This is a genomic window from Halomonas sp. H10-59, assembly GCF_040070555.1.
GTDB classification, from domain to species: Bacteria; Pseudomonadota; Gammaproteobacteria; order Pseudomonadales; family Halomonadaceae; genus Halomonas; species Halomonas litopenaei.
Window position 1 is genome coordinate 3,316,120 of record NZ_CP098828.1, and the last position, 115,343, is coordinate 3,431,462.

Annotated in this window: 85 protein-coding genes (2 of these 85 only partly in view); 48 read left to right on the plus strand and 37 right to left on the minus strand. The window is 64.1% G+C overall.

The window, feature by feature from the left end:
- The 6 genes from NFG57_RS14495 to NFG57_RS14520 form a co-directional block, all read right to left on the minus strand.
- Positions 1-1,347, minus strand: partial view of an ATP-binding protein gene (locus NFG57_RS14495; protein ID WP_348814597.1) — the 5' portion only. It extends 990 nt beyond the left edge of the window; the window shows 1,347 of its 2,337 coding nt (coding positions 1-1,347); it begins with the start codon at positions 1,345-1,347; its stop codon lies off the left edge, out of view.
- A 6-nt stretch (positions 1,348-1,353) separates the two neighbouring features.
- Positions 1,354-1,848: a molybdopterin-dependent oxidoreductase gene (locus NFG57_RS14500; protein ID WP_108133826.1), complete on the minus strand. Its 495-nt coding sequence runs from the start codon at positions 1,846-1,848 to the stop codon at positions 1,354-1,356.
- A 103-nt stretch (positions 1,849-1,951) separates the two neighbouring features.
- Complete coding sequence (locus NFG57_RS14505) at positions 1,952-4,216, minus strand: ATP-binding protein (protein ID WP_348814598.1); 2,265 nt, start codon at positions 4,214-4,216, stop codon at positions 1,952-1,954.
- Positions 4,217-4,240: 24 nt separating this feature from the next.
- Complete coding sequence (locus NFG57_RS14510; RefSeq protein WP_231498733.1) at positions 4,241-4,681, minus strand: oxidoreductase; 441 nt, start codon at positions 4,679-4,681, stop codon at positions 4,241-4,243.
- Positions 4,682-5,397: 716 nt separating this feature from the next.
- Positions 5,398-6,378 carry a GTP cyclohydrolase FolE2 gene (gene folE2 / locus NFG57_RS14515; RefSeq protein ID WP_348814599.1) on the minus strand — a complete coding sequence of 327 codons (981 nt, stop codon included), beginning with the start codon at positions 6,376-6,378 and terminating at the stop codon, positions 5,398-5,400.
- Between the two features lie 178 nt (positions 6,379-6,556).
- Positions 6,557-7,498, minus strand: a complete 942-nt coding sequence (locus NFG57_RS14520; protein WP_348814600.1) for a LysR family transcriptional regulator — start codon at positions 7,496-7,498, stop codon at positions 6,557-6,559.
- Positions 7,499-7,820: 322 nt separating this feature from the next.
- On the opposite strand from NFG57_RS14520, the gene trpB reads away from it, so the two are divergent.
- The 3 genes from trpB (at position 7,821) to sstT (ending at position 11,571) form a co-directional block, all read left to right on the plus strand.
- Positions 7,821-9,068 carry a tryptophan synthase subunit beta gene (gene trpB / locus NFG57_RS14525; RefSeq protein ID WP_045993784.1) on the plus strand — a complete coding sequence of 416 codons (1,248 nt, stop codon included), beginning with the start codon at positions 7,821-7,823 and terminating at the stop codon, positions 9,066-9,068.
- Positions 9,069-9,093: 25 nt separating this feature from the next.
- Positions 9,094-9,921 (plus strand): tryptophan synthase subunit alpha, encoded by an 828-nt coding sequence (gene trpA / locus NFG57_RS14530; RefSeq protein WP_045993785.1) that lies wholly within the window; start codon positions 9,094-9,096, stop codon positions 9,919-9,921.
- Positions 9,922-10,350: 429 nt separating this feature from the next.
- Entirely contained in the window at positions 10,351-11,571 is a 1,221-nt protein-coding gene (sstT, locus tag NFG57_RS14535) for a serine/threonine transporter SstT (protein WP_348814601.1), read from the plus strand.
- Positions 11,572-11,698: 127 nt separating this feature from the next.
- Here sstT and pflA read toward each other — a convergent pair whose 3' ends face one another.
- Both pflA and pflB read right to left on the minus strand, forming a co-directional pair.
- Entirely contained in the window at positions 11,699-12,442 is a 744-nt protein-coding gene (pflA, locus tag NFG57_RS14540) for a pyruvate formate lyase 1-activating protein (RefSeq protein WP_045993787.1), read from the minus strand.
- Between the two features lie 88 nt (positions 12,443-12,530).
- Positions 12,531-14,807, minus strand: a complete 2,277-nt coding sequence (gene pflB / locus NFG57_RS14545; RefSeq protein WP_348814602.1) for a formate C-acetyltransferase — start codon at positions 14,805-14,807, stop codon at positions 12,531-12,533.
- Between the two features lie 370 nt (positions 14,808-15,177).
- Here pflB and NFG57_RS14550 point away from each other — a divergent pair, with 370 nt between their 5' ends.
- Both NFG57_RS14550 and NFG57_RS14555 read left to right on the plus strand, forming a co-directional pair.
- Positions 15,178-15,678: a hypothetical protein gene (locus tag NFG57_RS14550; protein ID WP_045993789.1), complete on the plus strand. Its 501-nt coding sequence runs from the start codon at positions 15,178-15,180 to the stop codon at positions 15,676-15,678.
- Positions 15,678-16,583: a tetratricopeptide repeat protein gene (locus tag NFG57_RS14555; RefSeq protein ID WP_348814603.1), complete on the plus strand. Its 906-nt coding sequence runs from the start codon at positions 15,678-15,680 to the stop codon at positions 16,581-16,583. Before NFG57_RS14550 ends, NFG57_RS14555 begins: the two co-directional genes overlap by 1 nt.
- 117 nt (positions 16,584-16,700) lie before the next feature.
- On the opposite strand, the gene htpG is transcribed toward NFG57_RS14555, so the two are convergent.
- From htpG to NFG57_RS14570, 3 genes are all read right to left on the minus strand, one after another.
- On the minus strand, positions 16,701-18,605 hold the full coding sequence (gene htpG, locus NFG57_RS14560; protein ID WP_045993791.1) for a molecular chaperone HtpG: 1,905 nt from the start codon (positions 18,603-18,605) through the stop codon (positions 16,701-16,703).
- 282 nt (positions 18,606-18,887) lie between these two features.
- Positions 18,888-19,907: a PaaI family thioesterase gene (locus NFG57_RS14565; protein WP_348814604.1), complete on the minus strand. Its 1,020-nt coding sequence runs from the start codon at positions 19,905-19,907 to the stop codon at positions 18,888-18,890.
- Positions 19,908-20,103: 196 nt separating this feature from the next.
- Complete coding sequence (locus NFG57_RS14570; protein ID WP_045993792.1) at positions 20,104-20,460, minus strand: YkvA family protein; 357 nt, start codon at positions 20,458-20,460, stop codon at positions 20,104-20,106.
- A 260-nt stretch (positions 20,461-20,720) separates the two neighbouring features.
- On the opposite strand from NFG57_RS14570, the gene NFG57_RS14575 reads away from it, so the two are divergent.
- Positions 20,721-22,664 carry a transglycosylase SLT domain-containing protein gene (locus NFG57_RS14575; RefSeq protein WP_348814605.1) on the plus strand — a complete coding sequence of 648 codons (1,944 nt, stop codon included), beginning with the start codon at positions 20,721-20,723 and terminating at the stop codon, positions 22,662-22,664.
- Positions 22,665-22,822: 158 nt separating this feature from the next.
- Here NFG57_RS14575 and NFG57_RS14580 read toward each other — a convergent pair whose 3' ends face one another.
- On the minus strand, positions 22,823-23,476 hold the full coding sequence (locus tag NFG57_RS14580; RefSeq protein ID WP_045993794.1) for a LysE family translocator: 654 nt from the start codon (positions 23,474-23,476) through the stop codon (positions 22,823-22,825).
- The gene (locus tag NFG57_RS14585) at positions 23,476-23,901 is read right to left on the minus strand and encodes a TM2 domain-containing protein (protein WP_045993795.1); all 426 of its coding nucleotides are present in this window, start codon (positions 23,899-23,901) and stop codon (positions 23,476-23,478) included. The genes NFG57_RS14580 and NFG57_RS14585 overlap by 1 nt, the downstream gene beginning before the upstream one ends.
- Before the next feature lie 357 nt (positions 23,902-24,258).
- On the opposite strand from NFG57_RS14585, the gene NFG57_RS14590 reads away from it, so the two are divergent.
- On the plus strand, positions 24,259-24,465 hold the full coding sequence (locus NFG57_RS14590; protein ID WP_045993796.1) for a cold-shock protein: 207 nt from the start codon (positions 24,259-24,261) through the stop codon (positions 24,463-24,465).
- Positions 24,466-24,747: 282 nt separating this feature from the next.
- On the opposite strand, the gene NFG57_RS14595 is transcribed toward NFG57_RS14590, so the two are convergent.
- Together NFG57_RS14595 and yegS are read right to left on the minus strand one after the other, a co-directional pair.
- Positions 24,748-25,308, minus strand: a complete 561-nt coding sequence (locus tag NFG57_RS14595) for a hypothetical protein (protein WP_348814606.1) — start codon at positions 25,306-25,308, stop codon at positions 24,748-24,750.
- Between the two features lie 406 nt (positions 25,309-25,714).
- Complete coding sequence (gene yegS, locus NFG57_RS14600; protein WP_045993797.1) at positions 25,715-26,644, minus strand: lipid kinase YegS; 930 nt, start codon at positions 26,642-26,644, stop codon at positions 25,715-25,717.
- 258 nt (positions 26,645-26,902) lie between these two features.
- On the opposite strand from yegS, the gene NFG57_RS14605 reads away from it, so the two are divergent.
- Together NFG57_RS14605 and NFG57_RS14610 are read left to right on the plus strand one after the other, a co-directional pair.
- Entirely contained in the window at positions 26,903-28,525 is a 1,623-nt protein-coding gene (locus NFG57_RS14605; protein ID WP_205254743.1) for a cation:proton antiporter family protein, read from the plus strand.
- Positions 28,526-28,822: 297 nt separating this feature from the next.
- Entirely contained in the window at positions 28,823-29,116 is a 294-nt protein-coding gene (locus tag NFG57_RS14610; RefSeq protein WP_045992573.1) for a hypothetical protein, read from the plus strand.
- 112 nt (positions 29,117-29,228) lie between these two features.
- Here NFG57_RS14610 and pepN read toward each other — a convergent pair whose 3' ends face one another.
- From pepN to NFG57_RS14630, 4 genes are all read right to left on the minus strand, one after another.
- Positions 29,229-31,862 carry an aminopeptidase N gene (gene pepN / locus NFG57_RS14615; RefSeq protein WP_348814607.1) on the minus strand — a complete coding sequence of 878 codons (2,634 nt, stop codon included), beginning with the start codon at positions 31,860-31,862 and terminating at the stop codon, positions 29,229-29,231.
- A gap of 123 nt (positions 31,863-31,985) precedes the next feature.
- Positions 31,986-32,366 (minus strand): YbaN family protein, encoded by a 381-nt coding sequence (locus NFG57_RS14620; RefSeq protein WP_231498735.1) that lies wholly within the window; start codon positions 32,364-32,366, stop codon positions 31,986-31,988.
- Positions 32,367-32,539: 173 nt separating this feature from the next.
- The gene (locus NFG57_RS14625; RefSeq protein ID WP_045992571.1) at positions 32,540-33,025 is read right to left on the minus strand and encodes a YajQ family cyclic di-GMP-binding protein; all 486 of its coding nucleotides are present in this window, start codon (positions 33,023-33,025) and stop codon (positions 32,540-32,542) included.
- Between the two features lie 27 nt (positions 33,026-33,052).
- Entirely contained in the window at positions 33,053-33,673 is a 621-nt protein-coding gene (locus NFG57_RS14630) for an N-acetyltransferase (protein ID WP_348814608.1), read from the minus strand.
- A 328-nt stretch (positions 33,674-34,001) separates the two neighbouring features.
- Between NFG57_RS14630 and NFG57_RS14635 the strand changes: the two genes are divergently transcribed.
- Both NFG57_RS14635 and cobO read left to right on the plus strand, forming a co-directional pair.
- On the plus strand, positions 34,002-35,564 hold the full coding sequence (locus NFG57_RS14635) for a RimK family protein (protein ID WP_045992570.1): 1,563 nt from the start codon (positions 34,002-34,004) through the stop codon (positions 35,562-35,564).
- Between the two features lie 78 nt (positions 35,565-35,642).
- The gene (gene cobO / locus NFG57_RS14640; protein ID WP_045992569.1) at positions 35,643-36,248 is read left to right on the plus strand and encodes a cob(I)yrinic acid a,c-diamide adenosyltransferase; all 606 of its coding nucleotides are present in this window, start codon (positions 35,643-35,645) and stop codon (positions 36,246-36,248) included.
- A gap of 212 nt (positions 36,249-36,460) precedes the next feature.
- Here cobO and NFG57_RS14645 read toward each other — a convergent pair whose 3' ends face one another.
- Entirely contained in the window at positions 36,461-43,132 is a 6,672-nt protein-coding gene (locus tag NFG57_RS14645) for a retention module-containing protein (RefSeq protein ID WP_348814609.1), read from the minus strand.
- A gap of 870 nt (positions 43,133-44,002) precedes the next feature.
- Here NFG57_RS14645 and NFG57_RS14650 point away from each other — a divergent pair.
- The 7 genes from NFG57_RS14650 (at position 44,003) to mgrA (ending at position 55,464) form a co-directional block, all read left to right on the plus strand.
- Positions 44,003-45,349, plus strand: coding sequence for a UDP-glucose/GDP-mannose dehydrogenase family protein (locus NFG57_RS14650; RefSeq protein WP_213231477.1), 1,347 nt, complete (start codon positions 44,003-44,005; stop codon positions 45,347-45,349).
- 10 nt (positions 45,350-45,359) lie between these two features.
- On the plus strand, positions 45,360-47,273 hold the full coding sequence (locus tag NFG57_RS14655) for a glycosyltransferase (RefSeq protein WP_124803041.1): 1,914 nt from the start codon (positions 45,360-45,362) through the stop codon (positions 47,271-47,273).
- 90 nt (positions 47,274-47,363) lie between these two features.
- Positions 47,364-48,932 (plus strand): PilZ domain-containing protein, encoded by a 1,569-nt coding sequence (locus NFG57_RS14660; protein ID WP_348814610.1) that lies wholly within the window; start codon positions 47,364-47,366, stop codon positions 48,930-48,932.
- A gap of 81 nt (positions 48,933-49,013) precedes the next feature.
- Positions 49,014-49,892, plus strand: a complete 879-nt coding sequence (locus NFG57_RS14665; RefSeq protein WP_348814611.1) for a polysaccharide lyase — start codon at positions 49,014-49,016, stop codon at positions 49,890-49,892.
- Positions 49,893-50,071: 179 nt separating this feature from the next.
- Complete coding sequence (locus NFG57_RS14670; RefSeq protein WP_348814612.1) at positions 50,072-51,328, plus strand: alginate lyase family protein; 1,257 nt, start codon at positions 50,072-50,074, stop codon at positions 51,326-51,328.
- 29 nt (positions 51,329-51,357) lie between these two features.
- A complete protein-coding gene (locus NFG57_RS14675; RefSeq protein WP_348814613.1) occupies positions 51,358-54,141 on the plus strand; it encodes a tetratricopeptide repeat protein in 2,784 nt (927 codons plus the stop codon).
- A gap of 294 nt (positions 54,142-54,435) precedes the next feature.
- Positions 54,436-55,464 (plus strand): L-glyceraldehyde 3-phosphate reductase, encoded by a 1,029-nt coding sequence (mgrA, locus tag NFG57_RS14680; protein WP_124803047.1) that lies wholly within the window; start codon positions 54,436-54,438, stop codon positions 55,462-55,464.
- 209 nt (positions 55,465-55,673) lie between these two features.
- On the opposite strand, the gene NFG57_RS14685 is transcribed toward mgrA, so the two are convergent.
- Both NFG57_RS14685 and NFG57_RS14690 read right to left on the minus strand, forming a co-directional pair.
- On the minus strand, positions 55,674-56,126 hold the full coding sequence (locus NFG57_RS14685; protein ID WP_108133714.1) for a hypothetical protein: 453 nt from the start codon (positions 56,124-56,126) through the stop codon (positions 55,674-55,676).
- A complete protein-coding gene (locus NFG57_RS14690) occupies positions 56,126-56,974 on the minus strand; it encodes a tyrosinase family protein (protein WP_348814614.1) in 849 nt (282 codons plus the stop codon). Before NFG57_RS14690 ends, NFG57_RS14685 begins: the two co-directional genes overlap by 1 nt.
- 279 nt (positions 56,975-57,253) lie before the next feature.
- Between NFG57_RS14690 and NFG57_RS14695 the strand changes: the two genes are divergently transcribed.
- The 3 genes from NFG57_RS14695 to NFG57_RS14705 all read left to right on the plus strand — a co-directional run bounded on the left by NFG57_RS14695 (position 57,254) and on the right by NFG57_RS14705 (position 60,449).
- Entirely contained in the window at positions 57,254-57,553 is a 300-nt protein-coding gene (locus NFG57_RS14695) for a 2OG-Fe(II) oxygenase (protein WP_124803051.1), read from the plus strand.
- A gap of 304 nt (positions 57,554-57,857) precedes the next feature.
- Positions 57,858-59,276: a DUF1800 domain-containing protein gene (locus tag NFG57_RS14700; RefSeq protein ID WP_348814615.1), complete on the plus strand. Its 1,419-nt coding sequence runs from the start codon at positions 57,858-57,860 to the stop codon at positions 59,274-59,276.
- Between the two features lie 33 nt (positions 59,277-59,309).
- Positions 59,310-60,449 carry a DUF1501 domain-containing protein gene (locus NFG57_RS14705; RefSeq protein ID WP_348814616.1) on the plus strand — a complete coding sequence of 380 codons (1,140 nt, stop codon included), beginning with the start codon at positions 59,310-59,312 and terminating at the stop codon, positions 60,447-60,449.
- A gap of 59 nt (positions 60,450-60,508) precedes the next feature.
- On the opposite strand, the gene zigA is transcribed toward NFG57_RS14705, so the two are convergent.
- Positions 60,509-61,732, minus strand: a complete 1,224-nt coding sequence (gene zigA, locus NFG57_RS14710; protein ID WP_348814617.1) for a zinc metallochaperone GTPase ZigA — start codon at positions 61,730-61,732, stop codon at positions 60,509-60,511.
- 115 nt (positions 61,733-61,847) lie between these two features.
- Here zigA and NFG57_RS14715 point away from each other — a divergent pair, with 115 nt between their 5' ends.
- Positions 61,848-62,537 carry a DUF1826 domain-containing protein gene (locus tag NFG57_RS14715; RefSeq protein WP_348814618.1) on the plus strand — a complete coding sequence of 230 codons (690 nt, stop codon included), beginning with the start codon at positions 61,848-61,850 and terminating at the stop codon, positions 62,535-62,537.
- A 61-nt stretch (positions 62,538-62,598) separates the two neighbouring features.
- Here the strand turns inward: NFG57_RS14715 and NFG57_RS14720 are convergent, their stop codons facing one another.
- Positions 62,599-63,870: an FAD-dependent oxidoreductase gene (locus tag NFG57_RS14720; protein ID WP_348814619.1), complete on the minus strand. Its 1,272-nt coding sequence runs from the start codon at positions 63,868-63,870 to the stop codon at positions 62,599-62,601.
- Between the two features lie 153 nt (positions 63,871-64,023).
- Between NFG57_RS14720 and NFG57_RS14725 the strand changes: the two genes are divergently transcribed.
- The 11 genes from NFG57_RS14725 to nhaC all read left to right on the plus strand — a co-directional run bounded on the left by NFG57_RS14725 (position 64,024) and on the right by nhaC (position 78,215).
- Positions 64,024-65,475: an NAD-dependent succinate-semialdehyde dehydrogenase gene (locus tag NFG57_RS14725; protein WP_348814620.1), complete on the plus strand. Its 1,452-nt coding sequence runs from the start codon at positions 64,024-64,026 to the stop codon at positions 65,473-65,475.
- A gap of 264 nt (positions 65,476-65,739) precedes the next feature.
- Positions 65,740-67,923, plus strand: coding sequence for an EAL domain-containing protein (locus NFG57_RS14730; protein ID WP_348814621.1), 2,184 nt, complete (start codon positions 65,740-65,742; stop codon positions 67,921-67,923).
- A gap of 106 nt (positions 67,924-68,029) precedes the next feature.
- Complete coding sequence (locus NFG57_RS14735; RefSeq protein ID WP_045992553.1) at positions 68,030-68,626, plus strand: sigma-70 family RNA polymerase sigma factor; 597 nt, start codon at positions 68,030-68,032, stop codon at positions 68,624-68,626.
- Positions 68,623-69,381 carry an anti-sigma factor gene (locus NFG57_RS14740; RefSeq protein ID WP_348814622.1) on the plus strand — a complete coding sequence of 253 codons (759 nt, stop codon included), beginning with the start codon at positions 68,623-68,625 and terminating at the stop codon, positions 69,379-69,381. Before NFG57_RS14735 ends, NFG57_RS14740 begins: the two co-directional genes overlap by 4 nt.
- A 335-nt stretch (positions 69,382-69,716) precedes the next feature.
- A complete protein-coding gene (locus NFG57_RS14745; RefSeq protein WP_213231510.1) occupies positions 69,717-70,172 on the plus strand; it encodes a hypothetical protein in 456 nt (151 codons plus the stop codon).
- Between the two features lie 273 nt (positions 70,173-70,445).
- Positions 70,446-71,378, plus strand: coding sequence for a 4-hydroxyproline epimerase (locus tag NFG57_RS14750; protein WP_348814623.1), 933 nt, complete (start codon positions 70,446-70,448; stop codon positions 71,376-71,378).
- A gap of 122 nt (positions 71,379-71,500) precedes the next feature.
- Entirely contained in the window at positions 71,501-72,448 is a 948-nt protein-coding gene (locus NFG57_RS14755) for a dihydrodipicolinate synthase family protein (RefSeq protein ID WP_045992549.1), read from the plus strand.
- A 143-nt stretch (positions 72,449-72,591) separates the two neighbouring features.
- The gene (locus tag NFG57_RS14760; protein WP_045992548.1) at positions 72,592-74,169 is read left to right on the plus strand and encodes an aldehyde dehydrogenase (NADP(+)); all 1,578 of its coding nucleotides are present in this window, start codon (positions 72,592-72,594) and stop codon (positions 74,167-74,169) included.
- A gap of 108 nt (positions 74,170-74,277) precedes the next feature.
- Complete coding sequence (locus tag NFG57_RS14765; protein ID WP_045992547.1) at positions 74,278-74,949, plus strand: GntR family transcriptional regulator; 672 nt, start codon at positions 74,278-74,280, stop codon at positions 74,947-74,949.
- A 453-nt stretch (positions 74,950-75,402) separates the two neighbouring features.
- Positions 75,403-76,722, plus strand: a complete 1,320-nt coding sequence (locus tag NFG57_RS14770; RefSeq protein ID WP_348814624.1) for an FAD-dependent oxidoreductase — start codon at positions 75,403-75,405, stop codon at positions 76,720-76,722.
- Positions 76,723-76,778: 56 nt separating this feature from the next.
- On the plus strand, positions 76,779-78,215 hold the full coding sequence (gene nhaC / locus NFG57_RS14775; RefSeq protein ID WP_348814625.1) for a Na+/H+ antiporter NhaC: 1,437 nt from the start codon (positions 76,779-76,781) through the stop codon (positions 78,213-78,215).
- A gap of 240 nt (positions 78,216-78,455) precedes the next feature.
- Here the strand turns inward: nhaC and NFG57_RS14780 are convergent, their stop codons facing one another.
- Positions 78,456-79,223, minus strand: coding sequence for a FadR/GntR family transcriptional regulator (locus NFG57_RS14780; protein WP_348814626.1), 768 nt, complete (start codon positions 79,221-79,223; stop codon positions 78,456-78,458).
- Between the two features lie 185 nt (positions 79,224-79,408).
- Between NFG57_RS14780 and NFG57_RS14785 the strand changes: the two genes are divergently transcribed.
- The 5 genes from NFG57_RS14785 to NFG57_RS14805 all read left to right on the plus strand — a co-directional run bounded on the left by NFG57_RS14785 (position 79,409) and on the right by NFG57_RS14805 (position 84,600).
- On the plus strand, positions 79,409-80,401 hold the full coding sequence (locus NFG57_RS14785) for an asparaginase (RefSeq protein WP_045992543.1): 993 nt from the start codon (positions 79,409-79,411) through the stop codon (positions 80,399-80,401).
- Positions 80,402-80,515: 114 nt separating this feature from the next.
- The gene (locus NFG57_RS14790; protein WP_045992542.1) at positions 80,516-81,511 is read left to right on the plus strand and encodes a TRAP transporter substrate-binding protein; all 996 of its coding nucleotides are present in this window, start codon (positions 80,516-80,518) and stop codon (positions 81,509-81,511) included.
- A gap of 12 nt (positions 81,512-81,523) precedes the next feature.
- Complete coding sequence (locus NFG57_RS14795) at positions 81,524-82,045, plus strand: TRAP transporter small permease (RefSeq protein WP_045992541.1); 522 nt, start codon at positions 81,524-81,526, stop codon at positions 82,043-82,045.
- Between the two features lie 13 nt (positions 82,046-82,058).
- Positions 82,059-83,333 carry a TRAP transporter large permease gene (locus NFG57_RS14800; RefSeq protein WP_045992540.1) on the plus strand — a complete coding sequence of 425 codons (1,275 nt, stop codon included), beginning with the start codon at positions 82,059-82,061 and terminating at the stop codon, positions 83,331-83,333.
- 10 nt (positions 83,334-83,343) lie between these two features.
- The gene (locus NFG57_RS14805; protein WP_348814627.1) at positions 83,344-84,600 is read left to right on the plus strand and encodes a M20 family metallo-hydrolase; all 1,257 of its coding nucleotides are present in this window, start codon (positions 83,344-83,346) and stop codon (positions 84,598-84,600) included.
- A gap of 38 nt (positions 84,601-84,638) precedes the next feature.
- Here NFG57_RS14805 and NFG57_RS14810 read toward each other — a convergent pair whose 3' ends face one another.
- The 8 genes from NFG57_RS14810 to NFG57_RS14845 all read right to left on the minus strand — a co-directional run bounded on the left by NFG57_RS14810 (position 84,639) and on the right by NFG57_RS14845 (position 93,584).
- Complete coding sequence (locus tag NFG57_RS14810) at positions 84,639-85,445, minus strand: SDR family NAD(P)-dependent oxidoreductase (protein ID WP_348814628.1); 807 nt, start codon at positions 85,443-85,445, stop codon at positions 84,639-84,641.
- Between the two features lie 258 nt (positions 85,446-85,703).
- Positions 85,704-87,071: a nucleoside recognition domain-containing protein gene (locus tag NFG57_RS14815; protein WP_348814629.1), complete on the minus strand. Its 1,368-nt coding sequence runs from the start codon at positions 87,069-87,071 to the stop codon at positions 85,704-85,706.
- A 147-nt stretch (positions 87,072-87,218) separates the two neighbouring features.
- Positions 87,219-88,181, minus strand: coding sequence for an FAD-binding protein (locus NFG57_RS14820; protein WP_348814630.1), 963 nt, complete (start codon positions 88,179-88,181; stop codon positions 87,219-87,221).
- Positions 88,178-88,930 (minus strand): electron transfer flavoprotein subunit beta/FixA family protein, encoded by a 753-nt coding sequence (locus NFG57_RS14825; protein ID WP_348814631.1) that lies wholly within the window; start codon positions 88,928-88,930, stop codon positions 88,178-88,180. Before NFG57_RS14825 ends, NFG57_RS14820 begins: the two co-directional genes overlap by 4 nt.
- A gap of 23 nt (positions 88,931-88,953) precedes the next feature.
- Positions 88,954-90,087, minus strand: a complete 1,134-nt coding sequence (locus NFG57_RS14830) for an acyl-CoA dehydrogenase family protein (RefSeq protein WP_348814632.1) — start codon at positions 90,085-90,087, stop codon at positions 88,954-88,956.
- On the minus strand, positions 90,084-91,226 hold the full coding sequence (locus NFG57_RS14835; protein WP_348814633.1) for a CoA transferase: 1,143 nt from the start codon (positions 91,224-91,226) through the stop codon (positions 90,084-90,086). The genes NFG57_RS14830 and NFG57_RS14835 overlap by 4 nt, the downstream gene beginning before the upstream one ends.
- Positions 91,227-91,810: 584 nt before the next feature.
- Positions 91,811-92,518, minus strand: a complete 708-nt coding sequence (hutC, locus tag NFG57_RS14840) for a histidine utilization repressor (protein ID WP_348814634.1) — start codon at positions 92,516-92,518, stop codon at positions 91,811-91,813.
- A gap of 202 nt (positions 92,519-92,720) precedes the next feature.
- Positions 92,721-93,584 carry an alpha/beta hydrolase fold domain-containing protein gene (locus NFG57_RS14845; RefSeq protein ID WP_348814635.1) on the minus strand — a complete coding sequence of 288 codons (864 nt, stop codon included), beginning with the start codon at positions 93,582-93,584 and terminating at the stop codon, positions 92,721-92,723.
- A gap of 175 nt (positions 93,585-93,759) precedes the next feature.
- On the opposite strand from NFG57_RS14845, the gene NFG57_RS14850 reads away from it, so the two are divergent.
- Both NFG57_RS14850 and NFG57_RS14855 read left to right on the plus strand, forming a co-directional pair.
- On the plus strand, positions 93,760-94,656 hold the full coding sequence (locus NFG57_RS14850) for a glycine betaine ABC transporter substrate-binding protein (RefSeq protein WP_348814636.1): 897 nt from the start codon (positions 93,760-93,762) through the stop codon (positions 94,654-94,656).
- A 203-nt stretch (positions 94,657-94,859) separates the two neighbouring features.
- Positions 94,860-95,873 (plus strand): zinc-binding alcohol dehydrogenase family protein, encoded by a 1,014-nt coding sequence (locus NFG57_RS14855; protein WP_348814637.1) that lies wholly within the window; start codon positions 94,860-94,862, stop codon positions 95,871-95,873.
- A gap of 221 nt (positions 95,874-96,094) precedes the next feature.
- Here the strand turns inward: NFG57_RS14855 and nspC are convergent, their stop codons facing one another.
- Together nspC and NFG57_RS14865 are read right to left on the minus strand one after the other, a co-directional pair.
- The gene (nspC, locus tag NFG57_RS14860; RefSeq protein ID WP_348814638.1) at positions 96,095-97,270 is read right to left on the minus strand and encodes a carboxynorspermidine decarboxylase; all 1,176 of its coding nucleotides are present in this window, start codon (positions 97,268-97,270) and stop codon (positions 96,095-96,097) included.
- Between the two features lie 3 nt (positions 97,271-97,273).
- A complete protein-coding gene (locus NFG57_RS14865) occupies positions 97,274-98,494 on the minus strand; it encodes a saccharopine dehydrogenase family protein (RefSeq protein WP_045992530.1) in 1,221 nt (406 codons plus the stop codon).
- A 690-nt stretch (positions 98,495-99,184) separates the two neighbouring features.
- Here NFG57_RS14865 and NFG57_RS14870 point away from each other — a divergent pair.
- The 8 genes from NFG57_RS14870 to NFG57_RS14905 all read left to right on the plus strand — a co-directional run bounded on the left by NFG57_RS14870 (position 99,185) and on the right by NFG57_RS14905 (position 106,385).
- Positions 99,185-100,183 (plus strand): TRAP transporter substrate-binding protein, encoded by a 999-nt coding sequence (locus NFG57_RS14870; RefSeq protein WP_108448358.1) that lies wholly within the window; start codon positions 99,185-99,187, stop codon positions 100,181-100,183.
- Positions 100,184-100,245: 62 nt separating this feature from the next.
- Positions 100,246-100,758: a TRAP transporter small permease gene (locus tag NFG57_RS14875; protein ID WP_045992527.1), complete on the plus strand. Its 513-nt coding sequence runs from the start codon at positions 100,246-100,248 to the stop codon at positions 100,756-100,758.
- 2 nt (positions 100,759-100,760) lie between these two features.
- The gene (locus NFG57_RS14880) at positions 100,761-102,029 is read left to right on the plus strand and encodes a TRAP transporter large permease (RefSeq protein ID WP_045992526.1); all 1,269 of its coding nucleotides are present in this window, start codon (positions 100,761-100,763) and stop codon (positions 102,027-102,029) included.
- Positions 102,030-102,049: 20 nt separating this feature from the next.
- A complete protein-coding gene (locus tag NFG57_RS14885; RefSeq protein WP_348814639.1) occupies positions 102,050-102,823 on the plus strand; it encodes an SDR family oxidoreductase in 774 nt (257 codons plus the stop codon).
- A gap of 16 nt (positions 102,824-102,839) precedes the next feature.
- On the plus strand, positions 102,840-103,775 hold the full coding sequence (locus tag NFG57_RS14890) for a 3-hydroxyacyl-CoA dehydrogenase (RefSeq protein ID WP_222515868.1): 936 nt from the start codon (positions 102,840-102,842) through the stop codon (positions 103,773-103,775).
- 74 nt (positions 103,776-103,849) lie between these two features.
- Positions 103,850-104,782, plus strand: coding sequence for a 3-keto-5-aminohexanoate cleavage protein (locus tag NFG57_RS14895; protein ID WP_348814640.1), 933 nt, complete (start codon positions 103,850-103,852; stop codon positions 104,780-104,782).
- Between the two features lie 11 nt (positions 104,783-104,793).
- Positions 104,794-105,321 (plus strand): gamma carbonic anhydrase family protein, encoded by a 528-nt coding sequence (locus NFG57_RS14900; RefSeq protein WP_348814641.1) that lies wholly within the window; start codon positions 104,794-104,796, stop codon positions 105,319-105,321.
- 38 nt (positions 105,322-105,359) lie between these two features.
- Positions 105,360-106,385 carry a LacI family DNA-binding transcriptional regulator gene (locus NFG57_RS14905; protein ID WP_045992521.1) on the plus strand — a complete coding sequence of 342 codons (1,026 nt, stop codon included), beginning with the start codon at positions 105,360-105,362 and terminating at the stop codon, positions 106,383-106,385.
- A 67-nt stretch (positions 106,386-106,452) separates the two neighbouring features.
- Here the strand turns inward: NFG57_RS14905 and NFG57_RS14910 are convergent, their stop codons facing one another.
- The gene (locus NFG57_RS14910) at positions 106,453-108,789 is read right to left on the minus strand and encodes a type I secretion C-terminal target domain-containing protein (protein ID WP_348814642.1); all 2,337 of its coding nucleotides are present in this window, start codon (positions 108,787-108,789) and stop codon (positions 106,453-106,455) included.
- 612 nt (positions 108,790-109,401) lie between these two features.
- Positions 109,402-115,343, minus strand: partial view of a tandem-95 repeat protein gene (locus NFG57_RS14915; protein WP_348814643.1) — the 3' portion only. Its footprint extends 844 nt past the window's final position; the window shows 5,942 of its 6,786 coding nt (coding positions 845-6,786); its start codon lies beyond the right edge, outside the window; it ends in the stop codon at positions 109,402-109,404.

Here is a 115,343-nt window from a genome sequence, read left to right on the forward strand (position 1 = left end):
GGGAAGATCGAACCAGAATCGGCTGCCGGACTCCGGCTGGCTTTCCACCTTGAGCTCTCCGCCCATGGCCGCGACCAGCTGCGAGCATATCGCCAACCCCAGGCCGGCACCCTCATGGCGGCGTGACAGGGCGGTATCGGTCTGGGCAAAGGGCTCGAAGATGCGCTGCTGGTCCTGCTGGGCGATACCGCAGCCGGTATCGTAGACCATGAAGGTCAGCCGGCCGTCCCCATTGTCGGAGACCCGGAGCATCACAAAGCCACTTTCGGTGAACTTGAAGGCGTTGTTGAGCAGATTCATCAGCACCTGGCGCAGCCGATGCACGTCGCCATCGACCCAGGTGGGCAAGGCGGGAGCGGCACGCATCAGGAACTGCACCCCGCTGCGGCTCTGGGTCTGATAGCCGGTCGCGAGTTGCTCCAGCATTCTCGACAGGTGGAAGGGTTGACGTTCGACCGCCAGGTGCCCTGCCTCGATACGGGTGTAGTCGAGCACGTCATTGATCACCGAACGCAGCCCAGCGGCGCTGTCACGCAGCCCTTCTATCTGGCGGCGTCCCTGATCACTCAAGGGTTCGTCGTGCAGCAGCTCGGCCATGCCCAGCACGCCGTTGAGTGGCGTACGGATTTCATGGCTCATGATGGCCATGAAGTCGGACTTCGCGCGATTGGCCACTTCCATGCGCTGATAGGCCTCGCGCAGGGTTTCGGACTGGGATTCGAGCAAATGGGTCTTGTGACGATGCTGACGCGCCTCCTTCACCAGCGCACGAATCAGCACGCCACCGGCGATCAGCGACAGCAGGATCGAGATCAGCACCGCGATGTACAATCGCCCGAGCACGCCCATGTCCGCGCTGCGCTCTTCCGCGGCGATTCGACCATGATGCAGCATCAATTGCCGACTCAGTTCCTGCGCTTCGCCGAGACGCTCTATCAGTTCGCGTCGCAGTGCAGCGTCATAGGCAACGTCTCCATCGGCCACCGCAATGAAGTGTCGATCCAGCCGTTGCATGCCACGATCCAGCTCGTCGATCAGCTCACGACCGGTCGCGTAGCGATCCAGGAAGTTGCTCGTCTGGCCCTCCAGCAGCACCATGAAGCGCCCGTACAGCAGTTCGAAATCCAAAAGGGTCTCGTCCAGCCGGCTATCGCCGCGCTCCCAGATGGCCAGCCGCAGATCGCGCAGCGAGCGATCGTACTGATACAGGGTCCAGGTGACGGTGTCGACGTCTCGGTGGTAGATCGCCTTGTTGCGGTCATAGATCAGCCCTCCTGTCACCATCACGGCGACAATGAAGACGACGGCGGCGATCGCAGGAATCCTGATGCGCAGACGATGGGCCATGAGAACTCAGTTGACGTCGATGCGGGCGACCTGCCAGACAGATCGACTGAAGTAGATATTGGTCTTGAGTTCCGGCTGGTCGTCGAAAGGATAGACCACGAACAAGGGGCCCTTGTCGCGGATTCTCATGCGCTCTCCATCGCGGCGCATGGCGAGGATCACGCCATGTTCGTGGGCGTCGCTCACCGGCATCAGCGTCTCGTAGTCCTTGATGGCGGCCACCCTGAGCTCGTCGCCCTCGGCCTCCACCGCCGCCAGTACATCGCTGAGCAGCGGCCCCTCGAAGCGAGACTGACCATCGATCCAGGGATTGCCGGTCACCACGACATGCTGGGGCAGCGCCTCGAGCATGGCGCGGTCGAAGTGGGCTTCATCACTCACATTGGTCACGGAGATGCGCCCACCCACCTCGAGGATCACCCTGCCACCGGGGGCGTCCAGCGCAAGAGCCTGTCCGACCATTCCCCATAGCATCACCAACGCGATGGTTCGCCATCCCATGACGCCTCTCCCATTGAAAATCGGCATTCTCGACGAATTTTTGCCGTACCAGCGACATGCTACTGCCAGTTCAACGGCCAGGGAAGGCATTCACGCTCAGGATTCAGCGAAAGCTGTCGAGCACTCCGGTGGTTCGCCAGGCAAGACCGGTGCGGGTGCCGATGTCCTCCAGTTCCTTGATCAGCGGCACCAGCGGCTCGTGACGGCCCATCTCACCGTGCTCGATGATTGCCTCCACCACCGCGACCACTGCCGTGCACCCCAGGGTGGTTGACGCATGACGAAGCTCCCTGGCCTCACCGACCAGCATGTCGAAGTCCCTTTCTTCGTGGGCCGTGTAGAGCCTCGCGATGCGAGCAGGAAAGCGGGCCAGGTAGCCGCGTACCATGCGCTCCAGAGCATCCGCCGAGACCATCGAGCGCAACTCTTGAAGCGTCGTTCGTGACAGCAGGTCGGCACTGGCGACTCTTTCTTCCGTCGCCGTCTGGCTGGGCGCGGAGGCCCCTTCGTGGGCGGATGTACTCGGAGGCGTCCAGAAGTTTTCGTCGGGGTCGAGGGAGGGATAGACCCGAGAGGGAAAGCGACCAAGCACCTGGCCTAGATCCTGACGCGTGAAAGGCTTGCCGATCAGGTCATCCATCCCCGCCTCGCGGCTGGCCCGGCGATGTTCCGGCAGAACGTTGGCCGTCACCGCGATGATCGGCAGCCGAGCATCGTCGTCGCCATCACCACGGTGGATCGCCGCTTCCCGCTCGCGCCAGCGCCGGGTCGTCTCCAGACCATCCATGACCGGCATCTGCAGATCCATCAGCACCAGATCGAAGTCACGCTGTGACAGCGCCTGCAGCGCTTGCTCGCCGTTGGACACGACTTCGCAGGACTGGCCCAGGCGGGCCAGCATACTGGCCACCAGCTCCCTGTTGAGAAGGTTGTCGTCCACCACCAGCACATGGTGCGGCGCCAGCGGCGCCGGGGCAGACGCCACCTCGACCTTCTCCTCTTTCTGATCGCTGGCCGGCAAGGGAAGTTCGAACCAGAATCTGGAACCGCTGCCCAACTGGCTGTCCACCTTGAGGTCGCCCCCCATGGCGCGCACCAGGCTACGTGCGATGGGCAGGCCAAGCCCGGCACCGTCATGACGCCTGGCCATCACCGGATCGGATTGTTCGAAGGGCTCAAAGATGCGCTCGACATCCTGCTGAGATATCCCGCACCCGGTGTCGTAGACGACGAAGGCAATGCGCTGATCCTGGGCACAGGAAACCCTCAACATCACGAACCCCTGGCGGGTGAACTTGAAGGCGTTGTTCAACAGGTTCTGCAGTACCTGGCGCAGTCGATGCTGATCTCCTTCCACGCAAGCGGGCAGGTCCGGGGCCAGGCGCATCAGAAACTGCACATCGCCCAGGCGTTGCGAACGATAGCCCAGGGTGGTCTGGTCGAGCATATGGCGCAGCGCAAACAGTTCGCGCTCGACCTCGATCCGGCCGGTCTCCAGCCGCGTATAGTCGAGCACATCGTTGATCACCGAGCGCAGTCCCGTCGCGCTGGCCTCCAGGCCTTCGATATGACGCTTGCCCTGATCGCTCAGGGATTCGTCGCGCAGCAGATCGGTCATGCCCATGACGCCACTGAGCGGTGTGCGCATCTCGTGACTCATGATCGCCATGAAATCGGACTTGGCGCGACTGGCGTTCTCGGCACGCTCCACCGCTTCCTTCAGTGCTCGCGACTGGGCCTGCAGCAACTCCGCCTTGAGGGTGTGGGCACGCCCCTCACGCATCAGCGCCAGCACCAGCACGGTACCGGTCACCATGATAAGCACGATGCAGGCCAGTACGACACCATACAGACGCAGCATCGACTGGGTATCTTGGGTGCGCAACTCGGCCACACTGGCCTTGTGTTGCAACAGCATGTCGCGACTGACGTTCTGCAACTGCCCCAGGGTCTGCTTGAGTGCATCCCTGTCGTCGTCGAGCAGGCGCCCCCCCTGCTCCAGAGGCTCGACTCGCCCCCCCAGATCGTCGATCAATTGCTCCGCGCGCCGATACAGTTCCTGGGAGGCACTGGTCTGACGCAGAAAGTCCCGAGTCTGCCCCTGACGCAACAAGTCGCTTCGTCCGTGCAGAATCTCGTAGTCGAGGACCAGGCTATCGATATCATCCGCGCTGACCTCGGCGGCCTGAATGCGCATTTCGCGCACCATGCGATCGAACTGGTAGAGGTTCCAGGTGACGGTATCGAGGATGCGATGCTGCAATTCCTGCTGCCGATCGAAGGTCAGGCCTCCCGCCACCAGTGCCGCCACAAAAAACAGCACCGTTGCGGTGGCCGCCACCCTCGAGCGATACGGCAGTTTCAGCATAATCTGACCTCGGCCACCGGCGGCTCAGTGGACATCGATGGACTCCACCTGCCAGACGGACCGCGTCAGGTAGACAGCGTTGTAGATTTCAGGGTGCTGATCAAAGGGATAAATCACAAACAGGGGCCCTTGATTGCGCACTTCCAGGCGCTCGCCATCGCGCCACATCGCCAGCACAAGGTTGAAGGTCGAGGCATCCTGCACCGGAACCGACGCCACAAAATCGTTCAATGCGGAAACACGCAGCTCGGTACCGCGCGCCTGGACCGCATCGAGTAGCCCCTCGAGCAGAGGCCCCTGATAGACAGAGGCACCGTCAAACCAGGGGAGATGGGTCGTGATCGTGCCCTGGGGTAGCGCCTCGAGCATGTCGCGGTCGAACCAGGCCTGATCACCGACATTGGTGACCCCGATGTCACCGGACACCTTCAACAAAGGCGTGCCCGAGGGCGGTTCGAGCGCCATCGACAGGGGCGACGCCAGTGTCAGCCCCAGGACCATGAGTCGCCAGCAATATCTCACATCTCCCCCTATGGCCTCCTGCTTGGGCGTGGAAGCAATCTTCGCTTATATGCTGAATCAGCTACCGATGATGTGAAAAGAGTAAAGCAAAAGACACAAACCGTCACGTTTAGAAACCTGAAGCGCCTCTCTACTACCCTTCCATGGTGAAAGACGACCCTCGGGAGACACCAGTCGACACGGACGCGTCTACCCACCAGGCAACAATGGCGTGCTGTTTTCGCAACGTCATGGACGTTTCATGGCCTTGTCATGACCACGCCCTGAACGGTGTGTTCCGTCCTATAAAACCACGTCTCAAACCCCTGTTTCGACCTGCCCTCCCACCAAGTGGTCTCCTACGCGTGCCGAAGCACATATCCTTGCTGGCTTGCCAGCCGGCCATACCAGGATAAGACCGCTTCGGGCCCTTGCCCACGCTACCAGATCACAGCACGCATCCTCGCGAACTTGCCAGCCGGCCATACAAGGGCAAGTGCGCTTCAGGTACTTGCGCACGCTACCAGATCACAGCACGCATCCTCGCTAGCCTGCCGGCCGGCCATACAAGGACAAGTGCGCTTCAGGTACTTGCGCACGCTACCAGATCACAGCACGCATCCTCGCTAGCCTGCCAGCCGTCCATACAAGGGCGAGGCCGCTTCAGGCCCTTGCCCACGCTACCAGCGCCAACGGCTGCGGGCCACGGCGTCGTGGGCGTGCAGGCTCTCGGCATGGATCACCTTCTGTTCGAAGCCATCGATCCCCGGGATGGTCATCAGGCAACCATGCACACGACGTGCGGCGTCCTCGCAGAACATCAGGTTCTGCCCGTTGGCCAATGCAAAGGCCTGTTCGTCGGGACGCTTGACCGCGGTCTGCAGCGCCGTGCCCAGGCTCTGCTCCACCCTGTCGATGACTTCGACCATGGGGACGTCCTCGACCTCGAGGCCCAGCCTTAGCGCCATGATCACCTGGCTGCGCTGGCTATGAGGCGTCGCCACGATCCCCGACTCTTGCCCCAGCCAACGGTGCACCTCATCACGCGCCGGATGAGGCTCTGCGGCAAAGTCACGGTTGAACTGTTGCTGGATCAATTGACGCGCCAGCGCCGCGGAACAGGGGCAAGTGGAGGAATAGCCCACCTCAAGACGCAGGATTGCCGACCGCTGGCCACCTCGCTGCTCGACTTCAAGGTGAAAGGGATAGGCCTTCCAGCCAGCCAGGTCGCTGACCAACGCCGGACGCTTCAACAGCAAACGTCCCTCGAGAGACAGACTGGCAGACCGGGAGAGACCCTCGTGACTGTCGAGAAAGCGTGCCAGGCAGGCGTCCAGTCGAGGCAACGTCAGCGCTTCTTCGGTCAGGTCGTCAAGCGCCAGGTACAACCTCGACATATGAATCCCGCGGGCCTCCGGGGCGTCAAGACTGACCCCTGCGTTCACCCTGGCTTCGATCCGCTGTCCCGCCAGTTCGACGGGAAGCGCGATGCCCTCCATGCCGACCCAGTCCAGGGCGACGCCCTGGCTCACCTGCTGCACGGCCACATCCGACAGCCTTTGTGGGTCGTCGATGGGCTCCCTCCCCCGGGTGTCTGTGTCGACCGTATCGCTGCCTGTGTCGTTGACGGCCTGGCTGGCCTCGATCTGTGCGTCATTCATCCTTTCACCGCCGGTTCAGTCTGATAAAAAAACTACGTTATAACATAACATTAACAACGACTGCATTCAGACCTCCTGCCCTAGCGTCAGCAGGCAGCAGCGCGACCTGGCACCCGTTCACAGCGTAGCGAGCCACACCATTGCCGGCTCGCACCTCGTATCAGCCCAGCACCTCGTATCAGCCCAGCGCCGGCGCTTCGGCCAGCTCTGCCGCCAACCAGTCGGCCAGATCATTTGCCAGCGGATGGCGCGCCCCCCGAGGCCCGGCTGCCAGTTCCAGCACCAGGCAAGCGTCGGTGGCGACAAAGCCCCAAGGCGCCACCAGGCGCCCTGCGCGCACGTCCTCTTCCACCAGGTAGTCCGGCGCAATGCCGACCCCAAGCCCCACCAGGGTCGCCTCCAGCAGGTAGTTGAGGTGCTCGAAGCCCTGGCCCATCGTCAGCCGCTCCGGCGCGATCCCCTGGCGGCGACTCCAGTCGCCCCAGGCGGAGGGACGTGAACGGGTATGCAACAGCGCTTGGCCGAGCAGTACCCGCGGGTCGGGCGGGCTTGCTGTAGCCGCGCCGGACCGATGCAGCTCAAGCTCACGACTGAGCACGGGACCGATGCGCTCCTGCCCGAGGATACGGGTGACCTCGCCCGGCGGCTCCCCTTCCGGCAAGCGCTGAAAGCGCAGCACACCATCGACCCCGGATAGCGTGGCGGCACCTTCCTCACCGGCGGTCAGATGCAACTCCAACTGCGGCAGAGCCTGCTTCAAGCGGGCCAGTCGAGGAATGAACCAGCGCGCCAGGAAGGAGCCTGGGCAGCTCAGCACGAAGGGCGACTGGACGCTGGTGCGAGCGACCTCGGCGCAGACCCGTGCCAGGGCGCCAAGATGGAATCCGGCGGCGTCGGCCAGCTCACGGCCGGCATCGGTCAGTCTCAACCCCCGCCCTTCCTTCTCGACCAGGGCAACCCCCAACTGGTCCTCGAGCAGCTTGATCTGACGACTGACCGCACCATGGGTCAGGTGCAGCGAGGCCGCCGCCCGCGACACGCTACCGTGGCGCCCCAGCGCCTCGAAGGCCCTGAGCGCCCTGAGCGAGGGCAACGGGACGTCCTGGTTGTGCGATGTCATGGCGAGCGTCTCTCCCGGCTTGGCATGGGGTGTCTTGTATTGTCTGGGCTGGGCTGGGCTGGGCTGGGCCTGGTGTGCCCCGGCGCCCAGAGGTCAGCTGACTGGTGCCACCGCGTGCCGTGCGTGCGGACTTCCGGGGCACGGCTCACGGCCTAGTTCGGGACCACAGTGAAGGGCCAAGTGGTCTTGCAGCTCCTCAACTGGTGAGATTTTCTCACACATCCTGGCCGTTATTTCGATTTTTTCCGGCCTTATGCAGCGCTACGCTGCTGACCATGCCATTCGGGGCGCAGATCGCGCCTGGTCAGCCTTGGAGCCCGTCATGAACCAGCAACGCCCAACTCCCAGCCTCCGTCACGGACCCGACCCTCGTGGTTTCTTCGGTGACTTCGGCGGTCGTTTCGTGGCCGAGACCCTGATGCCGCTGATTCTGGATCTCGAGCAGGAATACGACGCCGCACGCCAGGACCCGAGCTTCGCTGACGAGCTGGCCTCGCTGTCGGCCGACTACGTCGGACGCCAGAGTCCGCTGTACTTCGCCGAGCGCCTGACCGAGCATCTGGGCGGCGCGCGCATCTATCTCAAGCGCGAAGACCTGATGCACACCGGCGCCCACAAGATCAACAACGCCCTCGGCCAGATCCTGCTCGCCCGTCGCATGGGCAAGCGTCGCATCATCGCCGAGACCGGCGCGGGCATGCACGGTGTGGCCACCGCCACCGTCGCCGCGCGTTTCGGCATGGACTGCGTCATCTACATGGGCAGCACCGATATCCATCGCCAGCAGCCCAACGTCCAGCGCATGCAACTGCTGGGCGCCAAGGTGATTCCGGTCACCGCCGGCGACGGAACCCTCAAGGACGCCATGAACGAGGCGCTGAGAGACTGGGTCACCAACGTCGACTCCACCTTCTATATCATCGGCACCGTGGCCGGCCCCCACCCCTACCCAGCGCTGGTGCGCGACTTCCAGTCGGTGATCGGGCGAGAGGTGCGCGACCAGATCACCGCCAAGGAAGGACGCCTGCCGGACTCGCTGGTCGCCTGTATCGGCGGCGGCTCCAACGCCATGGGCCTGTTTCACCCCTTCCTCGACGACCCTGAAGTGGCGCTGGTCGGCGTCGAGGCGGCCGGCGAAGGCCTCCACACCCCACGCCATGCGGCCAGCCTCAAGGGTGGACGTTCCGGCGTGCTGCACGGCAACCGTACCTTTCTGCTGCAGGACGACGAAGGCCAGATCAGCGACGCCCACTCCATCTCCGCCGGCCTCGACTACCCCGGCATCGGACCCGAACACGCCTGGCTGCATGCCATCGAGCGCGCCGAGTACGTGGCGGCCACCGATCGTGAGGCGCTGGACGCCTTCACCCTGCTGTGTCGCAAGGAAGGCATCATCCCGGCGCTGGAGTCTTCCCACGCCCTGGCCGAGGTGATCAAGCGCGCCCCGCGACTGCCGGCGGATCATCTGATGGTGGTCAACCTGAGCGGCCGCGGCGACAAGGACATGGCCACCGCCACCGAATGTCTTGCCGATGAACTGGGCCTGGGAAAGCCCGACCAGCAGGACTGACACCCCGGATTCCAGGAGAGAGACCATGACCACGACCACTACCGCCGAGGGGCGCCTCGCACGTCGCTTCGCCGAGACTCGCCAGCAGGGACGCGCCGCCCTGGTGACCTACATCGCCGCCGGTGATCCCGACTATGACACCAGCCTCGCGACTCTCAAGGGCCTGGGCGAGGCCGGCGCCGATGTGATCGAACTCGGCATGCCGTTCACCGACCCCATGGCCGACGGCACCGCCATCCAGCATGCGACCCGCCGGGCGCTGGATGCCGGCCAGACCATGGACAAGACCCTCGAGATGGTCCGCCAACTGCGTCGGACCGATCAACAGACACCGGTCGTGCTGATGGGCTACTACAACCCCATCTACGCCCGTGGCGTGACACGCTTTCTCGATCAGGCCAAGGCTGCCGGCGTCGACGGTCTCATCGTGGTCGACCTGCCGCCGGAACATGACGACGAGCTGTGCCTGCCTGCCAATCAAGCCGGGCTCAACTTCATTCGTCTGGCGACCCCCACCACCGATGCCCGACGCCTGCCGGGGGTGCTCACCAATACCTCGGGCTTTCTCTACTACGTCTCGAGCAACGGGGTCACCGGCGGTGCTGCGCCAAGCGCCGAACGCGTGCAACAGGAGGTAGCCCGCATCCGCGAGCACAGCGATATTCCCATCGCCGTCGGTTTCGGTATTCGCACCGCCGCCCAGGCCAGAGAGATCGGCGCCTTCGCCGACGGCGTGGTGGTAGGTTCGGCGCTGATCGATGCCCAGGCCAGCGGCGACACTCCCGCCGAAGGTACCCAAGCCGTGCTCGAATTGACGCGCGAGCTGGCCCAGGCGCTGACCGGCGCCCGCTAAGCCCTGGCAAAGAACCCCGGTGAAGAACCCCGGTAAAGAACCCCTTATCGCGTGATCCCGGTACAAAGGCCCTGTCGGCGTCTGCTCGACAGAAAGACGCCTCGAGGAGACTCACGCCAGGCCTTGCGCCAAGCCACTCCCGGGAAGCCTCTCTTCCCCACGCAAGCCCCGCCGATCAGGCGGGGCTTGCTGCCACCGGGCCGAACATCTCCCCGACCCAGTCAATATTTTCAGCGGACACCTGGAATGCAGCCACACCATCTATGCAACTGCTGATCCATGCCAGATTCTTACTGCTGATATCATGCTTAAGTCGAACCGTTGGGTGTGGCCGACGGTGATAGAATCGCCCTCCTTCCGGCCACAAGCCGACGCCCATCCGTCCTGACGCGACGGTCGATGCACACTCCACGCTTCGAGACCAGAGCCATGTCCACCTCCTTGAGCGCCCCCTTCAAGGCGCTGAATCGTCTGGGGCTGATCCCTCAGATCGTGATCGGTATCCTCTGCGGTATCTCCGTCGCCACCCTGTCCCCCGAGCTCGCCGCCTCGGTATCGCTGCTCGGCCAGGTATTCATTTCGGCCTTGAAGGCGGTCGCCCCGGTGCTGGTCTTCGTGCTGGTGATGGCCGCCATCGCCGGCCATCAGCGCGGCCAGCCGACCCAGATCCACAGCGTACTGGTGCTGTATCTGATCGGCACCCTGGTGGCGGCGCTGGTGGCAGTAGTGGCCAGTTTCGCCCTCCCCACCGAACTGACCCTGAATACCGCTCAGGCCAGCGGCAATCCGCCAGGCGGCGTGGTAGAGATCCTGCGCAACCTGCTATTGAGCGCCGTGGCCAACCCGGTCAGCGCATTGATGAACGCCAACTTCATTGCCATTCTGGTGTGGGCCGTCAGCCTCGGCCTGGTGCTGCGCAGCGCCAGTGCCGCTACCAAGGGCATGATCGAGGACCTGTCCCAGGCGGTATCGACCCTGGTGCGCTGGGTCATTCGTCTGGCGCCGCTGGGTATCTTCGGACTGGTCGCCGGCACCCTGGCCGAAGCCGGAATCGGTGCGCTGCTGGAGTACGCCCAACTGCTGTCGGTGATCGTCGGCTGCATGCTGTTCGTCGCCCTGGTGACCAATCCGCTGATCGTCTTCCTGGCCACTCGCCAGAACCCTTATCCGCTGGTCTTCAGCTGCCTGCGCGGCAGCGCCATCACCGCCTTCTTCACCCGCTCAAGCGCAGCCAACATCCCGGTCAACCTGGAGCTGTGCAAGCGTCTGAAGCTGGACGAGGACACCTACTCCATCTCGATTCCGCTCGGCGCTACCATCAACATGTCCGGTGCCGCCATCACCATCAGCGTCATGACCCTTGCCACCGCCCATACCCTGGGCATCAGCGTGGACTTCGTCACCGCCCTGCTGCTGTGCGTGGTCTCCGCCCTGGCCGCCTGCGGCGTCTCCGGTGTGGCCGGTGGCTCGCTGCTGCTGATTCCCATGGCCGCCAGCCTGTTCGGCATTTCCGCCGACGTGGCGATGCAGGTGGTTGCCATCGGCTTCGTCATCAGCGTGGTCCAGGACTCCACCGAGACCGCCCTCAACTCTTCCACCGATGTGCTGTTCACCGCCGCCGCCAGCCGCAGGGGCGAACTGAGCGACTGACGCCCAGAGGCGCTGCCGCGCTTGCTCATCTCCTGAAACAACAGCTCTTCTGAAACAACAGCGAGGCCCCTCTCACCAAAGGGTGAAAGGGGCTCGCTGTGTTGTTCGAGCGGGCGACGTCGCCACGTCAGCCAGCGATGACCTCCGGGTGATACCGCGAGGCGATCGTCACCAGACGCTGCATGGTCTCGCCACTCGGTGGCGCCACCCCTGCCAGCGGATAGTGCTCTCCCAGCTCCTGCCACTTGTACTCGCCAAGTGCGTGATAGGGCAAAAGCTCGATACGCTCGACGTTGTCCATCGTCTCGACGAACTCCCCCAGCAGGTGCATGGATGCCTCGCTGTCGGTAAAGCCAGGCACGATCACCTGACGAATCCAGGTGGGCTTGCCGATCGCCGCCAGATGACGGGCAAAGGCCAGGGGACGGCGTCGGGGGATACCGGTGAGCTCACGGTGCACGCCCTCGTCGAGATGCTTGAGATCCAGCAGCACCAGGTCGGTGGCGGCAAGCAATTCGTCGAGGACCTCATCGTAGTGGCAGACGTAGCCATTGGTGTCGAGGCAGGTGTGCATGCCCTCGGCCTTGGCCGCCTGAAACAGGTCGCGCACAAACGCCGGTTGCAGCAGCGCCTCGCCGCCGGTGCAGGTGATGCCGCCCCCCGACGCCCGCATAAACGGCAGATAGGTTCTGGCTTCGGTGAGTATCTCGTCCACCGTCACCTCACGTCCGCCCTGGCGATCCCAGCTGTCGCGGTTGTGGCAGTACTGACAGCGCATCACGCAGCCCTGTAGAAACACCAGAAAGCGAATGCCTGGGCCATCCACGGCACCACAGCTCTCCAGGTGATGGAGACGGCCAGTGATCATCATCGAGACTCCTCACGAAAAGGGGCTCCGGGAGAGACCCGGAGCCCGGAAGGGGACCGCTGTCGCGGCCCCGGGCGAGACGACTGTCGGCTCAGAGCGTTTCGGTGAAGGTCCGGGAGATCACGTCGCGCTGCTGTTCCGCGGTCAAGGAGTTGAAGCGCACCGCGTAGCCGGACACGCGAATGGTCAACTGAGGATACTTGTCCGGATTGACCACGGCGTCCTCGAGCATCTCGCGGTTGAGCACGTTGACGTTCAAGTGCTGTCCGCCTTCCTGACGCTCGCTGTGGTGGAAGTAACCGTCGAGCAGGCCAGACAGGTTGCTGCGCTGGGCGCCCTCGTCCTTGCCCAGCGCCCTCGGCACGATGGAGAAGGTATACGAGATCCCGTCCTTGGCGTGGGCGTAGGGCAGCTTGCCCACCGACGTCAACGAGGCCACCGCACCCTTGGTGTCACGCCCGTGCATGGGGTTGGCACCCGGTGCGAAGGGCTCACCGGCGCGACGACCATCGGGCGTGGTGCCGGTCTTCTTGCCGTAGACCACGTTGGAGGTGATGGTCAGCACCGACTGGGTCGGCTCGGCGCCACGGTAGGTATTGAGCTTGCGGATCTTGTTCATGAAGGTCTCGACCAGCTCGCAGGCGATATCGTCGACGCGCGGATCGTTGTTGCCGAAGCAGGGGTAGTCACCCTCGATCTCGAAGTCCACCGCCACGCCGTCAGGATCACGCACCGGGCGCACCTTGGCGTACTTGATCGCCGACAGCGAGTCCGCCGCCACCGACAGCCCGGCGATGCCGCAGGCCATGGTGCGCTTGACGTCGAGGTCGTGCAGCGCCATCAGCGCCGCCTCGTAGCTGTACTTGTCGTGCATGTAGTGGATGGCATTGAGGGCGGTCACGTACTGGCGTGCCAGCCAGTCCATCAGGCCATCCATGCGCGCCCACACCTCGTCGAAGTCGAGCACCTCGGTGGCGATCGGCTCACTCCTGGGGCCGACCTGGATCTTCAGCTTCTCGTCGACGCCGCCGTTGATCGTGTAAAGCAGCGTCTTGGCCAGGTTGGCCCGGGCACCGAAGAACTGCATCTGCTTGCCGATCACCATGGGAGACACGCAGCAGGCGATGGCGTAGTCGTCGGAGGCGAAGTCCACGCGCATCAGGTCATCGTTCTCGTACTGGATCGATGAGGTGTCGATGGACACCTTGGCGCAGTAGCGCTTGAAGCCGTCGGGCAGCTGTTCGGACCACAGCACCGTGAGGTTGGGCTCCGGGCTCGGGCCCATGGTGTAGAGGCTGTTGAGGAAACGGAAGCTGGTACGGGTGACCAGGGTGCGTCCGTCCAGTGCCATCCCGCCCAGGCATTCGGTGGCCCAGATCGGGTCGCCGGAGAACAGCTCGTCATACTCAGGGGTGCGCAGGAAGCGCACCATGCGAAGCTTCATGATGAAGTGATCGACCAGCTCCTGGGCGCGGGCTTCGTCGATCACTCCCTGGCGCAGGTCACGCTCCAGGTAGATATCGAGGAAGCTGGAAGTACGTCCCAGTGACATGGCGGCGCCGTTTTGCGACTTCACTGCCGCCAGGTAGCCAAAGTAGGTCCACTGGATGGCCTCCTGGGCGGTGGCAGCCGGGACCGAGACGTCGAAGCCGTACTTGGCGGCCATTTCCTTGAGCTGGCCGAGTGCACGATACTGCTCGGCGACTTCCTCGCGCAGCTGGATCACCGCCTCCAGGTCCTCGCCCTGTTCGAAGCGCTGCTGCAGCGAGGCAAACTGCGCCTGCTTGTCACGCATCAGGAAGTCGACGCCGTAAAGGGCGACCCGGCGGTAATCACCGATGATGCGTCCACGCCCGTAGGCGTCCGGCAGTCCGGTCAGCACCCCTGACTTGCGGCACTTGAGGATGTCCGGGGTGTAGACATCGAACACCCCCTGATTGTGGGTCTTGCGAAATTCGGTGAAGACCTTCTTGACCTGAGGATCGAGTTCACGACCGTAGGCCTGGCATGAGCCCTCCACCATCTTGATGCCGCCGTTGGGCATGATCGCCCGCTTAAGCGGCGCGTCGGTCTGCAGTCCGACGATGGTCTCGAGACGCTGATCGATATAGCCGGCGTCATGAGCGGTGATGGTCGATACCAGCGAGGTGTCGAAGTCCAGCGGTGCATGGGTGGCGTTTTCCTTCTTGACGCCTTCCATCACAGTGTCCCATAGCTCGCGAGTGCTGGCCGCCGGCTCGCTGACCAGGAAACGCTCGTCACCCTCGTAGGTGGTCACGTTGGCCAACAAGAAGTCTCGTACGTCGACGCCCTTCTTCCACTCGCCCCCGGCAAACCCTTCCCACGCTTGCGCGAATTGCTCTTTCATCGACTTGCACCTCAACAGAGTAAATGACAACGCTAGTCCTGCATGCTGAGCGACGGCCATCCCTCGGAGATGGCAGCCGGCCCGCCTGTTCGGTGGCAGCAGCGGTCGCCGCATCGGAGGCGGCGGGTGTGCTGCACGCTTCTCGATCGGCGAAAAAACACCTGCCCTCGAGAGCACAATTCGACCTTAGCAGTAGTCTCGTCGCCCCTACTTGACCCGCATCATGGCGCCACAGGACAGCGATACAGCGCGAGCGAAGCGGCCCAGAAACCTGTACCAGGCCAATTTCGCGCGGCGAGGACGGCCGCCTGCGCTATGCTGACAAGGGCATACGTAGGCCTGAGCCCTGTCCCACCGCCGGGTGCCCGTGATGAACAGCTTTCCCACGCTTCTGGAGTACGGTCTGCCAGGCTTCGCCGTGGTGCTGCTGATCCTCGGCTACCACCTGCTCAACAAGACCCACACCCTGTTGCTCAATGAGCGCTCTGGCGAGACCCGAGAGGGCACCGAGTTGCGCATTCGCTATCTGCAGGAGATCTCCAAGAACGCCAGGCTGTTCATGGCGCTGAGTCTGCTGTTCTTCGTCGGTGGGCTGGCCATGGCGATGATGAAACCCTCGAGCCAGGTCAATCTTTCCATCGCCCCGCCCGAAGGCGTGCTGCCGGTCATCCGTCTGCAGGAGCGGGACATGCCGCTGGATGGCCGGGGCACGGTCGTGCTGAAGGTCCAGGACGACAATGTGCTGCGCATCTTGAACAACGATCTGCACGGCCGGCTGATCGCCATCGAGCAGGAGCGCGACGCCTTGAAGAGCCAACTGGCCGACGTCATCGCTGCAGCGGAGCGAGATTCTCCGCAGGTAGGCTTCTAATGAAGAACACGCAGGGCGCCTTGGCGTCGCGCGCGATGGCGACAGACCTGGCCGGGCCAGCGAAGGGAAAACGACGGCGCCAACCCACATCTACGATAAACGCCCTGCTGATCGTGCTGCTGAGCGTCGGGGTGGCGTGGCCGGTGGTTGCCCAGCAGGCCCCGCTGTCCAGGGCCAAGGCGCTGTTGCAGCAGGGTGACAACCAGGCCGCCCTGCGCGAACTACGTCCTCTGCTCGAAAGTCCTGATCCGCTGGCCCGGATGGAAGGCTTGAACGCCCAGGGCTGGATTCTCTATCGGGAAGGCCGCCACGCTGACGCCTCAGCGCTGTTCGAGCAGGCACTCAAGGCGAGTCAAGGTCATGACGGCTTGCGTGAGGTGCGCCTGAAGACCCTCAACAACGCCGGCATCAACGCCTTTTCCGCCGGTGAGCTCGACAAGGCTCGAAGCTACTTCGAGGCCGCCCTGGCCCTCGGCAGCGACGTGGCCCCGCGCTACCTGACCATCATCGCCCGCCAGGCGCCCATGCAGTCGGCCCAGCAGCAGGTCAGCGCGGGACGTGAAAAGCGCATCGAGCGCGACTTCGAGGGCGCGGTGGCCGACTACACCCGGGCGCTTGCGATCGATCCGAACAACAACGACGCCCTCTCCTATCGTGGCTACGCCTACTACCGATTGGGCCAGTACGACAATGCCCGAGCCGATATCGAGGCGGCCCTGGCGAGTTCTCCCCAGCGGCTGGACGCACTGATCAACCTGCTCAAGGTGAGCTGCGCCAGCGGCGATGACATCGATGCGGTGCTCAAGCGCCGAGGTCACGCCATCCAGCGCCAGCGCGAGGCCATGCTCGACGACAGGGAGCTTCAGCGCCAGTGCCCCGACCTCTTCGCCAGCCTGAAACGCTGAACAACCGCCATCGGCGCGGCAAGAACGACGCCTTGCAGTTGCCTGAACGCAGCGACGCCACCCGAAGGTGGCGTCGTGGTTGGGGCGCTTGAGCTCTTGACGTAGGCAGCCAGCTTGTCAGGCACTCAGCAGGGCGTTGAGACGCTTGACGTAGGCGGCCGGATCGTCGAGATGACCGCCCTCGGCGATGATCGCCTGATCGAGCAGGATCCGCGCCAGATCGCCGAAGCCGTCACCGTCGGCCCCTTCCAGGCGAGCGACCAGGGCGTGGTCCGGATTGAGCTCGAGGATCGGCTTGACCTCCGGCAGGCTCTGGCCCGCAGCCTCCATGATACGGCGCATCTGGAAGCCCATCTCGTGCTCGGGCAGCACCACGCAGGCCGGTGAATCGGTCAGGCGGTGGGTGATCTTGACCTCCTGAACCTCCTCGCCGAGCGCTTCCTTGACCCGCTTGACCAGATCCTCCTTGGACTTGGCGGTCTCCTCCTGGGCCTTCTTCTCGTCTTCGTCCTCGACGTCCCCCAGGTCCAGATCGCCCTTGGCAACATCGGCAAACTTCTTGCCGTCGAACTCGGTGAGATGGCTCATCAGCCACTCATCGATGCGATCGTGGAGCAGCAGAACCTCGATGCCCTTCTTGCGGAAGATTTCCAGGTGGGGGCTGTTCTTGGTGGCATTGAAGCCATCGGCAACGATGTAGTAGATCTTGTCCTGACCTTCCTTCATCCGCTCCACGTAGTCGGCCAGGGACTGATCCTGAGTGGCGCTGTCGGTGTGGGTGGAAGAGAAACGCAGCAGGCCGCTGATCTTGTCGCGGTTGGCGTAGTCCTCCGCCGGGCCTTCCTTCAGCACCGAACCGAAGGTGTTCCAGAACGTCTGGTAGGCTTCCTTGTCCTTGGCCAGTTTCTTGAGCATGTCCAGGGCACGCTTGGTCAGCGCGGACTTGATCTTCTCTACCTTCGGGTCCTGTTGCAGCAGCTCACGGGACACGTTCAGCGACAGATCGCGGGTGTCCAGCACCCCCTTGATGAAGCGCAGGTACAGCGGCAGGAACTGCTCGGCGTCGTCCATGATGAACACGCGCTGGACGTACAGCTTGACCCCACGGGCGCCGTCACGCTCGTACAGGTCGAAGGGTGCGCGGCCCGGCACGTACAGCAGGCTGGTGTACTCCAGGTTGCCCTCGACCTTGTTGTGGCTCCAGGTCAGGGGGTCGGAGAAGTCGTGGGCCACGTGCTTGTAGAAGGCCTTGTACTCGTCCTCGGAGACCTCGCTCTTGGGCCGCACCCACAGCGCGGTCGCCTCGTTGACGGTCTCCCAGGTGGTGACCTCGCTACCGTCGACCTCGTTGCCATCGTCGTCGGTGGCCTTTTCGGTACGCGGCATCTTCACCGGCACTTCGATATGGTCGGAGTACTTGCGCACCAGGCTCTGCAGGCGATAGTCGTCGGCGAACTCCCTGGCGTCCTCCTTGAGGTGGAGGATGATCTCGGTGCCGTGCTTCTCGCGCTCGATCTCGGCGACCACGAACTCGCCCTCGCCTTTCGAGCGCCACTCGACGCCGGCATCGGCGGCGTCACCGGCCTTGCGGGTACGCACGGTAATCTCGTCGGCAACAATAAAGCCAGAATAGAAGCCGACCCCGAACTGGCCGATCAGCCGGGCGTCCTTCTGCTGTTCGCCGGAAAGCTGCTTGAGAAACTCGGCGGTGCCACTCTTGGCGATGGTGCCCAGGTTGGCGATCACGTCCTCGCGGTTCATGCCGATACCGTTGTCACGAAGGGTGACGGTGCCGGCCTCGCTGTCGTGCTCGATCTCGACGCGCAGCTCGCTGTCGCCCTCGTAGAGCGCATCATTGTCCAGCGCCTGATAACGCAGCTTGTCGCAGGCGTCGGCGGCGTTGGAGATCAGCTCCCGAAGAAAGATCTCGCGGTTGGAGTACAGCGAGTGGATCATCAGGTTGAGAAGCTGCTTGACCTCGGTCTGAAAGCCCAGGGTTTCTTCGTGGGTAGCGGTGGTCATGGTAGATCGAACCCCTTTCGACATGGCGATTTCCGGGCCAGCGATGGATCGCTGGCGGTCCAGAGTGCACGGCTCGCGCCGCACGTCATTCAAGATGACAATCGATATGGGGTCCGCGCTGCGCTTTTCAAGGCTGGCGCCACCAAGTCAAGGCTGGCACCACCAAGTCAAGGAAGGCACCTTCGCGTCCAGGGCTGGCGCCAGCAGGTCGACCTTCCCGGACCTGGGCCGACGTCCCTGGCCGTGGTCACCTGGCTAACCGCTGCCCGGGCCGGCTCTCACCTACGCCGGCGCCCCCAGCACGTAGGTCAAGCGAGCCCGGGCAACCGGCGCGTCTTCGTCGTCCTGCCACGCCCACGCCTCGACATTGGCCATGCGCCGCCCTTCGCGCACCAGACGGCAGCGCGCGAAGGTTGGCTTCACCCCGGCCGAACTGAGGTAGTCCACGGTAACGTTGACCAGCCTCGGCAGGCGCGGCTCACGGGTCTGCGCCAGGGTATCCAGCGCTGCAGCAGTCTCCAGAAAGGCCGACACCACACCACCGTGCAGCGCCGGCAGCATCGGATTGCCCACGTTGTGGGGACGCGTCTCCAGAACAAAGCGCCTGCCGCGCTCATCGCTGTCCTCCCTCACCCCGATAAAGTCGGCGTAGGGCACCTCGCCAAGCCAGGCGTTGATCTCACCGCTGGCACGCCCACGTTCCAGCAAGCCGCTGACACTCTCGTGTGGAGCCGCCGCTATCGCGCCACTGGCGGCATCACCAACAGGGGCCTTCTCTTCGATAAGGGGATCGCCCTCGTCTTCCACAAGACCGGCGAACATGGCCTCGGCAAAACCTGCTGGCGTGTTGCGCGGCCCCAGCCGGGCAAAGTGCCCGCGGGCGCAGGCCACCACCTGTCCTTCGTGCTGCCAGGCCCGGGCCTCGGTGAACACCACCGAGTCGGTGATGGCCTCCACTTCGGCACGTACCCACAATGACGCCCCCTGACAGGCAGGACGACGATGACTGATATGCAGATCCAGGGTGGGACAGACCTCAGGACTTGGCAGTGCCGGCAGGACCGAGGCGCCGCAGGCGGTATCCAGCAGTACGCTGAGCACCCCGCTGTGCACTAGGCTTCTCGAGCGATCACCGCATAACTCGGCGCCCCCGGGCAGATATAGGGTGACGCCGCTGGCATCCACCGCAACGACGCGCATGCCGAGCGCCTGGGTATGTGGAATGACATCGACAAAGCGCTGAAGCGCCTGCCGCCAGAGCGACACGGAGGGTGGCTGCAGGGTGCGGTGCGAGGAGGACATGAGCGGGCTCGAATTCAAACGTTTGACTGACAATCTAGACCCAGCCCGCCGACGCCACAATACGTCCTTGGTCCGCATTTTTACCTTTTACCCGCCAAATGCTCGCCAAGCGTCAGAAACAGACGACGTACCCTGAAGCAAACGCAAAAAGCTCGAATCCGCACACTTCGAGCCAGAAAATCAAGAACAAGGCACCTTAGATGTCGTGGATATCCCGCTCCTCCCGCGGAGCATCGTCCTCGCCAATACCACGCCAGGCGCGATAGTCGGCCAGACTATTGTCCACCTTGGTCAGCAACCAGCCGACGATGACCACATCATCGAGAAGACCGAACAGCAGCAGCACATCGGGAATCAGGTCCAGCGGTGACACCAGATAGGCAAAGGCCACCGCCATCCAGCCGAAAGCCGCCCAGGGCACCGGGCGGTAGCGACCGCTGAGCACGTCCTGCAGCATCGGGATAAACAGCTTGAGCGCCCGCATTATATGCTTGAACGCTCGTGTGCGTTGGGTAAAGCGACCAATAACGGGGATTCGATCAAACAGGGCCATGGATAGTCTCCTCGACTCAATTCAGCACCAACGATTGCCGATGGTATTTATCGGGTGTCAACGGCTATCTTCATGGCGTCGACGTCGTCTTATCGCAACATGGGGGCGAAGCTGACCGGGGTCAAGTCTCGTAACCTGGCCGGGCAACTGTTCAAGGCCCGCCGGTTCGGTCACCATGTGGCTTCGATCCGACATCGATTCGCCGTCTACGGCACAAAAAGGCAGCAATGTCTTCTTCTTCACAGACCAGGAGGGTCTCCATGCCATTCGCCTTGTTTCGTCGCCTCGTGCCGCTGGTGGCAGCCACGGCACTGTGCATGCCATTGACGGCTACCGCCCAGGGCAGTGACGGCGCCATGCGCAGCGCCCTGGAAGCCGCCCGTAGCGGCAACTTCCACAACATCAACGACGCCGCCATTCGCGGCCACGAACTGGCCGGCTATGTGGCGTACTATCGTCTGCGCGATCGCCTGCCCAACGCCAGCCCTCAGGAAGTTCTCAGCTACATCTCGGCCAATGCCGATGCGCCGCTGGGTGACTGGATGCGTGAGCAGGCCATCCTGCGCTACGGCAAGGCCGGGCGCTACGGCGATCTGCTGGCCGTCGCCGGCGGCGTTCCCGAGACCACCGCCGAGCAGTGCTACTACTACACCGCGCAACTGGGCCAAAGCCCCGCCGTCGCCGCTCAGGGCGGCCGCGAACTATGGCTGGTGGGTCGCTCCCAGCCGGATGCCTGCGACTCGCTATTCTCCACCCTGCGCGCCCGCGGCGAGATCGGTGGCACGGAAATCTTCGAGCGCATGATGCTGGCCTGGGAAAACGGCGAAGACGGACTGGTCAGCTATCTTGGCCGTCAATTGGGACCCGCCTGGAGCTCCGCTGCAGCAGCGCAGCAAAGCGTGGCCGCCAACCCGTCGCGACTGGCAAGCGTAGCGCGCTGCGTCGGCCCCAACTGCGCCGGCACCGCCTCCTTTGTGCGGGCCGCCATCATCGCCACTGCAGAGTCATCCCCGGCGGCGGCGCTGTCCGCCTGGCAGCAGGTCTCCGGCAGTGTGAGCCTGCCGGCCCAGTCGCGCCAAGCGCTGGAGCGCGAGATCATCTATTACGCCCTGCGCCGCGACCAGCGCAGCCTGCTCGGCTGGATCGACGGCGCCCTGGCCGGCCAGCAGGATCCGGAGGTGTTCGAACTGCGTGCACGCCTGGCCATCCGCGATCGCGACTGGGCCGCCGTCGAGCGGACCGTTGGCATCATGCCCGCCGAGACCCAGGCCAAGGCGCGCTGGCAATACTGGCTGGGCCGCGCGCTGGCCCTGCGCGGGCAGCAGGCAGACGCGCAGGCCGCCTACGCCCGGGCAGCGGGTCAACGCGACTTCTTCGGCTTCGTCGCCGCCGACCGCCTCGGCCAGTCCTACGATCTCAACATGGAAGACACGCGTTTCAGCGAAGCCGAGCGCGCGCAGGTCGCCGGCTGGCCGACGGTGCGTCGCACCGAGGCGCTGCTGCGCGTCGGACAGGAAGGGCTTGCCAACCTCGAGTGGAATCACGCGGTACGCAGCGCAGGCCCCACCGACGCCCGGCGCCTGGCGGACTACGCCGCAGGACGCGGTTGGCACGTACGCCTGGTGCAGACGACCATCGTCGGCAAGATGCTCGACGCCCTGCCCTGGCGCTTTCCCGAAGCCTACCGGGAGGACTTCCGCCGCTGGGGCCAGGCCAACAATGTCGATCCCTACCTGCTGATGGGGATCGCCCGTCGCGAGAGCGCCTACAACCCCGAAGCACTATCACCCGCCGGGGCCAGGGGCCTGATGCAGTTGATGCCGGGTACCGCCGCGCTGGTGGGACGCCAGGTGGGCATCGGTGATCCTGGACCCTACGGCGTGCTCGACCCGGCCACCAACATTCGTCTGGGCAGCACCTATATCCGTGACATGATCGCGCGCTACGGCGGCAACCGTATCGCCGCGGCGGCGGCCTACAACGCCGGCCCCCACCGGGTCGACACCTGGCTTGCCCGCGCGCCGGGCGAATTCGACCTGTTCGTCGAGGAGATCCCCTTCAAGGAAACCCGCCGCTACGTCCGCGCGGTGCTCGAGTACCGGGTAGTGTTCGAGAGCCTGGCCCAGGGCTCGACCCAGGGCGTACAGGTGCTGACAGCGGCCGAGAAGAGCGCGCGCTACGACGGTTCCATGGTACGTCGATGATGTAGCGGAGCCCCGGTGCGTCGATGAGGTGAGATCGCCTCGCAAAGCAAGAACCCCCGGCCTGTGGTCGGGGGTTCTTGCTGTCGAGGTCCGGTTTTTTGCGGTAGCTTCGCTGGCCTGTGTCTCGGGCTATTGGCCTCCGCGCCGATCGCGTCGGCTCAGGACGGCGCTCGCGTCAACGCCAGTTTGACCCCGAACGCCACCAGCACACCACCGGTCAAGCCGTTGAGCACGCGCGAGAACGCCGGCCGAGCGAGCCAGTGGCTGGCGCTGCCCACCAATACCGCGACCAGGATCTGCCACAGGTTGGCAATCACGAAGTGGATACCGGCAAGCCACAGGGACTTCAGCAAGGCCGGATCCGTGGGGGCGATGAACTGGGGCAGAAAGGCCATGTAGAACACCACCGTCTTGGGATTGAGCACGTTGGACAGCAACCCCTCGCGCAGCGGCCGCCACGGCGATACGCGCTGGCGGCGGGCGCCACTCGCCGCCGACACCGCGAGCCCCTTGCCGGCCCAGGCCTGACGCAGGCTGGCGACTCCCAGCCAGGCCAGGTAGCCGGCCCCGATCATCTTCAACGCCGAAAACGCCCAGGCCGACTGCAGCAGGATCAGCGATACCCCCAGGGCGGAGATGGTGGCGTGGACGAACAGCCCCGAACAGATCGCCAGGCTGGTCAGCACACCGTCGCGCAGACCGCCCCGAGCGGTGTTGCGAATCACCAGCAAGGTGTCGACCCCGGGAGTGACGCTCAACAGCGTGATCGCCACCACGAAGCCCAGCAGCTGGGCATCGATCCAGCCTTCCATCAGCGCACGGACTCGAGGCTATCGGAGTGTTTCAGCGAAATCTGGTCGTTGAGCGTCCAGAAGTCATAGAGGATGCCGATCAAGAACAGACCACCGGTGAGCAGATAGATGATGCCGGTCACCCACTTGCCCATGTAGAAACGGTGCAGGCCGAATACCCCGAGGAAGGTCAGCAGCACCCAGGCCAGGGTGTAGTTGGTGGGACCACCGCGGAACCGCAGGTCGGCCTCGCGATCCATGCTCGGGATCAAGAACAGGTCGATGATCCAGCCGATGAAGAACAGTCCGAGGGTCAGAAACCAGATGGTGCCGGTCACCGGCTTGCCGTAATAGAACCGGTGGGCGCCGAGGAAACCGAACAGCCACAACAGGTAGCCCACCACCTTGGAGTGGGTATCGTCGCTATGGATCACGGGGGCAGTCATGTGAATTCCTTGTGTCATCTTTTCCGTTAAGAGGCAGCAACGGGCGTCCGGCTGGACGCTGCTGGCCTTTCGATCTACAGTAACTTGGCGAGTCGAGGTAAGCCATTCTCGCCTGCCAGGGGTGGTCGACACCAGAGGTGTCGTTTCCCGGGTAATCGGAATCGCGAACTCGACCGCAGCGTAGGACAGCAAGTAGAAACGTCAGCAGTGGTAGTTCGATCGCTCTATTGTCGAAACACGCAATGCGCCCTTCTTTCTTGTCATGCCCACGCAACAGGGTTCAGACCACACGACGGGAGAAAAGCTCCCCGGGTGGTTGAGCCTGCACCATCATTTAGCGAGTTAAGGAAATCGACAATGGCAACTGGCACTGTCAAGTGGTTCAACGATACCAAGGGCTACGGCTTCATCTCTCCGGACGACGGCGGAGACGATCTGTTCGCCCACTTCTCCGAGATTCAGGCTGAAGGCTTCAAGTCCCTGCAGGACGGCCAGAAGGTCTCCTTCGAGGTGACTCAGGGCAAGAAAGGCCTTCAGGCCTCCAACATCAAGGTCGCCGACTGAGCCTAGTGCCTGTCTGACCTTGTCACGGGGAGATCGCATTCTGCGTGATCTAGCCACCCCGTGAAGCAACAGCGCTTGAGCAGGATTGCCGCAAGTTGTGACGATCCTCGATCATGCGACAAGAAGGCCCACCATATGGTGGGCCTTTCTTGTTGGCCGACAGAGCCTGCCGGGGGGCCGATCAGGTGCCGTAAGAGCTTGCTGGCGAGCCTTGGGCCCATGACTAAGCCATGACTAAGCCATGACTAAGCCACCCGGACCTGATGCCCTGCCAATACCAGCTCAGGGCGAGTTGTCGGTACGGGTCTCGACGTCGCCTTCGGCGTTGACGTCGGCATCGAAGGACGCGTCCGCGTCGGAGGGCACCTCCTCGGGGACCTGGCGCTCGGCCTGCTCGAAGGTCTCGTCGATCTTGCGCTTGGCTTCCTCGAACCGGCGTTCGGTTTCCTGAAGGATGGCGTCGACCTCCTCGCTCGATCCCTCGAGTTGCACCGGTTCCTCGACAGGGTCCGGCACCGAGGGCACCGAGGCTTCTTCTCCGCCTGCGTCGCTCTGCTGCCCTTCACTGTCCGGTGTGCCTTGGCTAGCGCTCGTTGCCTCGGCCTGCTTATAGGTCTCGTCGATCTTGCGTTGCGCTTCCTCGAAGCGACGCTCGGTCTCCTCCAGGATGGCATCGACATCTGACTCGGTGCTCTCCCCCGGCAGCGCCTGGCCCTGCTCCAGGGTGTCGGTGGCACTGCTGCCGAGGTCTACATCGGCCCCATCGGCGTCACTGTTGGTCTGCGCCCCGTCGGCCCCGCTCGACGCCGCTTCACTCGATGACTCTGACTGGGCTGCGGACATCCCGCTCTCGGAATCGGATGGCTGTTGTTGAGTCGCTGAGGGCTCTTCGTCAGTAGCTGAGGGCTCTTGCTGAGCAGCGGACGGCTCTTCTTCAGTGGCTGAAGGCTCTTTCACAGCAGCTGAAGGCTCTTCCTGAGCAGCTGAAGGCTCACTCTGAGACGCCGGGGGCTCCTCTCCATCACACCCAACCAGCCACAGCGGTACGCTCAGTGCCACCAGGGCCGCCGCCATTCGAGGGGTCATTGCCATCGTCTTCTCTCCATAAAGCCTTTGTCCATGCGCCCAATCTCCATGATTGATCGCGCGCTATTGCACCAAAGCCACCCCGGCCACGCAACTTGCGTTGACGCTGCAGCACGCCGCAATCTCGCCTATCGGGCGACGTCTATGGCGGCTCCCGCCCTGATCATTCTCCCCGGGGTGAGGCCATTCGACAGCTGTCGGGCATGGTCAGACGCAGCGCCAACGGCATGACCCGGGCCTCGAACGCGCGCTGATAGCAGGCTTCGCCGTCCAGCGTCAGCGGCAGGCGCGCCTCGCCATCGGCTTCAAAGCGCAACCAGGCGCTGCGAAAGGCGTCGACGTACTGCCCATGGTAGGGCCTGGCCCGCAGTTCCTGCATCATCGCCCGAAGCTGGCGCAGCGAGCGGAAGTCACGCACCAGCAGCACGTCGAACAAGCCGTCGTCCAGTCGCGCCGCCGGCGTCAACTGCTGACCGCCACCGGCCTGGATGCCATTGCCGATACCCAGCAGAAAGATGCCCGCTCGACTCTCCCCGCCATCCCAGGCCAGGTGGCCCTGGTAGAGCTGATAGCGCCAGGCCTTGAAGGCACCGAACACCGAGTAGGCTCCCCCGCCCATCAAGCGCTTGAGTGGCTTCGGCGTCGATGTGGTGATCTCGGCACCGAAACCTCCGGTGGCCATGTTGATGAAATAGCGATCGTTCATCCTTGGCACATCCACCCAGCGGCTGGGCAGACGACAGGCGGCGTCCAGCGACGCTGCCTGGCCGAGCGGCAGGCCCAGGGACTTGGCCAGGTCATTGGCGCTGCCCAACGGCATGATGGCAAGCTCCGGACGCTCTTCGCGCGGCAACTGCATCAGCCCGTTGACCACCTCATGCACGGTACCGTCACCACCGCCGGCGATGACCCGCTTGACCCGATCGCGTCCAGCCTGGGTGGCCTGGCGTTCGCCGTCGCCCTTTTCCCAGGTGACACGCACATCGACATCGAGGCCGCCTCGCCGACAGGCGAAGACAGCGCTTCGCACTTCCGGCAATTGCGCCGATTGTCCGTTGAGGATCAGCCGATTGGTGCCCGGCGGCTGGGTCATCCTGACGCTTCCTTTTTCACATGAGGTTCATGAAAGTCGCACATCCTCCCTGTGCGGCGCCTATTTCATCACATCCTTCCCCCGGCATGGAGGCCCGCAGCGGCGATCCGATACCTGCCGGCCTCCGGCCACGTCCTGCTGCCGACGCCGCACCTATGCTGTTGCGGGACGGGCACAATCGCAGCCATAGCGCTGACTTGACCCGTATTTCCCTTACAATTGATCAAGACACGCCCCCCTTTGCGACCGAGTTCCTGCATGATTGAACCAATTTTTGTGCTGACCGCCTTTGTTTCAGGCCTGGCCGCCATGGCCCTCAGACTACCACCCTTGGTGGGTTTTCTCGCCGGTGGCTTCATCCTCAATGCACTCGGCTACGACGAAACGCCGGTCCTGACGCTGATCGCCCACCTTGGCGTCACCCTGATGCTGTTTACCATCGGTCTCAAGCTCAACGTCAAGACCCTGCTGCGTCCGGACGTCTGGGGAGGCGCCAGCCTGCATATGCTGGCAAGCGTCGTGCTGTTCGTAGGTATTCTGGCTGTCCTGAAGGCGATCGTCACCCTCGGCTGGCTGACGTCACCCAACGGTCTACTCGCTGGACTCGACCTGACGACGCTGCTGGTGCTGGCGTTCGCCCTGTCCTTCTCCAGTACCGTCTTCGTGGTCAAGGTCCTCGAAAAGCGAAGCGAGACCCATGCGGCCTACGGACGCCTGGCCATCGGTATCCTGATCATGCAGGACCTGTTTGCGGTGATCTTTCTCACCGCCTCCACCGGCAAGCTGCCGAGCCCCTGGGCCCTGGGACTGTTCGCGCTGCTGCCGCTGGCGCCGCTGCTGCGACGGCTGCTCGACCGCATGGGCCACGGCGAGATGCAGATGCTGTGTGGCGTGGTGATGGCCCTGGTGCTGGGCTACGGCCTGTTCGAGGCGGTCGGCGTCAAGGGGGATCTCGGGGCGCTGATCATCGGCATGCTGCTGGCGCCCCACCCCGCCGCCCAGACGCTGTCGCGCTCGATGTTCAATATCAAGGAACTGCTGCTGGTCGGCTTCTTTCTGAGCATCGGCCTTACCGCCCTGCCCAGCTGGTCGCTGTTCGGCATCGCCCTGCTGCTGGTGGCGCTGTTGCCGCTGAAGAGCCTGCTCTACCAGTTTATTCTGATGCGTTTCGGCATGCGCCACCGCACCTCGGTGCTGGCCACCCTGAGCCTGAGCAACTATTCCGAGTTCGGTCTGATCGTCGGTGCCATCGCGGTATCCAGCGGCTGGCTGGCGCCACAGTGGCTGGTGGTGGTGTCGCTCGCGGTCGCGCTGAGCTTCGTGGTATCGGCGATCCTCAATGGCGTCAGCGAGCAGTTCTACCGCTGGCTCGAGCCACGCCTGCCACCGGTCGACGAGGCGTCGCTGTCCCCCAGCGACCGCCCCATCGAGGTCGGCGACGCCGAAGCGGTGGTGCTGGGCATGGGCCGTATCGGTCGCAGCGTCTACCGTCGCCTGACCAAGGAGTATGGACTCAAGGTGCTGGGGGTCGACTCCAATCCCAAGAGCGTGAAGATGCTGGCCGACAAGGGCTTCAATATCGTCGAGGGCGACGCCGTTGACTCGGACTTCTGGGACAAGATGCTGATGTCCTCTCAGGTAGAACTGGTGGTGCTGGCGATGCCCCACCATGCCGGTAACCTGTTCGCCCTGAAGCAGCTGCGAAGCCGCCACTTCCCGGGCAAGATCACCGCCGTGGTCGAGTACCTGGAGGAGATCGACACCATCCGCGAACTGGGCGCCCACGCGGTCTACCACGTCTACGACGAGGCCGGCCGCGCCCTGGCCGACAGCGCGGCGGAGGAAGCGGGAATCATCTCGCGTACCGAACAACTCGGCTAGGCGCTGTCCGAAAAGTCGACGAGCGAAGGTTAGACAAGGCAAAAATCGGTGAGACAGCGCAGTTTACGGGGTGTAAATGAGCATTTTGATCCGATTTTTAACGCCGTATTACCGAGCGCAGGCACTTTTCAGACAAGCCCTAGCAAGTGGCGCGCGCAGACCTGTGCAACACCCAGACGCGCTCGGCCACGGGGCTTGCCGTGGACAGGTCGGATGCGGATACTCGGGGCTCCCATGGCCAAGGCTCGTGCTCAAGGCGCGCGCCGAGGCCCTTTGCAAGCTCCACGACAAGGATGCATGGCGGTGGAAGACGTCTTTACCTGGCTGGGCGAGGCCCTTGGCACCCTGATTCGCTTTGTGGTCGATACTCTGGGCACCTTCTTCAACAGCATCGATGACGCCGCCGCCGGCTTTATCGACGGCCTGTCTCGCTCGCTGGGCATCGCACCGACCTTCTTCACCCTGGCGCTGCTGGTGCTGGGCCTTTTCTTTCTTTGGCGGGGGCTGCGCGCGATCCTCACAGGCTCCCCCATCGCCGCCCTGCTGTGGGCTCTGCTGGGCCTCTTGACCCTGGGCATGCTGCTGCCCTGACGCGGGACGGTCTTCAAGGCCAGCCGAGCCGGTAGCACACAGCACAACGCCGCCCCGAGGGGCGGCGTTGGCATTTGTGACGGTGGATCCAGCAGCGATCGTCGTCGCTACATCAGGCCAGCGCCTTTTCCACGATCTCGTAGACGTTGGGTGAGAGTTCCTCGCCACGGATGCGCTCCAGCTCGGCGCGCATCAGCGCCTGGCGAGCCTCGTCGAAGCGCTGCCAGCGGGTCAGCGGCGTGATGATGCGTGCGGCGATCTCGGGATTCAGCCGGTTCAACTCGATCACCACGTCGGCCAGCAGGCGATAGCCTTCGCCATCCAGGCGGTGGAAGTTGACCCGGTTCTGCCCGGCAAAGGCACCGATCAACGCGCGCACCTTGTTGGGGTTCTTCAGCGAGAAGGCCGGGTGCTCCATCAGATAGCGCACCCGATCCAGGGCGTCCGCCTGGGGACGGGTCACCTGCAGGCTGAACCACTGGTCCATCACCAGCGGATCGTGGGACCACTTGCGCCCGAAGGCCTTGAGTGCCGGATCGGCGATATCCGAGCGGCTACTGTGGACCAGCAGGGTCAACGCATGGCGCACGTCGGTCATGTTGTGGTCGGCCTCGAACTGGGCCTGGGCCAGCTCGATCGCCACCTCGTCCTCGATGCTCATCAGGTAGGACAGCGCGACATTCTTCAGGGCACGCTGGCCGATCTGCTCGGGCGTGGGCGCGTAGGCGGCGTCGCTCTGGTTGTCGCGATACAGTGCCAGCAGTTCGTCACGCAGCTCTTGCGCCAGCGACTGCTGGATGAAGGTGCGCGCGGCGTGGATGGCGTCCACGTCGACCAGCGGCTGCTGTTCGGCGATGTAGGCCTCGCTCGGCAGTTGCAGCATCTCGGCCAGCACCGCCTTGTCGTCATTGCCTTCCTCGATCAGTGCGCGGAAGGCCTCGACCAGGCGCGTATCCATGACCTTCTCGACGCCATTGCGGTGGGCCGCGATCAGATCATCGAGTGCCAGCAGGGTCAGCCGCTGGCCAGCGTCCCAGCGGTTGAAGCCATCGCTGTCGTGGGCCATCAGGAAGGCCAGATCCTCCCGCGAATAGGGGAAGGACAGCTTGACCGGCGCCGAGAACCCGCGCAGCAGCGAGGGCACCGGAGCCTCTTCGATATCGCTGAAGATGAACTCCTGCTCGTCTTCACGCAGATGAATCACGGCGTCTCTACCCAGGCTCTCGCCGTCCAGGGTCATCGACAGGTCGCGGCCGCTCTTGGTGCCGACCAGGCCCAGGCGAATGGGGATGTGCAGCGCCTGTTTCTCCGGCTGACCGGGGGTGGCCGGCGTGCGCTGACGCAGGATCAGGCGGTAGCGGGAGTTGGCGTAGTCGTACTCGCCGAAGGCGTCGATCTCCGGCGTACCCGCCTGGGAGTACCAGCGCATGAACTGCTGGAGATCCTGCCCGGACACCTCGGCCATGCAGTCGACGAAGTCCTCGATGGTGACCGCCTGCCCGTCGAAGCGCGAGAAGTACAGATCCGAGCCCTTGCGGAAGGTCTCCGGCCCCACCAGGTTGGACAGCATCCGCACCACCTCGGCACCCTTCTCGTAGATGGTCAGGGTGTAGAAGTTGCCGATCTCGATGTAGGAGTCGGGGCGAATCGGGTGCGCCGTGGGGCCTGCGTCCTCGGCGAACTGGGCGGTGCGGAAGAACGACACTTCTTCGATGCGCTTGACCGGCGCGGAATTGACCTCGGCCGAGAAGCTCTGATCGCGAAAGACGGTGAAGCCTTCCTTCAACGACAGTTGGAACCAGTCACGGCAGGTAACGCGGTTGCCCGACCAGTTGTGGAAGTACTCGTGGGCGACGATTCCCTCGACCCGCTGGAAGGCAGCGTCGGTGGCGGTGTTGGGGTGGGTCAGCACCGCCGCCGAGTTGAAGATGTTGAGCCCCTTGTTCTCCATGGCGCCCATGTTGAAATCATTGACCGCCACGATCATGAACAGGTCCAGATCGTACTCGCGACCGTAGGCCTCTTCGTCCCAGCGCATGGCACGCTTGAGTGAGCCCATGGCGTGGTCGGTCTTGTCGAGGTTTTCTTCCTCGACCCAGATCTGCAGGGTGACGTCGCGGCCGCTCATGGTGGTAAAGCGGTCCTCGACCTTCTTCAGGTCACCGGCCACCAGCGCAAACAGGTAGGCGGGCTTGGGATGAGGATCGTCCCAGGTCACGAAGTGGCGGCCATCCGGCAGCTCACCCCGCTCCACCGGATTGCCGTTGGACAGCAACACCGGCTCACGGGTCAGGTCGCCGATCACGGTGGTCGAGAAGGTCGCCATCACGTCCGGGCGGTCCGGGTAGAAGGTGATGCGGCGGAACCCTTCGGCTTCGCACTGGGTGCAGAACATGCCACCGGAACGGTAGAGGCCGGATAGCGCGGTATTGTCCTCGGGCGAGATCTCGATCTCGGTGTCCAGAACAAACGCCTCCGGCGCACCGGTAATCGACAGTCCCTTGCGGGTCAGTTCGTACTCGCCTTCCTCCAGCGGCTGGCCATCGATGGCGATGGCCTTGAGCGAAAGCTGCTCGCCATCCAGCCAAAGCGGTGCACCGGCCTCGCGCTCGGGATGACGCTCCAGATGCAGGCGTGCCTTGACGCGGGTGGCGCCAGGCGCCAGGTCGAAGGTCAACTCGGTGCGTGAGACAAGGTAGGCCGGCGGACGATAGTCGCTCAGGTGGATCGGCTGGGGGTCGGACATCGGGGATGCTCCAATCAGAAAAGTCGTCGATATTGTACGGGTACGGACGTGCCGGGCTCAAAGAACCGGCGCGACCCGGAGCACGTCGGAACCATCAGGCGAAACGGATCAGGGCGGCAGACGTCAGGACGAGGAGGCGGGCTCGGGCCGGGTCACGATCCAGATGGCGATCCCGATCAGCATGACGGTCAACCCAAGCTTCAACCACCACAGTGACACCGTGATCAACAGCACCACCACCGACAGTGACAGCATCGCCAGCGCCATCCACTTGGCATGACGGGGAATCGCACCGGATTCTTCCCAGGCCACCACCGCAGGCCCGAACCGGGGATGACTGCGAATCCAGCGAGCGAACCGCGGCGACCCCTTCGACGCCGCCCACACCGCCACCAGCAGAAAGCAGGTGCTGGGCAGCAGCGGCACGAAGGCCCCGATGACACCGAGGGCAAAGCTGGTCCAGGCCAGCAACTGCCAGGCCAAGCGACGGGTGGTGGAAATCAAGGGCGAACTCCGGCGGCGCACTCGCCACGCCAATTGGTCAAGAATTCACTTATTGAAACGCAGCAGGTGCGACGAGGCCAATCGGACGCCGCTATCAGGCCAGTAGCCTGCCGAATCCGCAGGGCCACTCGCCTCACGATGCCGGCACAGAGACATGTCAGCCGCCGATCCTGTCAGTCGCGGAAGTTGTCGAACTGCAGCGCCAGATCAGGGCCCTCATCACCGCGCAGCAGTGCCATCACACTTTGCAGGTCATCGCGCTTCTTGCCGGTCACGCGTACCTTGTCGCCCTGGATCTGGGCCTGGACCTTGAGCTTCGAGTCCTTGATGCGCTTGACGATGTCCTTGGCTTCCTTCTGCTCCAGCCCCTGCTTGAGGGCGACCGTCTGACGCGCCTTGACGCCGGACAGCTCGGCGTCCTGAACGTCCATGATGCGCGGGTCGATGCTTCTGGCGATCAGCTTGTTGCGCAGGATGTCGAGCATCTGCTTGAGCTGGAAGTCGACCTCGGCGTGCAACGCCACGGATTCATCGGACAGCTCGAAACCGGCGTCGACACCGCGAAAGTCAAAGCGCCCCTGGACCTCACGGTTAGCCTGGTCCACGGCGTTCTGGGCTTCGTGGCGATCGAATTCGGACACAATATCGAAAGAGGGCATGCTCGCTCTGCTCCGCTGACAAAAACGCTAGTCTACCATCGACGGCGACCCGCAGGGTGTCACTACCGCGTCCTCCCGGGATGTCACGGAGGACGGCTCGGAAGGTGGTGTAGAAGACGGCGCAGAAGATGTCGCTGGAGCTGCCACGGACGGTGAACCCTGAGGCACGACGGCAGGCTGCTCTCGAGACAGGCCCAGCGCCTTGACCATGCGCCAGGCGGCACAGCCATCCTCATAGTAGTCGTCGAGCCAGCAAGCCAGGCGAAAGCCCGCCCGTCGATAGAGGCCGAGAGCAACACGATTGTCGGCCCGCACCTCCAGCGTCATGCGCTCGCAGCCACGCTTGCGCCCATCACGCTCGAGCGCCTCGAGCAAGGCCTTGCCCACTCCTTGGCCACGCGCCTCGGGGGCCACACACAGCGAATAGAGGCGCGCTGCGCGGCTGTTGCGACGAAACAGCAAGGTACCGTAGCCGAGAGGCACAACGGAGCCGGTGGCGTCCTCGGCGATCAGGGTCAGCCCATGGGCGCGCTGGAGCAGGTGGCGCAATTGGCGACGAGTGAAGCGGTCCCCCGAAAAACCGCGACTCTCCAGTCCCTCCAGGGCATCGAGATCGCTTGGGGTGGCCGAACGCAAGGCAAGTGGCATAGTGAGAGGTCCCGTCTCGGCAGCCCGACGCCCGACTCGGGCGACGTGTGTTATCTGTTGATTCTGTCTGGCCCACACGCCGCTGTCAGCCGCCGACAGAATGAATATTTTTCACTTTCTTGCCGTATTGCTTTGCCGCCAACCCAGGCGCATCCTGCCACCGTCGGCCCTGACCTCTCCCCCGACTCGTGCGGTGTCCTCCGGCTTCGGGCTATCACCTTGTTTCGGCCTTGCTTCGCCCTTGCTCCGCCGTTGTCTCGTCCCAGTTTCGTACCAGCTTCGCCCCTTGTCTCGCCCCTATCTCGCCCCCTGCCGAGGAATTCTTGCGATGTGCGCCCTGCGTATCGTTGTCGACCGCCAGCGCGACTGGCAGCCCTACCACCCCAGTGACGATGTGATCGACGCCGACCACTATGTCGACGCCGCGGACATCGCCGATGCCAAGGCCACCTCGGGCGCCACCAGCGCACAGGTCATCAACCTGTGTTCCGACCTCGGCTACCTGGGCCGAGGCTACTATGTCTCGCTGCTCGCCCAGGCGCGGGGTGCCAGAGTGATCCCCAGTGTCGATACCCTCAACTCCCTGCGCCGCAAGTCGACCACCGACATGCAGCTCGAGGGCCTTACCGGGCTGCTCGATGAGCTGAGCCGGCCCGCTGCGGTCGAGCGACTCGGCGATGACGTCCATTTCAGGGTGCTGTTCGGCGAATGCGTCGAGCCCCTGCTGGCACGCGTCGCCCGCCGCCTGTTCGAGCGCCTGCCCTGTCCGCTGATGGAGGCGCGCCTGAATCGCACCGCCCAGGGCTATCGACTGGTGCGGCTGCGTCCGCTTGCGCTTGGGCGGCTTCATGAAGACGAGCAGGACGCCTTCGCTCGCGCCCTCAATCGCCATTCGCTGAAGATCTGGCGTACCCCCAGGGCGCGGAGGCGCTATCGCTTCGACCTGGCCATGTTGATCGACCCTGAAGAACACCTGCCGCCCAGCAACAAGGGCGCGCTCAAGCAATTTATCCGCGCCGGTCGGCGCCAGGGCATCAATGTCTCGCTCATCACCCATCGCGACAGCGCCCGGCTGGCCGAGTTCGACGCTCTGTTTCTGCGCCAGACCACCGCCCTCGACCACCCCACCTGGCGCATGGCCCGGCGTGCCGAACACGAGGGCCTGGTGGTCATCGACGCGCCCCAGGACATTCTGCGCTGCACCAACAAGGTCTATCTGCATGAACTGCTTCGCACCCGGGGGGTCGCCGCTCCCGAGGGACTGTTGCTCAAGCGTTCGGATCGAGCACGTCTCCTCGAGCAGACGCAGGGTCTCAGCTACCCGAGGGTGCTGAAGGTCCCCGATGGCGCCTTCTCCCGTGGCATCGTCAAGGTGACGTCCAGCGAATCGCTGGCGCGGGAAGCCGATACCCTGTTCAAGAGCTCGGACCTGCTGTTGCTGCAGGAATGGCTGCCTACCGAATACGACTGGCGCATCGGCGTGCTCGACGGTGCTCCGCTGTTCGCCAGCCGCTACTACATGGCCCGTGGCCATTGGCAGATCTACGATCATTCCGGTGCTCGCACCCGCAGCGGCGGCTTCAGCAGCCACCCCATCGACGAGGTGCCGGCCGCCGTGCTGCGTGCGGCGCTCAAGGCCACCCGGCTGATCGGCAATGGCCTCTACGGTGTCGACCTCAAGCAGGTCGGCGACCGTGTGCTGGTGATCGAGGTCAACGACAATCCCAACATCGATGCGGGCATCGAGGACAGCGTGCTGGGTGCGGCGCTCTACGATCGCCTGATGGAGGTCTTCGCCAGGCGCATGGAGGCGCGCCGACAGGCACGCTCGGCTAACACGGCTTCGCCCCAGGCGGGACGCCAGAGCCTTCCAGCCAATGATCCCGGCTGAGGCGGAAAGGCATATCCGGGCTGACGCCGGCGTCCGCCTCGGCTACCCTGCGCTTTTCACCAGACAGCGGGAGCCGGCATGAGCGAGCAGGACAGAAACACCCGACACAAGAAGGCCATGGAGAAGCTCAAGTCCCACGTCGACGCCAAGGTCGCCGCCGCCGACGAGGAGCGCGGGCTGATGCTGGTGTTTACCGGCAACGGCAAGGGCAAGACCACCGCCGCCTGGGGCACCGTCACCCGCGCCCTGGGTTACGGCTACCGGGTGGGCGTGGTGCAGTTCATCAAGGGACTGTGGGAGTGCGGAGAGCGCGACCGTCTCGAGGCCGACGACAACCTCGAGGTGGCGATCATGGCCACCGGTTTCACCTGGGATACCCAGAATCGCGAGTCGGACACCCAGGCATGCCGCGAGGTCTGGCAGGAGGCCAGCCGCATGCTGGCTGACCCCGAGGTCTATCTGGTGGTGCTCGACGAGATCACCTACATGCTCAAGTTCGGCTACCTGGACATCGACACCGTGCGCACGGCCATCGCCAACCGGCCTGCCGAGCAGACGGTCATCATCACCGGGCGCAACGCCCATCGCGAACTGGTTGCCATGGCCGACACCGTGACCGAGATGCAGGAGGTCAAGCACGGCTTCACCAATGGCCTCAAGGCCCGCCGCGGCATCGACTTCTGACCACACCCGACGCCAGCAAGCGCCGCGAGCGACGATAGGCACCTCGCGCCGCGTGCCACAAGAGCCGCTCGACTCAACGACACAGAGCCCGACGCCAGCCGGGCTCTGTTCCTTTTCACTCGCCGAGACCGGACGCCCCGGCCCGGCGTCGGCCTCCCCCGGGCGCGCCGAGGGAGACCGCTGCCCTGCAACTCAACCTGCTATTCCACCTGCTACTCCACCTGCAACTGGCCGTCGTCGATCATCTGCTGCAGGAAGGTCGCCGAGTCCTGTCCCCCCATATCGACGCCATTGAGGGTAATGACCTGATCGGCATCGCCTCCTGTATTGCCGATGCCACCATCGCTCTTCACGTACAACACGGTATTGCCGCCGCCGTCCTCCTCGGCGTAAAGATAGTTGTTGACGGTTGCCTCGGTCGCTCCATCGAGTAGATCCGACATCTCCAGGCGATCGGCCTCGGCGTCACTGCCGACCTCCCCCAGGGTAAAGTCATTGATCTCATCACTGGCAGGCGCAGCACTGGTCCCAGCGTCGCCATCATTCCAGGCGACCACATCGGCACCGGTGCCCAGATCGATGATATCGTTGCCCGCGCCGCCATCGAGCGTATCGTTGCCCTTGCCACCAACCAGGGTGTCATTACCTTCGCCGCCAAGGAGGGTATCCCCCCCGGCGCCGCCGATCAGGGTGTCGTTGCCGTCGCCGCCGTCCAGGGTGTTGATCCCGCCTTCATCACGCGACTCGTCAATCAGGTCATCGAGATTGTCCCGGATATAACCGATCATTTCGCCATCGGTGGGTTCGGTACCACCATTGACTCCCCACTTGACGTATTCGTAGAGCCCTTCGTAGCCCAGACCGTCATGCCCACCCGCGGTAAAGACCTCTCCGGTGTCGGTATTCGTCCAGGCCAGGTGGTCACTGTTAAGCACATCGCCGATCAGGATGTCGTCGCCGCCTCCGCCCGAGAGGACGTCATCGCCAAGTGCCAGAAGCCCTCCTGCGGCTTCCTGGATGGCACTGTTGAGACCGTCCTCGTCGTTGACGATCTGCACCTGGCCGACCGGATCATTAAACGTCGTACCGCCAATGGTCAGGCCTCCGGTGCCATCGACGTTGCTGTTATCGAAGTACTCAAGCGTTTCCTCGTTGATCCCGTTGCCGATGCCGATGGCGGCCACCTCGACATCATTGGCGACCAAGTCATTGAAGGCGGCGATCGATTGCGTCATCACCGCGGTGCTGTTGTTGCCTCCGGGGCCGCTGAAGCCACCTGAGCTATTGACATGGTAAGTCGGCTCGCCATCGGTCAGAAACAGCGCGAGGTTCTTGTAACCCGAGGTCGAGCCAGCAATACCTTCGAAGAACGTCTCGGATTCGTTGAACCCAGCCTCGTAGTTGGTGCCCCCGAAAGCCACCATGGCCTCGATATAATCAATGGCATCCTGAAGATCATCAGGGCCGAAGTTCTCAATGATCAGCGAATCAACCGTCTGACCTGTGCCGTCGAGCCCAGGCCTCACCAGGGAGTCAAAGTCCACGATCTGCAGATTGATGGTCCCACCGTAGGTCTGGAGATGGATAAGAAGATTCTCCAGGGCGTCCTTGGCCAGCTGCATCCGCGTCTTGCCGGCGGTGCCCGACGCATTGCCCATGCTGCCCGAGCTATCGATGATCAGTGACAGGTTGTAATTCTCCGGCTGCGCCTGGGCCACCCCGCCGGCGTCGCCGATCAGCACGTCGTCGCCATCACCACCGGCCTGTTCGCTGTTGTCGTTGTCATCCACGTACAGGGTATCCGGTGCCTCTCCGTTAAGGGTCAGGGTGCTCTCGAGCCGATCGCCGTCGCCATCGACACCGACCAGACCGAGGGGCACCTCGAAGTCCTCGCGCTGCTCGCCGCTGCGATGGTTGATGTCACCCAGTGACAGATCGCCAGGGGACTCACTGCCACTCTGCTGCGCCTCGATGGAGACCGCCTCGAAGGGGCGATCGTCACCGGTGCTCAGGCGCACCTCCCAGCCATCCTTGAGGCCGTCGACCTCAATGCCATCGCCGGTATCGACCAACGACACCCTTCCCGTGACATCCACGCCCCGAGCGTCGAACACCTTGACGTCATCGACGCTCAGATCCATGGCGGCACCGCTGGTCGCCCCTGGATCACCGCTGCCTGCGCCTTCAGCATCGAACACGACGGCAGAGAGCAACAGAGCGGCGGTGACGCCGTTGGTCACATGGACCTTCTGCGAATAGCTCGTCAGGCCGACGTGGTCCTGCCATTCAGGCGTCGTCCCGGAAGCGGTGATGCCCTTGAGCGCATCGATGCGCAGGGTCCCGTCGGTACCAAGGGCGATACGGCCGTCGCTATCCTGGTCGGTCGTTCCCGACAGCAAGAGGTCGTTGACCGCGACGTCATCGCCGGCGTGCAAGGCCAGATAGTCACCGATCGTCTGTGCATCTGCCGGGCTTGAGTCGAACGCCTCGCCATTGGTGATCGCACCGATCACCTCGACGCTGTAGCCGTCACCTGCTGCGTTGAGCGTGACGCTGAAGCCGTCCTCGGCACCGTCGGCGCTTTCGGCATACAGCGTCGTTCCATCAGCGCTCAAACGATAGCTCAGCGGCTTGCCGTCGACTCGCAGCGCGTTGCCCTGGCTATCCGTCGCCGGCTGTCCGTCGAGGGCGGCGGCAAAGACCACCTCCCCGACCCCATCGGCTCCGACGTTGGGCCCGAAGTCCAAAGTGCCGTTGCCACTCTCCAGGGCGTGCTCCGCCTCGGAGAACACCTGGGGCACGTCATCCTTGATGTCGATGGTCAGGGTGGCCGGATCACTGGCGTCACCGTCGGAGTCGGTCACCACCACGCTGAAGGCGTCCTGCACAGCGTCGCTGGCGGTGCCCTGGCTGGTATGGTCCGTGCTGTTGTCGGTCAGGGTATAGCGATACTGATAGGTCCCCGCGCTATCCTTCCACACCTCCAGGGTGCCGAGGTCTCCGTCGACCTCGACCGGACTGGCCTCGGTGCCGTCGGTCACATCGATACCATCGATCTCCACCTTGGCCAGGCTGTCGCTGCCGGTGTCGATGGCGAGCGACCCCAGAGTGGTCTCGAGGTCGGTGGGGGCCTTGCTCCCGCCGTCGTCGAGACCCGCCTCGTCCACTTCGTTGTTGCCCGAGGCGTTGGGCGACTCGGGATTGACCTCGACCTCGGGTGTGGCGTCCACAGTGATCGTCAGGGTCGCGCTGCTGATATCACCGTCGGCGTCGCGGATCGAGTAGTTGATCACCGCGTCACCCTCGAAGCCGTCGGCTGGCGTGAAGGTGATATTGCCGTTGGCGTCGACGTTGGTGATGGTGCCGCTGCCGCTTTCCAGGCTCACGCTGTCGGTGACGAAGGTGTAGGGACCGTCGGCCCCGGCCACGTCAGGCTCGCCCGCCGTACCGTCGAGCACATTGACGGTGATCGGCTGGTTCTCGTCGGTCTCGGCGGTGTCATCCTTGGCCTCGGGCACGTCATCCTTGATGTCGATGGTCAGGGTGGCCGGATCACTGGCATCACCGTCGGAGTCGGTCACCACCACGCTGAAGGCGTCCTGCACAGCGTCGCTGGCGGTACCCTGGCTTGTATGGTCCGTGCTGTTGTCGGTCAGGGTATAGCGATACTGATAGGTCCCCGCGCTATCCTTCCACACCTCCAGGGTGCCGAGGTCTCCGTCGACCTCGACCGGATTGGCCTCGGTACCGTCGGTCACATCGATACCATCGATCTCCACCTTGGCCAGGCTGTCGCTGCCGGTGTCGATGGTGAGCGACCCCAGAGCGGTCTCGAGGTCGGTGGCGGCCTTGCTCCCGCCATCGTCGAGACCTGCCTCGTCCACCTCGCTGTTGCCCGAGGCGTTGGGCGACTCGGGATTGACCTCGACCTCGGGCGTGGCGTCCACGGTGATCGTCAGGGTCGCGCTGCTGATATCACCGTCGGCGTCGCGGATCGCGTAGTTGATCACCGCGTCACCCTCGAAGCCGTCGGCCGGCGTGAAGGTGATATTGCCGTTGGCGTCGACGTTGGTGATGGTGCCGCTGCCGCTTTCCAGGCTCACGCTGTCGGTGACGAAGGTGTAGGGACCGTCGGCCCCGGCCACGTCAGGCTCGCCCGCCGTACCGTCGAGCACATTGACGGTGATCGGCTGGTTCTCGTCGGTCTCGGCGGTGTCATCCTTGGCCGCGGGCACGTCATCCTTGATGTCGATGGTCAGGGTGGCCGGATCACTGGCGTCACCGTCGGAGTCGGTCACCACCACGCTGAAGGCGTCCTGCACAGCGTCGCTGGCGGTGCCCTGGCTGGTGTGGTCTGTGCTGTTGTCGGTCAGGGTATAGCGATACTGATAGGTCCCCGCGCTATCCTTCCACACCTCCAGGGTGCCGAGGTCTCCGTCGACCTCGACCGGATTGGCCTCGGTACCGTCGGTCACATCGATACCATCGATCTCCACCTTGGCCAGGGTGTCACTGCCGGTGTCGATGGTGAGCGACCCCAGAGTGGTCTCGAGGTCGGTCTGCGCCTTGCTTCCGCCGTCATCGAGACCCGCCTCGTCGACCTCGCTGTTGCCCGAGGCATTGGGCGACTCGGGATTGATCTCGATCTCGGGCTCGTCGTCCTCCACCTCCACCCGCCAGGTCGCCTGGCTGGTATCACCGTCGTTGTCGGTCAGGGTATAGAGGATTTCGGCGGTCCCCTCGAAGCCCGCCGCCGGAGTAAAGGTGATGGTACCGTCGGCGTTGAAGTCCAGGCTGCCGGCGGTGCTGTCCACCAGTTCTGCAGCGGTCAGCTCGGCGCCATCGGCACCGAGCGTATCGGCGCCTGGCCCATCGTTGATAACGTTCAACATGACCGGAGCATTGTCGGACGCGCCGATAGTCTCGTCATCCTTGGCCTCGGGCACGTCATCCTTGATGTCGATGGTCAGGGTGGCCGGATCACTGGCGTCACCGTCGGAGTCGGTCACCACCACGCTGAAAGCGTCCTGCACAGCGTCGCTGGCGGTGCCCTGGCTGGTGTGGTCTGTGCTGTTGTCGGTCAGGGTATAGCGATACTGATAGGTCCCCGCGCTATCCTTCCACACCTCTAGGGTGCCGAGGTCTCCGTCGACCTCGACAGGATTGGCCTCGGTACCGTCGGTCACATCGATACCATCGATCTCCACCTTGGCCAGGCTGTCGCTGCCGGTGTCGATGGTGAGCGACCCCAGAGCGGTCTCGAGGTCGGTGGGGGCCTTGCTCCCGCCATCGTCGAGACCCGCCTCGTCGACTTCGTTGTTGCCCGAGGCATTGGGCGACTCGGGATTGACCTCGATCTCGGGCTCGTCGTCCTCCACCTCCACCCGCCAGGTCGCCTGGCTGGTGTCACCGTCGTTGTCGGTCAGGGTATAGAGGATTTCGGCGGTCCCCTCGAAGCCCGCCGCCGGAGTAAAGGTGATGGTACCGTCGGCGTTGAAGTCCAGGCTGCCGGCGGTGCTGTCCACCAGTTCTGCAGCGGTCAGCTCGGCGCCGTCGGCACCGAGAGTATCGGCGCCGGTCGTATTGGTGATGACATTGATACTCACCGCCGTATCGTCGGTGGTCTCGACGGTAGGATCGTCCTCGGCGCGGGGCGCGTCATCCACGATCAAAATGTCGAGCGAGCCGCTGGCGCTACTACCGTCCACGTCCACCGCCTGGACATTCAGGCTCTCGAGATAGCCGCCATCGGTGGCGCCGGCAACGCTGTCATTGTCGACGTTGTTGGTCAGTTCATAGGTGTAGCTGACGGTGCCCCCTGCGGCCGACCCGGTGAAGCCGGTCAGCGTCACCACACCATGATCGGTGACGATGGTGACCGGCGAGGTCCCCAGGGCATCAAGCTGGGCAAGCGTCAGGGAAACCGGCCCCACCGTCAGGGTGGCCAGGCCGTCAGGTGAATCAAACCCAAAGGAGCCGGTGCGAATCAGCTGGGTGGCGTCACCACGGCTACCGCCGGCCAGGTCTGCTTCGAACAGCACCTGCTCGGCACCAGCGGCGCCAATCGGCAGCTCGCCAGGACCGCCAGGACCACCGGGGCCACCTGGGCCACCTGGGCCACCGGGTCCATCAGGGCCATCAGGACCACCGGGGCCAGTGGGATCTTCGGGGCCATCGAGACCGGTCAGGGTGACACCTTCGTCGTCATCGCCGGGATCCACCGCGTCGACACCGGTGAAATCGCGCTCGATGGGACCATCGCGCCCCTCAAGGCCAAACTGGAAGGCCAGCGGATCCACCGTCTCCACGATGCGCAGCAGACGGACAAAACCACTGCCCTCGTCGTCCCCTCCCCCGCCGGTGCCGCCGGCCGCCGGATCCTCAAGATCATCGAACAGGTCGCCTTCGCCGGAGTCGATGGCGGCCAACAGCTCGTTGAGCTCTTCGTCACCCAGCACGTTGTCGGCCTGCTCGGCGATCTGGGCGAGAGCCGCGAGCTCATCGTCCGTGGAGCCGGACGCCTGGGTACCCTCGGGAACCGGTGCGTCAATGCCGACAGCCGCGCCAGCCGTCACCGGGCTGCCCAAAGGGGTCGCGGGTGCAGCAATGGGCGCCGAGTCGTCGGTGGTCTGCACAATCCCCTGATCGACCAGCGAAGGGCCGGCAAGCTCGGTGGTGGAAGGCAACAGGCGCACCTGTCCGCTACCGGAAAGTGTCACGGGGTCGCCGACGCCACCGGGCGAAATCGAGATTTCACCACCCTGTGACGTCACCAGGCGCTCCCCGTCGCTGATCACGTCTCCCGGCCTGAGTTCGCGAAGGCTTCCATCGGTGCCCTGAACAAAAGCCTGCCCCTGTACCATCACCACCGTCGCCGTGCTCATGTCGCTTCCCCTGATGCTCGTTGTCGTTTATCGAGCGCGCCCAAGGATATTTTTGTCCTCGATAACGCACCTTATCGGCACACTGTGGAAGCAGTATTAGCGAAGCTTTTTTATGACTAGCATTGGACTCAAGTACAGTGTTTTCGGGACCCATCTATTCAATTGGTGCTTTATGCAAACTTCTGAAAACAACGTTCATATAATTAACGCCAATAACTTCGCGTCATTCATACTTAACTAACACCAATGATGGCGAGAAACTTCATACTCGTCTGTGTACGCATGTGAGCTTCGGTCCCTCCCGGTAACCCTGCCCGCCTCTTACTCAAAACATAAGCCACTGTTCAACGAAGCATTCCTCCCCTCATCCGCTGATGGCGCCGTTTCACTGCCGGGTCGTCCAGGTCGACGTTCGCCGCGGCTCGACGCCTGGCAGACCTGCCGCTACTCGGCGTCGACAACGTCAGCATGGCGATCGTCATGCCGCAAAAACCGTCTCAAGCATGATGCTCCGATCGGGTGCTGATCGGAGAAACGTAAGAAAACAGTGTTTTCACTTTATTATCAATAACTTATAACACAAAAAACCATTGGCGTATCCATAGAGCAACATATAACTAATTGATTTCTAATGCTTTATACGAACGTCGCGCACCATTGTCTGTTAATGGCGACATTCCGGCCGACCATCGGTCATCCCGGAGAACGCTCACTAGAGCACGCATCCAAATAAGTTGTTGTTTTTAAAATACAAAAAGATAACTGGATCGATCCTTGCCCTCATTGCGGTCAGAACAAGGCTTTCCCGGCGTCCCTCCGACGCCCGAGGCAAGGCCGCCAATATCACAAGCGACGGCAAGGAGTGAGTTCATGAAAATCACGATTCACGGCTCGGGTTACGTAGGACTGGTCACCGGCGCCTGCCTGGCCGATGTGGGACACGACGTGATGTGTGTGGACGTCGATCAGGTCAAGGTCGCCCGCCTCAAGCGCGGTGAGGTACCGATCTTTGAGCCAGGCCTCGAGGATCTGATTCGCCACAATATGGAAGACGAGCGCCTGACCTTCTCCGATAGCCCGGAGGAAGGAGTGGCCCATGGCCTGTTGCAGTTCATCGCGGTGGGAACGCCCCCTGACGAGGACGGCAGCGCCGACCTGACCCACGTGCTTGGCGTGGCCCGTACCATCGGCCAGCACATGGACGGATATCGCGTCATCATCAACAAGTCCACCGTCCCGGTGGGGACCGCCGACAAGGTTCATCAGGCGGTGGCCGATACCCTGGAGGGACGCCAGGCCGAGGTCGACTTCGACGTCTGCTCCAACCCGGAATTCCTCAAGGAAGGCGCGGCTATCGAGGACTTCTCGCGGGGGGCGCGGATCGTCATCGGTACCGACAGCGACAAGGTCCGCAAGCTGATGCGCGAGTGCTATGCCCCCTACAGCCGCCAGCGCGACAAGCTGATGTTCATGGACGTGCGCAGCGCCGAACTGACCAAGTACGCCGCCAACGCCATGCTCGCAACCAAGATCAGCTTCATCAACGAAATCGCCAACCTGGCCGAGCACCTGGGTGCGGACGTCGAGCAGGTCCGCCACGGCATCGGCAGCGACCCGCGTATCGGCTACCACTTCATCTATCCCGGCTGTGGCTACGGCGGCTCCTGCTTCCCCAAGGACGTCAAGGCACTGGCCCGCACCGCCAGCGAGGTCGGCGCCCCCGCCCGCATGCTGCAGGCGGTGGAAACGGTCAACGACGCCCAGAAGACGCGGCTGTTCGACAAGCTGGAACTGGCGCTCCACGGCAACCTCAAGGGCCGCACCATCGCCCTGTGGGGACTCGCCTTCAAGCCCAACACCGACGACATGCGCGAGGCGCCGAGCCGAGTACTGATGGAACAGCTGTGGCAAGCCGGCGCCCGGGTCCAGGCCTACGACCCCGAGGCCGCCGCCGAGTGTCACCGCATCTACGGCGAGCGCTCGGACCTTTGTCTCTCCAAGCAGCGAGACGCTGCCCTGGAAGGCGCCGACGCCCTGGTCATCTGCACCGAGTGGAAGGCCTTCCGCACCGTCGACTTCGACAAGATCGCGCGCACCCTCAATCACCCGCTGGTGATCGATGGACGCAACCTCTTCTCACCCGAGGACGTCGAAGCGGCGGGTCTCGAATACTACGCCATGGGTCGCGGCGCCTCCCTGCAACACCCCCGGGTGTAAGGACGCCACCATGTCATCGCTACCCAAGCACACCTCCGTGGCCAGCAAGGCCACGGAGCTGACCACCCTGGCGCTGCTGCTGTCGCTGCTGATCGTGCTGGTCAGCGAGTTGCCCTCCGAGGTGTTCTCGCCGGCGTCGAAGAGCTTCTTCTTCGCCATTGGCGCGGTCGGTGCGTGGCGCTATTCATGGTGGTTCGTCCAGGCGCTGCGATCGGTGTGGTACAACCGCCGCGTCTTTCCACAGATGCGGGCCGAGGCCGACGCCCTGGGAGAGTCCGGCAAGCCGTCAGAGCTCTACGTGCTGTGCACCTCCTTTCGCATCGACCCCGACGTCTGCTTCCGGGTCTACGACGCGCTGATCGAGGAGACGCGGCACTATGGCGTGCCGACCACCATCTTTGCCTCGGTCTCGGACCAGACCGACGTGGACATCATCTCCCACGTACTGCAGGAACACCGCTGGCCGTCGCACATCGAGGTCCGCTACATGTTCCAGAAGGGCGACGGCAAGCGCTCGGCGATGGCCGAGGTGCTGCGTGCGATCTCGCGCCGGGCCCCGGCCCCCGACGCCCTGCTGGTGTCCATGGACGGGGATATCCTGCTCGAGCCCGGAACCCTGGAGCGCTCGCTGTCGTTCTTTGCCCTGCGCGATGATCTCGGCGCCCTGACCACCAACAACAGCGCCATCGTCACCGGCAACGATGCCACAAAGGAGTGGTACGACCTGCGTTACGCCCAGCGTCATCTGGTGATGAGCTCGATGTCGGTGTCCGAGCGGCTGCTGGTCCTGACCGGCCGCTACAGCGCCTTCCGCGCCGACCTGGCGACCCACCCGGACTTTATCGACATGGTCGAGAACGACCACGTCGAGCATTGGCGCTTCGGCAATTTCAAGTTCCTGTCCGGGGACGACAAGTCGACCTGGTACTGGTTGCTAAAGAACGGCTGGAAGATGCTCTACCTGCCGGATGTCTACGTCTCGGGATTCGAGGAGCTGCCGGACCGCAAGCGCTTCTTTGCCTCGACCACCGACCTGATGCGTCGCTGGTACGGCAACATGCTGCGCACCAGCGGTCGCGCCATTGCCCTGGGGCCGAGGCCGATGGGGCTATTCACCTGGTGGAGCCTGATCGACCAGCGGCTGTCCATGTGGACGACCCTGATCGGCCCCATCGTGGCGATCCTGGTGACGCTGTTTGTGCGGCCGTCGTTCATCTTCGCCTATGCCCTGTGGATCCTGTTCACCCGCGGGATCTCCACCTCGATCCTGGCCTGGCAGCGTGGTCGCTTCAGCCTTCTGTGGATCCCGCTGATCTACTACAACCAGGTCTACGGCGCCCTGCTCAAGACCTACGTGAGCTTTCGCTTCAACCGTCAGAAGTGGTCACGCCAGGGCATCTCCGCCGGCGAGCCAGGTGATGAAAAGGCGGTTCGCCGCCAGCGTCGCATGGGTCACCTGCTGCATGGCTTTCATGTGTGCCTGATGTTGTTCGTGCTGACCCTGGCCACCGGCGTACTGAAAGTACCTGACGCTACCTCGCTGAAGATCCTCGAGCGTGCAGGCCCGGTGCCCAGCGACAGTGCCGAGCTGCCTGACGCCAGTCGCTGGCTGGCCAGCCGCATCGAGGATGGCTCGGGCGAGCTGCGCCTGCCTGCCGGCGAGCTGCGGATCAGCGATCGGCTGATCGAACGCCTGGGCGCAAGCAGCATCGGCGAGGCCACCAATCTCAGCGGCAGCCCCCAGGGCACCACGCTAGAGGTCCCGCCGGCGTTGATCGACCGCCTCAAGGACGCCCAGGGGACCACTCCAGCCCCCGGCGATCTGTTGAGCTGCACCGACCAGCAGCGCTGCTCGCTCGATCTTCACGACACCAGGCTGTCGCTGAGTGACCTGCGCATCCAGGTGCAGCCACGCCACGGCTGACAACGACGACACGGCCACACTTTGTCGCTGGGCCGCATGTACGGCCAGACACCGCCACGGCTCAGCGAATACTGACTTCAGGACACCGATATGAGCGATTACTTCGACGACAAGGACACCTCCACACCTCGCCACGAGCCCACACACCAGCCGGAACCCGCACCGCGCGCCGAACCCCATCTGGGCGATACGCGCTCCCAGCCGCGCCAAGAAGAGGCACCGGCAGGCTCGGGACTGGCCCATGAGCGCCGCGATGAGCGCCGCTACATCCGCGTTTCGCCGACCTTCGAGGTGCGCTTCGATGACGGCAACCGCTTCCGCGGGCTGGACCTGTCCCAGGGCGGCTTCGCCATCGAGAGCCCGCGCCCGATGCGCCAGGACGCCAGGGTGCGCGGCAGCATCGCCATCACCACCGCCAGCGGCGAGCTGCTGGTACCCGTGAGCGCCCAGTGCCGCCATAGCCTGGCGCTGGAAGGTCGCGGTGGCGCACACCACGCCGGCTTCGAGATCACCGACATCTCCCCCTCCCACCTTGAGCTGCTGCGCCGCGTGGTCCGCGCCCATCTGGCCGGCCGGCCGCTGGACGTCGAGCAGATGGTCCAGGGCGAGGATGCCCAGACCCCACGCAAGCGTCGCGGCACCGGCAGCACGCCCCAGGCGGCGGCTCGTCCGCCGAGGCCCATGGGCCGCTACGTGGCGCTGTTCATTGGCTTCGCGGTGCTCGCGGTGGTCGCGGCGGCCACCGCCTATCGCAACTTCATGCTGATCGAACCCAACTTCGCCGCTGTCACCGCGCCACGCATCGACATTCGTGCACCGAGCCCCGGCATCCTGATGGCGCACGAACTCAAGGCAGGTGACCGTGTCACACGGGACGAGCAGCTCACCCGAGTCAAGGACGTCGATCTGGAGTCCGACCTGATCCTGGCCGAGGCCGCCCAGCGCTACAACAGCCAACTGATCGAGAACCTTCAGGAAAACCTCGACGGCGCCAATGGCGGACAGGTCAGCCTGGCCAACTCCGCCGAGCCCGGCAACGGTGACGCCGTGAGCTTCGAGACGGTGTCCCCGGACATCGCTCGTGCACGTATCGATCAGTTCGAGACCGCCCGAGACTTCCAGGCGTCCAGGGTCACCGCGCTGCAGGCGCGCCAGTCCCAGAACGAGATCTACAGCCCCTGCGACTGCCTGGTGGCGTGGGCGCTGTCGAGCTCCGACGGCACCTATATCAACGAAAGCGAAAAGATCATGACGCTGATGCGTACCGGCGACGACGAGGTCATGGTCGAGGCGCTGGTGCATATGGATGACATCGATCGCATCGAGCCCGATCAACTCGCCTATCTGTCGCTGCCCAACGCCTCCGGCCCGATCAGCGCTCGGGTGCGCAGCGTGGCGCTGGACATCGAGCGCCAGCCGCGTGCCGGCTTCCCGAGCTGGGTACGCCAACAGCAGAACGTCGCCAGCGTGCTGCTGGTACCGGAAAAGCCGCTGCCGGTGGAAAGCGTCGGTACTCCGGTGGACGTGCGCTTTACCGAACAGGCCCTGCTGGGCGCCACCGCCGAGTGGATCTGGCAGAGCGGCCGCCGGGTGGTCCAGCAGGCCAGCCAGCTGTTCTCGGGCATTGGTGACAACGACACCGCCGACACCGCCGGCTGAGTCACGCTCTTTCTTCACACGTATCCGTCCCACTTGCCACGACCACCGCGGTGGTCGTGAGCCAACAGGAGTACGAACGCCATGTCGACACTGACGACGCGCCTGTCCGCCACCCTGCTGGCCATCTGCGCTACCCAACCCGCCCTGGCGGACAACGGCGCCAATGACAGCGACGCCGATCAGCAGGGCCCCGGCGTCCCCCAGGTCGCCGCCTGCTCGGCGCGCCATCCGCTGGTCGCCTCACCCGCCCCTGCGCTGGGTGAGAAAAGCGCCCACGACGCCATCCGCGAAGGCTTCGACACCACCCGTACCTGGGGCACCGAGGAGAACGTCGAGCTGTTGTCGGGTCATTCGGCGACACCGGCGCTCAGGGTCCTCTATCCCGAGGACACCTCCTCGCCTGGCGACACCGACACCGGAGGCGCCGGCTTCTACACCGAGCCTTCTGCGCTCGAAGGGCGCGATCACGCCTGCCTGAGCTACCGGGTTCGCTTCGAGAGCGGGTTCAACTTCGTCAAGGGCGGCAAGCTGCCGGGGCTCTACGGCGGCGAAGCGCCCAGCGGCGGTGACGATGTCACCGGCGAGAATGGCTTCTCCATGCGCTACATGTGGCGCGAAGACGGCCAGGGCGAACTTTACGAATACGTGGTCGGCGGCGAGGGCGACTACGGCGACTCGGTGGCCCGAGGCCGCTTCACCTTCCCCACCGGTCAGTGGGTCACCCTGGAGCAGGAGATCATCCTCAACGACCCCGGCAAGGCCAACGGCATTGCCCGGGTGTGGGTCGATGGTCGGCCGGTGCTCGAGCAGACCAACCTCACCTACCGTACCGACGACGACGTGCACATCGATGGCCTGATGTTCTCGACCTTCTTCGGTGGCCACGGTGAGGACTGGCGCACCCCCAGTGACCAACACGCCGACTTTGCCGACTTCCGTTTCTACGCCCCCCGTTCATGATCGCGGCGCCCCCAGGGGCGCCGCCAAGGAGACGCTTGATGCACCCGTCCCATGGCTCATCCCCCGGTCCCCTCCCCACCCGAGGCCTGGGCCCATCGATGCCGGCATTCGAATCCGGCCGGTGCCACCACTTCGACCAACGCTCGGCAAATCCGCTCAAGCGTCTGGCACACAGAGTGATGGGATGGCCGACGGCCAGGTTGTCGGGAAAGCTGGCAACGGGCCTGACGCTCGGCCTGACGATGGGTGCCGCCCTGGTATCGTCCGCGCACGCCATGACCCTGGAAGAACGGGCCGAGCTGGACCTCAGCGACTACCGAGTGACCAGACCTGACGCCTCCTACTTCGATGTAGAGGCCCGCATGGAAACACTGGCCGACACCGACAACTCGATCCTGTTGCAGGAGCTCGATCAACTGACCAATGGGCCCAGCTGCCAGCAACTGCTGGCCCAGGAGCCGATCACCACGCGCCTGCGGATCCCCGGCTATTATCCCAGCCCCAAGGAGTGGGAACTGGCATCCGAACCCCTGTTCGACTTCGAGGACAGTGTGTCGATGCTCGCCGGCTCCTTCGTGGCCACCGGCGACACCTACTACGCCGACTGCCTGGTGTCCTTTCTCGATCAATGGGCCCAGCACGATGCCCTGACCGACTTCCACTACGATCCCAAGGAGCCTCAGGCCTGGTTCGCTACCGAATCGATGATCTTCGCCGCGGGCATGGCCTACTCGGTGGTGCGTCCCCGCGTCGAGGGCAGCGACCAGGCCAAGCAACGTGTCGAGCAGTGGCTCAACCGGCTCGCCCACAAGCACGCCGCCATTCAGGGGCAGCCCGGCAACAGCTGCTGCAACAACCACTTCTACCGCCGCGCCCTCTACGCCAGCATGATCGGCGTGATTACCGAGGACGATGAGCTGTTTCGCTTCGGCGTCAGCGCCATCCATTCGGCGCTCTCCGACATGACCGAGCGCGGCGCCTTTCCGCTGGAGATCGAGCGTGGTCGTCGCGCCACCCACTACCAGAACTATGCGCTGCTCTACCTGATCACCAACATGCAGGTCATCGCACGCCAGGGCTATGACATCTTCGAACTCGAGATCAACGGCCATGACATCCACGACGCCGTGGACTTCGCCATGACCATCTTCAACGATCCCGAGGCGCTTGGAGACCTGGCGCCCCACGAGCAGTACACCGGCTTTCTCAAGGACAACCAGTACTTCGCCTGGATGGAGATCTATCAGAGCCGCTTCGATGACCCGCGCATCGAACGGTTCCTGGCCCAGGTGCGTCCGGTCTACAACCGCAGCGCCGGCGGTTACCAGACGTTGTACTTCATGTCACCCGAGGCGCAGCAGCACCTCGTCGTCGATGAACAGGAGCGCGAGACCACCGCCTTCGAGGGTCTCGACGACGACAGCGCGTCGCAGTGACAGCACACGATCAACCAGGAGGCCTGCTTATGATGCTCCCCCGTTTTCGCCCCCACACCGCCCAGGGCCAACGCTGGTCCCGGGCCTTTCCGCTCACCGCCTCGGTCGCCGTGGCGCTGTGGCTCGGCGGCTGCGCCGCCCCCGGTACCGAGTTCCAGAGTACCGGCGTCGACCCGCTGCCTGCCGAGTATCAGGACTTCTTCGACAAGGAGCAGCCACGCAACCCCGAATGGATGCATGACAACACCCTGGAAGAGGCGCAGCAGCTCGTCGCTGCCGGCCAGACCCGAGAGGCGATCCTCAAGCTCAAGGGGCTGGCCGCCCAGGATATCCCCAAGGCCTACTACGAACTCGGCAAGATCTGGGATCAGGGCAAGGGCATCCAGGCGGACCCCGCCAAGGCCGCTGCCTACTACGAGGACGCCGTGCGCACGCCGTCCTATATCCTTGGCCACGCATCGCTCAACCTGGCCAAGCTGAGCCTGGAACAGCAGGGTGCGCCCTATCGTCCGGTACTGGCCTACTATCTGCTCGAGCAGGCCATGGAAGAGGAAATCGGCCGTGACGAAGGCGTGGTGATGGCCTCATTGCTGGCCCGCGGCGCCGACGGCGTCGCGGCGGACCCCCAGCGCGCCCTGGCGCTGTATCGTCAGGCGGCGAACAACGGTAACCCGGATGCCATCCTGGCACTGGCCAACGCCTACGCCGAGGGCGGTTGGCTCGACACCGACAAGGCACGCTCGCGCGAGTACGCCGAGCGTTACGCCGAAGGCCTGCGCGAGCGCGCCGGCGGCGGCGATATCAAGGCGATGACCGAACTGGCTGAGCTGTACTCGGCCGACGGCCTGCTGGCCGGCAACGACGATCGCCGCCTGCACTGGCTGACCCAGGCCGCCCAGGCCGGTGACCCCGACGCGGTGGCCAAGGCGGGCCGCGAGATGCTCGACAGCGGCCGCGCCGAACAGGGCGTGACCCTGCTGACCCAGGCGGCCGAGAACGGTGACGTCGACGCCATGGAGCGCCTGGGCCGGATTCTGCTGGAGGGCGACGGTCTCAGGGCACGGCCAATCGAGGCACGCAATTGGCTCGAAAAGGCCATCGACGAGGACTCGGTCGACGCCCGCGTGACCCTGGGTCGCGCCTTGCTGGAAGGCGATGCCCTGCCGGCGGAACCCCAGCGCGGCATCCGCCTGCTCGAGCAGGCCGCCCGACACGACGATCCGCTGGCACTGGCGATGCTCGGCCAGGCCTACCTGGCCGACGAGGTGGTGCCGACCCAGCCGGTGATCGCCGCCCGCTATCTCGAGCGCGGACATGAGCTGGGCCATCCGTTTGCCACCGAACAGCTGGGCGCGCTCTACCTCAGCGGCCGTGGCGTTGCCACCGATCCGGCCCGGGGCGAACGGCTGTTGCGCGAGGCCATCGACCAAGGGCAGAGCGGCGCCCTGCGCACCCTCGGCGAAGCCTATCTGGCCGAGGACGGCCCCCTGCCCTATCAGCCCCGTGAGGCGGAGCGCCTGCTGACCCAGGCGGTGGAAGCCGGCGATACCAGCGCCGCCACCCGTCTGGGCGAGGCCTATCTGACTGGCGAGCTGAGCGGCGAGCTGAGCGGCGAGCTGAGCCCCGAGACGACAGGCCCGAACCCCACCCAGGAACCGGGCGGCGACGCCATGGCCGTGGCCGATGGTGCTTCGACCCAGCGAGGAAATTCTCGGGTGGATCACGGACGGCGCCTTCTGGAGAACGCCGCCGAGCAGGGCGACGCCTACGCCATGGTCGTCCTCGGCCGCGCCTACCGCGACGGTACCGGGGTGAGCCGTGACCTTGCCCAGGCCACCGAGTGGCTCGAACGGGCCGAGGCCGCCGGCCACCCCTCCGCCGCCGAGGCGCTGATGCGCACCCAGCGCGATCGCGGCCAGGCCGGTGACATCCAGGCGCTGATCGCCTCTGCCCGTCAGGGCAACGTCAACTCCATGGCGGACCTCGGCCGCGCCTATCGCGACGGTGAGGGCGTCGGGCGCAACCTGTCCGAGGCCAGCCGCTGGCTCGAGCGAGCCGCCCGCCAGGGTCATCCAGGCGCCGCCGCCGCGCTTGGCCGCATGTACCTGGACGGTGAAGGCGTCGCCCGCGACCCGGCCAAGGGCGCCGAACTGCTCCAGGTGGCGGTGGCCGGTGGCCACGCCGGCGCGCGTGCAGACCTGGGCGGCATGCTGCTGACCGGAAACGGCGTGGAAGCCGACCCCGAGCGGGGTCGTCGCCTGCTGAGCGAAGCCGCCGAGGCCGGCAACGAGTACGCCGCCCAGACCCTTGGCGAGGCCTACCTCGAAGGCAATGGCGTCAGCGCCGACCCGGCCGAGGCCGAGCGCTGGCTGACCCGGGCCAGCGACGCCGGCAGCCTGTCGGCACGCGCCCTGCTTGGCACCGCCCTGGTGCGAGGCGACCAGAGCCTGGCTCAGGACCCGAGCCGGGGCGAACAGCTGCTGACCAGCGCCGCCGACCAGGGACACGCCGGCGCCCAGGCCAGCCTCGGCCGCGAGTACCTGCGTGGCGAAAACCTCGAGCGGGACACCCGCCAGGGCGCCGACTACCTGCTCAAGGCCGCGCGTCAGGGCCACGAGACCGCGCGGCTGGCGCTGGCCAAGGCCTACCTGGCCGCCAATGGCCTGGAGAACGCCAACCGTGAGCAGGCGCTGGTATGGCTCGACGGGGTCATGGACGGCAACTCCCAGATGGCGTCCCAGACCCTGCACGACCTGCTCTCCGACGAGGCTACCCTGGCCGCCATGCCGGAGACCATGAACGCCGGCGGCTGACCCCTGCCCCTGGCGTCACGCCCCAGGCGCCATGTGCCCACTAACTGGCACATGGCGCCCTGGGTTACCTCACGGCTTCTCATGCCCGCAGCTTCACCGTCGCCTGAGTCCCCCTGAGTCTTCTCCCGCTTGCCTTTCCAGGCGCTCACCATCTTGCCCGGACTGCGCCCTTGCCTGCGTGCTGTCCGCCTTCACCTGGCTTTTTCGGGGCGGCCCTTTTGGATACCTCGACAAACACAGCTAAAGTGCTGAGACGACAGCCACGGCGCCCGTGCGCCCTGACAGGAGACCATCATGAGCTATCGTCCCGCCGAAGACCGTTACGAACGCATGCGCTATCACCGCTGCGGTCGCAGTGGCCTCAAGCTGCCCGCCCTGTCCCTCGGGCTGTGGCACAACTTCGGCCACAACGCCCATGAAGACAACGCTCGCGAGATCTGCCGTACCGCCTTCGATCACGGCATTACCCACTTCGACCTGGCCAATAACTATGGCCCGCCGCCTGGCAGCGCCGAGTCCATGTTCGGGCGCATCCTCAAGACCGACTTCGCCGGCCACCGCGATGAACTGATCATCTCCACCAAGGCGGGCTATAACATGTGGCCTGGCCCCTACGGCGAGTGGGGCAGCCGCAAGTATCTGCTGTCGAGCCTCGACCAGAGTCTCAAGCGCCTGGATCTGGACTACGTCGACATCTTCTACTCCCACCGCTTCGATCCCGAGACACCGCTGGAAGAAACCATGGGCGCGCTGGACCAGGCGGTACGCTCGGGCAAGGCGCTCTACGCCGGTATCTCGTCGTACAGCCCTGAGCGCACCCGCGAGGCCGCTCGCCTGCTGCGCGAACTGGGAACCCCCTGCCTGATCCACCAGCCCAGCTACTCGATGATCAACCGCTGGATCGAGGACGACGGGCTGCTCGATGTGCTGGACGATGAAGGCATCGGCTCGATCGTCTTCTCGCCACTGGCCCAGGGCCTTTTGACCGCCAAGTACCTGGGTGGGGTGCCTGACGACAGCCGTCTTGCTCGCGGTGGTGCGATCCGCGAACAGCACCTGTCCGACGACAACCTCGAGCGTGTCAGGGCGCTCAACGCCATCGCCGAGCGGCGTGGCCAGAGTCTGGCGCAGATGGCGATTGCCTGGGTGCTGCGCGGCGGCCGCGTGACCAGCGCCTTGATCGGCGCCAGCCGCCCCGATCAGGTCAGCGACTGCGTCGAGGCCCTGGACAACCTCGACTTCAGCGACGAGGAGCTGGCCGACATCGACCGCTACGCGGTGGATGGTGGGGTCAATCTATGGGCCCAGTCCTCCAAGGCCTAGGGCTTGTCTGAAAAGTGCCTGCGCTCGGTAATACGGCGTTAAAAATCGGATCAACATGCTCATTTACACCCCGTAAACTGCGCTTTCTCACCGATTTTTGCCTTGTCTAACCTTCGCTCGTCGACTTTTCGGACAGTGCCTCGGTAAGCCAGAAAGCATCAAGCCTGCCGCGCAGTGACAAGGCCGAATCGAACAGTGCCTGGGCTCGATCACAAGGTGACCAGTTGCACCCCGCTGCAACACACCAGTGACTTGTCGCCACGATCGGGCCAGGCCTCGCGCGTATAGGCGTAGATCTGGATGTCCAGGGTGCTCTTGCCGGCGTGCAGATGGCGCTTCAGGGCCTGGGTCACCGGTACCCGCTTGAACGCCGGTGTCATCGGATGGGAAGGCCGGGTATCGAAACGTCTGAGACCATCCGGGCCATGGCAGTGTCCTGGCGAGCCCCAGCATTCGGCGTGGCCGAACAGCGCAAAGGTGCCAGCATAGCCCCGGCTTTGCGGGGTCACCTTGGCCGGCAGGCGCGCGCTGAAGAAGAGCCAGGCGGTGTAGCTCGGGCGCAGGTGGTGGATGCCATAAAGCTCGACGAAGGCTTCCTCGAACTCATCGGCGCGAAGCGCGCCCAGGTCGAGCCGCGGCAGGCGATAGCGTTGCTCGATCATCAGGCCTCCTCCAGACCGCTGCCGGCCAGGGTCAGGTCCGCCACCAAACGGGCATACTCGTAGCCCAGCGACTGGACATTGAGCACTTCACCGACGGTCAGGCCGAAGGGTTCCAGCACGATATCCTCGAGCCCCGGGGGAAAGTTGGTGATGCCGTGGCGCTTCTGCCACAGCGACCAGAGCCGGTCGATCATGCAGTGGTGAGAATAAAAGATCGGATCATAGGCGGCGTAGGTGGTGCTGGCCATGGTCGCACCGACATAGACGTGGAGCTGATCATGCACCGTCTCGATCAGGTCATTGAACTGCTCGAAGGTGTCCACCCGCTCCACCAGGAAGGCCGCGATCTCGCCCAGCGTCGCCCGGCCATCACCGTTCACGTCGGCCACCGGAAAGGAAAACACCGGCAACAGGCCGCCGGGATTGCGCTCGGTGACCAGGTCCACCGGTTCGGGCACCTGGGGGGGATAAAGTTGGATGCGCGAGGAGTGGAGCGGATTCTCCTCGCCATCGATCAGCGCAACATCGAAGGCCTCGGGAATGCCCTCGCCTTCGGTCCAGTCCCACCAGGGGATCGAGACCTCTTCATCGATATCCTGCAGCGACTGCTCCAGACGATGGAGGTAGGCCCGGTGCCAGGGCAGAAACAGCCTGGCGCTCAGGCTGGTGCGAGGCGAGAACTGATGATGCCAGCACCAGCGCCCCGGGGCGCCATGGATGCCGGCGTAGTGGTAGAAGCCTCGATTATCCTGTCGAGCCTTGGACGCGCCCAGTGCAGCGATGTAGCGGCGCATGTGCACACGCTCGGCAGCTTCCACCGGCAGGCGATACATCATCTGACCCGACATGCTTCCCCCTTGCCGTCGCTGTCGACGGCAGTCCCGGGCGCCGAAGGACGGTTATCCCCGGCTCGTTTCAGCCTAGTTCAGTCCCCGGGGCTCGGCCACGCCGCCGTTCGCCCTCATTACCGGCCAGCCAGCCGGCTCGGCTCGCCTCCCCGACATCGTCCTGATGGTCCCAGCCTGCACAGAGCGACCGCCCGTTATTGAGCAATTGCTCAAAATGCGTTTGAATGGCGTCCACCCACGACATCACCGAGTCGTCCCGCGCCCTTCCAAGGAGTCCCCATGGCAAGCGTCACCAATCGAACCCTGCTGGATCTGGGGCGGCTGACCGCCAACCTGGTCACCTACCCCGAAGGCCACAGCGTCTATCGCCACAACGACCCCATGGGTGGCGGCCGCTACTACAAGCTGAACCTCATCCTGAAGGCCCCTCGGGCCGGCGGGGTATTCGAGACCGAAAAGGTGATCTTCAACCTGTTCGACCGGGTGATCCTGTTTCGTCCCGACCTCTACCAGCACAGCGTCTCGAAAATCGAAAAGGGCAAGCGGGTGCTGTTGAGTATTGCCCTGCACACCCCCTAAGCCTACGGCTTGCGCCCCCACCGAAGGCTCTGATCTGAGGCGTTGGCGTTGGCGTTGGCGTTGGCGTTGGCGTTGGTGTTGGCGCGACACACCTATCGAAAATGCACGAAAGGTGCGCCTCAGGCCGGTGCAAGCGTAGCCCTGGCCTCGGACCTGGGCCTGCTCGATCATCCCCCCCCGCTCGGCTGAACGCCCCCGCCACCTACCGGCCAAACTGTTGGCGATCCCCGGCGCCTCACCCCAGGGCCGGCCCCCGGCATCCTGCCCCAGGCTTCGTCAGCCATGCCAACAGGAGGCGTCAGCTGTGACCACCACCCTCGTTCAAGCGGAAATCGCCGCCAATCGCTTTGGCCTCGGTGCGGGGCCAGGTGAGCTTGCCGAGATCGCCAAGGACCCCCAGGGCTGGGTGCTGGCGCAGATCGACGAGGCCGAACGAGCGCCACTGATCGAGCCTCTCGCCGCCCTGCCATCCACCATCACCTACCTGGAGCACTTCGAACGCTTTCGCCGAGACCACGCGGCCGCCCGTCGACGCATGAGCGAGGCCGCCGCCAATGACAAGCCCACACAGAGCCTGCCGACCCTGCTCGAGCGTTTTGGCGCGATGAAACAGGCCGAGATCCAGGCCAGGGGGCGCCAGCAGTGTCTGAGTCCGTTTCCGGTACTCGAGCGCTGGGTGATGTTCTGGAGCAACCACTTCACCGTGTCCGCCGACCGCGGCGGCGTACAGTTGCTGCCCGGGGCCTTCGAGCGCGAGGCCATCCGGCCCTATGTGTCGGGTAGCTTTTCGGCCATGCTGCTGGGCGTCGAGCAGCATCCGGCCATGCTGCTCTATCTCGACAATGCAGCGTCGGTGGGCCCCGATTCGCCGCTGGCCAGAAGTGCCAGAGCCTCTGCGGGGCGGCTCGGGCTCAACGAGAACCTGGCGCGGGAAATCCTGGAGCTGCATACCCTCGGCGTCGACGGTCCCTATCAACAGCAGGACGTGATCGAACTGGCCAGGGCCATCACCGGATGGCGGACACGGCTCGAACTGCCGCCATCGACCGAGGCGCCGGCCCTCGGACCCTACGGCAGCCTGTTTCATGGCGCGGCCCATCAAGGCGGCGAGCGAGAACTGCTGGGGCGGCGCTTCGCTGCAGGCGGGGCCAGGCAGGGGCGTGACATGCTGCGTTTTGTGGCCGGCCAGGAGGCCACCGCAACCTTTGTCGCCACCAAGCTTGCCCGTCACTTTGTCGCCGACGACCCACCCAGTGAGCTGGTATCGGCCTTGGCCTCCACCTTCCAGCGCGAGAACGGTCGCCTGTCGACGCTGTTTCGCACCCTGTTCAGCCACCCCCAGGCGTGGCAGCCGCAAGCGCTCAAGTTTCGCCGTCCACAGGAATATCTCGTCGCGCTCTATCGCGCCCTGGGCAAGGCACCCTCGCCCGATGGCAGTGACTGGGGCCAGCAGCTTCGCCTGCTGGGCCAGCCACCTTTTCTCGCCGGCGCCCCGGCCGGATGGAGCGATGATGCCAACGACTGGATCGGTGCCGACGCCTTGAACAAACGACTGCTGGTGGCCCAGCGCCACGCCGGTGACGCCAGCGGCGAGGCCATGGAGCTGGCCCAGCAGAGCCTGGGCCCTCGCCTGCGTGAAGCCACCGCCGTGGCGCTTAGTCAGGCGCCCCGCAACCAGGCGCTGGCCATGGTGCTGGCAAGCCCCGAGTTTCAGTGGCGCTGAGCGCCGTCGCGACACCACCCAATGGAATCCGCTATGTTCAACCGACGCGAGTTTCTCAAGGCGCTGGGCGCAGGCACCAGCCTGCTGCTGTGGCCCTCGCTGGCTGCGGCAGACTCCCCGCTCGGCAAGCGCCGCCTGGTCGTCGTACTGCTGCGCGGTGCCCTCGATGGCCTCGCCGCCGTCCCCTGCGACAGCGACCCCGCCTACCAGCGCTTGCGCGGTAGCCTGGCATCCCAGGCAGGAGTCGTTGCACCACGACTGGACGGGACCTTTTCGCTGCATCCGTCTCTGGCCTTCTGCCACCGTCTCTACCAGGCCGGCGACTTCGCCGTGGTTCACGCCTGCGGACTGCCCTATCAGGGACGCTCGCACTTCGACGCTCAGGAGTGCCTGGAAAACGGCACCGCCACCCCCACAGGAAGCCGCACCGGCTGGCTGAACCGTGCGGTGGGCAGCCTCGGCGACACCCAGGGACTAGGCCTCACCTCATCGCGCCCGCTGTTGATCCGTGGGCCGGCCCCCTTCGCCACCTGGTCGCCGTCGGCGCACGGCACCACCCAGCCGTCACTGGCCCAGCGGGTCGCCGCGCTCTATCGACAGGACCCCCGACTGGGCCCGGTGTTCGAGCGCGCCCTGGCGATGCAGCAGATGGCCCCCACCGATATCGACAGCGGTGGCCGCCTGGAGGATACCCTGGCGGCGGCAGCACAGTTCCTGGCCGCCGCGGATGGCCCCCAGATCGCCATGGTGGAAGACGACGGCTGGGACACCCACGCTCGCCAGAATGCGGTGCTGTCACGCAAGCTTGAACAGCTGGATGGTGGGCTTGCGGCGCTGCACGGCAAGCTCGGCGAACGCTGGCAGCACACCGCCGTGGTGGTCATCACCGAGTTTGGCCGCACGGTGGCCGTCAACGGCACCGGCGGCACCGATCATGGCACCGCCAGCTGCATCCTGCTGGCCGGTGGCGCCATTCGAGGGGGGCGCGTCCACGGCCAGTGGCCGGGGCTCGCCAGGTTGCGTGACGACCGTGATCTGATCGCCGCCCAGGACACCCGCGCCGTCCTCAAGGGTGTGCTGCGCGACCACCTTGGCCTCGATCTCGATCCCCTGGCCGAGCAGGTCTTTCCCGACAGCCGGCAGGTGGGCCCTCTAGCTGGCCTGATTGGCTGAGCGGTTGGCCTGATCGGCTGGCCTGAGCGGCTGGCGGTAATGGCGTCGTGCACCGGGCCTTACCAGGCTGGAAAAGGGTCATCCGAGCCGACCCAGGCGTCCATGCCGAGGGCCAGCTCCGATTCGCTCAGCAGGCACTCATCCAGCGCCTGACGAATGCGATGCTCCGCCAGGTTCTGGCCGATGAACACCAGTTCCTGGCGCATATCACCGAAGGGCTCCTGCCATTTGGCCAGAATCGCCTCGCGATACTCCGGGTCCTCGGGCCACTGCTCCTCGGGTACCGCCCGCCAGAAGCGACCCGCCAGGCCATGGTGAGCGATGCCTCCCGCCTGACTCCACTGACCGGCGAACTGAGGACGGCTGGCAAGCCAGAAGAATCCCTTGGAGCGCAGCAAGGTGCCACCGAACCAGTCGCCATGCAGCAACTCATGAAACCTGCGCGGGTGGAAGGGGCGGCGCGCCTCATAGGCAAAACTCGAGATACCGTACTCCTCGGTTTCCGGCACATGCTCACCGCGCAGCTCCTTGAGCCAGCCCGGCGCCCGCTGGGCCCGCTCGAAGCTGAAGCGTCCGGTATCCAGCACCCGCGACAGCGCCACCTCGCCCTGGACCATAGGAACGATGTCGGCCTCGGGATTGAGGGCGCGCAGCACCGCCTCGACCTCCGCCAGTTGCTGCGCCGAGATCAGGTCGCACTTGCTGATCGCCAGCACATCGCAGAACTCGATCTGGTCCACCAGCAGGTCGGCGACATTGCGCTCATCGTCCTCGCCCAGCGACTCCCCCGCCTCCTTGAGGGAGCGGGCTTCAGCGTACTGGCTCAGAAAATTGGCGCCATCGACCACGGTGACCAGGGTATCGAGTCTGGCGATCTCGGACAGGCACTGACCGTCCTCATCGGCGAAGGTAAAGGTCTCCGCCACCGGCAGGGGTTCAGAGATGCCGGTGGATTCGATCACCAGGCTGTCGAAGCGCCCCTCCTCGGCCAGCCTGCGGACCTCGATCAACAGGTCCTCGCGCAGGGTGCAGCAGATACAGCCGTTGCTCATCTCCACCAGGCGCTCTTCGGCGCGGTTCAGCGTGACCCCGTCCTCCAGCTCGTCTGATGCCCCAGGCCCACCGCGCACCAGGGCGGCGTCGATATTGACCTCGCTCATGTCATTGACGATGACCGCGACCCGACGCCCCTGGCGATTGGCCAGAAGGTGATTCAGCAAGGTGGTCTTGCCGGCTCCCAGAAAGCCTGACAGTACCGTGACCGGCAACCTGGCATCATTCATGAACCTGTTCTCCCCATGTGCGCTCGCAAAGGAAAGCCCCTCTCTGCACGAGGCGCTTTCCTTGTTTTAAATGTTACGTTATAACATTGTAAACATATCCCATGGAGACGCCAAGATGTCGCTGTCCTGCTCACTGTCCACCTGCGTCGACGGGGACGCCCCGACCGCGTCTTGCGAGGCGCAGCCAAGTGTCCACTGGGCCCAGGGTATCGATGCCTCGATCCTGCCGCGCATCTTCGAGCAAGGCATCACCATCGCGGTGATGCAGCGCGCGCTGTCCCCCAGCCTGGAACGCAGCATCCAGGCACAGTGCGATACCGAGCGTCGCTGGAGCTTCCAGTGGCTGGGAGTTCCCGACGCCGCCATGAAGCGAGAACTCCGGCGCAGCATGCCCGCCCCGGAGCAAGCCTGCCCCCTGGTAGACGACGTCGTGCTGTTGACCCAGGCCATGGCGATGCTGTTTGACACCGACACTCTGGGAATACGGCTGCGCCTGCTGGACAGCGCCATGTGTCCACGCTTTCACTGCGACAAGTTGCCGGTGCGACTGGTCACCAGCTATCGGGGGCCGGGCAGCGAATGGCTGCCCGAGTCTGCGGTCAATCGCGCCGGGCTCGGTGCGCCTTCGCCGGACAAGCCCGAGACGCTTCGCCAGGCCCATGCCATTCAGCGGCTGGGCACCGGCGACCTGGCACTGTTGAAGGGAGACGGCTGGAGCGGCAACGAGGGCCGCGGACTGGTACATCGCAGCCCGGCGCAGCAGGCAGGAGAGACGCGCCTTTTGTTGACCATCGATCCGAGCTGAGTCGAGCGGCCGCCGACGCTTTGCCAGGGGCGTGGCGGCCGCCTGCGCACGCAACGCGTGGTCAGTGGATCTTCAGGCGTGGCCCGACCGAGCGGCCGAGGACGTCGCTCAGCGCCTCGGCGGTACCCTTGAGTGGCCCCAGCAGGATGAACTGGTGCTGGCGCTGCAGCCCCTGGTAGGCCGCCCGCGCGAGTCGCCCGCGCAACTGGACGTCGTCGGCGAACCAGCCTTTCACTTCGCCGACGCTGCCGGCCTCACCCAGCGACAGCAGGGTACCCTTGTCCTCGTAGACGAAGGGCGCCGGCGTTTCCCCCGCGAGAAAACGCGGCAATTCCTTGGCCAGATGTTCTGCCTGCTCGCTGGCCGCCTGGGCGGTGGGCGGTGCGGGCTCGTCGTCGATAACCGAGCAGTCACCCAGCGCAAAGACGTGATCACTGTCGACACTCTGCAGGGTCGGCTTCACCCGCCACTGGCGCTTCTTGTTGGTCGCCAGCGCGTCGATCGAATCGGCCACCGGCGGCCCCACGCGTCCGGCCGCCCAGATGGTCAGGTCCGCCGGAAACTCGTCGCCGCCATCGGTGGTAAGACGGTCGCGATCGACGCGACTGACCTGTTGTTCGGTATGAATGTCGATGCCGACATTCAAAAGGCGCTTGCGGATGGACTGGCGCACCTCATCCTCCATGCCCGGCATGAAGGTATCGGTCGCCTCCAGCAGGGTCACCTTGACCCTGGGCTGGCACTCTCGTGGGGCCACACTCGAGGCCCGCGCCTCGGTGGCCAGCAGCCCTGCCAGTTCCACCCCGGTGGCCCCTGAACCGACGATGGCGATATGGAAGGGATCACTGCGCTGCCCGGCGCGATGCGCCAGCAGCCCCGTCGAGAAGCGCTCGAACAGTCGCTCGGCGTCGGCCTCGCTGTCGAGCATCAGGGCATGCTCGAGCACGCCCTCCACGCCCATGTCCGGGGTCACCCCGCCAATCGCCAGCACCACCGCCTGGTAGCCGATGCAGCGACCGGGCACCCTCACCCGACCGTCGTCTTCGCGCCACTCGGCCAGGGTCAGGGTACGCGCCTCGGGATCGATGTCCGCGAGTTCACCGCGCTCGAAGCCAAACCCCCAGTGCTCGGCGAGCCCTGCGTAGTCCAGCTCATCGACCTCGCCACGCCGAAAACCGGCGGCAAGCTCATGCAACCGCGGTTTCCACACATGGGTGGCGCTACGGTCGATCAGCAATACGTCCTTGTGGCCTGCCTTGGCCAGCCGGATGGCAAGCTCGAGGCCTCCGGCACCACCACCTACGATCACCACGCCTTCACTGCGAACGTTCATGGGACCTCCTGTCATCGCCCCTGCGGGGGATCCACAGGGACGTCCGGTGTCGATTCGTCCCCACCCTACCACTCCGAGCCCGGCTTGAGGACATGCTCGTTGCAGCGTAGTTTGGGGAGGTCGGAAACGGAACTTCTTCAGGAGATTGCCCCTATGCACACCCCTGAGAACCAGCTGATGACGGACCATGCCTATCTTGGCGGACGTTGGGTCGAGGCCAGTGACGGCAAGACCCGGGAGGTCGAAGACCCGGCCACCGAAGAGACCATCGGCAAGGTGCCCCAGCTGACCGAGGACCAGTTGGGCGAGGCCATCGACGCCGCCAGTCAGGCCTTCGAGCGCTGGCGTGACACCCCCGCCCTGGAGCGCGCCGACGCGCTGATGGCCTGGTACCAGGCGATGCAGGACAACGCCGAGGCGCTGGCCCGCCTGATGACCCTGGAGCAAGGCAAGCCCCTGGCCGAGGCCCGTGGCGAGGTCGATTACGCCGCCAGCTTCCTGCGCTGGTTTGCCGGCCAGGCGCGACGCATCGCCGGTGATACCCTGGCCTCGGATGACCCCGACATCTCGCTTGGCACGCTGCGCCAGCCGGTCGGCGTGGTGGCCATCATTACCCCCTGGAACTTCCCGCTGGCGATGATTACCCGCAAGGTCGGGGCCGCGCTGGCGGCGGGCTGCACCACCCTGGTCAATCCAGCAAGCCAGACCCCTTTCTGCGCACTTGCCCTGGCCAGACTGGCCGAACAGGCCGGGCTGAACCGGGGCGAATTCAACGTCCTCACCTGCCCCGGCAAGCGCTTTTCCGAAAAGGTCTGTGACGACAATCGCGTTCGCGCGCTGTCGTTCACCGGCTCCACCGAGGTCGGCCGGACGCTGCTGGCTCAGGCCGCCGACACGGTCAAGCGCAGCGCCATGGAGCTGGGTGGCAACGCCCCTTTTATCGTCTGCGAGGACGCCGACCTGGACGCCGCCGTGGAAGGCGCCATCGCCGCCCGCTTCCAGACCAGCGGCCAGGACTGCGTGGCGGCCAACCGCCTGTTCGTCCACCGTTCTCTCTACGACACCTTCATCGAGCGCTTCACCCAGCGCATGAATGACATGCCGGTGGGCAACGGCTTCGATGAGGACAGCAAGATCGGCCCGCTGATCAACCGCGACGCGGTGGCCAAGGCCCGCGAACTGGTCGAGGACGCCAGATCCCGGGGGGCGCGCGTGCTCGGTCGCGGCCAGGACCAGGCCCCAGGGCCACGTTTCTTCATGCCGACCCTGGTGGCCGACTTCTCCGATGATATGCGCATCGCCAGTGAAGAATCCTTCGCTCCCCTCGCCCCGGTGCGCGCCTTCGACAGCGACGACGAGGCCATCGCCGCTGCCAACGACACGGTCTACGGTCTGGCCGCCTACGTCTATGCCAAGGACCAGCAGCGCATCCGTCGCTACCAGCAACGTCTGGAAGTCGGCATGGTCGGTACCAACACCATGGATATCACCGGGCCCCAGGTCCCCTTTGGCGGCGTCAAGCAGTCCGGCCTCGGTCGTGAAGGCGGCCTCGAGGGCATGGAGGAATACCTCGAGACCAAGTACCTGTGCACCGCCCATGGCTAGCCTGTACACACCCTGAGTCCCCCGGGAGAAGCGCAGCCTTCTCCCGGGGAGCACGGTTGTCTCCTGCTACCCCGTCCCGCCGAGGATACCCGGCAGGGGCTGCGGCGCCCCCACCGACTCACAGATCCCCCCTCCAGACTCCGTCAGAAACTTAAGAAAAGCTGGCTTTTCAGGAGATTGCCTCACCTCCTGCACAAGGCTGAGGGTAAAGTGAATGCGACACCTGGCCGATACTAATACTTTACTCTCAAGGATCTCACCTGCATGGACCACTCGCTTGCGTCCTACAACCCGGCACTGGTCGCCCTGAGCCTTGGCATCGCCGCCATCGCTTCGCTCACTGCCCTCGATCTCGCCGGACGCGTCAGAGCGAGCCAGGGCCTTGCCCGCCACCTGTGGCTTGCCGGCGGTGCCTTCGCCATGGGCACCGGCATCTGGTCGATGCACTTCGTCGGCATGCTGGCCATGGACCCCGACTCGCACTTCGCCTACGGGATCCCCCTTACCCTGGCGTCCCTGCTGGCGAGCCTTCTCGCTTCCGCCTTGGCACTGGCAACAGTGCAGTCAGGCCACCTCACCGGTCCTCGACTGGCCGTCGGCGCGCTGATCATGGGTAGCGGCGTCTGCCTGATGCACTACATCGGTATGGAGGCCATGCTGTCGGTAGACAGCCTGCGCTACCGACCGGACCTGTTTGCCCTGTCCGTGGTCATCGCCGTGCTGGCCTCAGCGGTCGCCCTCAGCCTGGCCTTTCGACTCAACCCGGTGGGGGGACGCTCCCCGCTGTGGCAACGTGGCCTGGCCTCGCTGGTCATGGCCGCAGGCATTTCGGGCATGCACTACACCGGCATGTCCGCCACCAGCTATCGCACCCTGAGCTACTCGGCCTCGGCCCCGGGCATCGGCACCGACCGGCTGGCCATCGTGGTGGCGCTGATCGCCACCTGCATCATGCTGGCAGCGTTGATGATGTCGATCTACGACGCCCATCTGTCCTCGCGCAATGCTCAGCTGGCACGTTCGCTACAACAGGCCAATCAGGAGCTCAAGGACCTGGTCCATCATGACGTCCTGACCCAACTGCCCAACCGACTGAAGCTCGAGGAGCACCTCGATGAACTGCTCGAGGACAACATCGATACCTTCGCGGTGTTCTTCGTCGACCTGGACCGCTTCAAGCAGGTCAATGACGGCCTCGGCCACCATGTGGGTGACGAGCTGATCAAGGGCGCGGCCCGACGCCTGCAGATGGCGGTGCGCGACAGCGACCTGGTCGCCCGGGTGGGCGGCGACGAATTCATGGTGGTCACCCATCAGGTTGCCAGGCGCGGCGACGCTGAAGCGCTGGCCCAGCGCATCGTCAGTTCGCTGGACAAGCCCTTCCAGATCGGCAACAGCATGGTCAAGGTCTCCACCAGCCTGGGCATCAGCCTTTACCCCGACCACGGGCGCAGCAAGCACGCACTGATGGTCCACGCCGACGCCGCCATGTATCGCGCCAAGCAGCAGGGACGCAACAACTTCCAGTTCTTCGCCTTGGACATGACCTCCGAGGCGGACCGGCGCAGTACCCTCGAGCGACGCCTGACCCAGGCCATCGAGGAGGATCGCCTGAGCCTGGCCTATCAACCGAAGATCCGCGTCGACAGCGGTGAGGTCTCTGGCGTCGAAGCGCTGCTGCGGTGGCACGATGAGGAACTCGGCCAGGTCACTCCTGACGAGATCATTCCCGTCGCCGAAGACTGTGGCCTGATCCTTCCCCTGGGCGCATGGGTGCTACGCACCGCCTGCCGGTTCTCGAGCGAGTGGCTCAAGGAGTCCGGCGAGCCATTGCCGGTGGCGGTCAACATCTCGGCCATTCAGCTCAATCATCGCGGCTTCGTGGCCACCATCGAGGCTGCGCTTGCCGAATCGGAGCTTCCCCCTCACCTGCTGGAACTCGAACTGACCGAAAGCACCCTGGTACAGAACCCTGATCGCGCCCTGGAAGTACTGAGTACCCTGCGCAACATGGGTGTGCTGCTGTCCATCGATGATTTCGGCACCGGCTATTCCAACTTGACCCAGTTGAAGTATCTGCCCGTGGACCGTCTGAAGATCGACCGCACCTTCATGCAAGGCGTGGTCGATTGCGAACAGGACGCGGCCATCGTCCAGGCGGTGATCTCGCTGGCCAGGTGCCTGGGGCTTCATATCATCGCAGAAGGTGTCGAGAGCGAAGAACAGCTGGCCTTTATCCGCCAGCTGCAGGGCCACGAGTACCAGGGCTACCTGTTCAGCAAACCGGTCCCGGCCGAAGAGCTCAAGGCACTGTTGGCCAAGGGTCACCTCGTGGCAGCGGCCGCAGCGGAACCCCGACACGCCCCCCGGGACACGCCGGTGCGCGAGGCCCGCCTATCAGGACTCGAGCCTGAAGGCAGACCTTCCCACCCCACTGGCATCGCCTGAGCGATCGTCCAATACCGTCGATGCAGGCTGCTTGACCTTGCCGGTCAGGCAGCGTCACCCTTCTGCCACCACGACAACAACACTCCGCAGCGCAGAGATCGCCGCCATGTCCAATGCCTTTCGCGCCCCGCCCCCGGCGCACCAGGAATCCCCGCCGCTGTCCTCCCCGGAGCGGCTGGTTCATCTGCTGTCCAGAGTCGCCGACAAGGACCGGGAGGCCTTCGCCGAGTTGTACGAGGCCAGCGTGGCGAAACTCTTCGGCACGGTGTTACGTATCTTGAAGCAGCAGGCCTGGGCCAACGATGTCATCCAGGAGGTCTACGTGACCATCTGGCAGAAGGCCGGACGCTTCGAGAGCGAGCGCGCCTCCGCCATCACCTGGATGGTGACCATCGCCCGCAATGCGGCCATCGACGAGCTACGCAAGGCACCGACACGGCCCACCGAGAGCGACAGTATCCTCGAGAACTGGGTCGCCGAGACGCCCTCCGCCTACGATCAGCGTCACCAGGACGAGACGTCGACACAGCTGACGTTGTGCCTTGATGAACTGGAAGAGAGCCGGCAGCAAATGGTGCGCCTGGCCTATCTGGAGGGCTGGTCGCGGGCCGAACTGGCAAGCCACTTCGACCAGCCGGTCAATACCGTCAAGACCTGGCTGCATCGTGCACTGAAACAACTCAAGGGGTGCCTGGGATCATGAGCGACCGCGACGACAAGGACATGCTGGCCGCCGAGTTCGTGCTGGGCACCCTGGATCGTGACGAGCGCGACAGGGTGCACCGCCAGCGTCAACACGACAGCGAACTCGAGCAGCGTATCGGTGAATGGGAGAGCCGGCTGGCGCCTCTGGCCGACGAGATCCAGGACCTCACCCCGGGCCCGGACCTGTTGCCGCTTATCCAGCAACGCATCAAGGCCATCGAGGACGCCGCGCGTGGCGATACGGCGTCCAACGCCCCCCCGAGCACCGCCAGCGTCACGCCGCTGCACCGCCGCCTGGCCTTCTGGAAGGCCGCCACCGGCCTGTCCAGCGCCGCGGCGGTCATCCTGGCGGCGGTGCTGCTGGCACAGCCGTCGCCGTCCACCAGTGAGTCCAACTTTGTGGCGGTGTTCCAGCAGGACGATCGCCAGCCCGCCTTCATGCTCAGCGTCAACCTGGAGCAGCGCCGCCTGCATGTCCGCCCGGTCAGCGCCGAACCTCTGCCCGACCGCTCCTATCAACTTTGGATCAAGCATGATGATCTGGGCTCCGCTCCCCGGTCCGTCGGTGTACTCGACGATGACCTGAGCCTCGACCAGGCGGCCCTGCGCGACTACGAACCTGAATTGCTGAAGCATGCCACCTTTGGCATCAGCGTCGAGCCTCCGGGTGGCTCGCCCACCGGCCAGCCTACCGGCCCCGCTATCCACGGCTACCTGTACCCCACCGAGCCCAGCGGCGGCCAGCGTCTCTGAGAATTTCAGCCCTCACTGAAACCTTTTCGCCTTCCCTGCGTAGCTAGTCGATGACCCCGCCACCGGCAATGGCCGATGGCGGGGTCATCGTGGCGGGCGTGGGTTTCGACACCCTCGAGGCGTACGCCCCGCACCACGACTTCCCTGCTTGGCCACTCGTTCGAGTGGCCTTTTTTATCTGGACGTCGGCTCTCGCCTTGGCGTCAGGGCACAACATTTTTTTCGATGACCTGAAACCCACCGTGGCATCGGCACGTAGCTGTTATCAACTCGGCAGCCATCCTGTCGTGGAGCACCTTCGGCAAGCCAATCAGCAACACCAGGAGACCATCACCATGTTCAAGCCATTGGCAGCACGTACCCTCATCACCTCAGCCCTCCTAGTCGGCGCAGCCTCCCTGGCCACCGGCGCCCAGGCCGCCCACCATGGAGAGATGGACGAAGCCGGCCATCTCGGCGTCTGGGCCGAAGATCAGTCGGTGGAGAGCGGCACCGTCACCGCCGATCGCATCGTCGCCGAGAACAACGGTTGGCTGGTCGTCCACCGTACCGACGAAAGCCACAAACCAGGGCGCGTTGTCGGTCACGCCCCGCTCAAGGCCGGTGAGAACACCGATATCGCGGCCATCCTGACTGAAGAGGTCAGCAGCGGCGAACATCTGATGCTGATGCTCCACGGCGAGGACGGCGGCATGCAGACCGGCATCTTCGAATACACCCTGGGCGCCAGCGAAGACGGCCCGGTCAAGGTCGACGGCAACCTGGTGATGAGCGTGATCACCGCTCAATGACACCAGCCCCCTCCTTTTGACGACTTGGCGAGGGCCCTGCCCCTCGCCTTTTTTGTGCCTGCTGCTCGCCCTTCGTACCCCACCGCTGTCCTTCCGCGCCGGCCTCCCGGTCTTTCCTGTGCCTGCCGCTCTTCCTGCTCGCGCCAGCCCCCGCAAAGAATCCTCTTTGATGACTTCACAACGCCTCTTGAAGATTGTATAAAATATAAAACCTGATCAACGACGCCCAGATGATCGTCGATCACCACAACCGACAACAAACCGGGGTACTCCATGCAACGCGTACACGTCATCGATTCCCACAGCGCCGGCGAGCCCACGCGCCTGGTCATGGACGGCTTTCCGACGCTTGCCGGCGCCACCATGACCGAGAAACGCGACTGTCTGCGCGACCGACACGACCACTGGCGCCGCGCGGTGATGCTGGAACCCCGCGGCCACGACGTGCTGGTCGGCGCACTCTACTGTGAGCCGGTATCTCCGGACGCAACCTGCGGGGTGATCTTCTTCAACAACGCCGGCTACCTGGGCATGTGCGGTCACGGCACCATCGGCCTGGTCGCCTCGCTGCATCACCTGGGCCACCTCAGCCCCGGCGACCACCGCATCGACACGCCGGTGGGCCAGGTCGAGGCGACCTTGCATGCCGACGGTGCCGTGACCGTACGCAACGTCCCCTCCTACCGCTACCGCCGGCAGGTCGCGGTGGAAGTGCCCGGCCACGGCATGGTCCATGGCGACATTGCCTGGGGCGGCAACTGGTTCTTTCTGGTCAGCGACCATGGCCAGCGCATCGCCCTGAACAATGTGGAGACCTTGACCGGCTATACCTGGGCCATTCGTCAGGCGCTTGCAGGCCAGGGCTTCACCGGCGATGACGGTGGCGAAATCGACCACATCGAGCTGTTCGCCGATGACGACGAGGCCGACAGCCGCAACTTCGTGCTGTGCCCCGGCAAGGCCTACGACCGATCCCCCTGCGGTACCGGCACCAGCGCCAAGCTGGCGTGCCTAGCCGCCGACGGCAAGCTCGCTCCCGGCGAACGCTGGCGCCAGGCCAGCGTCTGCGGCGGCCTGTTCGAGGCGAGCTATGAATGGCAGGGCGATCAGATTCGCCCCAGCATCACCGGACGCGCCTTCATGAGCGCCGACAGCACCCTGCTGATCGACGAGCAAGACCCCTTCGCCTGGGGCATCGGCGGCTGAAGCCCCAGCGGCTGGCGCCCCAGTACCCGACGACGGCCATTGACGTTTTTACCCACCGGCGGCTGCCCAAGAAGGGCGGCGCCTCCCTGACCCCGTGACACCGTCCCACTCAAGGACCCGACATGAACGACAATATCTTCACCGGCTGCATCCCCGCCCTGATGACCCCGTGCACCAAGGACCGCCAGCCCGACTTCGACGCCCTGGTCGCCAAGGGCCGTGAACTGATCGAGGCCGGCATGAGCGGCGTGGTCTACTGTGGCTCCATGGGCGACTGGCCGCTGCTGACCGAGGCCCAGCGCCAGGAAGGCGTCGCCCGCCTGGTGGAAGCCGGCATCCCCACCATCGTCGGCACCGGCGCGGTCAATTCCCGCGAAGCGGTATCCCACGCTGCCCACGCCGCCAAGGTCGGCGCCCATGGACTCATGGTGATTCCTCGGGTGCTGTCTCGCGGCACCTCGGTGACCGCCCAGAAGGCACACTTCGCCGCGATCCTGGACGCCGCGCCGGACCTCCCCGCGGTCATCTACAACAGCCCCTACTATGGCTTTGCCACCCGCGCCGACCTGTTCTTCGAATTGCGTCGCCAGCATCCCAACCTGATCGGCTTCAAGGAATTCGGTGGCGCCGATGACCTGCGCTACGCCGCCGAGCACATCACCTCCCAGGATGATCAGGTCACCCTGATGGTCGGCGTCGACACCACCGTCTTCCATGGCTTCGTCAACTGCGGCGCCACCGGCGCCATCACCGGCATCGGTAACGCCCTGCCCCACGAGGTGCTGACGCTGGTGGCCCTCAGCAAGAAGGCTGCCAAGGGCGATGTCGAGGCCCGCCGCCGGGCCCAGGAACTCGAGCAGGCCCTGGGGGTGCTGTCCTCCTTCGATGAAGGTGCCGACCTGGTGCTCTACTACAAGCACCTGATGGTGCTCAACGGTGACGAAGAGTATCGCCTGCACTTCAACGAGAGCGACGCCCTCAGTGATGCCCAGCGTCGCTACGTCGAGACCCAGTACGACCTCTTCCGCACCTGGTACGCCGGCTGGTCAGCCTCGCTCGACCTGTCCTGAAGCCCGATATGTCCTGAAACCACCGGGGAGGCTCGCTCGACGCCGGGCCTCCTGTTGTTTTCGGCATGGGCGACAGGGGCGTTGGCACCCCCCCCCTTTCGCCCATGCTGCTTCCCGCACTTCCCCCTCGACAGGAGAGTCAAATGACACTGGAAGGCAAGATGCTGATCGGACAGGACGCCGTGACTGGCAGCCAGGCGCCGATCCACGCCATCGACCCCGCCACCGGCAAGCGCCTGGAGCCGGCCTACCCGGGCGGCAGCCAGGCCGAGGTGGAGCGCGCCTGCGCCCTGGCAGAGGCCGCCTTCGATGACTACCGCGAAACCACGCTCGAGACACGCGCCCGTTTTCTCGAGACCATCGCATCGGAAATCGAGGCACTCGGCGATGCGCTGATCGAGCGCGCCATGCAGGAAACCGGCCTGCCCCAGGCCCGCCTTGCCGGAGAGCGCGGACGCACCTGCGGACAACTCAGACTGTTTGCCGACACCGTACGCGCGGGCGAATGGCTCGACGTTCGCATCGACCCTGCCCAGCCACAACGCCAGCCCATGCCCCGTGCCGACCTGCGTCAGCGTCAGATCGCCCTGGGGCCTGTCGCGGTGTTCGGTGCCAGCAACTTTCCGCTGGCCTTCTCGGTGGCCGGCGGCGACACCGCTTCGGCCCTGGCCGCTGGCTGCCCGGTGGTGGTCAAGGCTCACTCGGCCCACCCCGGCACGTCGGAGCTGGTCGGCCGCGCAGTACAACGGGCGGTGGCCCGGTGCGAGCTGCCCGAAGGCGTGTTTTCGCTGATCTTCGGCTCCGGCCGCGTGGTAGGCCAGGCGCTGGTCGAGGACCGCCGAATCAAGGCAGCCGGCTTCACCGGCTCTCGCTCTGGCGGCATGGCCCTGTGGCAAAGCGCCCAGCGCCGACCGGACCCCATCCCCTTCTACGCAGAGATGAGCTCGATCAACCCGGTATTCCTGCTGCCCGAGGCGCTCAAGGCCCGCGGCAAGGACCTCGGCGAGGCCTTTGTCGGCTCACTGACCATGGGCGCCGGACAGTTCTGCACCAACCCGGGGCTGGTGATCGCGGTCAAGGGCGAGGCCCTGGACGCCTTCATCGAGTCGGCCGCCGAAGCCGTCAAGGCCGCGGGCGCCCAGACCATGCTGACCCCGGGCATTCATGACGCCTACACCCAGGGCGTAGAGACCCTTGGCGACAGCGACAAGGTCCGAGAAATCGCACGTGGGCCGCAAGGCGAAGGTGTCAATCAGTGTCAGGCGGGTCTCTTCGTGGCCACGGCCAGCGACTTTCTCGGCGACGAAGCACTACAGGCCGAGGTATTCGGTTCGACGTCCCTGGTGCTGGAGTGTGCCGACATAAGTGAGGTCAAGGCGCTGGCCGAAGGTCTCGAGGGCCAGCTGACCGCCACCTTGCAGATGGACGACGGCGATACCGAGACGGCCCGCGGCCTGCTTTCGATCCTCGAACGCCGGGCCGGACGTATCCTGGTCAACGGCTGGCCAACCGGGGTCGAGGTATGCCATGCCATGGTGCATGGTGGCCCCTTCCCCGCCACCTCCGATGCCCGTACCACCTCGGTGGGCAGCGCCGCGATCCAGCGCTTCCTGCGCCCGGTGTGCTATCAGGATCTGCCCGAATCGCTGTTGCCCCAGGCACTGCGCGACGACAACCCCTGGGCCCTTGGCCGCCTCATCGACGGCAAGCGCGAGGCCTGAATCAGGTCCCTTGCCCAGGCGGCGGCCCCTGGGGCCGCCGCCTGCCCATGGACATTCATCGCGGTTTGTATACAGTGTGCAATAACATCCGATGGGCAGAGAGAGGCTATGGCGACTTTCAAGACACGCGCACAGTTCGTCGCGGATGACCTGCGCAGGCGTATCCTGGGCGGAGAGTTCCAGGGGGGAACCCAGCTGCGCCAGGATGCCCTGGCAAAGGACTATGACGTCAGCCGTATTCCCGTGCGCGAAGCCCTGCTGACCCTGGAGTCCGAAGGGCTGGTCGAGTTCCATGCCCACCGCGGTGCCTTTACCACCGAACTGTCGGTCGCCAAGATTCGCGAACTGTTCGACCTGCGAGTATTGCTCGAGACCTACGTCCTGCGCCATGCCATCAGCGAGTTGACGGAAGACGACCTGCTCAAGGCAGAGCGCATCCTCGAGAAGTACGACGATGCCCTGAACAGCGGCGGCGAGATCGACAACTGGAGCGAGTACAATTTCGCCTTCCACCAGGCCCTCTATGCACCGGCCAGGTTGCCCGAAACCCTGGCGTTGATCAGTCAACTCAACACCAAGTCGGATCGCTACATCCGCATGCAACTGCTCTACACCCAGGAGATCGAAAAGGCCGAGCGCGAACACCATGGGCTGCTCGACTTCGCCCGTCAGGGCAAGGCCGACGAGGCCTGCGAATTGCTCCAGCGCCATATTCAGGAAGCCTGTGAAGGCATCGTGACCCTGCTCGAAGAACGCGCCCAGCGCGGCGACGCCGACTGAAGCGCCATCCCTCCCCTTGTGCTTACCCTGTCGGCGCCTTGCGGGCGCCGACTCGCTAGAACCCTGGCGTCAACGCCATAGCCCCCTGAACATCCGCGGATGAGCTGCCCGCTTTCGCTGTCGTCGCCCTTGGCCTGCCAGGGGCGTTATCGCCCCCGTCGGCGCCAGCCGCCTGTCATCAAGGTTTCCTCCTGCGCTGGCTTGTTCAAGGCCCTGCCCTGAACGCACCGTCCTGACGCTCCATCCCCTTGGCACGTTTTCTGCGCTCCGAACACGGCGCATTCCTTTGCGCTCCGGCCCCAGCGCGTCGTTCATGCGCTCCTCCTCAATGCGTCGCCCATGCAGACCGTCCAGCGGATAACGCCAACGTTGAATATCGACCCTATTGATCCGAAAGGGCACCTATCTTATATTTTATACAATCGACAAAGACAAACGCTGCAGAGGCAAACCATGGGTTCACCCGGCTCGCGACAAGACCGCCAACCCGGCGACACGCGCATTACCGTGATCGGTGCTGGCGTCATCGGCCTCGCCTGCGCACTCGAGCTACGCCGCCAGGGCTTTTCGGTGCAGGTACTGGATCGTCAGGCTCCCGGCATGGGGGCGTCATACGGCAACGCCGGGCATATGGCCACCGAGCAGGTCTTTCCCATCGCCGACGCCTCGATCCTGACGCAGCTTCCCGCCATGCTGCGTGATCCGATGGGGCCGCTGCGACTGGACTGGCGCTACCTGCCCCGCGCCCTGCCCTGGTTCACTCGTCTATTGCTGAACCTGCGCTCTGCCCCCTACGCCAACAGCGTGGCCGGGATTCGTGCCCTCAACGAGGCCAGCCTGGACGCCTGGCGCAAGCTGCTCGATTCGATCGATGGTCGCCATCTGATGAAGGAAGACGGCTCGCTGCTGGTCTATGAGCAGGACCAATCAAAGCCCCGGATCGACCAGCTGGCCGCCGCCATGTCGGCCCAGGGCGTAGCCCTCGAATCCTGGTCGGGCGACGCCATACGCGAGCTCGCGCCGTCCCTCTCGGCCAAGCTCCGTGGTGGCCTATTCTTCCCCGCCACCGCTCATGTGGTCGCCCCCGCCGCCATCACCGCTGCCCTGGTCGACGCCGCCCGCCAGGAAGGCGTTACCTTCGCCACGGCAGAGGTACGCACTGCCCGTGTCCATGGCCAGGGCGTCAGCCTCCAGACCGATTCTGGGGCGCTGGACTGTGAACGGGTACTGCTGGCCTGCGGCGCCCACTCGGCCCGCCTGGCCGCCGAACTCAGCGGTCGCCGTGTGCCACTGGATACCGAGCGTGGCTATCACCTGATGCTGCCGGCAGAGCGACACCGATTGCCGGTGGCGGTCACCTCGCTGGAGCGCCGCTTCATCATGACGCCGATGAGTGACGGCCTGCGCCTGGCCGGCACTGTCGAATTCGCCGGCCTCAAGCGCCCCCCCAACATGGCCCGCGCCTGGCAGCTCCACCGCCTGAGCCAGGGTCTGTTCGAGCACGACCTGGACGCCACCGATGCCAAGCCCTGGATGGGCTTTCGCCCTTCCCTTCCCGATTCGCTGCCGATCATCGACAGCGCCCGGGACGGCCGCGTGCTGCTGGCCTTCGGCCACCACCACCTGGGACTGACCCAGGCCGCTGTTACGGCACAGCTTGTCGCCCGCCTGGCGACGGGGCGGACGGGCCCAGCGACCGGATCCGGTCCGGTGTCACTCCCGCCACTATCGCCACTCCCGCCACTGTCGCCCTATCGGCTCGAGCGCTTCTGAGCATGACCGCTCGGCCCCTGCACCGCAGAACCCACAACAACACCAAAGGAGATCCCATGACGTCGTCTTCCACCCCCATCCGCCTACCCGGCATGGCCGAGGTACTGGCCGTCATGATCGGCTTCATCGCCATCATGTTCTTGAGCATCAATGTCCTTGGCCTGCCCATCCAGCTTGCCCTGTTCGCCTCCTGGTTTCTGGTCATGGCGCTGGGCGTCAGGCTCAAGATCCGCTACGCCAGCATGCAGGAAGGACTGATCAACGGCATTCACAACGGCATGGAAGCCGTACTGGTGCTGACTACCGTCGGCGCCCTGATCGGCACCTGGATCGCCGGTGGCATCGTGCCGAGCATCATCTACTACGGTCTGACGGTGATGGACCCGCAGATCTTCCTGTTCGCTGCCTTCATCATCTGTGCCCTCACCTCGCTGGCCACCGGTACCTCCTTCGGTACCGCAGGCACTGCCGGTGTCGCCATGATGGGCATCGGCCACAGCTTCGGCATCCCGCTGCCGCTGGTCGCCGGCGCGGTGATCTCCGGTGCCTACGTCGGCGACAAGATGTCTCCGCTGTCCGATACCACCGTGATGACCGCCTCGCTGTGCAAGGTCAACCTGATCGACCATATCCGCTCGATGATGCTGGTCAGTGCACCGGCAATCCTGATCGCCGGCGTGCTGTTTCTGGTGGTCGGCTTCTTCTTTATCGACGGCGACGTCGACACCTCCCGTGCCACTGTCGCCATGCAGGCGCTGGAGACCCACTTCACCATCAGCCCCTGGCTGTTGCTGCCGGCGGTGATTGTGATCGGCCTGCTGACGCGCCGATTCCCCGCCATCCCGGTAATCACCTTCGGCGCCGTGCTGGGCAGCATCTGCGCCTGGTGGGCCCAGGACGTGTCTCCGGTCGATGCCATTCGCATCGCCTATGACGGCAACGCCATGGCCTCGGATGTGGAATTCCTCAATACACTGCTCAATCGCGGCGGCATCCAGTCGATGCTCGGCGTGGTGGCACTGATCCTTTTCGCCCTGGGCCTCGGTGGCCTGATGGACCGGGTCGGCATCCTCAAGGCGATCAGCAACGGCTTCCTGCGCTGGGCCAACAACCCGGGCCGGCTGACCCTGTCGACCATGCTCGGTGGCTTCTTCGGCAACTTTTTCGGGGGCGCCGCCTACGTCTCGCTGATCACCGCCAGCACCATCACCGAGAAGAACTACGATGATCAGGGCATCGATCGTCGGGTGCTGTCGCGCAACGCCGAAGCCGGTGGCACCGTGACCACCCCGATGGTGCCCTGGACCGATGGCGGCGTGTTCATGGCCACCACCCTCGGCGTGTCCACCATGGCCTACCTGCCCTTCCTCTGGTATCACATGCTGGTCATCGCCATCTCGCTGTTCTACGGCTACGCCAATATCGCCATCTGGCGCACGACCCCGCCCGCCGAGAAAACGACCACCTCCAGCGGCGAATTTCAGACCACCTGAGCCGTCACCAACAGCAGGCAACCAAAAGCCCCCGCTCGCATTCACGGTGAGCGGGGGCTTTATCTTGTAGCGGGGCTGGGCAGGCGCGCGCCAGGCTCGTCCCCGGTCGAGGCATCCAGGTCTGGTTCGAGCAGGACGCTTCCTGCCTGGCCTTCTGCTCACGACGGCGTGTCAGTAACGGCCGCTGCGGGTGTCGACCCTGGTCCAGGCAGACTGCAAGCCGAGGACGCCGAACGTCGATCAGCGGCCTTCTGTACCTTCCAGATAGGTCAGGGTGGTTTCCCAGCTTTGGCTACTGACCTCAATCGCGGCCCTGACGGCCGTCTCGTCGCCCGCTTGGAAAGCCGCGTAGATCGCCTTGTGGTCCTTGAGCGCCACCTCAGGCAAGGTCTGCATCGACGTCTCGAGGCCGGCCTCGACCAGTTGAATCAGCGTCTCGCCGACACGAATCGTCATGGGGTTGTGGGTGGCGGCCAGGATCGCGCGATGAAAGGCCGTGTCGTGGCAAGCGGTCTGCTCGTCATTGGCAATGGCTGCCTCGAGCGCGTCAATGGCAGCGCCAATCGCCTCATGATCCTCGGGCGTGGCATTGTCCATCGCCTGCAGCGTATAGGCGGGTTCAAACATCTTGCGAAACTCCAGAACGTCACGGGTCATGCCTCTGGCCAGGATCATGCCAAATGCCATCGGATCGACCAGCGGCTCTCCGGGCTCCTTGCGAATCAGCGTCCCCTGCCCCCGCTTGACCTCGACGATGCCGATCGCCTGCAGCATCTTGATCGCCTCGCGCACACTGGACTTGCCGATTCCCAGGCTATGGGTCAATTCCGTCTCCGAAGGCAGATAGTCTCCTGGCTTGAGCTCACCGGCGATCAGCGCCGTCTTGATGCGCTCGAGCAGCTGCACCGCGACCGACTGGCGGTCGATTGAACTCCCGAAGAGATCCATTGGCTTTATCCTTGTTGATGCGTTTCGAACTTGGCGTGGCGCGGCTGGGTAACACGTCAAAAGCGGTCAGCGACAGAAAATATCCAACCAATCTGCGCATCGACACAAGACGGCCGCGACGAAAATCTATTTTTATCGGTTTTATCATTACTTTTTGAGCGCCAGGACTTGCCTGGACAGCAACCTTGAGTCTAGCATGATGACAGACATCTGATGTCTTATGACAACAACAACGAGACGCGAACATGTCCTCCCTACCCCGTATTCTGGTGATGACCACCGGAGGCACCATTGCCAGTGCCCTGGATAGCTCCGGGCGCAGTCTGTCCGGTGCGCTCCCAGGCGACGCCTTGCTGGCAAGCGTTGCGCTACCCGAAGCGCTCCGCGATCGCGTCGACGTGGTTTCGGTCCTGCAAAAGCCAAGCAACGCCATCAGCCGTGCCGACCTTGTAGCGTTGCACCAGCGTTGCCTGGACGCCATGGCCGACCCAGGCGTGCAAGGCATCGTGATTACCCACGGCACCGATACCCTGGAAGACACGGCGTTCTTCCTCGATCTGACCCTGCCGTCGCACAAGCCTGTCGTGGTGACTGGCTCCCAGCGACCGCCACACCAGGCCGGGACGGACGCTTTCACCAATCTGGCCGACGCCATCCGGGTGGCCGCCGACGAGCAGGCACGTGGACTGGGCACACTGGTCGTGTTCAACCAGTCGTTGTTCGCGGCTCGGCAGGTACGCAAGGTCTCGACCTATCAGCTGGACGGCTTTGCCGCGCCTGCCGCTGGCCCCGTTGGCCGAGTGGATGGAGAGAACGTCCACCTGCTGCAGCGCCCCGTCGATCACCAGGTCTTCGAGTTGCCCTTGCAGGCACAACTTCCTCGCGTCGACATCGTTCCCGCCTACCTCGACGCCAGCCCCGCACTGCTCGAATGCGCCATCGACAACGGCGCCGCCGGCATCGTCATCGACGCCCTGGGTAGAGGCCATGTCCCTCCCGACTGGATGCCGGCTGTTCGTGATGCCAGCTCGCAAGGACTTCCTGTACTGGTCACGAGCAGTTGCCTGTCAGGCCCGCTCCACCAGAGCTACGAATTCTCGGGAAGCCTTGTCGATCTGTGTCAGGCAGGCGCACTGCCGGTCAGCGGGCTTGGCGCACGCAAGGCGCGAATTGTCCTGTCGATATTGCTGGCCAGCGACACTCCACTGGCGGCAACACTCGATGCACTGGCTCGCTGAATCGAAGCACCAGGTCTTACTCAGCCATCCCCGATGGTGCTCCACCATTTTCATCGCGTTGTACCGACCACAACAACAACTACGACAACAACCACGACAAAAAAGGAACCATCCATGAAAATGTCCCTGAAGCTGGCCCTGCCCCTGGCCATCGCCGCAGCCTCCATCTCCGGCCAGAGCCTGGCCGCCGACTACACCTTTTCCTTTGCCCATGTGTTGATTGAAGACACGCCCAATGGCAAGGCCGCCCTCGCCTTCAAGAAGGAGGTGGAGGAGAACTCCGACGGCCGTATCAGCATCAATGTGCTGCCCGCCGCCCAGGTCGGTGGCGATGTCGAAATCATCGAACAGATCCAGATGGGGCTGGTGGATATCGGCATCCCCCCCACCGCAACCCTGGGCAACTTCGAACCCCGCCTGCAGATTCTTGACCTGCCTTTCCTGATCTCGACCTACGATGACATGGAAGCGGTGCTTGATGGCGACGTGGGACGGGAAATCCTCGACACCCTCGAAGATGATGGCATGCATGCCTTCAACTTCTGGGGCGCGGGTTTTCGCCATATGACGAATAACATCCGTGCCATCGAGTCCCCCGAAGACCTCGACGCCATTCGCATGCGCACCATGCAGGCCCCGATCATCATCTCGACCTACGAGAACTATGGCGCAAACGCCACTGCGATGGCGTTCACCGAGGTCTACAACGGCTTGCAGCAAGGCGTGGTAGAAGGACAGGAAAACCCGCTGGCCAATATCTACACCATGCGCTTCCACGAGGTTCAGGACTACCTGTCACTGACCAGCCATGCCTACCACGCCTACGCCGCCGTCATGAACAAGGATGCCTGGGAATCCCTGCCCGAAGACCTCCAGCAGGTCATGCTCGAAGCCTTCGACAACGGTCGCGATGCCTCACGCCAGATGACGCTCGAGGACGAGGAAGTGATCATGTCCGAGATCAAGGACGAGATCGCCATCAACGAGATCAGCGATGAGGCTCGCCAAGCCTTTGTCGAGGCCAGCATGCCGGTACACGAGGACTACGAAGACGTGGTGACGCCGGAACTGCTGCACAAGGTCTACGACGTCGTCGGTATCGAATACTAAGAGAGAGCTCCGATGATCAAGACGCTGAATGCAGCGATTGATCGCCTGGAGAGCGTTTCGATGGTCGCGTTCATGTCGATCGCGACCGTCATTACGGCGGTTCAGGTGGTTTATCGTTATGGCTTCAACAGCTCGCTGTTCTGGGCCGAGGAAGTTGTCATCTATTCCATCATCTGCATGAGCTTCGTCGGTGCCAGCATGGGGGTGCGACACGGCGCTCATATCTCGGTCGATGTGCTCAATGCCATCGCCTCGCCCAGGGTCAATCGCCTGTTGCATCTGGTCTCGGCGGTACTCGGCATCATCTTCGCCGGATTCATGGTCTTCTACGGGTTCCAGCTATTCGGAAAGACCATGGATCGCGGACAGCTGACGGCAGCCCTGAGACTGCCGATGGCATGGTTCTACCTGCCGATCGGTATCTCGGGAGTGCTGCTGATCATCCGTTACCTTGGACTCTTGCAGACGATGTGGTCGAGCCCCCCCATGAGCCACGCTGAACAACTCGCCGCAGAGGCAGACAAGCTCGTCTAACCAGGAGACTCCCATGATTACGGCGCTTCTGCCAATCTTCTTCGCGGTGTTGTTGCTCGGTCTACCGATATTCGCCGCACTCTCACTCGCCGTTTTTGTCGCAATTGAGCTGTTCGGCTCGACCAGTGCGCTGATTGTTCCCATGCGCATGTTCACGGGCATGAACAACTTCTCGCTGATGGCGATCCCCTTCTTTATTCTAGCCGCCGAATTGATGCGTATCGGCGGGCTGTCCGACCGCCTGATCAACCTGGCCAAGGCACTGGTCGGCTGGGTGCCCGGAGGACTCGCAGCGGCCACCGTGCTGTCATGCCTGTTCTTTGGCTCCATCTCAGGTTCCAGCCCAGCCACCGTGGTGGCCATCGGCACCATCATGTTTCCCGCCCTGGTCGCGGCAGGCTACAACCGGCTTTTCGCCATTGGCCTGATCGCCACGGCCGGCACCCTTGGCCCGATCGTGCCCCCCAGTATCGCCTTGATCATCTATGGTTCGGTGACTGGCACCTCGGTGGGTCAGCTATTCGCTGCGGGGTTGCTGCCGGCCATCCTGATCGCCTCTCTGTTGATCGGCTACTGCATGGTCTACGCCAGCCTCAAGGGCTATGCGCGTGCGCCGATTCCCTCTTTGGGCGAGATCCTGCGTGCCTTCAAGGCGGCAGCCTGGGGCCTGGGGCTCCCCTTTATTCTGCTGGGCGGCATCTACAGCGGCGTCTTCACCCCCACGGAGTCGGCCGCGGTGGCCTGCGTCTACGGACTCTTCATCGGCATGGTCGTGTATCGAACCATTGGTCCCCGGGAGCTGGTCGCCACCCTGAGAAGCTCTGGCTTGACCTCTGCGACCTTGCTGCTGATCACTGCCGGCGCCTCTGCCTTCTCATGGCTGCTGGCGATCACCGGTACGCCAACCCAGCTGGCCAGTCAGGTGCTATCACTGACCGACGATCCCATTCAGGTCATGGCGCTGTTCAATGTGGTGATGATCGTCGCAGGCTTCTTCCTCGACAGTGCCTCGGCCATCATCGTGCTGTCCCCTCTCCTTCAGCCTATCGCCGAGCAGGTCGGCGTCGACCCCGTGCATTTTGGCGTGATCACCCTGATCAACTTCTCGGTGGGAATGATCACTCCCCCGGTCGGGCTGAATCTTTTCGTGGCCATGTCCATCTCGAAGATGTCACTGCAGGAAGTGTTCAAGGCGTGCCTGCCCTTCATAGCCATGATGCTGCTGGCGTTGATTGTCATCAGCTATGTTCCCTGGTTCAGCACCTGGCTGCCCTCACTCATCTATTGAGACGAGCACAATGCAACAGCACAGCACATTAGGGCGAGAGGTCGATATCGATCGCTTCTGGCAGGACGTTCAGACCCAGGCGCGCATCGGCGCGCTACCCGAAGGCGGCCTCGGCCGCCTGGCACTGGACGAAAGCGACATCGAGGCACGTCTGTGGCTGATGCAAGAGGCGGCTTCCCTCGGCGCGAGCGCCTTCCACGACCCCATCGGCAACCTCTACCTGCGCCGAGAGGGGCGCTCCCCGGAGCTCCCGCCGCTGTTGATCGGCAGCCATCTGGACAGTCAGCCTCGAGGGGGAATCTACGACGGGGCGCTGGGCGTCATCGCAGGCCTCGCCGTGCTGCGCACACTGCACGAACAGGACATCACGCTCGAGTGCCCTGTCGAAGTGGTGAGCTGGACCAACGAGGAAGGCGCCCGTTTCGCCCCGGGAACACCGGGGTCTGCGTGGTTCGCGGGGGTTAGAGACATCGCAGCGATCATGGCGTCACGCGATGATGCCGGAGTGTCATTCGAACAAGCCCTGGCCCCTTGTCTAGAGGCCATGGAAGCCCGGGGGTCGACCAAGCGAGAATCCCCCTTTTCACCATCGGCCTACCTGGAGCTGCATATCGAGCAAGGTCCCGTGCTGGATGCAGGCCAACTTCCCGCCTGTGTGGTCGTTGGTATTCAGGGTGTCAACTGGTACCGCTTTCGCCTCCAGGGACGTGCCAACCACGCCGGCACAACGCCCATGGACATGAGACGAGACGCAGTGATGGGGGCACATGCCCTGATCAGGGAGCTGGAGAACTGCGTCAACCGGCGGGGCTCGCAGGTACGTTTCACCATCGGCAAGTTCGGCGTGGCACCAGACTCGATCAATACCATCGCCGACGAGGTCACCTTCACGGTCGATCTGCGCCACCCCGATGGCTCAGTACTGGCAGCCATCGACGACGATTTTGCCGCCCTGGCAGCGACTCACTGGCAGGGCTGTCCGGCCACGCTGGAACGATTGTCCTCGATCGCACCGGTCACCTTCGATTCGGCCATCCTGGCATCACTTGAACAGAAGCTTGAGACGTACGCCACCAAAGCCCCCCGACTGGTGTCTGGCGCCTTTCATGACGCCATCCACCTGGCCAACCTGTGCCCTGCTGCGATGCTGTTCGTCGCCTGTCGGGACGGCATCAGTCATCACCCGGACGAACATGTCGAGAAGGACGATGCCGCAGTGGCCGTCCGAACCCTGACCGACACCGTCCTCGAGCTTGCTCAAGGCTAAACACGACTGGCCAGGGCACTCTCGTTCGTGGCAACGGGTTAGGCCAGCCGCGCGAGTGTGTCCTCCAGAGTTTCTACCACACCCTGGCACCGGCCATCGTCCATGGCGTGGGCATGCGGTGACGAGAAGCCCTTGCCATCGTTGTCATAGTACTGGCCGCCGGCGTTATCGAACTCCTCGGACAATGCTGCCCTTACCAGGATGTCGACGCCGATGGACAGGTCGTTGCCGGCCACGCCAAAGCCTTCCTTGACCATCTTGCTGGCCAGCAAGGAGCCGGGGTTGACCGCCACTACCATGGGATCACCGGCACTGGACCTGGCGGCCAGGTCGCGGGTCCACATGATCAGCGCCAGCTTGCTCTGGGCGTAGGCGTCGAAGTCACCGTCGGCGTCGGCGGTGCCGGCAAGCGCCGCCAGCGACACCGGCGCCTGGGCGGCAGAAGCCAGATTGACCACCCGCCCCTTGTCTCCGAGCAAAGCCGCCAGGCGACGGGCCAGCACATAGGGCGCCAGGGTATTGACCGCAAATCGCACATCGAGGCCGTCTGCGGTGCGGGTGTCCGGGGTGCGGTAGACCCCGGCGTTGTTGATCAGCACATCGATGCGCTCATCGCTCTGCTCGACCTCCGCCGCCAGCGCCGCCGCTTCGGCCAGGCGTGATAGGTCGGCGACATGCCCTGCGGGCACCTCGCCTTGCGAGATCACAGCCAGCTGCTCACGGGCCGCCGCGAGCTTGTCCGGGTTGCGTCCGTGCAGGATGACGCGATGGCCCTGGCGCGCCAGCTCGCTGGCGGTGGCAAGGCCAATCCCATCGGTGGACCCGGTGATCAATATCGTCTTCATGGCAATCTCCTGGCGGCGCCGGTCACCGGATAACGGTGCGGCGACATGTTTTCCCCCATGCTAGTGCAGCCCTGTGCCGACGATAAGCCGGCAAGCGGCGCAATCAGTTTTCGGTTTTCTTGCAAAGCCATCGACTGCACCACGCCGGCAGCCTCGCCTATCCCCACCCTAACGTATGGCCTGCGCCTTGCGCCCGACATGAAAAAGGCGCTGCCGACGGAGGACGGAAGCGCCAATGGGCGGCACAACAGGGTTAGGCTAGAAAAGCAGGTGGGTCGCCAGCGCCACCATGGGCATGGCCACCAGGGTGCGCAGCAGGAACACCACGACCAGGTCACGCACCGTCAGCGGGATGTCCGACTCCAGCATGGCGTTGGCACTCTCGGTGAAGAAGATGATCTGCACCGACGACAGGGTGCACACGAAGAACACCGCCATGGGGTCGACGTCGGCGCCGGAGATGATGATCGCCGGCAGCGCGATCTCGGCGATCGACACCAGCACGGTGGGGGCAATGGCGCCGGCATCCGGCAGCTGAAGCGCAGAGATCAACGGCTCCACCAGCACGCCCAGGTAGTCGAATACCGGGGTGTAGATCGCCAGCAGCAGCGCCAGGGTGGCGATGGCCAGGATGTAGGCGACGATCTTCTGGGCAAAAGTGATGGCCTCCCAGAAGCCCTTGTAGAACACATCGAGCCGGGTCTGGGAGGCGCGCTCGGCGGCGGCGCCACAGGCCCGGGCCAGGATGTGTCCATCACTGGAAACCTCAAGATCCTGAGCCGTCTGGGTGTTGCCCTGATGGTAGACGTCGAGCTTGCGCGACAACGGCGGAATCCTGACCATCAGCGCCGCCAGGGTGAAGTTGATGATGAAGGAGACGATGATCATGTGCGGCAGGTAAGCCATGATGCCGCCGATGGACGCCAGCAGGGCGAAGAAGCCCAGGCTGCAGATACTGAAGTTGGTGGCAATGCTGGCCGACTCCCGCTGAGTATAGTGGCCTTCCAGATAGAGCTTGTTGGTGATGAAGATGCCCACCGCCGGGGCGGCGACGAAGGAGGCAACCGCGTCCACCGCAGACTTGCCCGGCAGACGATAGAGCGGACGCATCAAGGGCTCCATCAGGGTGCCGACAAATTCCAGGAAGCCGAACTCGGTCAGAAACAGCACAAACAGGCCGGCGATGGCCACGGTCAGAAAGACGCTGCCCCCCAGGTACAGCGCCAGCCCACCGACATCCTTGTGCAGCAGCCAGTCGGGCCCGATCTGGAACACCAGCATGAAGGTGAACACCGCCGCCAGCAGGAAGGTCAGCCCGGTCATCGTGCCATCCTTCTCATGGTAGGCGGCGACGGCTTGGCGCCATGGAGACGGCGCCCCGGAGGAAGCCACCAGGCGTGACAGCAGCCAGGTCACACACAACAGGGCGACCAGGCCAAGCGTCAGATACTCGAGGGCCCCGCCGAGCGAAGACTTCAGATAGTCGATGATGATCACCAGCGGGATCTTCAGCGCGCCATCTGCCGTCGGGAAGGGGAAAAAGAAGATGCAAAGGCCAATCAGGCTGCCGACCAGCGAGGTCACGCCAGCGCTGCGTGGAGGGGCTGCCACCTTGGGATTGTTCATGTTGTGTCTCCAGTGGGGCTTGCGATGAGCACCGCCCGCGGGGGCGATGCTCGGTGGTGCCGGCGCCGTCATCGGCGCCCGCGGGATGGATGATATTCAGGGGTTGAATGGCCAGCGCCGTTAAGCACGGAACTGTGGTCAGCCGCGTCAGCGCTCGGCCAGTGCCTGGTCCAGCTCGGGCAGTGCCTGGAACAGGTCCGCGACAAGACCGTAGTCGGCGACCTGAAAGATCGGCGCCTCCTCGTCCTTGTTGATGGCGACGATGACCTTCGAGTCCTTCATCCCTGCCAGGTGCTGGATGGCGCCGCTGATACCCACCGCGATGTACAGCTCCGGCGCGACCACCTTGCCGGTCTGCCCCACCTGCAGGTCGTTGGCCACGAAGCCGGCGTCCACCGCCGCCCGCGACGCCCCGATGGCGCCGCCAAGGGTATCGGCGATACCTTCGAGCAGGGCAAAGTTGTCACCGCTGCCCATGCCGCGACCGCCGGAGATGACCACCCTGGCAGCGCCCAGCTCCGGGCGCTCGCTCACCGCCCGGGTCTCGCCGACGAGGCGCGAGTGCTGATTGACGATGGCGATGTCGACGGACTCGATGGGTGCTGCGCTTGAGGCCTCGGCCACCGCCTCGAAGGCGGTGACCCGCACGGTGATGACCTTGACCGGGTCCAGACTCTGTACCGTGGCGATGGCGTTGCCAGCGTAGATCGGCCGCTTGAAGGTATCGGCGGACTCGACCGCGATGACCTCGGAGAGCTGGGCGACATCCGCAAGCGCCGCTACCCGCGGCAGCACGTTCTTGCCGCTGGTCGATGCCGCCGCCAGCACGTGGGTGTAGTCCCCGACCAGCGCCGCCACCAGATCGCCCATGGGCTCGGCCAGTTGATGGGCAAGGCTCGCCTGATCGGCCAGCCGCACCCGGCTGACGCCCTCAAGCCTTGCCGCCGCCTCGGCGATGCCCGCGACACCCTCACCGGCTACCAGCACGTCGATATCGACGCCACTTGGGTCCGCTGCGGTCTGTGCGATCTGCCGGGCGGCGGCCACCACCCGCGCGGTGGCCTCGCCGAGCTGTCCTTTGTGATGTTCCCCCACGACCAGAATCTTCATGCGATCACCTTGGCGTCGTTCTTGAGCTTGTCCACGAGTTCGGCCACCGAGGCCACCTTGATGCCGCCCTGCCGCTCGGGCGGCGGCTCGACCGCCTTGAGCCTGAGCCGAGGGCTGACGTCGACGCCCAAGGCGTCGGGCGTGGTCACCGCCAGGGGCTTCTTCTTGGCCTTCATGATGTCCGGCAGCTTGGCGTAGCGAGGCTCGTTGAGGCGCAGGTCGGTAGTGATAACCGCCGGCAGCGCCAGCGACAGGGTCTCGAGGCCGCCGTCGATCTCGCGGGTGACCTTGATCTGGCCCTGCTCTACCTCCAGGTCGGAAGCGAAGGTGCCCTGGGGCATGCCGCCGAGGGCGGCCAGCATCTGGCCTGTCTGATTGTTGTCACTGTCGATGGCCTGCTTGCCGAGCAGCACCAGCTCCGGCTTTTCCTGCTCGACGACCGCCTTGAGCAGGTGCGCCACCGCCAGCGATTCCAGCGCGACCTCGGTGTCGATGTGCAGAGCACGGTCGGCGCCGAGAGCCAGCGCCGTGCGCAACTGCTCCTGCACCGCCTTCGGCCCGGCACTGACCACCAGCACCTCACTGGCCACGCCGGCCTCCTTGAGGCGAACCGCTTGCTCCACGGCGATTTCACAGAACGGGTTGAGGGCCATCTTGACGTTGGTGAGGTCCACGCCGGAGTGGTCCGGCTTGACCCGGATCTTGACGTTGTGATCGATGACGCGCTTGACCGCGACAAGGATTTTCATGGGCTATCTCCCTTGCTGGGCGGTCAGGCGGTGATGGCACGGCCAATGATGATCTTCTGGATCTCCGAGGTGCCCTCGAAGATGCGGGTGATGCGGGCGTCACGGTAGTAGCGCTCGATCGGCAGGTCGGAGATGTAGCCGTAGCCACCATGGACCTGCACCGCGGCGTCGGTGACCTTGGCTGCCGCCTCGGAGGCCACCAGCTTGGCCACCGCCGACTCCAGGCTGAAACGCTGACCGGAGTCCCGCGCGTCCGCCGCCTTGTAGGTCACCAGCTTGGCGGCCTCGAGCTGGGCGTGCATCTCGGCCAGCATCCACTGGATGCCCTGGTGCCGGCACAGCGGCTTGCCACCGACGATGCGCTCCTTCGACCAGGCCAGCGACGCATCCCGAGCGGCCCGCGAGATACCGACGCTCATCGCCGCCACCTCGACCCGACCGCGATCCAGCACCTCCATGGCGGTGGCGAATCCGGCCCCCTCCTCGCCCATCAAGGCATCCAATGGCAGCACGCAGTCGAAGCCGATCTCGTAGATATGGCTACCGCGCAGGCCCAGGGTCTTCTCGGGACTCGAGAACTCGAGACCCGCGGTGTGGCGATTGACCAGAAAGGCAGAGATGCCGCGGTGGCCCTGATCGGGGTCGGTCTTGGCATAGACCACCAGGAAGTCGGCGAAGGCGCCGTTGGTGATGTAGTGCTTGGTGCCGGTCAGGTGCCAGCCGTCGCTGGTGCGTACCGCCCGGGTGCGCATCTCGGCGGGATTGGAGCCGGCCCCAGGCTCGGTCAGGGCGAAGGCGCCCAGCTTCTCGCCACTGGCACACTGGGGAAGCAGTGTCTGCTTCTGATCCTCGGTGGCGCCGATCAGTACCGAGTCGGTGGCCAGAAAGTGAGCAGTCAGCGATGAACAGGTGGCCGCGCAGTGGTAGGCGATCTCTTCCACCGCCAGCGACATGGCGATGCTCGAGATTTCCACACCAACGTACTGCTCGGGCAGGTTCATGCCCCAAAAGCCCAGCTCGCCCAGGGCGTCGAGGCTCTCGCGGCAGAACTCCCGCGTTTCGTCGTAGCGCGCCGCATTGGTCTTGAGCACCTCAGCACAGACGCGGTGAGCGGCGTCCTGGAAGGCGATGTCATCTTCATTGAAGGTAAAGTTCATGCGTCGATCTCCTTGTCGAGGTGCTGTGATTCGAGACAGGCGTTGTGTTGGCCAAGCGTCGGCGCGGGGCGATCGCAGACGACCCGTCGGCCATTGAAGAACACCGGTTGGGCCGGCGAGCGCCAGTGCCCCATATCGAGCAGCAGCTGGCGGTCTTCGGCATGCCGGGATTCGGCAAGCTGAGCGATGTTCCAGATCGGAGACGCCGGCACTCCCGCCTGATCGAGACGCGCGCAGACCTCCTCCACGGTGAACTGGCCGGTCCAGTCTTCGATCAGCAACTTGAGTTCGGCCTGGTGGAGACAGCGCTGCTCGTCGTCGACAAAGCGCGCATCCTCGGCGAGTTCTGGCGCCTGCATGCACTCGGCCAGGCGAGAAAACAGCGTGTTGTTGATCACCGCGATGATCACCTGGCCATCCTTGGCCTCGAAGCTGTCGAAGGGCGCCGACAGCGGATGGCGGTTGCCGATAGGGGAAGGCGCCTGGCCGCTGGCGACGAACTGCGCCAGGTTGGTGACCTGCATCGAGAACAGGCAATCGAGCATGGACACATCCAGATGGCAGCCCTGGCGCTCGGGGTCACGTTCACGGGCGAACAACGCCGCTGCGATCGACCAGCTGGCGAACATTCCGGCGCACACATCGCCCAGCGACTCGCCGATGCGGGTCGGCATCCCGCCATCGGGTCCGGTGGCCGCCATCATGCCCGACAGCGCCTGGGCGATGATGTCGTAGGCCGGCTTGGCGCGCATGGCACCGCTCTGACCGAAGCCGGAGATCGAGCAATAGATGAGACGGGGGTAGCGCGCACGCAGCGTCGCCTCGTCGATTCCCAGGCGCTCGGTCACCCCGGGCCGAAAGTTTTCCACCACCACGTCAGCGCTCTCGCATAGCTGATGAAAACGCTCGAGGTCCTGGGGGTCCTTGAGATTCAGACACAGGCTCTTCTTGCCACGATTGAGCATCGAGAAGTACAGGCTTTCGCCCTCGACGTAAGGCGCAATATGACGGCTGTCATCGCCCTGCCCCGACTCGACCTTGATCACCTCGGCGCCCAGGTCGGCCAGCATGGCGGTGCAGTAGGGCCCGGCGAGCACCCGGGACAGGTCGAGGACGGTGATCCCCTTGAGTGGTTGCATAGCGTCTTGCCTCCGGTCTTGTTGTTGGCAGTGACATCGAGCGCTGACGGCCGCTCAATATGTATATACATATCTATCGCTAAAATGACCAGCTTTCCACCCAGACATTCTTGCCAAAAATCTCAGAACGAAATTTATTTATTGTTTTTTAAACGTTTTCTATAAAATAGGCTTTGAGATTTATCGACCAAGGTCTAATGACAAATGGTGACACCAGGCGCTTGTGGCACATATTGGTATATACACCTAACGTCATCGACGACCCGCATCGATGTCGAGGGAGTCCTCGGCACGACACCCTGAAGCCCGCCGGGAACCCGAGAGATGGTCATCGAGGGCAACGTCAGGGAGGGGGAGAACGACGGGCGCCAAGCGTTCGTCAGCGCTGCCAGTAGAGAGACAGCAGAGAGATAGCAGGGTGATAGGAGGGAGTTCGGCGAGAGAGCTTGCCGGGGGAGATCACCGAGAGAGGGAGGTGAAAACGCGAGCGCTGCATGACACCAAGCCACAGCCGTCGCCACCCTCACAGTAAAGACCTGCGAAGGGAAGCCGTCCGAACAGCGCGGCGATGCGCCAGGGTAGCTTCAGGTATTGCGGGAGGCGTTCAGCTTGTAGCGCTTGCCGGGATGCAGAAGCTGGGTGTAGCTGATCAACAGCTCCCCGGACCAGGTACGCCGCACCACCAGCAGGCAGGCGTCGCTGGGAGACATCTCCAGCAGCGCCGCTTCCTCGTCACTTGGCAGCATCGCCTCGACGCTGTTCTCGACGTCGGTGACCGGATAACGCGCCACCAGGATGGCGTTGGGCGTCTGGCGCTCGAAGTCCTGCTGCAGGTAGTCCGGCGCCAGCTTCGGGTTGACGTGGCGTCGCTCGAGCTGGATCGCCACGCCATTTTCCCGATGCACGATCTCTGAGTAGAACACCCGGGTCCCGGTCCTCACCCCCAGAAAGACGGCGACCTCCTCGGATGCGGCCACCTCCTTCAACGCGATGATCTCACTTGAGTGCTCGCCGCCTCGCAGGCGGATCTCGTCGGCGATATTGCGGATGTCGAACAGCGACGATTCGGACTTGCGCTGACTGACGAAGGTACCAGACCCCACCCGGCGCACCAGCAAGCCCTTCTGTACCAGATCGCGTATGGCCTTATTGGCGGTCATGCGGCTGACCCCAAACTGGGTAGCCAGCGCATTCTCGGCAGGGATTCGATCACCGGCGACGTAGGCCCCGCTCTCGATCTCGGACAGCAGATATTCCTTTATTCTTGCGTAGCTGGGCCGCGAGCTTGCCATGCAACGTCCTGTGGGCAATGGGAAACGCCAAGTGTAGCCATGCTCCCGGCCCCAGGGAAGCCGAGGTGAATATCAAAGCATCGTCGTCAACGGCAGGCACGTCTCGACGCAGGGATTCCGGCTCCCCTCCGAGCACAGCGTTAACACCGTCTCTTGGTCGCCCGGCGGCAGAACTTCACCTCCGTCGCGCCCCCCCTGCTTCTCACTCACTCCCGTCATGACTCGCTGCTGCCTCGATTGAAGCGTTGAGCCGCGAGCAAAAGGTCCGCCAGGCAGCCTGCATGGGTCTCAGCCTGGGAAGGCCATGCAGCGCGCTATGCACCATGCCTTCGGCGATCTCCAGAGAAACATGCACTGAAGTGCCCGACCATCGCTCCACGGCATCTGCCGCCATTGCCGTCAGCGGGTCGTGCTCTGCCGCCAGCACATGAACGTAGCGCGACGGCGGAAGGCTCACATCATGACAGGGAATATCGGCCGCGACCGACCGCCACAACGCCATGACATCGTCGCGTGTCAGCAGCGGTGCGTCCGGCCCCAGCGTCGTCATATGCGGCGTACCGACGACCGGATAGATCAGCCCCAGCGGTGGTACGCCAACGCCTTCCCGAGTTAGCGTGGCTGCTGCATCCATTACCAGCCTGCCCCCGGCGCTATCCCCTACCGCGGCGACAGGATCACAGGTTCGCCACACGCCAAGCACATCCGCCAGTGCTTCGCGGTAATTCGCTTCAGGCAGCAGCCGATAGTCCACGCTGACCACTTCGCGGCCCAGCGCCAGCACCAGGGCTTCGGCGACGCCGCGATGGCTACGACTAGACCCGAGCGACCAGCCTCCACCATGGGCATACACCACCACGCCATCGCCTCGACCCACGCCATCACGCGCCCACAGCCTGGTGACCGGCACACCGGTGATCTCGGTGACGTCGCAAGCGATTGCCGAGCTTCTCACCTGAAAACTTTCGCACAGGCGCTCATAGCCAAGCCGGGAGTCGGCGACTGTCATCCCGTCAAGCTGATTGAGCCCCTTTTGATAACAGTTGATGAACTCTTCGATTTCCATGCGGCTTTCCGGGCACCTTTCCACGTAATGAAGCGTGAGATCATGGTAGCGATTTCTGCAACTTTCAGTCATTTGCATCTGCAATCGTCCCCATTGCAAAGACTCGTGCGTCGCCCCTTGGCAGCGAGCCCCGCTGGCCTAGACTTAAGGCTCCACCCCATAACCGGACTTCTAGATGACACTTCAACGCCGTGCCACGACAACAATCACCGCCGGACTGCTCACCCTCTTTGCCATAACATCTCATGCTGACGACAACATCGTGGTCGGTGGCAAGAACTTTACCGAACAGCAGATCATCTCGAGCATGACCGCCCAGTACCTTGACCATCTCGGCTACGACGTGGACAAGCGCGCCGGCATGGGCTCGGCGGTGCTGCGTCAGGCCCAGGAAAACGGCCAGGTAGACCTCTACTGGGAGTACACCGGCACTTCCCTTATCGTCTTCAATGGGGTCGAGGAAAAGCTCGATTCCCAGGAAACCTATGACCGCGTCAAGGCGCTGGATGCCGAGAAGGGACTTGCCTGGCTCGAACCTTCCGGCGTCAACAACACCTACGCGATCGCCATGCGAGAGGCCGACGCCGAGGCCATGGAGATCACCAGCATTTCGGACATGGCAGAAGCGGTCAACGCCGGCGAGGACCTGCTGTTTGCCTCCAATGCAGAATTCTACGCCCGACCTGACGGACTGCGGCCGATGCAGGACATCTACGGCTTTCAGTTCGAGCGTTCCGACATCAAGCGCATGGATACCGGCCTGACCTACACGGCGCTGAGAGACGATCAGGTGGACATCGCCATGGTCACCACCACCGATGGACGCGTATCGGCCTTCGATCTACGTATCCTCGAGGACGACAAGGGCTTCTTCCCGCCCTACGCCATGACCCCCGTGGTGCGCCAGGAGGCGTTGGACACCCACCCCGAGCTGGAAGCCCAGCTCAATGCTCTCGCTGCCAAGCTCGACGATGAGGTGATGACCCGCCTCAACGAACAGGTGGACGTGAACCGCGACGTCGTCGAGACGGTCGCCGAGCAGTTTCTCGTCGACCAGGGACTGATCGACTGACCATACGCCAACATCCCCAAGATCCCTTCCCCACCAACCGGTCACAAACGGCCTGGCAGGCGGTTTGTGGCCGCTATTTCTTCTGCATCCTGAGGGCGCCATTGTCCGGGAATTCCGAATAGTGTGTTTGGCGGCCGCCGGTGTTTCACGACTCCATAGCACGCTAAGGTGCTGCCATTGATGAACACCTTACGGGAGATCCCATGAAAGCTATCGGTTACCACGCCCCCGGCCCCATCGACCACGACGACGCCCTGGTCGATCTGACCCTCGACACACCACAGGCCAGCGGTTTTGACCTGCTGGTCAAGGTCGAGGCGATTTCGGTCAACCCGGTGGACGTCAAGATTCGCCAGGCCCGTGCACCCGAAGAAGGCCAGCCTGCGGTAATTGGCTGGGATGCGGTCGGCGAAGTAGTCGCCGTCGGCGACCAGGCCTCACGCTTCGCCGTGGGCGACCAGGTCTGGTACGCCGGCGACATCTCACGCCCGGGCACCAACAGCGAGTACCATCTGGTCGACGAGCGCATCGTCGGGCATGCGCCTCGCTCCATCCCCACCGCCCAGGCAGCGGCGCTGCCGCTCACCACCCTGACCGCCTTCGAGATGCTGTTCGATCGCCTGCGGGTGCTTGATCCGGTCCCCGGTGCCGCCCGTGCGGTGCTGGTGATCGGCGGTGCCGGCGGCGTGGGTTCCATCACCATCCAGCTGTTGCGCGCCTTGACCGACCTGCAGATCATCGCCACCGCCTCACGCCCGGAGACCCAGGCCTGGGTGAAGGAACTCGGCGCCCACCATGTGATCGACCACAGCCAGCCGCTGCCCGAGCAGGTCGAGGCACTGGGCCTGGGTGCGCCAGCCTTCGTGTTCTCGACCAACTATTCGGAGCACTATGCCCCCCAGGTGGCCGAGTTGATCGCCCCCCAGGGCCGCTTCGGGCTGATCGATGACCCAGAGACGCTGAACATCACCCCGTTCAAGCCCAAGGCGGTGTCGATCCACTGGGAGCTGATGTTTACCCGCGCGCTCTTCACCACCGACGATATCGCCCGACAGGGCGAGATCCTCGACAAGGTGGCGGGGCTGATCGACACGGGGCGGGTTCGCTCCACCGCCACCGACAGCTACGGCACCATCAACGCCGACAACCTCAAGCGCGCCCATGCGCTGATCGAGAGCGGCAAGGCCAAGGGCAAGATCGTGCTCGAAGGTTTTTAAGGCGCAGACGAAAAGACGCCCGCCCCGCTCGGCAGTGCCGAACGGGGCGGGCGTCTTGCGCAGCGAAGACGGTCCGATCGAATCGATACCACGATCAGCGTCAGTCGAGCTCCAGAACCTCGGACTCGAACCTCGGTCTCAATCCTCAGAGCCGAATCAGGCCCTGACCTCGGCCCCGAATCTCAGCCCCCGACCTGGGCTTTGCACCTTCCACTCTGCCGTCAGGACAGGCGTTCGCGGAAGTCCTGATAGCCGAACTCGCGGATCACCCTGAGCTCACCGGTCTCGGAGTTCCACACCGCAATGGCCGGCAGGCGCGTGCCATTGAAGGTGGTGGTCTTGACCATGGTGTAGTGGGACATGTCCTTGAAGATCAGCTTCTGACCGATCTCAAGCGGCTCGGGGAAGCTGTAGTCGCCGATCACGTCCCCGGCCAGACAGGTCAGCCCGCCCAGTCGATAGGTGTGCGGATACTCGCCTGGCTCCCCCGCCCCCAGCAGACCAGGGCGGTAGGGCATCTCCAGCACGTCCGGCATATGGCAGGTGGCCGAGGTGTCGAGGATCGCCTGGTTCAGCGCATTGAAGCTCGTGTCCAGCACCGTGGTCACCAGCACCCCGGAACCGATGGCAACCGCCTCGCCGGGCTCCAGGTAGACCTGCACCTGGTGACGCTCGGCGAAGTCACGCACGCAGCGGATCAGGTCGTCACGCTGGTAGTCGGGACGGGTGACATGGTGGCCACCGCCGAAGTTGACCCACTGCATGCGCCCGAGCAGATGGCCGAAGCGCTCTTCCACCGCCGCCAGGGTACGCTCGAGCGGCGGGAAGTCATGCTCGCACAGGGTATGGAAGTGCAGGCCGCTGATGCCGTCGAGGCTCTGCTCGTCGAGCTCGGACAACGGGATACCGAGCCGCGACCCCGGTGCGCAGGGATCATAGATCGGTACATCGCCCTCGGAGTGCTCGGGATTGATGCGCAGCCCGAAGCGCAGCCCCGGACGACGCGCCAGCGCCTCGCGCACCAGCGGCTGGGCCCGCCGCCACTGGGCCGAACTGTTGAACACCACATGGTCGGCGATCTTGAGGATCTCGGCCAGATCGGCGTCGCTGTAGGCGGCACCGAAGACGTGGACCTCGCCACCATAGTGCTCACGCCCGAGCTGCGCCTCGTGCAGGCCGCTGGCGCAGGTGCCGCTCAAGTAGCGCGACACCATCGGCGCGAAGTGCCACATGCTGAAGGCCTTGAGCGCCGACAGCACCTTGGCACCGCTGGCCTCGGCGACCTCGGCGAGGATCGCCAGGTTGCGCTCCACCGCCACCTCGTCGACGACGTAGCAGGGTGACGGCAGCTCTTCGGCGTCCAGCCGCGTGATATCCGTGAACTGAAGGATCTCCACGCCTTAGAGGTCCTCGCCCTTCTGCACGTCCAGACGGAACGACGGATCCAGCTCGATGACCTTCCACGGCAGACCGTACTCGTTCATGTCGGCCATGAACGGATCGGGATCGCACTGCTCCATGTTCCACACGCCCGGGCGCTTCCAGTGGCCCTCGAGGATCATCTTGGCGCCGATCATCGCCGGCACGCCGGTGGTGTAGGAGATCGCCTGGGACTTCACCTCGGCGTAGCAGTCCTGGTGGTCGCAGATGTTGTACAGGTACATGACCTTTTCCTGGCCATCCTTCTTGCCGCGGACCACGGTGCCGATGCAGGTCTTGCCCTTGGTGCGCGGGCCCAGAGTGGAGGGGTCGGGCAGCAGGCTGGCCAGGAACTGGATCGGCACGATCTGCTGGCCGTTGTACTCCACCGGCTCGATGCCGGTCATGCCGACATTCTTCAGCACCTCCAGGTGCTTGAGGTAGCTGTCGCCGAAGCTCATCCAGAACTGGGCACGCTTGAGGCTCGGGAAGTGCTTGGACAGCGACTCCAACTCCTCGTGGTAGAGGCGGTAGATGTTGTAGTCACCGACCTCTTCGGGGCAGCTGAAACGGGCCATCTTGGACATCGGCGGCGTGGTGACGAACTCGCCATCTTCATAGTGGCGGCAGTCCGCGCTGACCTCCCGGATGTTGATCTCCGGGTTGAAGTTGGTGGCGAAGGGATAGCCATGATCGCCGCCGTTGACGTCGATGATGTCCAGCTCCTCGATCTCGTCGAAGTAGTGCTTGGCGAGATAGGCGGTGAACATGTTGGTGGCGCCCGGATCGAAGCCGCTGCCGAGCAGCGCGGTCAGGCCGGCCTGCTTGAAGCGATCCTGGTAGGCCCACTGCCACTTGTACTCGAACTTGGCGGTATCCAGCGGCTCGTAGTTGGCGGTGTCGAGGTAGTGCACGCCGGCGGCCAGGCAGGCATCCATGATGCTCAGGTCCTGGTAGGGCAGCGCCACGTTGATGACCAGCTCCGGCTTCTCGGCTTCGAGCAGGGCAGTCAGCTCGGCGACGTTGTCGGCGTCGACCTGGGCTGTGCGAATCGGGCGCGGCAACTGCTCGGCGATGGCCTTGCACTTGGATTCGGTGCGACTGGCCAACAGGATATCGGTAAACACCGATTCAAGCTGCGCACACTTGTGAGCGACGACACTGCCCACACCGCCGGCACCGATGATGATCACTTTTGACATAACAATACGCTCCCGCCTGAGTACAACGACCCGTCAAGATGGATAGGCCCGGTCGAGGTGAGCCGAATCGCGACCCACGAGGCTCGTCCACCCGACGAGCCCCCTACCCTACTACCGGACGGCGCATGCTAACCAGATTTGCCGTTTCACGCCACGGCTTTTCGCCCCTTAGCTGTGCGTCGCCGAGGTGGATGTCAAGGCGTGCCACCGACCTGGCGACAGTGTAGTCAATCACCACCAGATGACAGCTTGATGTGACGCTGTCGAGCGCCTGGTGCGAGCCCATGTACGAGCCGCCCTCACCTCGCGCCAGCTCACTCCACCTCACGCCAGCCCACTCCAGCTCACTCCACCTCACGCCAGCTCATTCCAGCTCACTCCAGCTCGCGCCAGCCCACTCCACTTCAGGCCTCCTGACGTCACTTGCCCCAGCCTCCACCCGACGCTACAAAGCGCGCACGCCACCCATCAATCCACAAAAAAAGACTACGTAGTCACTGAATTAAACTAAAGTATATTTAATTAATATTCAGCAACTTACTTCACATACATGGATCATGAAATTTTCTATTGTTGAATACGTATGTCGTTTGGATTTACAAGTGTGCACTCCGCAGCGCCACCACCTCGAGCGCCGCCGATTGCCCCTCGCTGCCGGCCAGGGGCTCACAACGACAACAGGAGAGCTCCATGCGCCACTTTCACCCCCTCCCCTTCAGCCTGACCGCCCTGACCGCCGCTGTCGGTCTTGGCCTGTCCGCGACCGCCCTTGCCCAGCAGGAACGCACCATCGACGTCAGCCTGCCGCTGGGACCCGAGTCACAGCAGGGCATCGGTATCCTCAAGTTCGGTGAGGAACTTGAGCGCCTGTCGGATGGCCGTCTGACCATCGAACCTCACTACGACAACGCCCTGGGCGCCGAGCGTGAGGTCATCGAGGGCATGGGGCTTGGCATCATCGACGCCGGCATCGCCTCCACCGGCCCCATGGGCGGTTTTGTCGACGAGTTCCTGCTGTTCGACCTGCCCTACATCTTCGAGGACCACGAGCACGCCTACGGCTTCCTCGACAGCGAACACGGCGAACAGCTCGCTCAACTCGCCGAAGAGCAGATGAACGTCAAGTTCCTGGCCTGGATGGAAAACGGCTTCCGCCACAACACCAACTCGGTACGCCCGCTCGAGCACCCGAGCGATCTCGACGGCATCAATCACCGCACCCAGGAAAGCCGCGTTCAGGTGGACACCTGGGAAGCGCTGGGCGCCAACGCCACGCCGATGGCCTGGACCGAGGTCTACACCGCGCTGCAGCAGGGGGTCATGGACAGCCAGGAAAACCCGCTGGCCACCATCTACGACGTCAACTTCTACGAGGTCCAGGACTACCTGAACATCACCCAGCACGTCTATTCGCCGGCGCCGCTGATGATGAGCCTGAACCTGTTCAACTCGTTCAGCAAAGAAGATCAGCAGATCATCCTCGAAGCCGCGCAGATCGCACTGCCGGTGCAGCGTGAGGCCAGCCAGGAGCTGGAGCAGCGCTACAAGGGCGAACTGGCGGAACTCGGCATGACCGTGACCGAGCCGGACCTGGGCCCCTTCCGTGAGGCCGTCCGTCCGGTGATCGACAAGTGGGCACCGACCGTGGGCGAGGACCTGGTCGACGCCGCGATCAACTTCGACCACTAAGCAACAAGGCGCCCGCCGAGCCCATGGCAAGGCGGGCGCCGTCTCTTCCTGCGAGGCATCCCATGCAATCCTTCCTGCAATTCGTCAACGCCGGGATCGGGCACTTCAACCGCTTGATCGGCTGGGGCCTGGCGCTGCTGCTTCTGGTCATGACCGTACTGATCTTCTGGCAAGTCTTCGCCCGATTCGTGGTCGGCAGTCCCTTGTTCTTCTCCGACGAGATCGCGCGCTTTTCGATGCTCTGGCTGACCTTTATCGGTGCCGGCTACGCCTACCGCAAGGGCACCCTGATTTCGGTCGACATCGTGCTGGAGTATTGCGGCGAACGCGTGGGCCGCCTGATGCGCATCCTGGTTGTGCTGTGCTCGGCGGTGTTCGCCTTCGTCATGATCAAGTACGGCTTCGAGCTGGTCGGCCGGGTCTCCAGCCAGACCGCCCCCAGCACCCGAATTTCGATGATGTGGCCTTACCTCGCCATCCCGGCAGGCGGCATCGTGATCATGGTCAATAGCCTCGGCCTGCTGATCGACGAAGCCCTGGGCCAACCGGTCCACCACCATCAGGAGGTGAACTGACCATGGCACTGTTACTGTTCGTCCTGCTGATTTCACTGTTCATTCTTGGCGTCCCCATCGCCTTCTCGCTGGGCTTGGCCTCGGCCATCACCGTCTGGCACGGCGACCTGATGCCGATGCTGATCGTCGCCCAGCAGATGCTGGCCTCGGTCAATTCCTTTCCGTTGATGGCGATCCCGTTCTTCATCCTGGCGGGCTACCTGATGCAGGGTGGCGGCATCTCCAAGCGCCTGGTCGACTTTTCCAACACCCTGGTGGGCAGCATGACCGGCGGCCTGGCCATGGTGGCCATCGTCACGTCGCTGTTCTTCGCGGCGATCTCCGGCTCCGGCGCCGCCACCACCGCCGCGATCGGCGCCATCCTGATTCCCGCCATGCTGTCCAAGGGCTATCCCGGTGGCTACGCCGCCGCCAACCAGGCCGCCTCCGGCGCCCTCGGCGTGATCATCCCGCCCAGCATCCCGCTGATTCTCTACGGCATCGCCGCCAACGTCTCGGTTGGCGACATGTTCATCGCCGGTATTCTGCCGGGCATCCTGGTGACCCTGACCCTGCTGGTGTTTGCCTACTTCTTTGCCCGTGCCAATGGACTTGGCGGCGGAGAAAAAAGCTCGCTCGGCGACGTCTTTCGCGCCGGTAAAAAGGCGATTCTGGCCATCCTGATGCCGGTGATCATCCTCGGTGGCATCTATGGGGGTGTCTTTACGCCCACCGAAGCCGCCGTCATCGCGGTCGCCTACTCCTTCGTCATCGGCACCCTGATCTACCGCGAGATCAAGTTCGCGAGCCTGGTCGGCATCCTCAAGCAATCCGCCGTGACCACCGCGGTGGTGCTCAGCATCATCGGCGCCGCCGGGCTCTATGGGCGCATCCTGCAAAGCCTGCGGGTCCCCGACATGATCTCGGACTTCGTGATCTCGGCCATCGACAGCCCGCTTCTGTTCATCCTGCTGGCGAACCTGTTGCTGCTTCTGGCCGGCATGTTCATCGAGGCCGCCGCCGCCATCCTGATCTTCGTGCCGATCCTGCTGCCGATCGCGGTGAGCTACGGCTTCGACCCGATCCACTTCGGCATCATCATGGTGGTCAACCTGGCCATGGGCATGTTCACCCCGCCGGTCGGGCTCAACCTCTTCGTCGCCTCCCAGATCACCAACATCGGCATCGCTCGTCTGACCTGGGCGGTCATGCCCTTTGTCGCGATCGTGCTCGCCAACCTTCTGATCATCAGCCTGCTGCCGGTGTTGTCCACCTGGCTGCCGTCGCTGTGACCCCACACAAGGAGAACACCATGAACGTCGTTGAAAGCCTCACCCCGCGCCAGGGACTGCGCGTGCTGGTCACCGCCGGCGCCTCCGGCATCGGCCTGGCCATCGCCAAGGCCTTCGTCCAGGCCGGCGCCAGGGTCCACGTCTGCGACATCGACAGCGAGGCCCTGGCCGCCCTGCCAGACGGCATCACCCATACCCGTTGCGACGTCAGCCGCGAAGACGAGGTCGCCCGCCTGTTCGATGACGCCCGCGCACTCGGCGGTCTCGATGTGGTGGTCAACAACGCCGGGATCGCCGGCCCCACTGCGGGCATCGACGAGATCGATCACGCAAGCTGGACCCAGACCATCGACATCAACCTGAACGGCCAGTACCGCGTCGCCCACCGCGCCGCGCCGCTGCTGCGCGAAAGCCAGGGACTGCTGGTCAACCTGGCCTCGGTGGCCGGACGGCTTGGCTTCGCCTACCGCACGCCCTACGCCGCGAGCAAGTGGGCGGTGGTCGGCCTGACCAAGAGCCTGGCCTGCGAGCTCGGCCCGGACGGCGTGCGGGTCAATGCCATCCTCCCGGGCATCGTGCGCGGGCCACGCATCGAGAAGGTGATCGAGGACCGCGCCGCCAAGCGCGGCATCAGCTACGCCGAGATGGAAACGGAGAACCTGTCGAAGATCTCCATGCGGCGCATGGTCGAGCCCACCGATATCGCTGCCATGGCGCTGTTCCTGGCGGCGCCGGGGGGCAGCAACATCAGCGGCCAGGCACTCAGCGTCTGCGCCAACGTCGAATCCCTGTGACCACGGAAGCCTCCTTATGACCAGACCCGTAGGTATTCTCGGCGCCGGCCTGATCGGCCGCGCCTGGGCCATCGTGTTCGCCCGAGCCGGCATCGACGTGCGCCTGCATGACGCCGCAGACGAGGCGCTCGAACGGGCCCGCGACGCCATCGCCACCTCCCTCGACGACCTCCACCAGGCGGGGCTGATCGAGGACCCGGAGCGGGCGATGTCGCGTATCCGCTACGACAGCGACCTGGCATCGGCCATGGCCGGGGTCGGCTACGTGCAGGAGTGCGGGCCGGAAGATGTCGAGACCAAGCGGCGCATCTACAGCGACCTTGAAGCCGTGGTGGCCAAGGACACGGTGCTGGCCAGTTCGACCTCCGGTATCGCCGCTTCGCGCTTCACCGATCACCTCCATCACCCTGACCGTTGCCTGGTGGCCCATCCGGTCAATCCGCCCTACCTGATCCCGCTGGTGGAAGTGGTGCCGGCGCCGGCCACCGGGCAAGCCGCGGTGGCGTCCACCATGGCGCTGCTGGAGCAGGCCCGGCAGACACCGATCCTGGTCAACAAGGAAGTCCCTGGCTTCGTGCTCAATCGCCTGCAAGGCGCCTTGCTCAACGAGGCGCTGAGACTGTTCGCAGACGGGGTGTGCTCCGCCGAGGATCTGGACAAGACGGTCAAGCACGGGCTGGGCCTGCGCTGGTCGTTCATGGGGCCCTTCGAGACCATCGACCTCAATGCGCCCGATGGCGTGGTCGACTATGGCAACCGCTATGGGCCGCTGTATCGCGACGTCGACCGCGAGCGCGGTGACGACGATCCCTGGCAAACCACGACCCTGGCGGCACTCGACCAGCAGCGCCGTCAACAACTGCCGGCCCAGCGCCTGGGCGAGCGACAGGCCTGGCGCGACCGACGCCTGATGGCGCTGATCGCCCACCAGCAGACGCTGACAAACGATTGACCCGGGCCAACGACGGACCCAGACCAGCCACTGTCCCACCTTACCCGCCTATCCATCATTCAAGGACCCGACCCATGGCAAAGCAACGCAAGGTCATCATCACCTGCGCGGTCACCGGCGCGATCCACACCCCGTCCATGTCGCCGCACCTGCCGGTCACCCCGGAAGAGATCGCCGAGGCAGGCATCGCCGCCGCCGAGGCCGGCGCCTCGATTCTGCACCTGCATGCGCGTGATCCCGACAACGGCAAGCCGACCCAGGACCCGGCCATGTTCGAGCGCTCCCTGCCCCGCATCAAGGACGCCTGCGACGCGGTCATCAACCTCACCACCGGTGGCAGTCCGCACATGACGGTGGAGGAGCGCATGCGCCCGGCCATGGAGTTCAAGCCCGAGCTTGCCTCCATGAACATGGGCTCGATCAACTTCGGGCTGTTCCCGATGCTCGACCGCTACGCGTCGCTTGAGCACCAGTGGGAGCGTGAGCACCTGGAGAACAGTCGCGACCTGGTGTTCAAGAACACCTTCGCCGACATCGAGAAGGCGATGACCCTGGGCGCCGAGAACGGTACCCGTTTCGAGTGCGAGTGCTACGACATCGGACACCTCTATTCCCTGCGCAACCTGCTCGACCGCGGCGTCATCGGCGGCCGCGTGTTCGTCCAGAGCGTGTTCGGCATCCTCGGTGGCATCGGTCCTCACCCGGAGGACGTGATCCACATGCGGCGCACCGCGGACCGGCTGTTCGGCGACGCCTACGAGTGGTCGGTGCTGGGCGCCGGCAGCAGCCAGATGCGCATCGCCGCCCAGGCCGCCGCCATGGGGGGACACGTGCGGGTCGGACTCGAGGATTCGCTGTGGCTGGGCCCGGGCAAGCTGGCCGAGACCAACGCAAGCCAGGTCGCCAAGGTGCGCGAGATCCTCGAGGGTCTGTCGTTTGAGGTGGCGACACCGGACGAAGCGCGTCAGATGCTCGGACTCAAGGGCGCCGACCAGGTCGGCTTCTAGGGAGACGGGCAATGACCCTGTATCGACTCGGGGGCAAGGCCCCCGATATCGCCGCCAGCGCGCTGGTGTTCGACGAGGCCACGCTGATCAGCGACGTACGCCTGGGTGAGCGCGTCAGCGTGTGGCCCGGGGCCGTGCTTCGTGGCGACAATGCGCCTATCGTGGTGGGAGACGACAGCAACCTGCAGGACGGCTGTGTGGTTCACTCGGACCCCGGCTATCCGGTTACCATGGGACGCCAGGTCACGGTGGGTCACCTGGCCATGCTGCACGGCTGCCGCATCGGCGATGAGGTGCTGGTGGGGATGAATGCCACGGTACTCAACGGTGCCGACATCGGTGATCGATGTATCATCGGCGCCGGCGCGCTCGTCACCTCGGGCAAGCGCTTTCCCCCTGGCTCGTTGATCGTCGGCAGTCCAGCCAAGGTGGTCAGAGAACTGACCGAGGACGAGATACAGTCGGTGCGCGACAATGCCAGCGTCTACACCGACAAGATCGCCGCCTATGCGTCTCTGGAGCCTGTCGAGCCGGCGTGATCGCCGGCCATTTCTGCCACCCGACACGACATGACTCGATGAAAAAGAAATCCGTCACCTCACACGATGTCGCCCGTCTTGCCGGGGTCTCGCAGTCTGCCGTCAGCCGGACCTTTTCGCCGGATGCCAAGGTGTCGGACAAGACCCGCAAGAAGGTCATGGAAGCGGCGCGGCAACTGGGCTATCGGCCCAACACCATCGCCCGCTCTCTGATCACGCGATCGAGTCGCACCATCGCGGTGGTCGTCTACAGCCTCGAGAATCCCTTCTACAGCTATATGCTGGAAAAGGCGTCCCGCTTCTTCAAGCAGCAGGGTTACCACCTCCTGCTGTTCTCGGCGTCCAGCAGCGACGGCTTCGATGACGTGCTCGACGACATCCTGAGAAGCCAGGTCGAAGGCATCCTGATGCTGGCGATTACCCTCAATGACGACCAGGCGGCTCTGGTCTGCGACTACGGCATTCCGGTGGTAATCATCAACCGTACGGTCGACTACGCGGGCATCAGCCAGGTCGCCTGTGACAACTTCCAGGGCGGCTACTGGGCGGGCCGCCACCTGGTCTCGCTGGGCCATCGCCGCATCGCCTACCTGTCAGGCCTGGTCGACTCCTCCACCGACATCCAGCGTCGAGCAGGCTTTGTCGAGGGTCTGGCCTCCATGGGTGCCGCGCTTCACGACAGCGGCATCGGCCACTATCAATACACCAGCGCCTGCCAGGCCACCCGTCTGCTGTTCGCCAGCACCACCCCGCCCGACGCCCTGTTTGCCGCCAACGACCTGATGGCCATCGCCGCCATGGAAGTCATCCAGAGCGAGTTCTGCCTCAAGGTGCCCGAGGACGTCTCGGTCATCGGTTTCGACGACGTGCCCATGGCCGCCTGGCCGAGCCACTCGCTGACGACCCTGCAGCAGCCGGTACAGACCATGATCATGCGTGCCACCGAATTGCTGCTGGCCCAGATCGACCAGCCGGACACCCCACCACAGCAGATCACCCTGCCGGTCACGCCGATGCTGCGCGGCAGCGTCAGGCGCCCTTCAGGCGACGTCAACGACACCTAGTGAAGCGACGACCCTCTCGCCATCCGCCGACGCATGCGTGAGCATGCGCCGGCGGATGGGCCAGCGCCTATTCCACCTCGAGCTGTCCATGGTCGATCAATCGATCGAGGAAGGCGTCGCTGGATGCTCCGCCCATGCGCACGCCGGCCAGGACGATAAACTGATCGGCGCCGGCGCCGTGTGCGCCGATACCACCATCGGACTTGACCGCGATGACGGTATCGTCCCCCTCCTGACTGGCGTGCAGGAAGTCCGACACCTGGTGGTCACGGGCGCCATCGAGCAGATCAGACAGATCGAGCCGGTCTGCCTCGGGGTTGCGGGCGGTGTTGCCCAGGGTGAAGTCCTTGATCTCGTCTTCTGCAGGCCTGCGCACACTGCCCGCATCCCCCGCCTCGTAGCCAAAGGTGTCGGCGCCAAAGCCACCCCACATCACGTCGCCACCGCGACCGCCGATCAGCACGTCGTCACCACCACCGCCGATCAGCACATCGCCCCCCCCTTGCCCAAGCAGGGTATCGTTGCCGCCATCGACACGGTCTGTATCCATCAGCTCCCGGTAGTGGTCCTGGATATAGGCAATGATCTCGGCGTCTCTCGCCTCGGCGCCATTGCCATGGTGAACCGACCACTTGAGGTACTCGGTCAGCCCTTCGTAGCCGAGGCCGTCGTGGCTGCCGGCGGCAAAGCTCTCGTTGGTATCGCCGTCTCTCCAGCGAAGGTGGTCGGAGTTGACGGTGTCGCCAAACAGAATATCGGCCTTCACCCCGCCGGCAAGCACATCGTCACCGAGCACCTCGAGCGGTGCGTCGGGGCCGCCCTGCGCCAGCGCGGCGTTCAGTACCTCCTGGGTGTTGACGATGACCGACTCACCGGCGGGTGACGTCCACTCGGTGCCGTCCTGCAGGGTGATGGTGCGAGTCCCCTGGGTCTCGGTATTGTCGAAGATGTCCAGATAGTCCTTGCGCAGCAGACCCGCAGGATCCGGCTCCCCCGCGACCTCTTCACCGATGCCGAAGGTATGCACCTCGGACAGCCGACCGAGTTGAAGGAACTGTTGATACGCCTTGTGGACAGGGGTAAAGGCCCCCGCCACATCGCTCTCCACGATGTGTCCACCCTCCCGGTAGGCGGTTGGGAGACCATCGGTCAGGAACAGGGTCAGCGACCTGTCACCTTCATCTTCCTTTGCGACATGGTATTTTCTGGCGGCGGAGAGGGCTGCCTGATAGTTGGTGGAGCCCTGGGCCGCCGCACCGTTGACGTAAGCGATAAGGCCAGCCACGTTATGTTCGTTCAGACCATCGACCGCTCTGGGTGAATGCGCCTTGTCGTCAAAACGCACCACTTGTACGTCCACATTTCCGTCGTGACCCGCCAGACGTGTGAGCAACAGATTGACGTTCTGCTGCAATAGCTGGAGCCGAGTCAGACCATCGGTGCCGGACGGCTGGCGCATGCTGCCGGACTCGTCGATCAGGATCGAGATATTGTAGTCGACACCTGACGCAATCAATCCCTGCTTGCCGCCCAGGTCGCCGATCAGGACGTCATCACCCGGGCCGGTCGACCCATGATTGTCCCCATTGTCACCGACATAGAGTTCACCATCTTCCCGGCCCGCCATCACATCGACCGTCAGTGACGCCGAGGTGATATCACCGTCGCCATCGGTGCCGTTGTAGTCGATCACTGCGTCACCGGCGAAGCCCTGGTGCGGGACGAAGGTCAGGGTGCTGTCGGGGTTGATGGTGACGCTGCCGACGCCAGCACCACCCTGAACGCTGGCCCTGATGACATCGCCCGGGCCATCGGCACCATGCTCATCGTTGGCCAGCACATCCACACGCACCGGCGTGCCGCTGGCGGTAGTGGCACTGTCGTCATGGGCGATTCCGCTGTCGTCATCGATGATGATCTGCACAGCTCCGTCAGCGCTGTCGCCGTCCCCATCCGTGACGGTGTAGCCCACCGTGAACTTGATATCGTCTTCAAACGTACCGCTGCGGTGGTCCAGCGGACCTTCGACAAACAACTTGTAATAGGCCGTTTCAGGGCCATGCAGTATCCAGATAACGCGGTCACCGTTGTCGTCGAATCCTTCCAGCGAACGACCGTTACCACTGAGCTGCCAATTGATCGGGACGCCGCCGGAGGTCAGTGCCGGCAGCCCGGCGGTGTGCCAGGTGAAGGAGCTCACGCCGTCGTTACCGACGTCATAGTTCAAACGAGCGGCGGTAAAGCTCTGGAAAGTCAAGGCGTCCCCTACGCCACCTCGAATGCCGCCGGGCAGGCCCTCTTCGTCAACCACCGACCTGATCAGACCGGCGGTCGGGGTATGGTCGTGTGGACTGTCGATCGAGGTGTAGGTGCTCGCATTGTCTGTTTCGGAATCGGTATTCATGACAGCCTCCTGTCCTTGGGTGGGTCGAAATTCGCGTATGACTCCTTGAAGCTAGGCGGTCGATACCGACCTCGACACTGGACTGGAGGCCACCACTTTTCGCCCCATTACTCCTCGATATCTGGCGCCAAACGCGACTTTCATAAAAAACCGATACTTGCGAATCAGCAAAAAACTATTTCGCACTTAAAGACACACGAAAGAAAACTCACTAAATGCGTTACTGACTGATAAAAAACACTTTTTTCTTTTCCGCCGATTTGAAAACATGAGATTCCGGCATCGAAAAACTCGAAACAACACAGTTCTGTAGGCCGGATAAGCGCCGGCGCTGATCTGGCTTATAAAAGCCAACATATCACCTTGTAGGTCACCGCCACCTTTTTGGAATATTGATCGATCAACATTGACCACGCGACAGGACAAACACCCATCAATCATCGATAAGTCGAGGTAGCGTTTCAGCCGGTTTATCGACTTAAAAAAGACGCAAAAAAATATTGCGATAGCCGACAAGACATCACCCAGCCAAAGGCCGGGTGATCGAAGGGGATCTTCGCTGGAGTGATCCACCGCTTACTCCACTCTCTACTCCACTGCCTACTCCACTGCCTACTCCACCAGCAGCGCGGCCTCCTGGCCGATGCGCTCCAGGGTGGTGTCGCCTGCGCCCGGCACACCGGCTCCGTTCAGGGCCAGGGTCTGTTCGCTGTCTGCGCCGCTGTCACTGCTGCCACCACTGCCGCCACCACTGCCCCCTGCCGACGCGGGGCCTACGCTGTCGGTCCGGTCCTGTTCCGGCGGCAGCCAGGCCGCTACCTCCTCGTCGCTCTCGTCATCGAGCAATTCCGACAGCGCCAGCCGGCCCGCCTGGGCAGCGACTTCCTCGCCTGTCACAAGCACACCCGTGTCGCCAATGGCAGAGGCACTGACGTCAGCATCCGCTGGCGCTGGCGCTGGCGCCACGTTGGCTCTAGCGAAACTGCGAGCCTCATCGTATTCGCTATCAGCAGCATCTACCCAGAGACTCGTTTCACTGATAAAGCCCCCGTCGTACAAGAACGTCACCGTATGATCGGGATTGATCGTCACCTGGCCACCATCACCGCTGGAGACTCTCACCTTCAGGGAACCGTAGCCATCGCCGCCGAAGTTCACCAAATCGAGGGTCACCGGAATGCCGCTATAAAAGGTAAAGCCTTCCAGATCAGCAGTGATCACAGGCGTGTCGTCATCTACCGTCAGCCGGAGTTGTCCTTCAGCAGTATCGCCGTCACCGTCGGTAATGACGTAGCCGACCGCGACATTGATATCACTCTCCCCAAGGTCATCTTTGTGGTCCAACGGACGATACAGCTCGACGCGGTAGTCGCCGCTGTCGATATCGGTCATCTCGATGCCAATCACAGTATTACCGTCGCTATCGGAGGCCAGGAGGCTGTGGCCGGAGCTACCGAGTGACCAGGCCAGGGGGCGTCCTTGCGACGTTAAAGACGGCATGCCTTCTGTCGTCCAGCGGAAGCTGCCACGCCCTCCCTCACCGAAGTCATAGCCCAGCGAACCGGTCACCACGGTCTGCTCACCGGGAACGTCATTGAAACCGCCGGGGTTGCCGCCGAGGCCATCCTCATCGACGACGGCCTCGGCCACCATGGTGGCGGGGTCGCCATCGGTTTCCGGGGTCGTCGGTCTGGTGGGGTCGCCACCCGTCACATCGATAGAGAGCGTCGCCTCGCTGCTGTCACCGTCGTTGTCGCTGCTGCTGTAGTCGATCTCCGCCACGCCGGAGAAGCTCGGGTTGGGTATGAAGGTCACGGTGTCATCGGCATTGACCGTGATGCTGCCGACCCCTGCCCCTCCCTGAAGGCCAAACCCGCCGATGCTCCCCGGCCCATCGGCGCCATATTTATCGTTGGTGGACACATCCACGGTAATCGGGGTGTCACTGTCGGTACTGGCGCTATCATCGCTGGCGCTGCCGGCGTCGTCGTCGACAAAGAGCAGGAAGACACCCTCGGCACGGTCCCCGTCGCGATCGGTGACGGTATAGCCAACCTCTAAGGCGCGGTTATCCTCTACAACATAAGACAACGAGGGGGACGGCTCGTGATCCAACGGCTGGAACAGCGCCACTCGATAGCTACCGCTGGCAACATCGGTCAATTGCACCGAGATCACCCGGTCGCCACTGCTATCTACGCCCAGCAGCGAACGCCCGTTACCGCTTAACCGCCAGGTCACCGGATCCCCGCCGGTCGTCAGCGTCGGCAGATCGTCGCTATGCCAGGTAAAACCACCCTGACCGTTATTTCCGAAGTTGTAGCCCAGCAAGCCGGTGGCGACGGTGCGTTCGGTGGCAACATCCCCATCTCCTCCCGGGATACCGCCTGGCAGCCCGTCTTCGTCGACGAAGGTCCTGACAGGGACAGTGTTCGGATCGTCATCGGTTTCCGGGGTAGTCGGGATGTCATCGGTTTCGACGTCCACGACAAGCGTGCCGGTACTGATGTCACCGTCGCCGTCCATTGCGTCATAGTGAACACGCGCAACGCCAGAGAAAGACGAATCGGATTCAAAGGTCAAGGTACTGTTAGGGTGGATCTTGAGGGTGCCGACGCCGTCGGCGCCACCCTGAATGCGGGCGCCGACAAGACGTCCCGGCCCATCGGCGCCGAACTCATCATTGGCCAGCACATCCACCCTGACCCGGTCACCGCTCACGGTGCTGACACTGTCATCATTGGCGCGAACGCTGTCGTCATTCACGCTGACATTGAGCACGCCTTGCGCAGCCTCGCCGTCACGATCGGTGATCACGTAGCCCAGCGCCATGTCGATGCTGTCCTCGCTCATGGCATCATCGTGATCAAGCGGTCGGAGCAGTGACACGCGATACTCTGCGTTGAGAATATCGATGATTCTGACGCGCAGGACGTCATTGCCCTCGGTATCGGAGGCCGTCACGGTATGGCCGGTGGCATTGAGCGACCAGCTCAATGGGCGGCCTTGTGACGTCAAGGAGGGCAGACCGTCGGTGCTCCAGCGGAAGGTTCCACGCCCATCAGAGCCAAAGTCATAGCCCAGCGAGCCGGTCACGACGGTCAGCTCGCCTGGCGCATCACCCGGACCACCGGCAACACCACCGGCCAGGCCGTCCTCGTCGACAACCGCCGTGGCGGGTCCGGTGGCTGGATCGTCATCGGTCTCCGGGGTGGTAGGACGATCCGTGCCCTGGTCGACACTGACGCTGAGCTGTCCAGCGGTAATGTCGCCGTCTGCGTCGCTGCCGGTGTAATCAATCAGCGCGGTGCCGCTAAAGCTTGCCTGTGGCACAAAGGTCAACACGCCAGCGCTGGTTAGCGTGACGCTGCCGACATCCGCGCCTCCCTGGACACTGGCAGCGATCACCCGTCCCGGGCCATCGGCGCCGTGGTCGTCGTTGGCCAGCACGTCCACTTCGACCGCTGTCGCGCGATCGGTGCGCGCACTGTCGTCGTTGGCACGACCACGGTCATCATCCACGGTCACGCGCAGCACACCCTCAGCAGTGTCACCGTCAGCGTCGCTGACGCTGTAGCCCACGACGAAGTTGAGGTCGTCCTCGACCCTGGCGTTGGCGTGGTCCAGCGGCCTTGCCACTGCCACCTTGTAGCTGCCGGTCGCCTGATCGACAAGCTGAACCGAGATGGCCCTATCGCCATTGCTGTCAAACCCCACCAGCGAACGACCGTTACCGTTGAGCCGCCAGGTCACCGGATCACCGCCGCTGGTCAGCGACGGCAGGCCGTCGGTGCTCCAGCGAAAGTCTCCCTGGCCATCGCTGCCGAAGTCATAGCCCAGCACGCCCGTCGCGACCGTGAGTTCGGTGGGCGCATCCCTGACACCGCCGTGGATGCCGCCCGCCAGGCCATCCTCGTCGACCACTGCCTTGGCGGGGTTGGACAGGGGGTCGCCGTCGGTCTCCGGAGTGATGGGAATACCGGCATCATCGCTCTTGACCACAACGCGGAGCTGTGCACTGCGGGTATCACCGTCGGCATCGCTCGCGGTGTAGTCGATCAGCGCACTCCCTGAGAAGTCAGGGTGGGGGATAAAGGTCAGGGTGCTGTCGGGATTGATGGTGACGTTGCCAACCGCTGCCCCACCGCGCACGCTGGCGGAGACGAGACCACCCAGGCCATCAGCGCCGTACTGGTCGTTGGCCAGCACGTCCACGCTGATCGGGCTGGCCTTGTCAGTAGTGGTGCTGTCATCGACCAGCAGCATACTATCGTCATCCACGCTGATCCTTAGCTGGCCCTGGGCAGTGTCGCCGTTGCCGTCGGTGATCATGTAGCGAACGGTCAGATCGATATTGTCCTCGAGGCTGGCATCGTCGTGGTCAAGCGGCCGGTGCAGCTCGACACGATAGAGCCCCTGCTCGAGATCGGTGATGCGGACGCTGATCACCTCGTTGCCAAGCGCATCCACGCCCGTCACCTCATGCCCGGTACCGTTGACCAACCAGCTCAACGGACTACCCTGTGAGCTCAGCGCCGGCAGGCCATCGGTGACCCAGTGGAAGGGAAACAGCCACGGGCCATCCTTGCCGAAGTCATTGCCCAACGATCCGGTGACGACCCTGGCCTCTCCGGCCACGTCCCCAGGGCCGCCGGCGATGCCACCGGCGAGGCCTTCCTCGTCGAGCACGGCCCGGGCCGAGACGGTGGCAGGGTCGCCATCGCTCAGCGGCGTGATCGGTACATTGTTGCCAGAGGCGCCGACCCTGACCTCGACACGTCCGCCGGTCTCATCGCCATCACCGTCAGTGTATCCGAGCTGCAACAAGGCCGTGCCGTGGAACTCGGGATGCGGCGTGAAGGTGGCATAAAAATCACCCTCTTCGTGGCTGACCTGGCCAACGCTATCGCCGCCGACGACCTCGGCGCGAAAGTTGGCGACCCGCTCGAAGTCGGCGCCGATAAGGATGTCATCCCGCAGATCAAACCTGACCGGGGTATCGGTGCCAGTGAAGTACCATCCCCTGTACCCACCACCACGGGGACTGTCGTCGTCCACCAAGATGTCCAGCGAGCCTTGCGCACTATCGCCGTTGCCATCGGTGATGACGTAGCCGACGCTGAAGGTGATGTCGTCTTCCAGGTAGGGGTCGCTGTGATCCAGTCCCTTTAGCAGTTCAACTTTGAAGATGCCCGGCTCCAGGCCCAGGAGCTTTATGCTGATCACGTCTACCTGGTCATAGTAGCCGAAAATATTGAGACCGCGGGCCTTGCCGATCAGGCTGTTACCAGCGGCGTTGAGCGACCAGGTCACAGGCTCACCATTCGCACTCAATTCGGGCAAGCCATCGGTGGACCAGCGGAAGCTGCCAGGCCCAGCCTCTCCAAAGTCGTAGCCCAGAAAACCGTCGTAATAGGCTTGGTAGTATCCGATATCGCCGGAACCACCTTCCAGGCCAGTCATTTCATAGGCATACAAGTAAAGCCGGTCCTCATCGACGATGGCGGTGGGCGCCACGTTCTCAGGATCACCGTCGCTGTCCGGGGTGGTGGGGCCGCCGGCGTCGCCACCTTCGACGACGACGCTGAGTGTGGCGGCGGCGGTGTCACCGTCGGCGTCACTGACGACGTAATCGATCAGCACCTCTCTGCCGAAAAGCTCCGGGTGAGGCACGAAGGTCAGGCTGTTGTCGGGGTTGATCGTGACGCTGCCGACCGCTGGCCCGCCGCGCACGCTGGCGTCGATGATTCCCCCTGGGCCATCGGCGCCCAGCCCGTCGTTGTCCAGCACCGCTACCCTGATCGCCGTGTCGACGGCGATTGTGGCGCTATCGTCTCGGGCCACCAGGCTGTCGTCGTCCACCACGATGTCAAGCCTGCCGGCGGCAACGTCTCCGCCACCGTCGGTGACGGTATAGCCCACCTCGATAGAGAGGTCGTCCTCGATGCCCGAAATGACATGATCCAGCGGCTTGTCCAGCGTCACCTTGTAGCGGCCGGTCACCACGTCGACAAGCTGCACCGCGATGACCCTGCCGCCACCGCTGTCGACGCCCAGCAGCGAACGGCCATTGCCGCTTAGCCGCCAGCTTACCGGATCGCCACCGGAGGTCAGTATCGGCAGGCCATCGGTGTGCCAGCGGAAGCCACCCGGACCATCATTGCCGAAGTCGTAGCCCAGCGATCCGATGGTCACGCGACTCTGGGTAGCCGTGTCGCCGGCCCCCCCGGCGATACCGCCTGCCAGGCCATCCTCGTCGACCACCGCCTTGGGCGACCGGGTGTCGGGGTCGCCATCGGTCAGTGGCGTGATCAGCCCGTCAGGATTGACGGCCGCAACAGACACGGTGAGGGTGCCGACGGGGAAGTCACCGTCACCATCGGAGCGGGCATAGTCGATAAGCGCATCGCCGAAGAATCCCACAGCGGGAACAAAGGTCAGGGTGCCATCGGAATTGATCGACACGGTGCCCACAGCGTCGCCGCCCTGAACGCTTGCCTGCATGACCTTGCGTACGCCCTCGGCGCCGATCTCGTCGTTGCTCAGCACGTCCA

Excerpts from the sequence above, each read along its gene's own strand:
- NFG57_RS14595 (WP_348814606.1), bottom strand. The coding sequence starts at position 25,308 with ATGTCCGCAGCCCAGTCAGAGTCATCGAGTGAAGCGGCGTCGAGCGGG.
- NFG57_RS14565 (WP_348814604.1), bottom strand. The coding sequence starts at position 19,907 with ATGTCCTCCTCGCACCGCACCCTGCAGCCACCCTCCGTGTCGCTCTGG.
- NFG57_RS14910 (WP_348814642.1), bottom strand. The coding sequence starts at position 108,789 with ATGAATACCGATTCCGAAACAGACAATGCGAGCACCTACACCTCGATC.
- hutC (WP_348814634.1), bottom strand. The coding sequence starts at position 92,518 with ATGGCAAGCTCGCGGCCCAGCTACGCAAGAATAAAGGAATATCTGCTG.
- NFG57_RS14555 (WP_348814603.1), top strand. The coding sequence starts at position 15,678 with ATGAAGAACACGCAGGGCGCCTTGGCGTCGCGCGCGATGGCGACAGAC.
- NFG57_RS14765 (WP_045992547.1), top strand. The coding sequence starts at position 74,278 with ATGGCGACTTTCAAGACACGCGCACAGTTCGTCGCGGATGACCTGCGC.
- NFG57_RS14695 (WP_124803051.1), top strand. The coding sequence starts at position 57,254 with ATGGCAAGCGTCACCAATCGAACCCTGCTGGATCTGGGGCGGCTGACC.
- NFG57_RS14630 (WP_348814608.1), bottom strand. The coding sequence starts at position 33,673 with ATGCCACTTGCCTTGCGTTCGGCCACCCCAAGCGATCTCGATGCCCTG.
- NFG57_RS14625 (WP_045992571.1), bottom strand. The coding sequence starts at position 33,025 with ATGCCCTCTTTCGATATTGTGTCCGAATTCGATCGCCACGAAGCCCAG.
- NFG57_RS14605 (WP_205254743.1), top strand. The coding sequence starts at position 26,903 with ATGATTGAACCAATTTTTGTGCTGACCGCCTTTGTTTCAGGCCTGGCC.
- NFG57_RS14675 (WP_348814613.1), top strand. The coding sequence starts at position 51,358 with ATGATGCTCCCCCGTTTTCGCCCCCACACCGCCCAGGGCCAACGCTGG.
- NFG57_RS14870 (WP_108448358.1), top strand. The coding sequence starts at position 99,185 with ATGCGCCACTTTCACCCCCTCCCCTTCAGCCTGACCGCCCTGACCGCC.
- NFG57_RS14570 (WP_045993792.1), bottom strand. The coding sequence starts at position 20,460 with ATGGCCCTGTTTGATCGAATCCCCGTTATTGGTCGCTTTACCCAACGC.
- NFG57_RS14505 (WP_348814598.1), bottom strand. The coding sequence starts at position 4,216 with ATGCTGAAACTGCCGTATCGCTCGAGGGTGGCGGCCACCGCAACGGTG.
- trpA (WP_045993785.1), top strand. The coding sequence starts at position 9,094 with ATGACCACGACCACTACCGCCGAGGGGCGCCTCGCACGTCGCTTCGCC.
- NFG57_RS14705 (WP_348814616.1), top strand. The coding sequence starts at position 59,310 with ATGTTCAACCGACGCGAGTTTCTCAAGGCGCTGGGCGCAGGCACCAGC.
- pflA (WP_045993787.1), bottom strand. The coding sequence starts at position 12,442 with ATGATGATCACTGGCCGTCTCCATCACCTGGAGAGCTGTGGTGCCGTG.
- NFG57_RS14585 (WP_045993795.1), bottom strand. The coding sequence starts at position 23,901 with ATGACTGCCCCCGTGATCCATAGCGACGATACCCACTCCAAGGTGGTG.
- NFG57_RS14740 (WP_348814622.1), top strand. The coding sequence starts at position 68,623 with ATGAGCGACCGCGACGACAAGGACATGCTGGCCGCCGAGTTCGTGCTG.
- NFG57_RS14720 (WP_348814619.1), bottom strand. The coding sequence starts at position 63,870 with ATGAACGTTCGCAGTGAAGGCGTGGTGATCGTAGGTGGTGGTGCCGGA.
- NFG57_RS14855 (WP_348814637.1), top strand. The coding sequence starts at position 94,860 with ATGAAAGCTATCGGTTACCACGCCCCCGGCCCCATCGACCACGACGAC.
- NFG57_RS14575 (WP_348814605.1), top strand. The coding sequence starts at position 20,721 with ATGCCATTCGCCTTGTTTCGTCGCCTCGTGCCGCTGGTGGCAGCCACG.
- NFG57_RS14905 (WP_045992521.1), top strand. The coding sequence starts at position 105,360 with ATGAAAAAGAAATCCGTCACCTCACACGATGTCGCCCGTCTTGCCGGG.
- NFG57_RS14645 (WP_348814609.1), bottom strand. The coding sequence starts at position 43,132 with ATGAGCACGGCGACGGTGGTGATGGTACAGGGGCAGGCTTTTGTTCAG.
- NFG57_RS14760 (WP_045992548.1), top strand. The coding sequence starts at position 72,592 with ATGACACTGGAAGGCAAGATGCTGATCGGACAGGACGCCGTGACTGGC.
- NFG57_RS14835 (WP_348814633.1), bottom strand. The coding sequence starts at position 91,226 with ATGCAACCACTCAAGGGGATCACCGTCCTCGACCTGTCCCGGGTGCTC.
- NFG57_RS14795 (WP_045992541.1), top strand. The coding sequence starts at position 81,524 with ATGATCAAGACGCTGAATGCAGCGATTGATCGCCTGGAGAGCGTTTCG.
- NFG57_RS14875 (WP_045992527.1), top strand. The coding sequence starts at position 100,246 with ATGCAATCCTTCCTGCAATTCGTCAACGCCGGGATCGGGCACTTCAAC.
- pflB (WP_348814602.1), bottom strand. The coding sequence starts at position 14,807 with ATGAAAGAGCAATTCGCGCAAGCGTGGGAAGGGTTTGCCGGGGGCGAG.
- NFG57_RS14550 (WP_045993789.1), top strand. The coding sequence starts at position 15,178 with ATGAACAGCTTTCCCACGCTTCTGGAGTACGGTCTGCCAGGCTTCGCC.
- NFG57_RS14520 (WP_348814600.1), bottom strand. The coding sequence starts at position 7,498 with ATGACATCGCACAACCAGGACGTCCCGTTGCCCTCGCTCAGGGCGCTC.
- NFG57_RS14800 (WP_045992540.1), top strand. The coding sequence starts at position 82,059 with ATGATTACGGCGCTTCTGCCAATCTTCTTCGCGGTGTTGTTGCTCGGT.
- NFG57_RS14790 (WP_045992542.1), top strand. The coding sequence starts at position 80,516 with ATGAAAATGTCCCTGAAGCTGGCCCTGCCCCTGGCCATCGCCGCAGCC.
- NFG57_RS14685 (WP_108133714.1), bottom strand. The coding sequence starts at position 56,126 with ATGATCGAGCAACGCTATCGCCTGCCGCGGCTCGACCTGGGCGCGCTT.
- NFG57_RS14660 (WP_348814610.1), top strand. The coding sequence starts at position 47,364 with ATGAGCGATTACTTCGACGACAAGGACACCTCCACACCTCGCCACGAG.
- zigA (WP_348814617.1), bottom strand. The coding sequence starts at position 61,732 with ATGAATGATGCCAGGTTGCCGGTCACGGTACTGTCAGGCTTTCTGGGA.
- NFG57_RS14610 (WP_045992573.1), top strand. The coding sequence starts at position 28,823 with ATGGCGGTGGAAGACGTCTTTACCTGGCTGGGCGAGGCCCTTGGCACC.
- NFG57_RS14500 (WP_108133826.1), bottom strand. The coding sequence starts at position 1,848 with ATGGGATGGCGAACCATCGCGTTGGTGATGCTATGGGGAATGGTCGGA.
- NFG57_RS14895 (WP_348814640.1), top strand. The coding sequence starts at position 103,850 with ATGGCAAAGCAACGCAAGGTCATCATCACCTGCGCGGTCACCGGCGCG.
- pepN (WP_348814607.1), bottom strand. The coding sequence starts at position 31,862 with ATGTCCGACCCCCAGCCGATCCACCTGAGCGACTATCGTCCGCCGGCC.
- NFG57_RS14655 (WP_124803041.1), top strand. The coding sequence starts at position 45,360 with ATGTCATCGCTACCCAAGCACACCTCCGTGGCCAGCAAGGCCACGGAG.
- NFG57_RS14690 (WP_348814614.1), bottom strand. The coding sequence starts at position 56,974 with ATGTCGGGTCAGATGATGTATCGCCTGCCGGTGGAAGCTGCCGAGCGT.
- htpG (WP_045993791.1), bottom strand. The coding sequence starts at position 18,605 with ATGACCACCGCTACCCACGAAGAAACCCTGGGCTTTCAGACCGAGGTC.
- NFG57_RS14880 (WP_045992526.1), top strand. The coding sequence starts at position 100,761 with ATGGCACTGTTACTGTTCGTCCTGCTGATTTCACTGTTCATTCTTGGC.
- NFG57_RS14885 (WP_348814639.1), top strand. The coding sequence starts at position 102,050 with ATGAACGTCGTTGAAAGCCTCACCCCGCGCCAGGGACTGCGCGTGCTG.
- NFG57_RS14850 (WP_348814636.1), top strand. The coding sequence starts at position 93,760 with ATGACACTTCAACGCCGTGCCACGACAACAATCACCGCCGGACTGCTC.
- NFG57_RS14825 (WP_348814631.1), bottom strand. The coding sequence starts at position 88,930 with ATGAAAATCCTTGTCGCGGTCAAGCGCGTCATCGATCACAACGTCAAG.
- NFG57_RS14845 (WP_348814635.1), bottom strand. The coding sequence starts at position 93,584 with ATGGAAATCGAAGAGTTCATCAACTGTTATCAAAAGGGGCTCAATCAG.
- NFG57_RS14650 (WP_213231477.1), top strand. The coding sequence starts at position 44,003 with ATGAAAATCACGATTCACGGCTCGGGTTACGTAGGACTGGTCACCGGC.
- yegS (WP_045993797.1), bottom strand. The coding sequence starts at position 26,644 with ATGACCCAGCCGCCGGGCACCAATCGGCTGATCCTCAACGGACAATCG.
- NFG57_RS14715 (WP_348814618.1), top strand. The coding sequence starts at position 61,848 with ATGTCGCTGTCCTGCTCACTGTCCACCTGCGTCGACGGGGACGCCCCG.
- NFG57_RS14750 (WP_348814623.1), top strand. The coding sequence starts at position 70,446 with ATGCAACGCGTACACGTCATCGATTCCCACAGCGCCGGCGAGCCCACG.
- NFG57_RS14785 (WP_045992543.1), top strand. The coding sequence starts at position 79,409 with ATGTCCTCCCTACCCCGTATTCTGGTGATGACCACCGGAGGCACCATT.
- NFG57_RS14820 (WP_348814630.1), bottom strand. The coding sequence starts at position 88,181 with ATGAAGATTCTGGTCGTGGGGGAACATCACAAAGGACAGCTCGGCGAG.
- mgrA (WP_124803047.1), top strand. The coding sequence starts at position 54,436 with ATGAGCTATCGTCCCGCCGAAGACCGTTACGAACGCATGCGCTATCAC.
- NFG57_RS14635 (WP_045992570.1), top strand. The coding sequence starts at position 34,002 with ATGTGCGCCCTGCGTATCGTTGTCGACCGCCAGCGCGACTGGCAGCCC.
- sstT (WP_348814601.1), top strand. The coding sequence starts at position 10,351 with ATGTCCACCTCCTTGAGCGCCCCCTTCAAGGCGCTGAATCGTCTGGGG.
- NFG57_RS14815 (WP_348814629.1), bottom strand. The coding sequence starts at position 87,071 with ATGAACAATCCCAAGGTGGCAGCCCCTCCACGCAGCGCTGGCGTGACC.
- NFG57_RS14725 (WP_348814620.1), top strand. The coding sequence starts at position 64,024 with ATGCACACCCCTGAGAACCAGCTGATGACGGACCATGCCTATCTTGGC.
- NFG57_RS14735 (WP_045992553.1), top strand. The coding sequence starts at position 68,030 with ATGTCCAATGCCTTTCGCGCCCCGCCCCCGGCGCACCAGGAATCCCCG.
- NFG57_RS14510 (WP_231498733.1), bottom strand. The coding sequence starts at position 4,681 with ATGGCGCTCGAACCGCCCTCGGGCACGCCTTTGTTGAAGGTGTCCGGT.
- NFG57_RS14590 (WP_045993796.1), top strand. The coding sequence starts at position 24,259 with ATGGCAACTGGCACTGTCAAGTGGTTCAACGATACCAAGGGCTACGGC.
- NFG57_RS14755 (WP_045992549.1), top strand. The coding sequence starts at position 71,501 with ATGAACGACAATATCTTCACCGGCTGCATCCCCGCCCTGATGACCCCG.
- NFG57_RS14745 (WP_213231510.1), top strand. The coding sequence starts at position 69,717 with ATGTTCAAGCCATTGGCAGCACGTACCCTCATCACCTCAGCCCTCCTA.
- NFG57_RS14665 (WP_348814611.1), top strand. The coding sequence starts at position 49,014 with ATGTCGACACTGACGACGCGCCTGTCCGCCACCCTGCTGGCCATCTGC.
- NFG57_RS14890 (WP_222515868.1), top strand. The coding sequence starts at position 102,840 with ATGACCAGACCCGTAGGTATTCTCGGCGCCGGCCTGATCGGCCGCGCC.
- cobO (WP_045992569.1), top strand. The coding sequence starts at position 35,643 with ATGAGCGAGCAGGACAGAAACACCCGACACAAGAAGGCCATGGAGAAG.
- NFG57_RS14900 (WP_348814641.1), top strand. The coding sequence starts at position 104,794 with ATGACCCTGTATCGACTCGGGGGCAAGGCCCCCGATATCGCCGCCAGC.
- NFG57_RS14770 (WP_348814624.1), top strand. The coding sequence starts at position 75,403 with ATGGGTTCACCCGGCTCGCGACAAGACCGCCAACCCGGCGACACGCGC.
- NFG57_RS14670 (WP_348814612.1), top strand. The coding sequence starts at position 50,072 with ATGGGATGGCCGACGGCCAGGTTGTCGGGAAAGCTGGCAACGGGCCTG.
- NFG57_RS14810 (WP_348814628.1), bottom strand. The coding sequence starts at position 85,445 with ATGAAGACGATATTGATCACCGGGTCCACCGATGGGATTGGCCTTGCC.
- nhaC (WP_348814625.1), top strand. The coding sequence starts at position 76,779 with ATGACGTCGTCTTCCACCCCCATCCGCCTACCCGGCATGGCCGAGGTA.
- folE2 (WP_348814599.1), bottom strand. The coding sequence starts at position 6,378 with ATGAATGACGCACAGATCGAGGCCAGCCAGGCCGTCAACGACACAGGC.
- trpB (WP_045993784.1), top strand. The coding sequence starts at position 7,821 with ATGAACCAGCAACGCCCAACTCCCAGCCTCCGTCACGGACCCGACCCT.
- NFG57_RS14865 (WP_045992530.1), bottom strand. The coding sequence starts at position 98,494 with ATGTCAAAAGTGATCATCATCGGTGCCGGCGGTGTGGGCAGTGTCGTC.
- NFG57_RS14580 (WP_045993794.1), bottom strand. The coding sequence starts at position 23,476 with ATGGAAGGCTGGATCGATGCCCAGCTGCTGGGCTTCGTGGTGGCGATC.
- NFG57_RS14805 (WP_348814627.1), top strand. The coding sequence starts at position 83,344 with ATGCAACAGCACAGCACATTAGGGCGAGAGGTCGATATCGATCGCTTC.
- NFG57_RS14830 (WP_348814632.1), bottom strand. The coding sequence starts at position 90,087 with ATGAACTTTACCTTCAATGAAGATGACATCGCCTTCCAGGACGCCGCT.
- NFG57_RS14730 (WP_348814621.1), top strand. The coding sequence starts at position 65,740 with ATGGACCACTCGCTTGCGTCCTACAACCCGGCACTGGTCGCCCTGAGC.